Source organism: Persicobacter psychrovividus (assembly GCF_036492425.1).
Classification (GTDB): domain Bacteria; phylum Bacteroidota; class Bacteroidia; order Cytophagales; family Cyclobacteriaceae; genus Persicobacter; species Persicobacter psychrovividus.
The window spans coordinates 173,015-288,357 of record NZ_AP025292.1; the positions used below are offsets into that span (position 1 = coordinate 173,015).

A 115,343-nucleotide genomic window follows, 5' to 3' on the forward strand; every position below is an offset into this window, starting at 1 on the left:
ATTCATCTTCTTCTCCAAATCGTACTTCACCTTTATTAAGTAATAATATGGTGTTTTCAACATCGTAGAAATTGGTGATTGTTAAGGGTTGTAATATTTTAATATTTTTTGCCTTAGCATATCTTACGCCCAATGACTCGATAATCTTGTTATAATCTTCCATGATCTATCAACTTACACTGTTCAATAATCCCTGAATTATCAAATTAAACCAAAGCTGTGTTTATTAACTTACTGAAAATAAGTGTTTAATGTTAGGGCTTATTGGTTTTGTTCAAATTTAGTAATTTAATTTTTTATATTTTATTCTTCGGTTATTTTTTTTCGATCAAAATTAATCTAAGAACAATTCAAAAATTAAAATGTTTATGTTTTTCTGACTTAAAAGAAATTATTTTAGCCCTGTTTATCATAATTTACTGCCGAAAGGGGTAACATGTTTCAATTATTAAATATTTAAGTGAAAAGGCGAAAATTATACTAATTGGGGCTATCTTTTTGTCTTTTAAGATGATGATTTTGCTTTATTTTAAATCAAAAAATAGGCCACAATGTTTGGGCTTATGTATAAAATGATGAAAATATTGATAATTAGCAATGCGTACAGCTGAACAGTTAGGCTGTTTGTATTGGTAAAATGCTGTTTAGGAGCTTATAATCGGTTGTTAGTCAAACATTTTAGGGGCTTAATATTATAGTTCAATAATTGAATAAAAATTGAACTTGACTAATAAATAGTTAGCGGTTTTATTTAGGCGGACTAAAAAGCGGTTCGTTTGTATAATACAATAGTCAATAAAGGTGTCTTTTCCCCTGCTCAGGAAATCATGTTTTGTGTCCTGAACCAGGCCAGTGCTTCTTTGATCGCCTGATCAATGCCCGACTGGGGCATCATGAGTTCTTTCTGAGCTTTGGAGGCGTGGTAATAATTTTTAACGCATAAGATTTTAGCGTTTGCAGGGGTCAGTTCAATGGCTTTTCCACTGATGCTGCGCCAGGCTACACCAAACCTGGCCCCTAATTTAAGTAAAGGCTTGGGTAAGGTGATAATCACTTTTGGAAGCTGGTTGAGTTGTTGGCATTTTTTGAAAAACTGGCGGTAAGAGAGGTTTTCACCTGCGAGAATGAAGGCCTCCCCTGCGCTACCGTTGATCAGCCCATTAACAATTGCCGTGGCGGCATCTTTGGCCGAAACAAAGTTTTTTCCCCCTGGAGGAGCAAAGGCAAACCACTGGTTGGCCATGAGCAGGATGCGCCCCGAGGAAGGCTTGGCATCGTAAGGCCCAATAATGAAACTTGGATTGACGATAATGGCATTCAGCTTTTGCTGCTGAACGGCCTCGAGGACTATTTTCTGTGCGTTCACTTTACTCTTGGCATAGCCGGTACGCATAAATACAGGGCTCGGAGGAAGGGCCTCATGGCCTGGGCTTTTCTTTGTGCCATAGCCAAAAGCATTCGCTGTACTCACAAATATAAACCGATGAATTTTTTGCCGTACAGCCGTCTCTACGAGCGCACGGGTGCTGTTGGTATTGAAAGCGTAGAAATCAGCAGTGAGTCCATTCATATTGGTGTTGGCGGCCGTGTGAATAACCGCCTGGCAGTCCATCATGGCTTCTTCAATATGGTCGGGGTTGGTCAGTTGCCCATAAAATATTTCAACGTTCAAACCTTCAAATCCTTTAATATTCGCTTTGGGGCGAACCATCGCTTTAGGTTCGTAGCCTTTTTGTAGTAGTGCTCTGATGACATTGCTTCCTAAAAGGCCGTTGGCGCCAGTGACGAGTACTTTCATTAATTATTTGGTGTTGGTGAATTGAGAAATTTCAACTTTAACCCTATTTGTTAAAAATGGTACTCGGATGGCACCAGGTAACAGGACGCTCAGTAAGTGAAAGAATTTATTGCCTAAACCAGGCGTAATGACGGCTTTTCTTGCATACATTTTTTTCAATCCTACTTGAGCGGTTTTTTCAGGGCTCAGGCAGGCAATTCTGGCAAACCATCCTTGCTTTTTTGTTCTGCGAGTGACCTCAGGGTTGGTCATCATCGGGCCTGGGGTAATAACACTAACCGATACATTGGAGTTTTTAAGCTCTTCCCTCAAACCCACAGAGAAGGTATAAACAAAGGCCTTGGATGCTGGATAAACGGTTTTAAAGCCCGTTGGGTGAAAACAAGTCATACTTGATACATTCAATATCCAGGCATGGGGCTGAAGTTTTAACTGATCGAGCAGTGAGTAGGTCAGGAATGTAAGTGCTGTAATATTCAGACGTAATATATTTTCAATATATGGCCACTGAACATGCTCCATCGCCTTGGAGCCGCCCGTGCCAGCATTGTTAATTAAAGTATCAATTGGCCGATGCAGTAATTCTTGCTCTACCAGTAACCGAAGCGAAGTGGCATCTGTCAGGTCAGTGGTAAAATATATCACGACCGTATTATAGGTTTGCCTTAGCTTTTCAGCCAACATTTTCAGTCCGCTGTCTTGCAGTGCAATTAAAATCAAAGGCTTACTTTGCTGGGCAAACAGTTCAGCAAAAGCTTTTCCCAAACCAGAGGAAGCTCCAGTAATCAGGGTATAGGGAGGGGTAGCAGACATGGTCAAAATTTAGCGGAATGATATCTACCTTAACTTATTTGCGCGCCGAATTGATTATTGAATCAAATTTAATTGCAATATTTTTTGTTGAATGTGCTGATCTGTTCATTTGAACCAATCACAATAATGGTCGTGTGCTCTTCTATTTTGTCATGAATGGAAGGGTTGAAATTGAATTGTTTATCGGGCATTTTTAGGCCAATCACCGAAACGCCTGTCATGTTTCGCACATCCATCTCTTTGATGGTCAGGTTACGGTACTTCTGCGCAATATTCTCGTAGCGAATTTCTTCCATCTGCATATCAACATTCGTTACACCACTGAGCAGGTCAATAAACTCAATCACCACAGGTTTGGTAATCAGCTGTGCCATATGGTAACCACCAAGGGTATCTGGCTTAACAATGCGCGACGCACCCGCCCGCATCAGCTTTTTCTCGGAAGATTCTTCATTGGCCCTCGCAATAACACGCACATGGGGGTTCAGCTCACGGCAAGTGAGGGTAATAAAAACATTTTCGGCATCTGAGGGCAAGGTGGTAATCAGTGCTTTGGCGGCAAGTATCCCTGCCTTAATGAGCACATGGTCCATTGTGGCATCTCCAAGAATGATCGATGAGCCAATGTTGTAGGGAAAGGTATCGAGCACTTCTGTATTGGCTTCTACCACCACAAAAGGGGTGCCTGCGCGCGCCAGCTCCTCACAAGCTTTTATCCCATTTCGTCCCAGGCCACACACAATCACATGGTCTTTCAGGCGTTTAACTTCTCGGTTCATTTTATATCGGTTTAACATTTTATTGACTTCCCCACCAAAAAGGTAGCTGGTCAGGGTAGAAACTCCAAAGGCGATGATAATCAGGTTACTGACAATATAGCAGGAGGTAAAAAGGCGTGCCGCTGGGCTGAGTGGAAAAATTTCTCCGTAGCCCACCGTCGAGATAGTGATGATGGACATATACGAAGCATCCACCAGTGAAAACCCTTCGTGAAGGTAATAGAAGGAAGTGCCAGTTAAAAAACTGATCAGCAGTAAACTGACAGCGACAAAGAGCCTTTTAAATGAGGGAAGAACATCTCGGTCTATAAAAGCGAATTTCAATATGTGATGGGCTAAAAGGGAATAATCTATGAGAAAAATTCAATTCCCAAAATTATTAAAAAAAAAGTTCATTTGGATGAAATTGAGAAATCTTTCTTCAACATCAAGATTTTTACACCTATGATGAATCCTATTAGTTGGTCTGAAATATGGCTTTATTGTAATAAAAAACACAAAAAATAGGCGGAATTTTGATTGTGTAAAAACTTTATGGATGTTAATAATATTTGTCTATATGTAAAATACGCCAAATAATATTCAACAACGGATATTTACTATTGATCGTATTAGTAATTATAGGGTAGTAGAATAGTTACATCCAAAACTTATTTGTCTGAAAGTAAATATTGGTCTCTTTCTGCCCCATCGATTTGAATATCTTATCATTTACCTGACAGAAGACGATAACCAAGGAGGATATATGAGCCTATTAGATAAAATAAAAAAGAACTACCACAGTAACACGGTTGAATTGACAGTGTCCGAGTATCTGGAGCTGTGTAAAACCGACCAAACGGCCTTTCTCAAGCCTGCAGAAAGAATGCTGAAATCCATAGGGGAACCTAAAGTGATTAATACGGGTGATGACCCGAAGTTAAGCAGACTGTTTTCCAACAAACGGATTAAGGTCTACCCTGCTTTCGAGGATTTCTATGGAATGGAAACAACAATTGAGCAAATTGTTTCCTACTTCCGCCACTCTGCCCAGGGATTGGAAGAGAAAAAGCAGATTCTGTACTTGATGGGACCTGTTGGTGGTGGTAAAAGTTCATTGGCTGAAAAGGTGAAAGCACTCATTCAGGAAAATCCTATTTATGTGCTGAAAGCCGGAGATACGGTTTCACCAGTATTTGAAAGCCCTTTAGGGTTGTTTTCTTCCTATAAGAAAGAGATCGAAGAAGCTTATGGTATTTCTTCTCGTTACATTCCGATGTGTATGAGTCCTTGGGCTTCCAAACGGTTGAAAGAGTTTGGGGGAGATGTTAATCAATTTCGTGTTGTGAAGATGTACCCATCGGTGCAGGATCAGGTAGCGGTAGCGAAAACAGAGCCTGGTGACGAAAATAACCAGGATATTTCAACCTTGGTGGGTAAGGTGGATATTCGTAAGCTTGCCGAGCATCAACAGTCCGACCCTGACGCCTACTCTTTCACTGGAGGTTTGTGTCTTGCCAATCAAGGGGTGATGGAGTTTGTCGAGATGTTTAAAGCGCCTATTAAAGTGCTTAACCCATTACTTACAGCCACACAGGAAAATAATTATAAAGGAACAGAGCCTATCGGGGCAATTCCTTTCGATGGAATTATTCTTGCCCATTCCAATGAATCTGAGTGGGCGAAGTTTACTTCTGATAAGAAAAATGAAGCCTTCCTCGATCGGATTTATAAAGTACAGGTGCCTTATGTGCTGCGGGTTGATAAGGAAATCAAGATTTATGAAAAGTTGATTCGAGAAAGCTCACTCAGTGAAGCCGCTTGTGCACCGCAGACCCTCGAAATATTAGCACAGTTTGCCGTGATGTCACGTTTGACTCCCTCAGAAAACTCTTCTTTATTTTCAAAAATGAGAGTTTACAACGGGGAGTCTCTTAAGGATACTGACCCTAATGCTAAAAGCCTGCAGGAGTATCAGGATGAGGCTGGTATTAATGAGGGAATGACGGGGATTTCTACCCGATTTGCCTTTAAGGTACTGTCAAAAGTATTTAATTATGATACTGATGAAATTGCAGCCAACCCCGTTCATTTGCTCTATGTCTTGGAGCAGGAGATCATTAAAATGCAGATGGATAAAGATCGGGAAGAACGTTATCTGAATATCGTGAAATCAGTGCTGGCATCGAAATATGCAGAGTTTATTGCTGATGAAATTCAGAAAGCATATATCGAATCCTATTCAACTTACGGACAAAATATCTTTGAGAAGTATGTTGTATATGCAGATCATTGGATGCAGAATAACGATTACCGTGATCCAGATTCGGGTGAGATGCTTAGCCGATCGATGCTGAATGATGAACTGGAGAAAATTGAAAAACCTGCAGGAATTGCGAATCCCAAGGATTTTCGTGCTGAGGTAACCAATTTTACCTTACGCTATAAGGCCTCGAATGAGGGACAGTCGCCAAGGTGGGATACCTATGAGAAAATCAAGACGGTCATTGAAAAGAAAATCTTCGCTAATACAGAGGATTTGTTGCCTGTAATTACCTTCAATGCTAAATCCAATAAGGAAGATGAGGCCAAGCATAAGGACTTTATCAACCGAATGCAGGATCGTGGGTATACTTACAAGCAGATCCGTATTCTTGTAGATTGGTTTATGCGTGTCAGAAAGACCATGGCCTAAGCCAGTATAAAGCTTGAAAATAACCCAGGGTCAGCTCCATGATTCTGGGTTTTTCTTTATCGAATTAAACCAACCAAGGTGATGGGAAAAATTATAGACAGACGCCAAAATTCCAAAGGGAAATCGACAAGTAACCGACATCGGTTTTTGCGCCGTGTGGAAGACCAAATAAAAAAAGCATTACCTGATTTGATCAGTCAGGAAAAAATTACCGATGCCTCCAAAGGGGGGACCGTCCGCGTACCCATAAAAAAAATCAGTGAACCCTCTTTTCACCATGACGGACGGACGGGCAACAAAACAACTGTACGGCCAGGAAATGATCGTTTCAATCAGGGGGATAAGATTCCCAAACCACCAAGTGGAGAAGGTAAAGGCAGCGGACAAGGGCAGGGCTCCAATGATCCTGCGGTCACGGAAGATGAGTTTTCGGTGACCATTACCCGTGATGAGTTCCTTCATTATTTTTTCGATGATCTGGAATTGCCAAATCTGCTGAAAAAATATATGGAGCAAACCGAGGCGACCAAGTTACGCCGTGCAGGTTATTCAAAAGAAGGGAGCCCCGCAAAATTGGCGATCAAAACAAGTTATCAGCAATCTATGGCTCGGCAGATTGCCATTAAGGGAGTGCTGAAAAAGAAGCTTGAAGGTTTAAAAGCAGCTTATGAGAGCAGTACTGATGTTGAAGAAAAGGCTTCCCTATTGGCTGAAATTGAATTGGTAGAGAAGCAGATGAAGAATGTTCCGTTCTTTGATCATATCGACCTGCGGTATAAAAACCATGAGCCCCACCCGCAGCCGATTACCTCTGCGGTGATGTTTTGTATTATGGATGTTTCTGCCTCTATGGGGGAGCATGAAAAGGATATTGCCAAACGATTTTTTACGCTGTTGTATATCTTTTTACAGAAGCAGTACAAGAAAATTGAGATTGTTTTTATCCGCCACCATACTGTGGCCAAAGAGGTTGATGAGGAAGAGTTTTTCAATTCCAGGGAATCAGGGGGTACGATCGTGGCGCCTTCTTTAAAGCTGATGCGTGATATCATCCGTGAACGGTACAACCTCTCTGATTGGAATATTTATTGTTGCCAGGCTTCGGATGGTGATGCCTGGTCTGAACGTGATGCGGTCGAATGCCGAAACATTATTAAGGAGCAATTGCTACCGCAGGTGCAGTATATGGCCTATCTGGAAATAAATAACAGCGAGTACTCCAGTTATCTGTGGCAAAATTATAAGGCCATTTCGGAGGATTCAGGATTTTCGATCAGGAAAATATATCAGGTATCTGAAATATGGCCTGTATTCAAAGGCCTTTTCAAAAAGAAATCGGTGATAAAAACAACTTAAACCTCCTTCCTTTTTTCATTACTTATACCCATCAATTGAATAACCCCCTATGAGCATACATTCAAAAAAAGAACTCAGTAAAAAGATGTTTTCCAATCCTCATTGGGATTTTGAATCTATTGAGCTGGCCAATGAGATCACCGACTATTTTGGGAAATCTTTCCTGAAGCTTGACACCTACCCCAACCAAATTGAAGTTGTAACTTCTGAACAGATGCTTGATGCCTACTCGCTGATTGGTTTGCCAACCTCTTACCCGCACTGGAAGTTCGGAAAAGACTTTGTGATTAATCAGAATAATTATCGGCAAGGGCGAATGGGGCTTTCCTATGAAATGGTCATCAACAGCAATCCCTGCATCTCCTATAATATGGAGAATAATTCGACTTGCTTGATGGTTCTCGTGATTGCGCATGCCTGCCAGGGGCATAATGCCTTTTTCAAAGGGAATTATATGTTTAAAGACTGGACGAGCGCCGATGCAATTCTTGATTATATGGTTTTTGCCCGTGATTATGTGCTCAAATGCGAGGATGAGTTTGGTTATGAGGAGGTGGAGGCTACGCTGGATGCCTGCCATGCACTGATGAACCTTGGTGTTGATAAATACAAAAAACCCAGTGAGCGAAGTATCAGGGAGGAAAATGAACGGTTGCGGCAGCTGGTAGATTTCAAGCGGGAGAGTTATAATGAACTGTGGAAAACGATTCCTTCCTCAACCTCACCCATTGTAGAGGAAAGGCAGCGTGGCGCTGAAGTGGAGGAAAATATCCTGTACTACATTGAGAAAAATGCCCCCCGATTACCCCAATGGAAGCGGGAGTTAATCAGAATTGTCCGTAAGGTCAGTCAGTATTTTTATCCGCAGTCACAAACCAAAGTAATGAATGAGGGTTTTGCCACTTTTACACATTACCACCTGATCAATAAAATGCATGATGAAGGATTTCTCGAAGAAGGTTTTATGCTTGAGTTTTTGCACCATCACAGTAGTGTGATCTTTCAGCCGCCCTATTCAAGTAAGTTTTTCAGTGGGTTGAATCCCTATACCCTGGGCTTCAACATCTTTATGGATATGAAGCGGATTTGTGAAAATCCGACAGCCGAAGATAAAGCATGGTTCCCAAATATGGCAGGAAAAGACTGGCTGGAACATTTTCATTTTGCCATGCAGAACTTCCGTGACGATTCCTTTTTGTTGCAATACCTGTCACCGAAAGTGATGCGCGACATGCGACTGTTTGCAATTCGCGATGATGAGAAGGAGAAGCATTATGAAATTACGGCAATTCACAATGAGTCTGGCTATCGAAAATTAAGGGAGTCGATCAGTTCGCAATATGCTCGGGAGAATTATGTGCCCGATATTCAGGCGGAGAAAGGGGATTTACATGAAAGTAACGTATTGAAGCTTATCTACAACCCAATCCATAACTATCAGCTGAATGATAAAGAGGCGGAGGAAACACTGGACTATGTGCGGTACCTGTGGGGGTTTCCAGTACATCTTTACCGTAAAAATAAACTCGGTGTTAACCAGTTGCTGAAAAAGTCTTACTAAATAAAAAAAGCTGTCTTAAAGGACAGCTTTTTACTTTTATTTTTTGATCAGTTCCTGTGACTTCTCCAAGTCGAAAAGATCATTCAAAACATCAACAATCTGGTCAGCTTCATCACGCTTGCAGGCGGCTTTTAGTTGCAACACAGGCAGCTTCATAATTCGCTGAACCATGGACTTGGTAACCTTCTCCATCATTTTAGCTTCTTCGTCAGAAGCATTTTTGAGGTATCTGGTTAATTCCTGTTGGCGGATTTGCTCCAAAGCATTTTTCATTTTCTTGATCGTCGGCGAAACCACCATCTCCTTGCTCCAATTCATGAACTCGGCCTGGCATTCCACGATAATCTCCTTCACCATTGGTATCGCCTTAATGCGTTTATCCAAAGCTTTATTGGTGGTTGCAGTAATATTATCAATATTATGAAGTGTGGCTCCTGAAATGTTTTCAATTTCCAACTCAATACTTCTTGGCACTGAAAGGTCGATGAAATGTTTGTAACCGTGAATAGGGAAGCTTCTGACAAAATCAGCAGTAATAAACGGTTTGTCCATCGCCACCGAGCTGATGATTACATCCGCCTCTTCGGCAAGGAATTTTTTCGCAGATTCAAAAGGAAGCGTCTTGACGTTCAGCTCATCGGCTAACTTGCTTGCTTTACTTTCTGTTCTGTTGGAAATATAAATTTCCTGAAAGCCAGCATCCACCAGGTTTTTAGTAACATCTTCCCCGATTTCTCCCAGTCCAAGAACCAGAATTTTAGGGTTGACAATCTGTGTCGTGAGGTTTTCAGCAATTTCTGAAGCAGCATAAGAAACAGAAGCAGCACCATCGCGGAAAGCTGTTTCTTGAGATACCCGTTTGTTGCAGTAGAATATGGTATGCATCAGACGGTGAAGAAATGGGCCCGCCATATTTTCATCACAAGCCCATTGATAAGCTTTTTTCACCTGGTTGGAAATCTGAATATCTCCGACCACTTTAGATTCCAAGCCCATACTTATCTGAAATAAGTAGTGAACAGCTTCGTGATGATTGGTAATACCAGTGAATTTTTGAGCAACAGAACACGGGTTTGGCAGGTGTTTTACCAATCCAACAATTCGACCGATCTCAAACGTTAAGTCTTTACTGTGATTGTAATAGACCTCCGTTCGGTTACATGTTGAAAGCACCAAAGCCTCGTTAATTCCCAACTTCTCTTTAAGTTCAAAAAGTAAGGTTTTACACCCTTGCTCATTAAGCGCAACGATTTCTCGCAGATCAATTTCTGCGCTTTTGTGCGAAATCCCTGTTACTTTAATCTGATTTACCATAATTTCTTCTTCTACCTCACAAAAATACTTGTTTCCTCACTAAATTCGCTGATAATAATCATTTTTGAAGGTTATTTATATCTATTCTAAATTATTCAGCGAAAATCAAGCCGTTTTACTCATCTCCTACCTATTTATGACTAATAGATCTTTAATATAAAACTGTTAGTGAAGGGTGGTCAGCATAGAAAAATTAATAAATTTTTGTCGATTCTATTATATATTTGTGGCTTAAAGGGGCAAAATGTCCTTGTTATTTTTAAAAATAAAATATGATTTTTAAGCAATTTATTTCGGTTTGGATGGCTGTAAAAAGTATCCTGATCGGTTGCCCTTTTCCTAATGAAGTGTGTGAGTCTTGCCCAGATCGGCTTTATGAAATTAATATGGTTGGCAAGTTACCTGACCAGGTGAAGGAGTCCTCGGGTTTGGCGGCACATAACGATTTGTTTTTTACCCATTCGGATAGCGGTGGCCCCGCTGTTTTATATGCCTTTAAAGATGGTGAAGATTTAAAGGGGGAAATTGCGATTCCAGGTGTTAAAAACGTCGATTGGGAAGATTTGGCGCAAGATAATGACGGCCACGTTTTTATAGGCGATATTGGCAATAATTTGAATGGGCGAAAAGACCTGACCATTTATCGTTACAATATTTTCAGCAGCGATGTGGAGGTGATTAATTATCATTATGAGGACCAGCGGGATTTTCCTCCCAAAAAGAATAAGGACAAACGTTTTGACTGCGAGGGGATGTTTTGGGCCAGAGGTCACCTTTATCTGATTGCTAAAATTCGGGGAGGTAAACAGGTTAAGATTTATCAGTTGCCTGATCGGGCAGGAAGCTATGAGGCAAAAGTGGTGCAGGAATTCAAAATGAAATTGCAGGTAACGGGTGCAGATATCAGTCCAGATGGTCGTCAGGTGGTGCTTTTGAGTTACGGAAAGGTGCTGATGTACAAGACTTTTTTCGAGGAGGATAATACCATTCAGCTGGTACCAGTATACTGCAAACGGTTTTTAAATTCAGGGCAGTCAGAGGGAGTCTTGTTTTTGGATGAAGAACGCCTTTTGATTACCAATGAAAAAGGGAAGGTGTTTTTGATGGAACGCAGGGTGCCAATAGAGCAGCAACCTGAGGAGTTGAAGGAGCGGCCGATTGTTGCCCCGCCGATTGTTCCCAAGGAGCAAATCAATAATACGGACCGATAATGTGCGTGATCCACAGTTTTGTGAGTAATTATTGTGGATATGTTGAAAACTCGGTGGATAACTCTTTACTTATCCACTAATCATTGTGAAACATGAGTGGTTTGTCGGTGAAACAGCGATAAAATTCATGATTATCGAAAATCCGAAACGGTAAATGTAAATAAAAAGGGGTTTTCCACATGTTAATTGTGGAAAACCCCTTTTTTGTGGATAAGTGAATTGATTACAGCTTATTTGTTGAACGGTAATTTTTAGATTTCACTTTTTTTGGTGTACTGCGTTTTCGATTTTTCTGCTTGATTTTCAGGTGTTGGTTGTACAGGTATTTTGTTCCTGATTTATTCCATGGGCGATAAACAACACCAATAGAAGAGTAAAAGTACCCATCTTTGGCTTGCCCTTCTACTTTAATGCCATCGAGAAAATCTGAGGTTGAAAAGCGATAAGCCCCTTCGATATTCACGGTGAACTTGTCAGAGATATGATAATTAAAACCTAAGCCAACAGGGACAATTATGCCTAATTGAGCGTGTGAAATCATGGAAATGTTATCCGTGCTGGGGCTGGTGGCATTGTTGATCACGAAGCCGTCATTTCTAATTGAAGAGGAGCTGTAGTCTTCATGAATAAACATGACGTTACCCAGGCCTACGAATAGGTCAATATCCCAGTATTGTGTGGCTTTTAGATAGTTGAGGCTGGTCAGGATTTTTCTTCTGATGACTGCATAGTACTCTATATTTCTGCTGCTAAAAGCGAGGGAAACAGAATCTTTATACATGGGAAGTGATCCGCCATCGAAAGTTTGGCTGAAAAAGTTTAGGTGTGCAGAAGCTGACCAGTAGTTGTTAATCTGATAATGAATCCCTATGCCTACCAGTGGGTTAAAGTAACTTTTACTGTCAGCCAGTTTAAGGGCGTCAGTATTCAAAGTGGTACTTCCTACCGATGCACCAAAAGACCATTTACTGCGCAGGTTCGTGTGATGACTAAATCCTTTGGAGGCTGCTCGGCCTTGGGCAAAAACGGAGCCTGTTGTAAGGATCAGTAGAAAAAATAATAGGTTGAAACGTTGTGTCTTCATAGGTGGGACATTGGTTAAATCAGGTACTCAAAGTCAAATAGATTCCTTCAGGGCGAAAGATAATTGATTCAACTATATATATAAAATGATTTACTCAATACCACAGGCAGAGGTTGGAGCTTCTGATTTGTTGATGAAGTAACAAACGTATGTTTTGTGGAAGAATTATGGGGTGTTATTTTATAAGAATACTTGTAAGTGATTGATTAGCAGGTGGTGAGTGGCGGTGGCTGTTTAGAGTTGGTACTTACTCTTGTTTGGATCATTGATAAAATCGACCAAGTCCTGAAATTTGTTAAGAATGACAACATTATCAGGTTCTTCAATGCCTTGCCCAACAATTTGGGGGCCACTGATCAAAATAGTGCTTTTGGGGAATTTTTGGGAAATATCATCAACAAACCGCTGAACTTCAATAAATGAGGTTGGCGTGACAGTGAGGATGGTTAACAGAAAATCGGGTTTATGGATATCATAAATGGAGATCAGATGCTCAAAAGGCAAACTTTGGCCGAGGTAATAAGTACGGTTTTTACGCTGTCTTAATAAATAATTGGCAAACAGAAGGCCAATATCGTGCAGTTCGCCGTCGGGCAAAAACAGCATATATTTATCCTTGACTTCCTTTTCAGAAATAAACTGACTGTCAATCGCGACCATCAGCTTTTGTCGTACTAAATTGGAAATAAAATGCTCTTGAGCGGGGTTAATTCCGCCTGTCAGCCATAGTAATCCCACTCGGCTCATGAAAGGATAAACAATATTCACCATCGTTTTCTCAAAACCGTGCTTTAGAATATTGGTCCCCATAATTTTCTCAAAACGTTCTTCATCGAGCTCGACCATAGCCAGGGTTAGGGCATAAATCTGCTCAGGGAAAGAAGTTTGAGAATCCGTGATTTTGATGACTTTCTCCCGCATTTCCCTTTCGTCCATTTTGGCAATATTGGAAATACGGATACCGTTTTCTTTAAGCAGGGAGACATTGAGAATCAGGCGTAAATCTTCGTCAGAATAAAGCCTGATGTTAGTATCTGTACGCTGAGGTTTGAGAAAGTTGTAACGCTGCTCCCAAATTCTGAGGGTGTGCGCCTTCACTCCTGATAGCAACTCAAGGTCTTTAATGGAATAATTTGACATATTTAATTTAGTTAATTAGGCTACGATATAGTCTAAACGCCTTGTACGCTAAAATTATAGCATATTCCAAAGAAAAATAAAAAAGAAACATTGCACCAAAAAGAAAATATGGGCAAGTGGATTTTTATGAACGTTGATGGTTTGAAAGTAAAAATAGCTTAAAGAAAAAGCAATGACAAACCAGCCTAAATAGTTATGAATTGGTACATCCGCGGAGGACCAATGCCAGAAATCCAGGTGGATGGCCACAGGTTCAATAAAGAGATCAAGCACAACAAGCATTGTAGCAACGAGGAGGGCCTTCATGATTTTTGGGAGTCGAACCTTATCCAGTAAAAAGGAGGCGCTATAAATCAGGCCAAACCAGTTCAAGCCGATGGTCAGTGGGGTATTCCATAACTTCCAGCCAAGGGTATGGCCATAGCTGTAATTTCCGAAAATGATGCCTGTGTTGGTGCCGACCATTTCGGCGAGGAGGCCAACAGAGTAGCAAATGAGGGCAAAGCGGAAGAAAGCGGCTTGTTTATTTTCTGCTAAGCCAAATAAAATGCCATTGGCAAACAGTAAATTTAGCGGTGTCAGGGCCTGAAAGTAGGTTTGGGTTTCAGGGATTAATAGGCCGATAGCACCTGCGACGTGCATGCTAACGAACAGTGGCAGCAAGTATTTCGGCCTAAAAAAAGCGGAGGAAGATAGGTTGATATGGTACATGGTTAAAATTCGAAATCGTCTTCGTTCATCTGTATCGCCTCATCAATCAAGGCATAAATAACATTGGGCTCGTAACCTTTTTGGGCGGCATGCTGAACGGTCTTCATCTTGCGTTTATAAAGGTCTTCTTCTTTGAACAACTGATGGTATTTTTTATAAAGAATTCGTGTCAGTACCCGATCGTAATCGTCTGCTTTAATTTCTTCATTCATGGCTTTTTGGATCAAAGATTCATCTACCTGTTTAAGTTTTAGGGCTTGGCGAATCTTAATTTTCCCCCACTTCTGATAATAAAACTTACCTCTTGCATAGGATCGGGTGTAACGCTCCTGGTCAAGGTATTTTTCCTCCTGAAGTTGTTCAATGGCCACGGGGATTTTCTCTTCTTCGAGTCCCCACTTGCTCAGTTTTTCATGAACTTCATGGATACAGCGATCCTGATAAGCGCAATAGTTGGCCGCCTTCAGGTAAAGGGATTTATAGTCTGCCTGGTTTCTTCTCTGCATGTCTAAAAATACAAATCTTTCAGCTTAAGTAAAGTAATTTGCAACTTATGATTGTTGAATATAATGAATATCAGAACATTTCATAAAATCAAACGCATTAGTAACTAACTGATTTTTAGATCGTTAGAAAAGTATATAATAGAATGCATTGGTGTTATGGGTATTTCCAGTGAATCAAATTGTAGGTTTGCGCCCATGTGATTATTGAGTATTGAATGTATGCACACCTTATTGCAATTCTTTAAAAGCTCTGCTTGAAACGCAGGGCTTTTTTTAGGCTTAAAATTTTTTGCTTCAAGGCAAGTCGGCCTTTGGGCGCAAAAAAAAAGCTACTGCAAAAACAGTAGCTTTGGTATAATATTTTTTGAAGGGAGGTTTAAGCGGCTTTCTTTTCAGCAACTTTATTGACCCATTTGTTGTCTCCTTTTTTATCAAATTTACGATCAAGAATGACGCTCTCTAAAAAGCTGAATTCACGTTCCCCTTTGAATACGCGGAACGGAAGGTGAATCAATTGCGCTTTTGAGATCCAAAGTACATACGCATCTTTGGTTTTTGTAACCTCCTGAACTTGATCCCACTTCATTGGCATTCCCTGACGTTCGTTCATCTTGATCAGGATTTGCTGACTCGTGATCTCATAGTAAAGCTTTTCGAACAATAATTGCCCTTGCTCCATTTGCGTTAGTCCAGCGAACTGAATCATCCAAAATAGTACATAAATTACCAAAGCAACGGTTGCCATGGAAAACCACCACCATGAAGGGATAAAGATAGCTCCTGAGCAAATTGCCAAATAAATTAATGCAACCCACCACTGTTTTTTCAGCGTGTGCAGCATGGCCATTTTAATGTACTCGTTCTTGTCTAATTGAACTTTTTTGGTCTTAATGATCATAACTGTTAAAATAATACGAAGACAACGCTTCGACTTAAAATGCTTTTAGGCTAATATCTAAACTTTTTACAGAATGAGTCAGTGCACCTACAGAAATAAAATCAACCCCTGCTTCCGCCATCTCGCGGATATTTTCTTCGGTGATTCCTCCTGAAGCTTCTGTTTCAAACTTTCCATCAATTACGGCGATGGCCTCCTTCATTTGTGCAGGCGACATATTGTCTAACATGACAACATCAATGCCTCCTACTTCGATGCATTCTTTTACTTCTTCCAAATTGCGGGTCTCAACTTCTATTCTAAGGTTGAGGTTATGCTCTTTGAGGTATTTATGTGTGGCCTGAACCGACTGGGTGATTCCTCCTGCGTAATCGTTGTGATTGTCTTTCAACATCACCATATCATACAAGCCGAATCGGTGATTCGTTCCCCCTCCGATATGTACTGCCCATTTTTCCATCACACGAACATTAGGTGTGGTTTTACGGGTGTCCAACAGGCGGGTGTTGGTGCCTTCCAAAAGCGTCATCAGGTGGTTAGTACGGGTGGCAATGCCGCTCATTCTCTGTGCGAAATTCAATACCAAACGCTCTGCAGAAAGAATGCCTCGTACGGGTCCTTCCACAACCAGCGCAATATCCCCTTTCTTTACAACGTCTCCATCTTGCTTTTTCAATGTCACTTTTAGGCGCGGCTCTACAGCGTTAAAAACACGCTTGGCAACTTCCAGTCCTGCAATAATTCCATCATCCTTGATGATCATCTGCGCACGACTTACTGCATCTGCAGGGATTGCCGCTAAGGTAGAATGATCACCCTCTCCGATATCTTCACGAATGGCAGTATTAATACACTGCGATAATGCTTCTTCAGTCAAATATGCTAACATGGTGCAAAAGTATAAATTAAGGTTACAAATGACAAATGTCCTTTAAAAGGATGAAAAAATGGGGGTGAATTTTTGATAAATTTCCCGCAAATTAGAATAGGTTGTCAAAAAATAATGCAGCAACCCTCAGGCAAGTTTATTCTTTACTGAAGTCGATCGTATCTACAAAATAACTGTTGTCATAGCGCTTCACGAACATATAGACTCGGTAAGTGGCCGTTTGGGTTTCATACTTGCCAATGCTGTATTTCAGTCCTTCACGGGAAGTTCCCTGATGAACATACTGAAAATCTGTTGGCGGATTCTTTTTGAAAAAATCTTTCAATACAAATTCGGCTTGCGTACGGCTATAGTTGGCTTTTTCGCCATCAAAAGTCAGTTCAGCGTTCTGGTGCACGTGGCGCGAAAGCTCTTTGGCGTTTCCTGTTTTCAGGGCAACACGAACTTTTTGCAGCACCTCGCTTTGTGCATGGGCCTGAAAGCTAACGCAGTACAAAATACAGAACAGAAAAGTATAGTAGATTTTATTCATATCCTCAGTGGTGGGGATTTTTAAAAGAAAGCATTCAAGGCTCAATATAATCATTTCAGCATTAATAATGTTTTACTTACTGCATTTTTGAACTCTTTGCCCTACATCATGATTAAAATCATCAAAGTAGGTCGGTTAAACTTCTATTTTTGTAAATAAATAGAAGTCGGCACAGGCAAGTGGTAGAATAGCACGTAAATTGCGCACCAAACATGCCAGCACGCTTTGGCGATGAAATGATCATAAATCTCATATTAATATATAAGTCATGAATAAGAAAGTAATGCTTATGATTCTTGATGGATGGGGAATTGCTCCTAACCCTCAAGTTTCAGCAATCGATGCAGCGAAAACACCTTTCGTAGATTCTCTTTACACGAAATATTCACACTCTAAACTACAGGCTTCTGGTTTGTTCGTAGGTTTGCCTGACGGACAAATGGGTAACTCTGAGGTAGGGCACATGAACTTGGGTGCTGGCCGCATTGTATATCAAGACTTAGTAAAAATCAACAAAGCCATTGCTGACAATACATTGAAAGACAATGAAACATTGGCAAATGCTTTGGACTTTGCAAAGGCGAACAACAAAAAAGTACATTTGATGGGCTTGGTATCTGACGGTGGCGTTCACTCTCACCTGGATCACCTGAATGCTTTGTTGTCGATTGCTGCAGATAAAGGATTGGAAGATGTATTCGTACATGCTTTCTCTGATGGTCGTGATTGCGACCCTAAATCAGGCAAAACGCACTTCGAAAACCTTGAAGCACATATGGCTAAATCAACAGGTAAAATTGCTTCTGTTGTAGGTCGTTATTATGCGATGGATCGCGATAACCGTTGGGAGCGTGTGAAATTGGCTTATGATGCATTGGTAAACGCTGAAGGTGAGAAAATCACAGACTTGGGTGCTAAAATGCAAGCTTCTTATGATGCTGACATCACTGATGAGTTCATCAAGCCATTGATCATTACTGACGAAGCTGGTGAGCCTTTGGCGAAGCTGGAAAAAGGTGATGTAGTGATTTGCTTCAACTACCGTACTGACCGTGGCCGTGAGATCACAAAAGTATTGACGCAAGAGGCATTCCCTGAGCACAACATGGAGCCGTTGGAATTGAAATATGTTACCATGACGAACTATGATGCTTCTTTCAAAGGAGTTGAAGTGATGTTCGACAAAGATAACTTGGTAAATACATTGGGTGAAGTTGTTGCTGATGCAGGCAAAACGCAAATCCGTATTGCTGAAACAGAGAAATATCCACACGTAACGTTCTTCTTCTCGGGTGGCCGTGAAACAGAATTCGATGGTGAAAAACGTATCTTGTGCCCTTCTCCAAAGGTGGCAACTTATGATCTTCAGCCTGAGATGTCTGCGGCAGAAATCACCGAAGGTATCCTTCCTGAGTTGAAAGCAAAATCAGCAGATTTTATCTGTTTGAACTTCGCTAACCCTGACATGGTAGGTCATACAGGTATTTTTGAAGCTGCTGTTGTAGCTGCAGAAACCGTTGATAAATGTGCAGAAAAAGTGATCACAGAAGCTTTGGCAAACGACTATACTGTTATGGTATTGGCTGACCACGGTAACTCTGAGTTCATGGCTAATGCTGACGGTTCTCCGAACACCGCACACACCACAAATGAAGTACCTTACATCATCGTTGATAACGACTTCAAAGGTGACGTAAAAGACGGTAAATTGGGTGATGTAGCCCCAACGATCCTGAAAATGATGGGTGTTGAAATCCCTGCTGAAATGACTGGTGAGGTTTTGGTTTAATCCACTGAAGCATCCCTATTATAAATTATATCTATGCTGATATAATTTGTAAAAATATAAGAAAGTAAATTAGCCCGAAGCCATATAGTATTATGATGGCTTCGGGCTTTTGTTTTATAAAATACCTGAATAGTTAAAACAGTCACTCGTTAATTTGCTAATCATTTGATCTCTCCTATGTTCTGATACTTTCGATAGGGAGTATATTATTTCATATAAAATAAATTGTAATCATTTTATTTTTTTATTTTTGCAAACATTAAGACCGTTTGATATAATACTTTATTCAAATTAGTCATATTTTTTATTAGAAATAAACAGAAAGCTTTATATATGGGAATCAACCTATGGAAGGGTGCGTCAATTAAAAAACGATGTATCCTGTTTTTTAGCGGTGTATTGCTTCTGAGCAGTATTCCTGCCGTGAAGATTTTATCGAATAAAGAACATATCAAACAGCGCCGTGAAGTAGAAGAAATGGGTCTTACCCCACTTCGGTTTGCTTTGAACGATATGGAGTCGAATGTCAGTAAACTGCTCGTGGTGGCATCAACTGATATGTCAGTCCATGATTTCAACAATGCTATTATAAAATATCAGGGGCAGTTTAATGAAGCGGTTGACAGGGCTGTGCAGGCGGCAACCCTCACAGAAGTTGCCTATTTCTCAGAGGGTTTAAGCAGGTTGAGACAGCAAGAAAATACATATTTCGATGCCCTGAAATCAAGTGAGAAGACAAGCAGTGTCGATGCGTTATTATTAATTAATGAGATCAATAATTTACAGGGTGATGTAAGTTTAGAATATGATAATCATATAGAAAATACTAATAGTTATATTGGTGAATTAGTCATGTACTTTCTGCTGTTTTTGGCTTTTATTTTTCTTCAGTGTTTTGGTTTTTTGGCTTACGCATTCAAACTGATCGGCAGACCGATAGACAGTATTTCAGGCTTATTGCGCAAGTTGTCCAAGGGGGAACTTCCTGAAAGTTACAAGGTAACAGATTTGAAAGACTTTCAAGAAATGACTGAAGCACTTGAAGCTGTAGGTGGGAATTTAGCTTCAGCTTCTGTATTCGCCAAGCAAATCGGTGAAGGCAACCTGGATGAGCAATTCAATATTAACGGTGAGCACGATTTACTGGGCAATGCCTTGGTGGATATGCGTCAGCAGCTGAAGGTTGTCAATGAAAAAGAGAAACGCCGACTGTGGAAAATTGAAGGGTTGGCTGACCTTACCAAAATTATCAGAAACGATTTCGATGAACTTCACCTTTTAGGTGATGCCATATTACTTCACCTGGTTAAATACCTTGGGGCAGTACAAGGGGCATTTTATGTGGTTGGGGAGCAAAACAATCAGTCGGGGCTGGATCAGGTTTCGACTTATGCTTATGATCGGAAAAAATATATCGACAGATTTATTCCCTTTGGTCACGGGTTGATCGGTCAGGCGTGCCTGGATCAGCAATCGACCTATATGACAGAAATTCCTGCCGACTTCGTGCGCATTACTTCAGGTCTGGGAGATACTCCTCCGCGGGCTTTGGCCATCATTCCACTGGTCAATAATGAAAAGGTTGAAGGGGTACTTGAAATCTCATCTTTTGATCCTATCACTGATTATCAGCTGGAATTCCTTGAGGAGGTGGCGCAGGCCATTGCCATGACCATCTACAACGCCCGAACCAATGAACAAACTTCTCGATTACTAAAAGAAACACAGGGGCAATCGGAGCAAATGCGGGCACAGGAAGAAGAGTTGAGGCAAAATATGGAGGAGATGCAGGCAACCCATGAGCAACTTAACAGGTTGCAGGAAACCCAAAAAGAAGAAGCGGCAGCACTGAAGACGGATATTGAACTGAAAGATATACTGATTAATCACGCTTTGGCCAATGATGAAGCATGGATGCTGATCAATCACAACGGGCAGGTGCATTCAGCAAATCAGCATTTTGCCTCCGCCCTGGGCTACAATAGCGATGCTGAAATGGTGGACCAGCCTTTTTCGCAGGCCATCAGGCATCAGGAATTGCTGGTACAGTTACAGGCCATGATGGAGCAGGCGGAAATGACACAAACGCCCATACAAACGATGTTCGACGAGATGGAACTATCCGTAGGAACATTCACCATTGATGAAAATACGTGGTACTGGGTCAAGCAAATTAAGGCAGGTGTTTTGGTGGCTTAGCGGTTAATTCATACACAAGCATACTTATCCGACGGGCTTCCTGTCGGATTTTTTTTGCCCTTCGGCTCAGAAATGGTTTAATTGGATAAAATTTAATAAAAACGATATGCTAAAGCAGTTATTTGCACTTCTGATTCCCCTCCTTTTTTTGCTACAATCCTGTAATATGGCACCCGATACCGTGGAAAGGGAGATGTACTTTCCTGTAAAATCAACGGTGGATCAGCTGAAAACCACAATGGAAAAACAGCAGCCCGCTATTGAGCAGCAAATTTTAATTGGAGCGGAGCGCGAGTCAAAAAAAATTGCTGGGCAGGAAGTCAATTGGACTGATCAGTTTAAAATTTTGGACGATCTTGACCTGAACAAACCAGTACTGCAAGGGATGTACCGAAAGGACTCCACCGCGCAAACGGTTACTTATACACTGAAAAAAGCAGACCCACAGGCCAAAGTGAATTGGCTGAAAGTGAAATATCTTGCCGATGGCAGCCAGCAAATAAATGCCACCCTGAAAAGCAGCACCCTGGTGCACAAAGCCGAGCGAACTGTTGAGTTGCAATGGAAAAACGAGCGGCTGCTTCATTATACTGTCAGTGGATTAACAAAAGTGATTTTAGAGGATACAGTCCATTATCAAATCTCTATGGTTCCCCAATGGTAAACGATCAGTAACCACAATTGCAATACCCCAACATTTTGACCTACCCAACCATGAAAATAAAAAGCTTAGGAAATACCTCTTTGCAAGTCAGTGAAATTGGACTTGGCACCGCGGCACTTGGCCGACCAGCCTACATTACTTTAGGGCATGGCTCCGACCTTAATTTTGACTATACACCTGAGGCCATGAAAACGCAGGCTCAGCAAATGATGGACCTTGCCTATCGTTCAGGAATCCGCTACTTCGATACAGCGCGCAGCTACGGTAAGGGCGAATTGTTTTTGGCTGAATGGGTGAAACGACAACCTTATACCGATTTGTGTGTGGGATCAAAGTGGGGTTACACTTATGTTGCTGACTGGAAAATTGATGTTGAAGCGCACGAGGTTAAAGATCACAGTCTGGAGAATCTGTTGCGTCAGTGGGAGATTTCCAAAGAGAATTTTGGCGACCAGCTTAATCTTTATCAGGTGCATTCGGCAACGCTTGAAAGTGGGATTCTCGAAAATACGGAAGTGCATCAGGCACTTTTTGAGCTCAAGAAGAATCACGGTATTTTGCTGGGACTTTCGCTGAGTGGTCCACAACAGGGGGAAGTCCTCGCACGGGCTATGGAAGTGAAATCTGTTAGTGGTGCACCGCTTTTTGATGTGGTTCAGGCGACATGGAATATCTATGAACAATCGGCTGGTGTGCAATTGCAGCGGGCACATCAGGCAGGAATGGGTATCATTATTAAAGAAGTATTTGCAAATGGCAGATTGACGGACAAAGATTTGAAACCGCTTAGAGGGAAAGGTTCGCCCCTGGTGGCGATTGCTGAAAAATATCGGGTAGGCATTGACGTCCTGGCTATGGCAGTAGTGCTTGCGCAACCGTGGGCCGATGTTGCCTTGAGTGGTGCGATAACCGAAGATCAGCTGAAATCAAACCTTCAGGCTTCTTCACTTGAACTTACTGCGGAGGAGTTGGAATGCTGCCTGGCTTTGGCGGAAAATCCAGAAGATTACTGGCAGTTTCGGAAATCGTTGCGTTGGAATTAAACCATTGGCCACCCCGATGAGCTGTTAAATTTTGGCTGATTTTTGAAATGGCAGGCCAATTTAATGGGGAGAATCTTTCAGATGATAGAAAATTGGCGCAATGAAGGGTAAAATCAGCATGAAAATGATCCATTTGGGTTTTGCCTGACTTGATGCGTTTTGAACAATGTGAAATGCCGTAACGATCCAGCAGAACGCCAACAACAAGATGCAGCTGCCTATAAACAGCGCACTGATTTTATAGTTGGCATGCAGTATAAACATTGACAGGGTCGTCAATACACAGCTTAAGACAGTGATGAGCTTAAGAGTGAAAGTATGGTAAAAACTTGAAATTAAATCTTTCATATTCAGAGGCTATTGCTTATACAATAATACTTTTTTTAGGGCCTCCATTAATTAATCAAGTATTAATTTTCATCCATAAACTTATGATATTTTTACATTAAAGATATTAACCCAATGGGATTACTATTGGTGATGATCAGCTTATTCTTCCCCAGTTGGTGGTGTCCTTTTTCAATGAGCTGATGTGCTGGACAATACTCTGGTGGTGGGGAGCTTTCAGTTCTGGGTCTTTGTCGAGAATTTTAAGTGCTGCCTCACGGGCCTTGGTCATCAGGTCTCCGTCTTTAGCAATATCAGCAAGTAACAAATCAAGAATACCACTTTGCTGTGTACCCGTAATATCGCCTGGGCCTCGTAATTTGAGATCGACATCGGCAATTTCAAAGCCGTTGTTGGTTCTTACCATGGTCTCCATCCGCACCTTGCTGTCTTTGCTGAGTTTGTCTTTGGTCATCAGGATACAATAAGACTGCTCGGCCCCACGCCCTACACGCCCCCTGAGCTGGTGAAGCTGTGCCAAACCAAAGCGTTCAGCATTTTCAATAATCATGATGGAGGCGTTGGGTACATTTACCCCTACCTCAATAACAGTGGTGGCGACCATAATCTGTGTTTCGTTCCGAAGAAACCGCTGCATCTCAAACTCTTTATCCTGTGGCTTCATGCGCCCGTGCACAATACTGATGTGATAATTCGGGAAGGCACGGCAAATACTTTCATAGCCATCGTGAAGGTCTTTGATGTCCATCGTTTCGGATTCCTCAATCAAAGGATAAACAATATACACCTGCCGCCCTTTTTCGACCTCTTTTTTGATGAAGCCATTTACCCGCAAACGCATGGCATCGTTCAGGTTGAAGGTCTGAATAGGTTTACGGCCTGCAGGCAGTTCGTCAATCACCGAAACATCGAGATCACCGTAAAGGGTCATGGCGAGTGTGCGTGGAATTGGGGTGGCAGTCATGACGAGTACATGCGGATAAATGTCTTTATTTTTTCCCCATAATTTTGCGCGTTGCGCCACGCCAAACCGATGCTGTTCATCCACCACGGCAAGGCCAAGGCGCTTGAACTGTACAACATCTTCGAGCAGTGCGTGGGTGCCCACCAGTATTTTAAGGTCGCCGCTCAGAAGGTCACGGTGAATTTGTGTGCGTTTAGATTTTTTGGTTGAGCCCGTGAGCAGTTCTATTGTAACGCCCATCGTTTGCGCAAATGCTTTCAGGCCTTCGTAGTGCTGGGTGGCCAGAATTTCTGTGGGAGCCATTAAAGCGGCCTGTGTATCACTTGCTACGGCAATGAGCATCGTGATAAAGGCAACAATGGTTTTTCCCGAGCCTACATCTCCCTGCACCAGGCGGTTCATTTGCTGACCACTGCTCATATCAGTATGAATTTCCTTGACAACCCTTTTCTGAGCGCCGGTCAGTTCAAAAGGAAGGTGCGTTTTATAGAAGGTGTTGAGCAGGGAAGTTCGTTTCAGGATCATGCCCTTGAACTTTTCGGTGCGGGCAATTTTTAGCTTGAGCAACCGAAGCTGAAGAAAGAACAGCTCTTCAAGCTTTAGGCGGTATTGCGCCTGCTGAAGGTGTTCGGCCGTTGGGGGAAAGTGAATGTGCCAGAGCGCAATTTTTTTATCAATCAGGCTGAAGTGTGTTCTGAAATATTCAGGAAGGGGTTCGTGAATATGCTCCAGCGACTGGTTTACGGCAACTTTCATCAGTTTACTGACTGCCTTGCTGTCTAAAAAACGCCGCTTCATCACCTCTGTGGTATGATATACAGGCTGTAAGCCTACTGCTTGCGGTTTCTTCTCCTCGGTTAGCGGTTCGATTTCTGGGTGCGGAATATTGATTTTCCCACCGAAAGCTTGCGGCCTTCCAAAGACCAATAACTCCATGCCAATGGAAAGCTGTTTCTCAATCCATTTTGCCCCTTTAAACCACACCAGCTCAATGGTGCCATGCGTATCGGAGAAGGTAACAACGAGGCGTTGTTTGGGCTTCTCGCCGAAGGTGGCAATTTCGCGCACCCAGCCACGCACCTGTATATATGGGGAATCGGCCTGCACCTGATCGAGCTGGTGAAACTGCGACCGGTCCTCGTGCCGGTAGGGGTAATGCTGAATCAGCTCCCCTACGGTATGAATATTCAGTTCCTTCTTCAGGATTTCAGCCCTTTTGGGCCCCACTCCTTTGAGAAATTCAATTTTTGTTTCGAAGAAATTCATGATTGGCCCCCTCCTCCTGCCGGCGTGTTATTTTTTCCACTCCAAAGTATTCATCATATGAGTGATGTCTTCGGTAACATATTTAATTACTGGTGCCAGGGAATCGTTGGCAACAGATGTTCTGAAATATAAGGCTCCTCGCAAAAAGTGCTTGGTGCTGTCGGTGGTGAAAAACTGAAACTGCGTGGGTACTTCGCCCTCGATAGCGGCAAAACTGACCACGTGTCCGTTCGGGGTGGTGTATTTTCCCTCATTAATGGCTGTGGCCTTAATCTGCTGCTTGGCCGTCAGTTTATAGCTTTCGTTTACAAACCGCTGTAATTCTTGCTGAGAATGAACGGCCTTGTAGGTAAGTTGTACATCAGCCACAAAATCAGGGTAAAAAATGTGTACCCAGTGGGCTTCGGCAATCCAAGAGGTATCGGGTTTGATGATCGCATATTTAGAGATTTCAAACTGATAGGGCATGGTGTCGGCGACTGCCACATATTCGTGTTCAGGCAGTGGCATCCGGTATAAAGCCGAAGGTTTGGGGTAATAACTGTCTTCATGGCAAGCTTGCATAAATGCAACAAGACCGATGATCAGAAGAAAATATTTTGTTTTCATGGAGGTGTTTTAATCAACTTTATTGGTTTTGTCGTCGAGTGTTGCCGGCGGGATATTTCGCTTGACACGCACACGCTTAATGCGTTTTCGATCAACAGAGTTGATGGTAAAAGTAAGGTTGCTCAGGCTGATCTCCTGTCCAACATTTGGTAAATTATGATTGATCTCCAGTAAAAGTCCTCCCAGGGACTCACTCTCTCCTTTGAACTCTTCGAACCGATTGACATCAATGTCGAGTGCTTTGGCGAAATCGTTCAAACTTGTTTTTCCCTCAAAGATGAAAGTGTTGGCGTCAATTTCTTTGAAAGAAAGCTCATCGTCATCATACTCATCTTTGATTTCCCCAACGATTTCTTCAATGATATCCTCAAGGGTTACCAGGCCGGAAGTACCGCCATATTCATCCACAATGATGGCCATATGCACACGCATTTCCTGAAACTCCTTCAGCAAACCGTCAATTTTTTTCAGTTCTGGCACAAAATGCGGGGGGCGGAGTAAATCCTGCCACGGGAAGTGTTCGTCGCGATCAATATAGGGCAGTAAATCTTTGACATACAGAATGCCTTCGATTTTGTCGATCGTTTCATTATAAACAGGGATTCTCGAAAAATTATTTTTGTTGATGTTGTTCATCAACTCATGAAAATTCATTTCAAGATCAAAGGCCGTTATGTCAAGCCGGCTTCGCATCACCTGCTTTACCGTCAGGGAGCTGAAATTGACAATCCCCCTTAAAATATCTTTTTCTTCCTTTGAGGTGCTTTTTTCAGTCAGCTCAAGAATGTGGTAAATTTCATCGGCAGAAATTTGGTAGCCCTTGCGGTGAATGCGCTGTTCAATAATGTTGGACCAGCTCATCAGCAGCCAGGCCAGGGGTTTGAAAAGGAACTCTGAAACCACCAAAATCCGTCCGGAGAATTTAGCGAACTTCAGGTTGTTCTGTCGGGCAAAGACTTTAGGAATAATTTCACCAAAAAATACGATGACCAAAGATAGAATGGTGGTAAAAATTGCAATGACTCCCGCTTCAGATTCTCCCTTTCCTACGGCTTTCCAAACCATGATGGTCGTGATGAGCACCATCGTTACGTTGATGAAGTTGTTGAGGATTAGGATGTTGGCGAGTAGTCGCTTTGGCTTACTGATCAGTTGGTAGACCATTTTCTCCCCACTGTCACCATTTTTTACTCTTTTGATGGTTTCGGTGTCAAGGGAGAAGAAAGCAATTTCCGATCCTGAGGCAATGAAAGACATGACCAGGAGGACGAAAATGGACAATCCTGTGGTAATAAAAAACCAAAAGTGGGGGCCGATTAGATGAGTCATGCTCATCATCAGGGGATAGGGGTCGTCGATGACTGTTGTTTCCAAGTTCTTTAAAGATGATTTCTGATAAAATACAAAAAAATCGGGAAAATTGATCTAAAGCAAGCATATCTGTCAGACAATTTTCATTCGGGCATAAAAAATGCGCCATTGGAACGAACCAAGTAGCGCATTAAGAAACATTTTTATTTTAAAATGGGAGATCGTCGTCGGCGGGGCTGTTTGCCGGTGCAGCATTTGCTGGTGCCTTTAATGGATCTTCCACAGTTGCGTTTTGCTGTGCGTGGGTTACCTGTGGCTGAGCTTGCGGTGCTGCTGCCTGCTGAGGGTTTGCACTTTGATCTCGGTCTCGGCGTGAGCCCAGCATTTTCAATTCTCGCCCTACAATTTCAGTGGTGTATTTGGTAACTCCTGCCTGATCCTGGTATTGACGTGTTTCAATTTTTCCTTCAATATAAACCTGATCACCTTTTTTGAGGTACTTTTCAGCCACATCCGCCAGGCCTCTCCAAAGAACGATGCGGTGCCATTCGGTGTTGGAGACGCGTTCACCGGTGTTTCTGTCCTTATAGGTTTCTGTGGTGGCTACATTAATGGTGGCTACACTTACGCCATTTTCAAGGTGGCGTACTTCAGGATCAGCACCAAGATTACCGAGAATTATCGCTTTGTTAATCATAATATGTATAAGCTTTTGTTTTGCTGTTTTGTATAAATATAAGGCTCTTTTTGGAAATGTAACCACCGCCTCCATACTCTTCCGATCATTGGAATGTAGTAAAAAAATATCATTTGTCGAAATTAACGTATGTTCATTGGCGGAAATAAGTGTTATCGTTCTGGCTGAAGGAAGGTGTCAGAAAGGAACTGATCGATTATTTTTGGTTTCGGAAGCTCCTCTATTTCCTCTAAATTGTATTCTTCAGCTTTAAGTGCTTGTTTTAGTGCCTCGTAAGCCGCTTTGTTTTTGCAGTTAAAAGAAAAAAACGTCACAAACAATTTCTGATGTGTCAAAATATGTTTGTATTCACTGCTGATGTTGCCCAACAGCCAATCATTGGGGTTCAGTGCCGGGTAGGCTTCAAGCAGTGGCTCGAAGCTGTCAAGGCTAAGCTTGCTTTCATGCAGGGGGAAATCATAAAGCCCTGCCCAAATACCTTTCTCTGGTCGGCGGTTCATAATAATCCGCTGCTCAAACTGAAAAACACTGTAATTTAAATATCGGTTTTTTATTTTCAGCTTTTTGATCTTCACGGGCAGTCGGCCTTGTGCCTGATGCTCGAAAGCATAACACCCTTGCTGCACTGGGCATTGTTCGCATCGGGGTTTTTTAGGCGTGCAGATCATTGCTCCCATCTCCATGGTTGCCTGGTTGAAGTCGGCAGGCTGATCTGCGGGAATCAGCGACTGTGCTTTTTCAAAGAATACCTTCTGCCCTTTCCCGCTTGCAATATCATCTTCAATTCCGAAGTACCTACTCAGTAATCTGTAAACATTGCCGTCCACACAGGCAATTTGTTCATTGAATGCGAAGGAAGCGATCGCCGCTGCGGTATATGGACCTATTCCGGGTAATTTTATTAATTCTTTGTAATTATTGGGGAAATGACCCGCGTGGAGGTTTACCACCGCTTTGGCGCATTTGTGCAGGTTTCGGGCACGTGAATAATACCCAAGGCCCTGCCATAGCCTCAAAACTTTTTCTTCCGATTCTTCTGCAAGTGATTGTATATTAGGGTGTTCTGTTGTAAATTGCTCGTAATAGGGCTGGCCCTGCTCTACACGTGTTTGCTGAAGGATGACCTCTGAAAGCCAGATGCGATAGGGGTCATTTGTGGCTCGCCAAGGTAGTGGTCGTAAATTCTTTTTGTACCACCTAACGATTTTATTTACAAAGTCTTGCATGAAAAATTTATTTTTTTAATTGAGCACTATCGGCAGAGAAATCAGCGATATTTTTTGTCCGAATTGTTTTTTAATTAAATACCGACCGTTATTTTTGTGAGCCCAAAAATAATTGGGTAATAGATTATTACGAATTAAATTTTTAAAACTTAAATATAAGCAAAGTGACTAAGGCAGACGTAATTTCTCAGATCGCTGAGCAAACCGGAATTGATAAGGCAGACGTTCAAGAAACTGTTGAGGCATTCTTCCAGGTTGTGAAGAACTCAATGGCTAATGGCGAAAACATTTACGTTCGTGGTTTTGGGAGTTTCGTGAACAAAAAAAGAGCGCGTAAAGTAGCTCGTAATATTTCACAAAACACCGCTATCGTTATCGATGAGCATTATGTACCGGCTTTCAAACCATCAAAAGTGTTTGTTGAGAAGGTAAAAGCAAGCGTTAAAGATAGCGAATAATTATCAATTAGCTGATTTAAACAACCAACCTCCCCTTTATGTCCCGAACCCGCATAACCTTAATAGTGGCAGTAATCATTCTTACCGGCCTGGTGTATAGCCTGCCAAGAGTGAAGGAAAAAGCCACTGACGAAACCGCTGAACTTACTGCTGAAAATCAGGCTTCAGGGGTTGCTGACCATAGCGGTGAGCATGATGGCCACGACCATGATGATCACGATGGTCACGACCATTCTGGACACGAACACGGCGTAAAAGAGGATGTTTCGTTAAGAAAACAGCTCGTTCAGGTAAAAGAAAGCTATGAAAATTCGGAAATATCAGCCAAAAGGCTTATGTTTGCGGATTCTTTAGCGGGAATGTACAAAAGTTTGGGTCAGTTTGATAGTGCTGCATTTATTGCAGAACAATCCATGCCCGCAGAACCTTCAGCCGATAGGCTGAGGTCGGTTGGTGAATATTTTTACGACGCTTTTCAATATGCATCGGATCGCAGCAAAGCATCTGAGTATGGAGAAAAGACCCGTAAATATTTGGCAATGTATTTGAAGGATCATCCAGAGGATTTGAGTTCAAAAACACATTTAGCGATGACTTATGCTTCTACTGATCAGCCAATGAAGGCCGTGATGTCGTTGCGTGAGGTATTGGCCAAAGATCCTGACCAACCGGATGCGCTGTTCGCCATGGGAATGCTCTCGATGCAATCGGGGCAGTATGAAAAGGCGGCACAGCGTTTTAAGCATCTTGTTGAGGTGAGTCCTCAGCATTTGCAAGCTCGTTTCTATTTGGGATTGAGCTACTTTGAGTTAGGAAAAAAGTCCAAGGCCAAGTCAGCGTTTGAATGGGTAGTTGCCAACAGCGACGATCCCGTGGTTCAGGCGACGGCAGGTGATTATTTGGAACAGCTTCAATAAAATTATTTTATAACTAAAAAACTCTTAATTATGCCTTGCGGTAAAAAAAGAAAGAGACATAAGATTTCTACTCACAAGAGAAAAAAGCGTCTTAGAAAAAACAGACACAAGAAGAAGTAGTCTTATAACGATGTTTTCGTAGGCTGGACAGTGAAATACTGTTCAGCCTTCGTTTGTTTTGCTGCTACGGACATCTTTTCACTTAAATATTTAAGATTTTGAGTAACGAACTAATAATTAATGGAACTCAAAATGGATGTCGGTTAGCCCTTTTAAAAGATAAACGACTATTGGAATTCCACACCGAGGATAGTGGAAACCAGTTTAATGTCGGTGATATTTATCTTGGGACGGTCAAAAAGATCGCTCCAGGTATGAATGCCGCCTTTGTTGACATCGGTTATGAAAAGGACGCCTTCCTTCATTACCTTGACCTGGGTCCTCAGGTCCGTTCTTTGAACAAATACACCAAGCAGTCCCAAAATAAAAAGAATACCAATTATCGTCTGAATGGCTTTAAGTCTGAAGAGGATATCAATAAATTGGGTAAGATCAGTCAGGTCCTTTCTAAGGGCGACCAGATCTTAGTGCAGGTGGTAAAAGAACCGATATCGACAAAAGGACCTCGTTTGTCCTGTGAGTTGTCTATCGCCGGACGATACATTGTCTTGGTGCCTTTCTCGAATGCAGTACATGTATCGAAAAAAGTCACCAGCAAAGAAGAGCGCAAAAGACTGATCCGTCTGCTGAACTCTATTCGTCCTGAGAACTTCGGAATTATCGTTCGTACGGTAGCCGAAGGCAAGGAAGTGGCCGAATTGGACCGCGACCTGCGCAACTTGGTGGAGAAATGGGAAAATGGCGTTAAAGCGTTAAAAACTGCCAAGCCTAAAGATAAGGTGATTGGTGAAATGGGTAGAGCCTCATCCATATTGAGAGATATGCTCAACGAATCATTTGACCAGATCGTCTCTGACGACGAAGAGGTCTTTGAGGAGGTACAAAATTACATCAGGTCCATCGCCCCTGAGAAAGAAAAAATTGTCAAGCATTATACTGGCAAAGCCAAGATATTTGAGAATTTCGGCGTGGAAAAGCAGCTTAAATCCCTGTTCGGTCAGTCCGTGAGTTTACGCAACGGCGGTTACCTGATCATTGAACATACGGAGGCTATGCACGTCATTGACGTCAACAGCGGGAATAAATCCAACGCTGAGTCCGACCAGGAAACCACTGCATTGAAAGTGAACCTGGAAGCTGCAAACGAGGTCGCTCGGCAATTACGACTTCGTGATATGGGTGGTATCGTTATCATTGACTTTATCGACATGCGCTTACCTGAAAACAAAAGGGTATTGTATGAGCGAATGAAGGAGGAGATGAAGGACGACCGTTCTAAATTTACCATATTGCCTTTGACGAAGTTCGGCCTGATGCAAATCACTCGTCAGCGAGTGCGCCCAGAGCTGAATATTCAGACAAAAGAGGTTTGCCCGACTTGCAACGGCAGCGGTACTATTACCGCATCAATCGTAGTAGCAGACCAAATTGAGGAAAACATCGATTACATCCTTACAAAACAAAACGAAAAAAAATTAACCGTTGCGCTACATCCATACCTCCACGCCTATTTCACCACGGGATTCCCTTCTCGACGGATGAATTGGTTTTTAAAATACTGGAGATGGGTGAACCTTGAAAAAGATTCATCATTGGGACTGACAGAGTTTTCTATGCGGACCAAAGATGGCGAAGAAATTGAAGTAAAATAAGAAGAGCTCCTTTTGGAGCTCTTTTTTTGTGGACAAGTGGGTGATTTAGGACGTGTTATAGACCATGATTACCTTGATTTAAAGGATTACCCTAATTTTTTACTTCACTTAGAATATTGAGAGTGAGTAATATTTGAATAGCCCCCATCAAAAAATCTGTGGAAATCTGCGTAATCTGTGGACAAATAATAACCCCTTTGGATTTTTTATTCGGTGCTTAATCTGTGGATAAACATCAAGGCTCATAAATCAAGCGCAGGAAGGAACTGAAACGCTCGCTCTCGCGACTGATCGGGATACCAGTTACAATACCAATCATGATGTTCTCGGTAACCTCTACACGCATCTGAGGGCGAATGGTCATGTCGAAATCATTATGGTGCATTTCTTTATTGAACTCTATCCCGAGGAAGTTTCTTGTCCCGGGGATCATATAATGAATATTGGAATTGAACTGCCAATGCGTATCGACGGTTGGGGAATCAAAATGCTTGGCGATAACCGGTCCGGTATAAATGAGGGTATGGAAATTCTGCCCCCAGCGTTTGGCCGCAATGAAGAAGGGATTGTAAACATTGCCAGTAAAGAATTTACCTTTACCATATTGGCTGAAATTATTGATTTCAAACTCATGGATATACCCAACAGCCAGGGAGGTCTTGTATTTTTCAGACACTAAAATAGTATATTGCCACGCAAGTTTAAGGCTTTCCAACCCACTTGATGGAGCACTGACGGTATCAGATTGATCGCTATTTTGTAAGGAGTTTGGAGATTGCAGTGGGTAGTAAAAAGAAAATGGTAACTCTACTTCCAGTCCAAGGCGATCCATTGGTGCCCATTCGTATTCAACCAGCGCTTCGTAACGATCATAAGTGTTATGGTCGAGTAATCCCATCCCTACATTCCACTCCTTCTCTCCTTTCCTTGCGCCCAGGTCACGGATCAGGTCAATGTATAAGGGTTCGGCATGAAGTACCTTTGCCGGTTTGTCGGGATGCGCTTCTGTTTCGTTGATGTAAAGACTGTCGAGGGTGTTTTTGGAATGTTGCGCCGTGGCAGTTAAAGTACTGAGGACGCAACATAAGATGATATAGGTGATTTTGTTGAGATTCATGTTTTTTTTGTGAATGAATATTTGTTGTGGTGATTTTCAAACTATAATGTCGATGTTTTTTGACCATGATTTACCTGTTTAGAAGGATTACCATGATTTTTATAGTTGGGGTAGCCTAAATCAAATGAGTGCATATCACCCCGAGGGTAATCTATCGCGTGACTCTGTCTCGTGATAGGAAAATCCGGATAAGAGCTATCACGAGAGGGACTCTCGCGATAGCAATAAGGTCTTTGCCCTCCTACGGTTATGCACTCAAATCAAATCCTAAAATCAAGAGTATGGTAAACAGCAATTGACGGATCAATGGGTTTATGCACTTGATAAGATCAGCTTGTGGAAAGTGGTTGGTGGTTAGCGATTGATGTTTTTTGTGTTCCAGTCACCGATCATAAATCACCAGCCACCCAACTTTATAGCTTCGTTTAATGATCCACTTGGCGGAGACAAAGCTTGCCAGGGCACAACCGATCAATAGGTTGAAAGAGGCTCCCAAAGCGTAGATTGCAGGCATTCCCCACCAGTTCATCATTTGACCGTAAACGGCAACAGCAGCCAAAATTGCTCCAAGGACATTGATTTGTACCCTTTGGGTTGTCCTTAGTGTTGCAGTCAAAATCAGCATCCAACTTAATAAGATCGCTACCAAAAATTGGGTGAGGATCTCAATGGTAAAATATTGCATGGGATTATAGTATTCCAGGGGTTTGGTAATGATCCAAGAGAAGGAATCGTCGGTGGTCAGGGTGCTGATTTTGTTTTGGAAAAGATCATCAAAAGCGGGGGTAACTAAACTGCCCGCTTCCAACTTGGTGAGCTGTTCTACCTGAAAATGCTCTGTTTGCGCAGAGATACTTTGGGTATTGACATTCTGTGTAGAAGGTACGCCCCAAGGCAGCATTTGCGTCAGGCCACTCCAAAAGAAGAGAATAAGGGTGATGGTTAAAGTTGATGTAATGAATTGCCTCATGTTCGGAATACGACTGATTTGGTTTGTGGAAAAAAGTAATAGGGGTCCGAAGCAGGTTAAGTTTTGCAAAAATACACTCCAAAACGATTTGATGGCAGTTTTGTGTATAAAAAATGTGATATAAAAAAAGCCCTTCAAGCAATTGCTCGAAGGGCTGAAGAATTTTATAGGATCGTAGGGATGTTGCATGCAACGTCCGTACATGACATGTTATTGCCCATTATAAGCGTCCACACCTTTTTGAAGGAATTCCACGAAGTTGTTCACATTCAAATCGTAGGCTTTTGGCTGAACCATCAACTCGCCATCGCTATCCAATAACAGATAGAAAGGCTGTGCGTTGTTGTTGTATTTTCTGATCTGAAGGTCTGCATTTTGCTTACCGATTGTCTTTTTGACTTTGTTGTCATAGGTAGAAGTGTACCAGTCAGCTTCCGGCAGTTCAGTTTTATCATCTACATAAAGTGCTAAAATCACATAATCTCTGCGAAGGATTTCCAGTACTTTCGGGTCCGACCAAACACGTTCTTCCATTTCACGGCAGTTCACACAGCCATGTCCAGTGAAATCCACAAAGATCGGTTTGTTCAATTTTTTGGAAGCCTCCAAAGCCTCATCCATATCGAAATAGCCTTTCAGGTTGTGTGGCAAGTGAAGGAATTCTGAATACTTAGCAGGACGATCCAGGACATTACCCATAGCAGCGTTTCCACCGCCAACGATCATTGGTTCATCCAAATTGAAATCCTGTGTTGTTCTTGGAGGCAAGTAACCCGCCAGTGGCTTCAATGGTGCACCCCACATGCCAGGAATCATATAAACCACAAAAGTGAAAGTAAGAATCGCCAGTACCATTTTAGGGACTGATACTTTTCCGTCTGTTGGTGAATCATGAGGCAAGCTGATTTTGCCCAGGAAGTACAAGCCAATCATAAAGAAGATGACAATCCAGAAGGCCAGGTAAACCTCACGGTCTAAAATGCCAAGATGATAAGTCTGATCTACGATCGAGAGGAATTTCAGACCTAAAGCCAACTCAAGGAAACCTAAAACCACTTTTACATTATTCAGCCAGCCACCTGATTTTGGTAAGCCGTTCAGCCAGCTTGGGAAGATCGCAAACAGGGTGAATGGGATTGCAAAAGCCAAAGAGAAAGCGAACATCCCAACGATAGGCTTTAGGATTGCGCCTCCGGCAGAAGCCACCAAAATTGACCCAACGATAGGGCCAGTACAAGAGAATGATACCAATACCAGCGTAAAGGCCATAAAGAAGATACCGGCAAGGCCACCTTTGTCTTCGTTTTCGGTCGATTTATTTACCAGCCATGATGGCATCACAATTTCAAAGAGCCCAAGGAATGATAGGGCAAAGATGACAAATACAACAAAGAAAAACAGGTTTGGTGCCCAGTGTGTCGCCAGGAAGTTAGCGAATTCAGGTCCCATAAATACGGCTACGACTGTCCCCGCAAGGGTATAAATCGCAATAATAGAGAAGCCATACAATAGCGCTTTTTTGATGCCATTCGAGCGGTCGCTGCCACCCTTAGTAAAGAAAGTGACCGTCATTGGGATCATCGGGAACACACATGGAGTCAGTAAAGCGGCTAATCCGGCTAAAAATGCCAATACGGCAAAACCCCAAAGAGTTGTATTTTCATCTCCTTCACCTGCTACTTTGGTAGAAACTTTCTCTCTTTTTGCAGGGGTCGTTTTAGCAACCTGAGCCTTCGACCCTAACACTTCATTGAAGTCAAAATCTTTGTCGAAAGGAATACACTGTCCCGATTCATCAGAGCAGGTTTGGTATTCGATCGTAACAGCGATCTGTGGGTTTGTTTTCAGGATTTTAACCTTTTGCTGAAATTCACCCTGCTGTTTGAAAAAGGTGTATTCCCCTTCCCAGAGGTCATCATAATGTTTCTTTGGGTTGATAGGTTTGATGCCACCAACCAATTCGTAGGTGTCGTTGGGTTTGAAGGTGAAAGTGGTTACCATCGGCCCAAGTTCTGGGTCGAAATCCGAAGAATATAAATACCAGCCATTCTGAATCGTGGCATTGAAACTCAGGGTAACTTCGTCGCCAACCGTGTAATTTTTATTATTGACTGATAGCGACCATTGCGCTGGATCCTGAATATCGGCAAAAGCCGTACTGACCATCCCTAAAAGGGCGATCATGAAGAGTATGCTTAATTTTTTCATTTTATTAGAAATATCGAAAACGTTTACTCCCACAGATTACACAGATTTCCACAGATTAAATATCCGTATGGAAATAGTATATACTGAAGCAGTAAGCACTGTGTAATAATGTCAGAGGGGTGTTAATAAACCATGATTACCTTGATTAACAGGATTACCATGAGTTTTTATTTTAATTATTGATTTGTGAACAACGACTAAAAAGACCTCAAGAAAAAATCTGTGGAATCTGCGTAATCTGTGAATAAATCAGTACCCTTTTACATTTTTTATTTGGTGCTTGATTGATTTTTTGTTGAAGAATTTTGCCTCCCGAGCACAACTAAAGCATCTCATTAATTCCATTAATCTGTGGACAAAACAAATCCACGCACTGAGAATCTGTGAAAATCTGTGTAATCTGTGGGTAAAATAAATTCAGCAACAATTGTTTTGGGCATAAAAACCCGCATCACGGTTTGTGATGTTCAAGGGGCGATATTTCTAAAACCTTGGAGGCGGTGAGAGGCTGTTTTCTCCCAGGAAGTGATATAATTCCTTCAGTACTGCTGTGTGTTTGATCACGGCGTAAGTCTGCTGAGGAATGAATTTGAAGAGTTTCAGGATGTGTTGATCCAGTGCTTTTACAATGACAATCTCTTTGGTGCAAGTCTTTGCTTTGGTCGAAGGCGCTGGAATGAAGTGGGTAAAGTCGCAAGTCTGATCTCCAAAAACAGAAGGGTAGCATTTTACTTGCTGATCCATACTTGCAGGGGCATTACCCCACTGTACACAAAAACGAATATAGGGGGAGTTCACGGGTACGGCGCCATAAGTATAGGCGAGTATCGCGATCAGGATGCCCAATATTTGAATTTGCTTTAACATATGGTAAAGATAACGAGTCCGCGAGCTTAAAGGAAATAGAAAATGCGCTATTTGGTACCAATTGTCTAAAAATTGACAATTAGACTGGTTAAAAAAGATCGAGCTAAAACATCTTTCCGTCAATTGCATAAAAAAAGCGAAAACCAGGGAGGGCTTTCGCTTTTTCAGTGTGGTGTATTTGACCAGCTTATTTATTCATTTCAGCAAACTCCTTGTGGAATTCGATAATCGTTTCGATTCCCATTAGGTAGTTGTCGATGCCGTAGCTTTCGTTTGGAGAGTGAATGGTATCTTCGTCTAATCCGAAGCCCATCAAAATGCTGTTCAGCCCTAACTCTTCTTTGAATAAAGCAACGATTGGAATCGAGCCACCTTCACGCATAGGAATCGCCGGCTTGCCCCATACTTTTTCAAAAGCATTGCTTGCTGCGCGGAATCCCGCAGAATCGATGTTGGTTACCGATGCTTCGCCTCCGTGGTGCGGTGTAACTTTTACTTTTACGCAGTCTGGAGCGATAGACTCAAAATGCTTTTTGAAAAGCTGCGTAATCTCTTCGCTTTTTTGGCCAGGAACCAGACGCATCGAAATTTTGGCAAATGCCTGCGATGGCAATACTGTTTTGGCACCCTCGCCAATATATCCGCCCCAGATACCGTTTACATCCAATGACGGACGAATTCCAGTGCGCTCAATAGTTGTGTAACCGTCTTCTCCACTCACGGCATCAATGCCCAAATCTTTTTGGTATTCCTCGAGGCTGAATGGCGCCTTGTTGAGTTGCTCACGCTCTTCTTTGGAAACTTCAATCACGTTGTCATAGAAGCCAGGAACGGTAATTGAACCTTTTTCATCCTTCAGCGAGGCGATCATTTCTGCAAGTACATTAATCGGGTTGGCTACTGCTCCGCCATATTGTCCGGAGTGCAAATCCCTGTTCGGGCCAGTAACTTCTACTTCCAGGTAGCTCAATCCACGAAGTCCCGAGCAAATAGAAGGGCAATCCATCGAGAACAGGCCAGTGTCAGAAATCAGGATTACGTCAGCCTTCAGGCGCTCTTTGTTCGCTTTTACAAACTCACCCAAATGCTTGGAACCGATTTCCTCCTCCCCTTCAATCATAAATTTAAGGTTTACAGGCTGCCCCAAAGTTTGCATCGCCTCGAAAGCCTTCAGGTGCATATAAGCCTGCCCCTTATCGTCAGATGCGCCACGGGCATAAATTCTGTTGTTGCGTACCGCAGGCTCAAATGGCTCCGTTTCCCACAGCTCATAAGGGTCTGCCGGTTGCACATCATAATGGCCGTAAACCAATACTGTAGGCAGCGATTCGTCGATGATCTTATCGGCATAAACTACCGGGTGGCCATTCGTCGGTACAATCTCAATATTTTCAGCACCCGCCTCTGCAAAGCGATCCTTAATAAATTCAGCCGTTTTTTGCACGTCGCCGGCAAATTTAGGGTCTGCACTTACTGAAGGGATGCGTAGCAAGTCAAAAAGTTCGTTCAAAAAGCGGTCTTTATTCGCTTCGATAAATGATTTAGCCTCCATAGGGATGATATATTTATGAGAGTTTATGATTCTTGATTTCTTCGGCAAAATACCAAAAATATGCGGTAATCGCCTCATGAATACGCTATATTAGGAAAGGAGCGTGCCGTTTTGGAGTACTTCCAATGAAAGTGAAATGTTTTACAACCATTGGGTGGCAAGAATGATCGATTATTTGCAACTTTGTCGAAAATCAGTGCTAAATTAGTCGGTTGTTACTGTTCCGATATGGCAGTTTAGCAATAAAAATTAAAACCAAAAGTATCCTTATCATAGGATTAAAGTGATTGATAGATGAAAAATTGGCTGAAATATAGTCTGGTGTGTATCCTTGCAGTAGGTGCACTGAGTGCTTGTAAGAAGGATGACGAACCAGCTCCTTATATTCCGAACCCTTACGATGCTTCAAAGATTATTGATACCACGGGTGTTGATGCACCTTATTATCAGGGATCAATTCAGAACCCTACCCTGGATAACATTCAGGAGTTGGAAGACCGCAAGGTCGTGAGTATTCGTGGTAGTCTGATTTTCCGCGACAACGATTACAGCATTAGCCCTTACGAGGCTTTTGATTTCCTGGACTCTATCAATGGTAGCCTGACGATTGCATCGGACAGTACAATAGATAAAATTTCGGGTTTCAGTAATTTGCTGTTTGTTGGAAACGACCTGACGATCGATCGAAATTCGAAAGCGACCACCATTACGGCATTCCCAAAACTAACCACTGTGGAGGGGAACCTTACGGTGAAGAACAACGAAAAGATAACCTCACTGAAGGGCTTTGATCAGTTGACGAACTTCAAAGGGAACCTGCGTATTGGTTTAATGCCTGTGCTGGCCTCTTTGGATGGGCTGAATAAGATTGATTCGGTATTGCAGTTGTCATTGGAGCAATTGCCATTGATTACCGATCTTTCAGGGCTGGATAATTTGAAATTCATTGAGGCAGATATGATCATCTCTCAGAATGATAAACTGACTTCACTCAAAGGCTTGGGAGATGTTACGGAGCTGATGCGTCTGGACATCAATCAAAATAAAGTATTGAAAGACCTGAATGGTCTGGAGGACATTGAAACCATTGATGGGGAATTCAGATTGCTGGCCAATGATGCGCTGACAGATTTGACCGCCATGAGTAAGCTGACCAAAGCAGGAGGAATTAATATTTCCTCGAATGCCAACCTGAGCTCCCTTGCTGGCCTTGAAAATACCGCCATTGGAGGCACAACAGATACCAATTCGCTGAAAGGAATTTTGCAGATTGATACCAATGCCAAGTTAACCGTTGCAGGAATGTGCGGTGTTGCACATTTGGCGCAGGAAAAAATTGATAACGATTCTTTTGACTGGCAGGTATCGCTGGCCAACGGCGAGGCCGTTAATCCTCAGCAAGTTGTTGATGCCTGTGGCGCAACAAGACGTAAATAATGAGATTATAATCCACTTAAAAGCCAAAGTTTTTTGTTAAAGACTTTGGCTTTTTTGTTGGCAATTTACGATGTTTGCGAAGCTTTAGCCCAAAGAGAAAGTTTGGAAAATCCCTTTTCAGGTAGTCAGAAAGGCGTTTTTTTAAAAATTATCAACTTTTTTCTTTTCAGTTATTGCATTTAAAAAAAACGTGGCTACCTTTGCAATCCCTTAACGAAACAAGGGGCGCAAAAATAAGCGAAAGTAGCTCAGCTGGTAGAGCACAACCTTGCCAAGGTTGGGGTCGCGAGTTCGAATCTCGTCTTTCGCTCAAAATTCTGAAACGTCAGAATTGAGCAATACAAATTCCTGCGAAAGTAGCTCAGCTGGTAGAGCACAACCTTGCCAAGGTTGGGGTCGCGAGTTCGAATCTCGTCTTTCGCTCAAAAATTCTGAAAACGTCAGAATGGAGCAATATTAATTCCTGCGAAAGTAGCTCAGCTGGTAGAGCACAACCTTGCCAAGGTTGGGGTCGCGAGTTCGAATCTCGTCTTTCGCTCAAATGAATTTTTCGGAATTCGTTTTATCCGCACCTGATTTATCGGGTGGTCGGGCCGGAGTGGTGGAATCGGTAGACACGCAAGACTTAAAATCTTGTGACCGTTAGGTCGTGCGGGTTCAAGTCCCGCCTCTGGTACTTATTAGCATATATCCCGCGAAAGTAGCTCAGCTGGTAGAGCACAACCTTGCCAAGGTTGGGGTCGCGAGTTCGAATCTCGTCTTTCGCTCAAAGAAATTGACATAAGCCTTGCAATAAAGCAAAACGTTGCTTAACCTTGCAATCGCAAAAACATCCTGCGAAAGTAGCTCAGCTGGTAGAGCACAACCTTGCCAAGGTTGGGGTCGCGAGTTCGAATCTCGTCTTTCGCTCAAATGAATTTTTCGGAATTCGTTTTATCCGCACCTGATTTATCGGGTGGTCGGGCCGGAGTGGTGGAATCGGTAGACACGCAAGACTTAAAATCTTGTGACCGTTAGGTCGTGCGGGTTCAAGTCCCGCCTCTGGTACAAAATTTTGCTGGCAACGGCCAGTGTAATATTTCCTGCGAAAGTAGCTCAGCTGGTAGAGCACAACCTTGCCAAGGTTGGGGTCGCGAGTTCGAATCTCGTCTTTCGCTCTACAAACCTTCTTCTAATGATTAGAGGAAGGTTTTTTTATGCTTTTTATTTTCTCCTCCCTTTCTGTTCTTTTGTTTTCAAAGGATTGTTCTTATTTTGGCAAGCCAACTTTTTTTAAGGGCTGAAAGTGCCCCCAATGAGGAAAAAAGTAAGCAATACTGAAACGCATACATAAAGACATATTTTTACGGCATGGATACTGTAAATAACGACCTGCGCGCGGCGCGGCAACAGAAAATTCAACAAGTATTTCAAGAAGTAGGAAAAGTTGTTGTTGGGCAGGAATACATGGTCAATCGCCTGTTGATTGGTTTGTTCACCCAAGGGCATATTTTGCTGGAGGGGGTTCCTGGTCTTGCAAAAACTTTAACCGTAAATACACTTGCGGAAGTACTGAAATTAGACTTTCAACGTATTCAGTTTACCCCTGACTTGCTCCCTGCGGATTTGGTCGGAACGATGATCTACAATCAGCGCTCTGGGGAATTCGAGGTGAAGAAAGGCCCTGTGTTTGCCAATATTATTTTGGCCGATGAGGTGAACCGCTCCCCCGCCAAAGTACAGGCAGCACTTTTGGAGTCAATGCAAGAGAAGCAGGTAACGATCGGTGAGCATACTTATAAGCTCGATCGCCCATTCTTGGTGCTGGCAACACAGAACCCCGTAGATCAGGAAGGAACTTACCCATTGCCAGAGGCACAGGTGGACCGTTTCATGATGAAGGTGTTCGTTAACTACCTTTCTAAAGAAGATGAGCTTGAGGTCATGCGCCGAATGGCCAACATGCAGTTCGATACCAAGATCGAAACCATTTTGAGCAAAGAGGATGTATTCGCAATCCGTGATGACATCAATGCGGTTTCTATTTCGGAATCTTTAGAGAAGTATTTGATCGAATTGGTATTTGCTACCCGAAATCCAAAAGATTATGGTTTGGGCGAGTACGCACAATACATTCAGTTCGGGGTGTCTCCTCGTGCATCAATTGCCCTTAATTTGGCAGCGAAAGCGATTGCTTATTTTGATGAGCGCATGTACGTTTTGCCAGAGGATATTAAGGAAGTTGCTGTGGATGTACTGAGTCACCGTATCCTGTTGAACTACGAAGCCGAAGCGGATGGCGTATCGACAAGAGATGTAGTAGAGGCGATCTTGAAAAAGGTGCCAATTCAGAAATAATTGATAATACAAAGGGGTATTTATTTGTCCACAGATTTTTTTGAACGAGCTATTCGCTTGGTGCTGATTAATCAACTTTTAGGCAAAATAAATAATCATGGAAATCCTTTAAATCAAGGTAATCATGGTTTTTAATACCTCAAATATTGGTCTTAGCGGGATGCTAAGCCCCAAAATATCGCAAGCGTCGCTTGTTTAATCAGTAAAAGATCCCTTCGGGGATCTTTTTTTTGCTTAAGTTTTCAATTCTGAAAAATATATTCTAATATTGCTATATGGGAATAACAAAAACAGAAGGATTTTCGTCAGAAATCAATTTGATGGCCGAGCGGCTGAAGGCACTTGGTCACCCTGCACGTTTGTACATCATGCAGTACCTGGCCAATTGCGACCGCTGTATTGGCAACGATTTGGTAGAAGAGTTGCCACTGGCACAACCAACAATCAGCAAGCACCTTTCAGAGCTTAAAAGAGTTGGGCTGGTGCAGGGCACGATCGATGGCAAGCAGATGAATTACTGCATTAATAAAGAAGGCTGGGAGGCTATACAACAGTTTGTGGTAGGTATATCCATCAAGTTGGATACTCCCAAATGTTGCTAAGGCAAACCATCACATATCCATCATTCGATGGGTGTTGAATTGCTCCGAAGATTTCTTCACTCCATAAAAAAATAACGACTCAAACCATGACATTATCTGAACTCAAAGAAGCTTTAAAAGGCACTGACGCATTACATATTCAAACCCCTGAAGGCACTGCCGTTCCTGCGCATTTCCACCTGACGGAAGCAGGCGTGAAAACCAAAAAATTCCTTGACTGTGGAGGTACATTGCAGGAAAATACCACCATTTGTTTTCAGCTTTGGGTAGCTGATGACCTTCAGCACCGCTTGAGTGGTGAAAAAGTACTGAAGATTATTGAGGATACAGAAAAAGTGCTGGAGCTGCCAGATGCGGAGGTTGAAGTGGAATACCAACAGCAGACCATTGGATTGTTTCAGTTAAAAACCATTGGTCGGGGAAAGTTCATGCTTTCTGTCATGACCACCGATTGCCTTGCACCAGATCGTTGCGGGATCACGCCACGAGAAGAAAAACCAAGAATTAGAATGAATACCCTTGGGCAAATCAGTGGGCAGACTTGCGATCCCAATACAGGTTGTTGTTAATCCTTCTCCTATTGCAAGGGGCTTCAGTACAGGGTCCTGACTGTGCAAATTTTTGAAATTAAAAAATCTAAACATACACCATGAAATCAATCACCCTTTTTCCTACGCTGCAAAAGACCGTTGCCGATTGGACGGGTCAACCTATTGACGAGAACCGCAAAGCGGACCTTCAGGTACTGATTGACTATATTCAGTCGAAAGTCGATCAGCAAAAGACGGCTCAGCTGAACTTTATCTGTACGCACAATTCGCGTCGGAGCCACCTGACGCAACTTTGGGCGAAGGTTGCCGCAGACTACCATCAGGTACCTGCTGATACCTATTCAGGAGGTGTAGAAGTTACGGCATTTAACGAAAGAGCAGTGGCATCATTGCAGCGAGCAGGCTTTAAAGTTGAAGCAGAAGGCGATGAAAACCCTCGGTACAGCATGTCTTATGCCGAGGAGGCGGCACCACAGGTCGCTTTTTCAAAGCTCTTCGACGATGCGGTAAACCCTTCAGCAGAATATGCAAGCATCATGACCTGTTCGCATGCCGACGAAAATTGCCCGGTACTTTTTGGGGCAGAGGCACGAATCCCTTTGCGCTACGAAGACCCCAAGGCTTTTGACGGTACTGCGGAAGAAGGTCAGAAATACGATGAACGTTCGGCGCAAATAGCCAACGAGCTGTTTTATGCCTTTTCAAAAATTAAAAAATAAACCATGAGCAATACAAAAAAACTGGGATTTCTGGATCGTAACCTCACCTGGTGGATCTTCCTCGCTATGGCGATTGGTGTTGGGCTGGGTTATCTGTTGCCGAGCTTTCCTGAGTATATCAATCAAATGCAGACGGGCAGTACCAATGTCCCTATTGCCATCGGTTTGATCCTGATGATGTATCCCCCACTGGCGAAAGTGAATTATAGGTTACTGCCCAAAGTATTCAAAAATGTGAAGGTACTGAGCGTTTCTCTTGTGCTTAACTGGATTATTGGACCTACACTGATGTTCGCTCTTGCGTTGATCTTCTTGCATGATTACCCTGAGTATATGGTTGGGCTGATCCTGATAGGCCTCGCCCGATGCATTGCAATGGTTTTGGTATGGAATGATCTGGCCGATGGCAGCAGCGAGTACGGCGCTGGTCTGGTGGCACTGAATTCCATCTTTCAGGTGTTTGGCTACAGTTTTTACGCCTGGCTTTTCATCACGAAACTGCCCCCTCTATTGGGCTTCGAAGGCGCTATTGTAGATATTTCCATCGGCACAATTGCCGAGTCGGTAGCCATCTACCTCGGTATTCCTTTTTTACTGGGTATTCTGAGCCGGGTGGTATTGGTAAAGGCCAAAGGAAAGCAGTGGTATGAGCAAACCTTCATTCCTGCAATCTCGCCGATGACATTGGTCGCTTTGTTGCTGACCATCGTGGTGATGTTCTCCCTGAAAGGGGAACTGATCGTCAAAATTCCTTTTGATGTCTTCCTCATTGCAGTGCCTTTGCTGATTTATTTCATCATCATGTTCTTTGTTGGTTTCTTTATGAGCAAAATGATGGGTGCTCCTTATGATGAAAATATGGCGATCTCATTCACTGCCGCAGGAAACAACTTTGAATTGGCCATCGCTGTGGCTATTGCCGTTTTCGGGCTGAACTCAGGTCAGGCGTTTACAGGTGTTATTGGCCCGTTGGTTGAAGTCCCTGCCCTGATTCTACTGGTGCGTGTCGCCTTCGGTTTACGTGATCGATTTTATAAACCTAAGCCCAAACCTTCAGCGGTTCAGTCGTAAAGTGGAGGGCAGATTAAAAAGGATGTAAGGGAATAAACCTTACATCCTTTTTTTATACCTAATAATTATATGGCTGAAAATAGCCCGAACTAGTGAATATTACTACAATGTTAATTTGAGGTTTCCATGATGAAATAGGCTATTTAAATGGCTTAAGGCGGCATTTTGGGCTGGTTGCAGTAAAATTATGGAGCAGTAGTTATACATGGGTAACCTATTGAGTGCGCCAAAGCGGATTTGGTAAAGCACAGGTAATATTAAGGCGGCAAGAGGTAAAGTTTAATTAAAAATTAAACGAGGATTAAGTAACAGTGCAGGTCTACTTTTGTGGCAGATAAAATTAGCTACAAAGAAAACCCATGAAAAGAACATTACTAACCTCTTGGTTGCTGGCATTGATCAATATCGCCGTTTTTGCACAAAGTGGAACGATTAAGGGAACCGTAAAAGATAAAAATACGGGAGAAGAAGTGATTGGAGCAAACGTGCTGATCAAAGGAACAACGACAGGTACAGCAACGGATGTTTTCGGTAATTTTCAGTTTAATGCTTCCGCAGGAGCACAAACCATCACAGTATCTTACATCGGTTATAAAGACTGGACAGGTGCGGTGCAGGTTGCTGCAAATGGAGCAACGACCCTCAATGTTGATCTGGATCCTGATTTGGTAGAGCTCGAAGGTGTCGTGATCCGCAGTAAAGCGGAACGTTCAGGCAGTGAGGTGCTGCTGTTGGAACGGAAAAAAGCGGCAACGATGGTTGAAAACCTCGGTGTTCAGGAAATGGCCGTAAAAGGTGTTTCCAATGTAGAAGATGGCCTGACAAAGATGTCGGGTATCGCAAAAGTTGGTGCTAAAGGCGTATTTGTACGTGGACTGGGTGACCGCTATAACAGTGCAACGCTTAACGGCCTGCCTGTACCTGCCACAAACCCTGACCTGAAGATGATCCCCTTGTCAATCTTCCCTACCGATGTTGTAGAAGCCATCTCGGTAAGCAAAACTTTCAACGCCAACGAATATGGTGACTTTGGTGGCGCAGCCATTGATATTGGAACAAAGACGTATCCTGAAGAGGCATTTTTGTCTTTGGGTGGCGGCATCAGTGCCAACTCAATTACTACTGGCAAAAGATTTTCTTCCTTCAAAAATGGGCAGTTCGAGCGACTGGGCTTCAGTGGCAATGGCCGTACCAACCCACTGACGACACGTAATGTGCCATCAGTAAGCGAAAGTGGGCAGCCTTTTGAAAATGGCTTCACCCCTACCGTAGGCAATGCTCCTGTAGGCTTCGACTTCAGCGCACGTGGCGGTAAAAAATATGAGCTTGGTGTCGATTCCCACCTCGGGTTTATCGCATCGGTAGCGCACGAAAACAATTATTCTTATAAAGGAGGTACCAAAAGAAACTTGAACGCTCAGGCTGCTGAAATGAATAATTTCGAGCGAGATGAGTACGTTTATAGCACTTTGACTACCGCCCTGCTTGGTGTAAACTACGCACTGAACGATCAGCATAATTTCACTTATAATGTCTTGTTTGCCAATACATCAGACAACACAAATTCAGAGCTGTTTGGTTACATTCAGGATGTGAACGCAGACGATATCCTGATTCGTCGTAACACTTACACCCAAACACAACTACTGACCAACCAATTACTCGGTAGTCATGAATTGAATACTGATGGAACACTCGCTTTTGAGTGGGGCGGTTCCTACTCTACCACAAACAGAGTGGAGCCTGACCGTCGTCAGAATAGTTTCAGAACAGAGTCGAATAGATTGCTGCAATTGAATGCGTCGCAAAACCACCGTTTCTGGAGTGATATGGATGAAAATGAGGTGGCCGCTAAAGCAAATTTCTCTTACAAGCATGGTATGCTGAATGAAGATGAAACCAAAGGAGAAGTGAAATTCGGTTACCAGGGAAGATTCAAAGGGCGCCAGATGAAGTCTTTTCAGTACAACCTGAGAGCTACGGGTGAGGAAGGATTAAAACAACCTGTATATGCTGATAACCCTGATGCTTTTTTTACAGATGAAAACTATGAAAAAGGTTATTATACATATACCAATGGTATAGATGTAGCACAGCATGAATTCGAAGCTTTTATGAATGTGAATGCGGCATTTGTAACTTATGATTATAATTTTTCTGAACGATTGAAAGCAATTGCTGGTGTACGATATGAAAAGGGTTTGCAAGAGGTTCATTTCCGTTCATTAAGAAATGCCTATGATGATCCTTTCAGAATCAGTGAGTATAAAACCAATGATTTCCTTCCTTCGATCTCTTTGAAATATGCACTGAATGACAAAACCAACTTCAGACTTGCGGCAAGTAAAACATTGACCCGCCCAGGCATGAGAGAGATCATTCCTTTCCAGTATCAAGATATTGACGGGAACCTGTTTGAGGGTAATAAGGATTTGGAGAATTCTACGAATTATAACGTTGACCTGAAGTATGAATATTTCCCAAATTCAGGCGATGTATTCAGTGTCGCTCTTTTCGGAAAACGAATCAACGATGCCATAGAGATGACACAGGTTGCACAGGGTGGAGGTAACTTATTTACCTATACTAACACCGAAGCAGCAAATGTTTACGGAACAGAAATTGAACTGAATAAAAATTTAGGCGCTGTGCTCGGAGAGGATTTCGATGGATTTAGTGTCGGTTTCAATACCACATTAATGGTGTCGGAAATTAAACTTAAAGAAGGTGATGATAAATCAGCCATCTTAACCAACCAATCTCGTGCATTGCAAGGTGCTTCCCCTTATTTGCTGAATGCAAACCTCGCTTACAATCACGAATTTGGCCAATGGAATACTACCTTCAGTGGTGTGTTTAACATGTTCGGCGATCGTGTGTACGCGGCAGGTCAGCAGGGTGCTGGTGATATATATGAAAAAGGTGTCCCTCGCCTGGATTTCATCTGGAAGAATCAAATTACAGAAAATTGGAGTGTAGATTTGAAAGTCAGAAATATACTTAATCCTGAGATTGAAAGATATCAGCAAGACTTTAGTGATACCCAAATCGATCGACAGTTGGTCGATGCTTACCATGCGGGTATGGACTTTAGTATATCATTAAGTTATTTGATTAAATAATCACAAAAGTTAACGAATAATAAATATGTTATTGCATTTAAGGTAATGTTAGAGATATACATTTGTATCATAACAAAGACGCAAAAACAAACCTTATATTATTACTATTTATCATGAAAAAACTATTCAGATTACCAGTTGCCGCAGCTATGATTATAGCATTAGGCTTTTCATCTTGTTCAAGCGATGACTCAAATCCTGTAGATCCAACAAACGAGATCATCAACGACAATAATGAAATTGTAAAGGACGTTGATCAAGACGTTACTTTAATGGCTGGTGAAACCTACTTTATCAACAGAGGAATTCACGTAACAGAAGACGCTTCTTTAACTATCGAGGAAGGTGTTACGATTAAGAATGGAGAGAGCTCATATTTGTTGGTAGAGCAGGGATCAAAAATTTTCATCAAAGGATCAGCTGGTAAAGAGGTAGTATTTACAGTAAATACGCAAGAGGCTAAGCCTGGTGCATGGGGTGGTTTGATCGTTAATGGTCAGGCGCCAATTAATGTTGATGGCGGTACAGCTACTGCAGAGGTAGGAGATGCGATCTATGGTGGTCAAATCAATGATGATAACTCAGGATCTATTGAGTATGCCGTATTCAAATATGGTGGAAACCAGATTAACTCTGAGAAAGAGCACAACGGCGTAACTTTGAACGGTGTTGGTAGTGGAACGAAACTCGATCACATTGCCGTTTATAACGCTTCTGATGATGCTTTTGAGTGGTTCGGTGGTACAGTGAATGCGACGAACTTATTTGCTTACGGTTCTCAGGATGATATCTTTGACTGGACTTACGGATGGACAGGTAGTGTTGAGAATATCTATGGTGAGCACAACTCGGCGATTAACAACGGTGAAAATGACCGCGGTATCGAGGCTGATAACAATGGTTCAAACTTCCAGGCGCTTCCTCTTTCTAAGCCAATGATCACTAACTTGACTTTGGTGGATAAAGATAACGTAGGCTCAAACGGCTTGAAATTGCGTGCGGGTACTGCTTTTGACTTGACTAATGTTGTGATTGAAGGATTTGGTAAAGTAGCAGACGGTGCGGCAACAAAGAGCATCATCGATGTTGAAACTTTGGAGTCTATTGGTCATATTGAAGATGCCACTTCTTCTATTGAAAAGTTGAAATACATGGCAGCAAACGGTACTGAATTGACTTACAGCGTGAAAGCGGGTTCTGGGCAAGAAGATGCCACTGATGCACAAATTGAGGCAGTTAAAGGCTTCTTCGGTGCAGGTCTTGATGCATCGGCAACTGGCGCGCCTCAGGCATTGGTTACTTGGGGTAAATCGGTAGCCGTTGGCGACAGCGACGCAAAATAAGATTTAATCATTAACAGAAGTCGCTTACATCTTGTGAGCGACTTTTTTTTTGTAAAAAAATGAGGTATATCGGAATACTATTTTTGCTTCTTTGTATGGCTTGTGAGCCTAAAGAGGCTAAAATCAATTTCAGCCGACTGGATCAAGATTTGTCGGCAATAAAAAACAGCGGACTGGATACGGCAAGCCTGAACAGTCTTCGGGCAGTGAACAACCCCAAAATACAACAAAAGCTGGCGCAGCTGACGTATGCAGATTTTTGTGCAGAGCGCAAAGCATACCTACGCTTGAAAGCAGAAAGAAATACACTGAATACTTGCATCGATTCACTCACCCTTCAGTTCAATATCAATAAGAAAAAGCGATTTGAACAATTGACAGCACTTGATATTCAGCCCCCTTATTTGACAGGGAAAACGATCGTGATTCCTTATCAAATCACTTTTCATCAAGACAGTCTGATGCAATATTTCCCGATGCTTGAACTGCGCTATTATTCAGAAGATCGCCAGTTTGTACATTCCCTCTTTCGCTTCGATTCGGTGAACTTTGACCACCAATATAAAGGCTGTTGGAAAGTATATGCCTCAAATGCTGCGGAGGCATCACAGTCGCTCAAGACCTACAGCAAGCAGATTGCAGAACAAGATTACCGCCTTGATTTTCGCCCGTCTGGGCCCCGAAAGAAAGTGCGGGCTTATAATCAGTTTTTAGAGCAGGAACACCAGGCACTTTTTTACCGCCGTTCAGTTATTGATGCACAACTTTTTGATAATCGTTACGCCCAAGCTCTATAAACAAAAAAAGACGAGCAAACTGCTCGTCTTAAAACCTTAATATTATAGATAGTATATCAATAATTCATCTCCTGAGTGAGGTTGCCGTTGGCATCAAATACCTTCCAGTGGCCCACTTTTTTGCCATTCGCATATTGAAGCTCATAGCGGATATTACCTTGGTCGTCGCGTAAAACCCAACGGCCGTCTTTTTCTCCATTCTTGAAATAAGCTTCACTGACCTTCACGCCATTTTTGTTCCACTTAATCCACTTGCCTTGCTTCAGGCCATTCATATAAGCACCAAGCTCTTTCTGCTGCCCTGACTCATAATAAGTATTTGCCAGTCCGTGCTTACTGCCATTAACCATCGTAAAGATGGCCTTCGTGGCACCATTTGTATATAAGTTCTCAAACTGCCCACTGAAGAGCTCCCCTGAGGTATTGTAATATTTTCCGCTGCGTTCTACTAAGTTGTCTTTTGCTGCAAAAGCGTTTGTTGAAAGTAAAAAAGTAACGAGGATTAAAAATAGATTTTTCATAAATCCCGAATTTATTGATGTTAATAATATGTTCCTTTGCTATGGTATAAATGTAGTACATTTTCCCAATGTTACCAAATTGTTAACTATATTATCGTATTGTAAACGGAAAGGTTTCACACAAAAAAAGCCCTTATCGTGGATAAGGGCGCCGTTTGATTTTTCAGGAAGATATCTTATTCTAATTCAGCAAGTTTAAAGACCCGAGAATTATTGCTATTTTTTGACAAATTTATTTGCTCAGTGTCTTTTTCATAAGCGATATAGTCAATTTCAAGGGTGTATTGGCCATATTTAATGTTTTTGAAGCTGAAGTTACCATCGAAATCGGTCATTGTCATGATGCTGGTTCCGTGAATGGCGACCTCAACACCAGCAAGGGCCTCGCCTGTTCTGTGATCAACGACCTTCCCCGCAAAGTTGGTAGAAGTAGCATTGGCTTCTGTGGTACCTTCGCCATGGGCAAAAGTGGAAAGCTGAAGCGTTAAAACAGCCAAAAATGTTAGAATGTATCTCATGTCTCGAATATTAACAGTACAAATATAACGGCTTTCGAGGGGAAAAATCATTATCTGGGCTTCATCATTATATTGCGTTAATGTTAAGCTTTCCTTGCGCAGCTGCTGATGTGCTAAATTAAGGGAGATTATGCTTGCCGTCCATGGGTATTTATGAAGGTGAAAGTAGCAGGATTGTTTTAATAGATTGATTTTTAGTAGATTAAATCCGGGTAGTGCGGAAAGGGATGTTCGGCCTGATTTTAATGCCTGAAATGAAGGCTGATTGGAGCAGTAATAAAAAAGAAACTATCCAACTGTTACCTTTGCCCTTACGTTCAAAAAAGACAATAATTCTGATAATACTTTGAGCAAAACGATATTAATTACCGGAGGGTCAGGCTTGGTGGGAAAGCAATTGACCGACATTTTACTTCATCAGGGTGCCACTGTTAAGCATTTGGGAAGAACCCCAAAAACGCAAGCTAATGGCGTACAAACCTACAAATGGGATATCAGCGCACAAACCATTGACCCTGCTGCTTTTACCGATGTTGATTGTATTGTTCACCTTGCGGGGGCAGGTGTGGCTGATGAACCCTGGACGAAAGCCCGCAAGCAAGAAATTCGCGACAGTCGGGTGAAAGGGACCCAGTTGCTTGAAAAATATTTGATTAAAGTGCCCCATCAGGTGAAGGACTTTGTGTCGGCATCGGCGATCGGTCTATATGGTGACGGCTCGGATAAAGTGCTGCATGAAGATGCGCCTGCGGGTGATGATTTCCTGGCCACCGTTGTTCAGGAATGGGAAGCGGCAGTAGATCACCTCGGGGAACATTGCGACCTCAGGACGGTGAAGCTGCGCCTCGGGGTGGTGCTTTCTGAGCAGGGCGGCGCTTTGGAGCAAATGCGTAAGCCGACCAAGTTTGGGCTCGGTGCCCCTTTGGGTTCAGGGGACCAATACATGAGCTGGATTCATATTGCTGACGTCGCACAGATGTTCAGCATGGCCATTCATCAGCAACAAATGGGGGGCGTTTATAATGCCGTCGCTCCAAACCCGGTCACCAACAGTGTTTTTACACAAGTATTGTCAGATGTCATGAACAAACCACAATGGGTTCCCCGTGTGCCAAAAATAGCCCTCAAGTTTGCGCTCGGAGAAATGGCAGTGGTTGTGTTAAGTAGTGCAAGAGTTTCCGCAGTGAAAATTCAGGAGGAGGGCTTTGAATTCCAATACCCAAAACTGCGTCCTGCGCTTGAGGCAATTTTAAATCAATAAACCGCATTTACCATGAGTGATATTCAAAATGATGCAGGCGCAAATGCCCCTGCCGACGATAATAGTGAAGAAAGAATAAGAGCCGCTTTCAAAAACAAAAACTGGTCAGAAATTAAAAGTTCAGACTCCTGGACCATCTTCCGTGTGATGGCTGAGTTTGTGGAAGGCTTCGATAAATTGGCCAAGATTGGCCCCTGCGTTTCTATTTTCGGATCAGCAAGAACCAAAGAAGACAATCCCTATTACCTGACCGCTTCCAAGATTGGCGAGGAGCTCGTAAAGCATGGTTATGGGGTGATTACTGGCGGAGGGCCTGGGATTATGGAAGCAGGAAACCGAGGCGCGCGGGCGGCAAATGGTAAATCTGTGGGATTAAATATTGATTTACCCTTTGAACAATTTTCAAATGTTTATATTGATCCCGATAAGTTGATTACCTTTGATTACTTTTTTGTGAGGAAGGTGATGTTCGTGCGTTACTCTCAGGGATTTGTTGTGATGCCTGGCGGTATGGGTACTTTAGATGAACTTTTTGAAGCCATTACTTTGATTCAGACAGAAAAAATCGGCCGATTTCCGATTGTTTTAGTGGGGAAAGAGTATTGGACAGGTCTTGTAGACTGGCTTCGTACAATGGTGTTTGAGAAGGAAAAGAACATCAGTGAAAGGGATTTTGATTTGTTCCACATCGTGGACACCCCCGAGGAGGTGCTGGAAGTGATTAATGATTTTTACTCTAAATATTTGTTGAGTCCTAATTTTTAGGACTCCTTCAATGCCTTAACCTCACATGACAGTGTCAGAAGTTGAAAGAATAAAAGGAAGGAGATTTTGGTGAAAAAGTTTTTTTTAGGTTTGGGAGTCGTGGCGGTAGTAGCAGGGCTTGCGTTTGTTAAAAATTCCGAGCTGCAAGGGCGAGGTAGTTTCAGTGGTGAAACCATTAAAAATGCGGGTATAGCAGATACTCCTGTGGCACCCTTTATCAATGCGAAAGTGGTCAAAATGCCCAAGGATCTTAACTTGGCAGGGGAACCAGTGCCTTTAAACGATCCCGATGTTTATGAGCGAATGGACAAGGAATTGTATGTGAACACTTACTTCCATTCCAGTACAATCTTTCTCATTAAGCGCAGCCATCGCTGGATACCGCAAATGGCCAGTATTCTGAAACAGGCGGGTATTCCCAAAGATATGATTTATGTAGCGGCAATCGAAAGTGGTTTTTCCAATGTGATTTCCCCCGCAGGAGCGGCAGGGTATTGGCAGCTGATGAAAGGTACCGCGCGGGATTTAGGTCTTGAAGTGAACGATGAAGTTGATGAACGTTTTGATCCAATGAAGTCCACTTATGCGGCTTGTAAATATATGCTGGAGTCCTATGAGAAATATGGCAACTGGACCAATGTAGCAGCTTCCTATAATATGGGGCGCAATGGTTTCAATAAAGCGGTAGCCAAGCAGCGGGTAAGCTCTTATTACGATTTATTGCTAAACACCGAAACAAGCAGGTACGTGTTCCGCATGCTGGCAGTAAAGCAGATTTTAAAAGATCCTGAGGCTTTTGGATTCTATATTCCTGCCTCTGCACTTTATCAGCCTGAAGCACTGAAAGAGGTGGAGATCACGGAAACTATTCCTGACCTGACCACCTGGGCACTTGACCACCAGATCAATTACAAAACACTCAAACGGTATAATTCATGGCTGCGGAAGAATACACTGACGATAAAAAAACCAGGAAAAAAATATACCATTAAACTACCTGCATAAAAAAAACGAGGCTGTCTCATAAAGAGGCAGCCTCGTTTTTTTATGTGCTGACGATAAATCCTTGCAGTTGAGGTATTCGGTTATTCACCTGTAAACTCACGGCTTTCGCCTTTTAATCGTTCAGGATTATTTTGTTTTCAAAACAGAAATGGATTCATAGTATTTGGTAATCGCCTCGGTCAGTTGCACAGACTCAATCAAAAAGCCATCATGTCCGTAAAGGCTGTCGATTTCTGAATAGTGTGCCTGTGGCGTGTGTTTAGCCAAAAATTGTTGTTCCTCAATCGGAAATAAAATATCGGAACTCAGGCCAATGTATAGGCAAGGGATATTGATTGCCGACAGCACAGCCTCCAGGGTGCCGCGCTTGCGTCCAATATTTTGGGAGTCCATCGCTTTGGAAAGGTACCAATAGCTGAACGCATTGAAACGCTTCACCAGCTTTTCACCCTGATATTCCTGATAGGAACAAGCGCGGAAGTTTTCAAGCTTGTCATCGTCAGGGTCCTGTTGTGTGGCCAGATAAGTCTGATAATTTCGGTAAGAGAGCATGGCTACCGCACGTGCCGTTTTTAGGCCACTGAGACCTGCTTCAGGCTGACGCTCCTGCCAGCTTGGGTCTTGCTCAATCGCCATACGCTGAGTTTGGTTGAAGGCAATTCCCCAGGGAGAGTGTTTGGCACTTGCACCAATACAGATCAAATTTTGAATGACCTCAGGGCGAGAGATCGTCCATTCCAATGCCTGTTGCCCTCCGAGTGAGCAACCAATAAGCTGCTGAATTTTTTTCAGTCCCAAATCTGCCCGAAGAAGATCAAAAGCCCCGATGATGTCCCTGTTGGTAAGTACTGGGAAATCGTGAAAATAAGGCTGACCTGTTTCTGTATTGGTGCTCAACGGTCCCGTAGAACCATAGCAGCTGCCGAGCATATTGGCACAAACAATAAAATCCCGAGCGGGATCGTAAAGCTTGCCTTCGCCAAAAAGGCCCGGCCACCAGTCAAGGACATTATCATTTCCAGAAAAGGCATGACAAACCCAAACGACATTGTCCTGGGTCGCATTAAGGGTTCCGAGGGTGGTATAGGCCAGCTCAAAACTGTTGAGTGTGGCACCGCTCTCGGTTAAAAATGGTTTAGTGTATTTAAAAATATGCTGTTGTGCAGTCATGCTTGTGTTTTTGTCAAAGTCACTGAAGTGGTGAAGAAAGTGCTCTTCGCCACTTCAGCGGAAAGTATATATTAGGCCGTTACCTCAGCAAATGCTTTTTCGAAAGCTTGCGAAATATCGCCTTTAATGTCATCAATATGTTCAAAGCCTACGGAAAGTCGAAGTGCGTTTGGCAAAACGCCTGCCGCCGCTCTTTCTTCTTCAGAAAGCTGTTGGTGTGTGGTGGATGCAGGGTGAATAATCAATGTTTTTGCATCCCCTACATTGGCAAGATGGCTCACCAGTGCAAGATTGTCCACAAACTTTTTCGTGGTGTCAAGATCGCCCTTCACAGCAAAAGAAAGTACGCCACCGAAGCCTCTTTTCAGGTATTTTTTTGCCGTTTCATGGCTCGGGTGCGACGCCAAACCTGGATAGCTCACCGATTCCACCAATTCATGCGCCTCCAGCCATTCAGCGACTTTCTGTGCATTTTCTACCGTGCGTTCAACCCGCAGGGAAAGGGTCTCCAAACCCTGAATCAGCTGAAAAGCATTAAAAGGACTCAATGCAGGACCAAAATCCCTCAGCCCTTCTACCCTTGCCCGAATAATATAGGCAATATTGCCAAAAGGGCTGTCGGCACCGAATGTATCCCAGAATTTCAAGCCCTGATAACCTTCAGAAGGTTCCGTGAACTGCGGGTATTTCCCATTTCCCCAATTGAAATTCCCACCATCGATAATCACACCACCGATACTTGTGCCATGTCCACCGATCCATTTGGTGGCCGATGCCGTAACGATATTCGCACCATGCTCCAAAGGTCTAAATAAATACCCTCCTGCGCCAAAAGTGTTATCAACTACCAAAGGAATATCGTGTTTTTTTGCTACTGCGGCAATTTTCTCAAAATCGGCGACATTGAAGGACGGGTTGCCGATAGATTCCAGGTAAATCGCTCTGGTATTTTCGTCAATGAGCTGCTCAAAGTGCTCAGCTTCGTTATCCTGCGCAAATTTTACCGTGATCCCGAGGCGCTTGAACGCCACTTTAAACTGGTTGTAGGTTCCTCCATACAAAAATGGACTACTGACAATATTTTCTCCAGCACTGACAATATTGTTCAGCGCAATGAACTGTGCCGCCTGTCCGGAGCCTACTGCTAAAGCCGCTACCCCACCTTCCAAAGCTGCTATTCGCTGCTCAAACACATCTGTGGTCGGGTTCATGATTCGGGTATAAATATTTCCGAATTCCTTCAGGGCAAAAAGGTTTGCACCATGATCTGAATCTTTGAAAACGTAGGAACTTGTTTGGTATAATGGCACTGCCCTTGAGCGGGTGTCGCTATCTAAACTGTGGCCTGCGTGTAATTGTAATGTTTCGAAATGATGTGAATTAGACATGGTGATATGGTTTGAAGTGTTTTTGATCTTAAAAAAAAGCGGAGAATTCACGCCCCTTTTCTGCCAATCGTTAGCAGATGAGCGAACGGCACCGATAATCAGTACCGTGATCGGAAGTGTAATGAGTGAAGGATGCCGCTATGGGCGCATTCGTTCAAAAACAGCGACATAAAGGGGTTTGACCTTCGCAGCATTGCGAAAGTATTCAGGAGTGTTGGCTTCAATGGCCAAAAAATAGTGCTGAGATAATTTCATTGTCGTTAATTTATATTCACCAATTATTCTTGGTTCAGGAATTAGCACCTTAACGAGGGTCAGGTTGCTAGAGCTTCTTCGAGCCTGTCTCTTCACTCTTCTTTATAAATCAATGCGTGGATACCGCCTTGACTTGATGCCTCAAATATCTGCGGCAAAAAACAATTATCCAAATGTTGGGCTGATTTTTTTATGGAAACCCAAATTTTGTGTGGTGTGCAGGGTGTTTTGCCTACTTAGATTTCAAAGTCGAAATCCACTTGTCGGCTTTGAATGAAGGGAAAGTGAAAATCCAGCCAAAATTCATAATCGGCATATGGGGCGCACTCATAAGGTTGCTCGCTGCCAATTTGTAAAGTTTTTAGGGCGCCTTTAGGAAGCCAGCAGAGAAAATCAATACGTTGGCTGAAGGGTAGATTGGCGATCAGAATGTACTCCAATCCCTGAAAATAGGTAGAGGGTGTCTTCATCATAAAAGGTGTTAGGTCTTGCATGAAGATAGTGATGAATGTGCTGTTTTTCAATTTTTTTATGTGAACATATTGTTTTCTATTCATTAAAAATTCGATGATTGATCAACAGGCTATTTTTTCGAGGTATTTGGCAGTCTGTACTTGCCCCGTATCGGGAAGTGATCTGAAAATGAGACCTTTCTCAGCGTTTCAAAATATTCAACCCCAAGGGAGGGGCTGTAAAACTGTTGATCAATCCTGAGGAAGAACAGCGGCCCATGCAAGGTAAAACCAAAGCCATTTCCTGCCGACTGAAAAGCATTGTTCAGGTGGCGGCAATATTGCTGATAATTATAGGAAATGGGCGGGTCGTTGAAATCTCCGCAGACAATTACAGGGTGCGGACTGCTGAGAATGTGCTCCAGAATTTCCCGAGCCTGCTTACTGCGCACTTTCTGACCATTCTTGAATTTTTTAAAGATCGTTGCATAGATTTTTGAAGGCTCCCGAATGGTTTGTTCCTGATTGATGCCCATAGAATGCAAATGCAGATTGTAGATTCGGAGGGTGTCCTGCGTACCGATAAGCAGGTCGGCGAAGATCGCCTGATTCAGTCGGTCTTCATTAATATCTATTTGCCCCTGATGAACAATTGGGAACTTTGAAAATATAGCCATTCCCCTGCTGTATTCATCATCTTCGGCATATTCATCGTAGTTGAGCACAAAAGTATGATACCCCTTCACCTTGAGTTTTTTACTTACATTGAGCTTTTTCCAACGGCCATCACTATAAAATTCCTGAAAGCATTTGATTGGTGAGGGCTCCTGCGCAATCCATTCGATCAGTTGGTCGGAATATTGCCATTTTTTTGTGGTGTTTGCCTCGGTTTTCGGGCTGCGCATCAGTCGAGTATTATAACTGAGCACCTGTATTCCCCTGGTACGGGGCGACAGGCGGTGGTATTGGCAGAGCTGCGGAATGAAATATAGACCCGCGATAGCGGATAGCAATGCTGCCCACTGTATTTTTCTTGATTTCAGCCAGCAGATCGCAACCAGTAAAAAATTAGTGATCAGTGTGAAAGGAATACATAAGGCCAAAATTCCTGAGAGCTCGAATTGTTCAGGAGAAATAAATACCGACCCGTATATCAGGCCGCTAAACAGAAAGACTAACCAATTGATTGTTCTGATCATAGCACCTTAAAAAACGAGAGAATTCAGCTGATGTTTTTTTTTGAATTTTTATTTGAACAAAAATAATTTTATCGGCGATATAGCCCTTATTATTATCATTATATGATCAGATTAAAGAGGTGAAAAAACAATTTATTGATGCTTTTGCGTACCTTTGAAGACGTAATAAAAATAACGAGTTAAAATTATGGCAACATATCTTATTGTAATCGGATTCTTTGCTGCGTTCTTTGTACTGATGTCAGTTAGATTGATCTTTAAAAAAGATGGTCAGTTTAGAGGGACATGTGCCTCTCAGAGCCCATTTTTGAACAAAACAGGAGAACCATGTGGCTTTTGTGGAAAAACACCAGACCAGTGTAAAAACCGCAAAGACAAAGGGGCTTCGCCGTCAGTGGATGAACTGTTGGCAGGGAAATAGACATAAGTTGTATATTTTTGCATATTAACCCGTTTATTTATTGCCTTTTCAAGAGGGAATAACTCCTTTTTTATTATTTTTGCGCGAATCATTAGAATTATAGATGACACTGATAAAATCAATTTCAGGTATTAGAGGGACTATCGGCGGTAAGGCTGGTGAGTCTTTAACACCTGTGGATGTGGTAAAATTCGCTGCTGCATTTGGTACTTGGGTAAAAAATACCACTGACAATCCACGCATCGTGATTGGCCGTGATGCCCGTATCTCAGGAGAGATGGTATCGAATTTGGTAGTAGCTACTTTGCAGGGATTAGGGATTGATGTGGTCGATTTAGGCCTGTCTACTACCCCTACGGTAGAGATTGCAGTGACTTTGGAAAAAGCTGGTGGAGGAATTATCCTTACTGCAAGCCATAACCCACTACAGTGGAATGCTCTTAAATTGTTGAACGACAAGGGAGAGTTTATCACTGCGGAAAATGGTGCCGAAGTTTTGGAAATTGCCGAAAAGGAAGCTTTTGAATTTGCTGAAGTTCACCATTTAGGGGCTTACAGCAAGGCGGAAGGTTACATCGAGAAGCATATTGAGATGGTATTGGATTTGCCATTGGTTGATGTGGAGGCCATTAAGGCCGCAAACTTCAGAATTGCGATCGACTGTGTAAACTCAACAGGTGGTATTGCATTGCCAAAGTTGTTGGCTGCATTGGGTGTGGATCAGGTAAAGGAATTTTACTGTGAGCCTACGGGGCATTTCCCGCACAACCCAGAGCCATTGCCAGAAAACTTACGCCAGTTCTCTCAGGAATTACAGAGCGGTGCTTTTGATTTAGGTATTGTCGTTGATCCAGATGTTGACCGTTTGGTTTTCATGAAAGAAGACGGCGAATCTTTTGGTGAAGAATATACTTTGGTGGCCATTGCCGATTACGTATTGAAAGCTACAGGTGGAGGAAATACTGTTTCCAACCTGTCTTCAACTCGTGCATTGCGTGATGTTACCGAAAAGCTGGGAGGTCAGTACACTTCAGCAGCCGTAGGCGAGGTGAACGTGGTTACGGAAATGAAAGCTCAAAATGCTATTATTGGTGGTGAAGGTAATGGGGGTGTAATTTACCCTGAATTACATTACGGACGCGATGCATTGGTAGGAATTGCTTTATTCTTGAGCCATTTGGCAAAATTTGGTAAGTCGATCTCCTTCTTGCGTTCTACTTATCCAAGCTATTTCATCTCTAAGAATAAGATTGAACTGACACCCGATGTGGATGTTGACTTGATTTTGGAGAAAATCGCTGATAAATATAAGAAGCATCCAGTAAATACTATTGACGGGGTGAAGATTGATTTTGACCAAGAGTGGGTTCACCTGCGCAAGTCAAATACTGAGCCGATCATCCGTATTTATTCCGAGTCGCCATCATTGGCTACTGCAGACCATTTGGCCAACAAAATTATCTCCGATATCCGCGAGATTATTACAGACGAAAATTAAAAGCCCGTACAGCAGGCTTTCCAATAAAATATCAACCGCACGGCAATCAGGCTGTGCGGTTTTTTTTATATTTGAGAAAACCTTCCATTTTTCCGTTGAATACACGATCCTAAAACGATATGAAAGTATATTTTGATAATGCAGCAACAACCCCTGTTGCTCCCGCTGTTTTTGAGGCCATGATCCCCTTCCTCAGGGACCATTTCGGTAACCCTAACTCCATGCATGCCCACGGCCGAGAAAGTCGTTCGGCAGTTGAGCGTGCCCGAAAGGTGGTGGCGAAGCTGCTTGGTGCGGCACCTTCTGAAATTATTTTTACTTCGGGCGGGACAGAATCTGATAATACGGCCATTAAGGGCGCCGTGAAGGCTTACGGATTAAAGCACATCATCACTACTGCTATTGAGCACCATGCGGTGTTGCACACCGTCGAAGAACTGGAGCAAGAAGGGCTGATTAGCTGCCATTTTGTGAAGCTGAAAGAACATGGCGCTGTAGATATGGATCATCTGCAGGAGTTATTGAAAAGCTATGGAACTTCAGCACTGGTAACATTGATGCACGGCAATAACGAAGTTGGGAATTTGCTCGACATTGAAAAAGTAGGCCACTTGTGTAAGGAACATGGTGCGAAATTTCATACGGATGCTGTTCAGACGGTCGGGCACTACCCCTTCAACCTGCAGGAAAGTAATATTGATTTTCTTGCCGCATCAGCACATAAATTTAATGGCCCCAAGGGTGTTGGCGTACTTTATATCAAAAAAGATCAAAAGATTGGGCCATTTATTCAGGGTGGTGGCCAGGAGCGCGGAATGCGTGGCGGTACGGAAAATGTCGCCAGCATCGTAGGACTGGCGGAAGCGTTGAGTCTTGCGCATCACGACATGGCACAAGACCGAGCACATGCGGAACAGCTAAAAAGCCACATGATTAATGCACTGCAGCAAAAAATGGATGGCGTTACTTTCAATGGGCAATCTGGAGCTCTTGACCAAAGTCTTTATGGCGTGTTGAATGTTTGCTTGCCTTCCACCAAGGATGCTGGGATGCTATTGTTCAGCCTTGACCTGAAAGGTATTTCTGCTTCAGGAGGTAGTGCCTGTTCTGCTGGAGCACTGACGGGCTCTCATGTATTGACTGCTATCGGTGTGCCTTCTGATCAGCCAAGCATTCGTTTTTCATTTGGTAAATACAATACCATTGAAGAGGCCAATTATGTGATTGAGCAGCTAATGGGCATACTGTAGCCATCGGCACATTTTGCAAGCGTACTATTGGTCGCAGTAAAATGCTGCGACCAAATAAAAGGGGCGACCGATCGGTTATTGGAAAGGGGTCTTTTTCGCGCCTTAAAGCTTGCTGATATTACAGGCTGATCCAATGTCAGCCCAAACCATGATCAAATTTAGAGGTTCGGCTACACAGGGGCGCATCCGCAGGGCCTCTGTAAAACGATCAGTCCAAATGCTTATGCACCATCTCTTCGAGGCATTTTACCCAGGTGGGGTGCGCATTCAGGCTTGGTACCAAATCCCATTGTTCTCCTCCAGCTTCCAAAAATTCTTCTTTGAATTCATCGCCAACCTCAACAGTGGTTTCCAGGCAGTCAGCGATAAAGCTTGGCGAAAATGCCAACACTTTTTTATAGCCTTTCGCGGGCATTTCTTTCAGCATTTGGTCTGCGTAAGGCTGAATCCATGGGTCTTTTCCAAGCCGTGACTGGAAGGCTACACTGAATTTCTCCTCAGGAATTTGAAGCGCCTGTGCTACAAGGCGTGCGGTATGGAAGCACTGTGCACGGTAGCAATATCGGTTTTTGGCGTGGTAGGTATCGCAACATTTGCCAAGCTGACAGTAGCCGTCACATGAGGCCTTCTTGATTTGCCGTTCTGGAATACCATGAAAGCTGAAAAGGAAATGATCGTAATCGGTTTTTTCCATTAGCGGCTGAGCCTGCTCTGCAATGGTTTGTATGAATAGTGGCTCTTCGAGAAACTGCTCGACAAACTTAATGGTTGGAATTACCTGCCAATCCTTAACAATCTCCATCACTTTGTCAGCCACTGAACCCGTAGTCGCTGATGCGTATTGTGGAAACAGTGGAATCACTAAAATTTCCGATACATTTTTGGCCATCAGCTGATCCAGTGCCGAGGCTATACTTGGCTGCTGATATCGCATCCCCAAGGCCACTTCGTAGGTGGTGCCGAGCGCCTCGCTAAGTGCTTGCTGAACATCCAGGCCGTAAAACATCAGTGGAGAGCCTCGGTCTTCCCATAGCTGCTGATAGACCTTTGCTGATTTTGGTGCACGGAAAGGTGCAATAATCAGATTGACGAGCATCCACCGGCCTATAGGGTTAATATCGATCACCCTTTTATCTGAAAGGAATTCCCTTAAATATTTTCTGACATCAGGTGTTGAGGGGCTGTCAGGAGTACCAAGATTGACAATCAGTACACCTTTCTTTGATGGTTTATTCATGTTGTTGATGATTAGCGGTCCTGCTTCTGGGTTGAAATAAAAAAGCTCTTTCTGCATCAAAATAGCAAAAAGAGCTTTCATTCATCTATGTAATGATGTTTAATTAATCTTCTGAAGGAAGCTCAGCAATGATCGTCTTGCCTCCTTTTGTTTTTTGGTTCAGATTGACCTTCACTTTGGTGCCTATCGGTAAAAATACATCTACCCGAGAACCAAATTTAATAAAGCCATATTCCTGCCCTGCACTGTAAGGTTTACCCACCTTCGCATAGCATTTGATTCGGCGAGCCATTGCCCCGGCAATCTGGCGAACCAACACTTCTGTTCCTGATTCATTCTTCAGGACCATCGTTGTACGCTCATTCTCTGAACTTGCTTTTGGGTGCCATGCTACCAGGTATTTACCTGCATGATACTTGTAAAATGATACAATCCCTTTGATTGGCGCACGGTTGTTATGAACATTCAGTGGCGACATAAAGATGGAAATCTGCTGACGCTTTTCCTTGAAGTACTCATTTTCTATTACCTCTTCAATCACCACTACTTTCCCATCTGCTGGAGCAATAACTTGCCCGTCTTCCACGTTCAAACGACGCTTCGGCATTCGGAAAAACTGTAAGTTTAATAAGAAGAAAATAACACTTACGATCTGACTGATGCGCTGTGCTAAAATATGCTGCTCTAAATAGAAAATGATGCCAGCATTGATCGCGACTAATATAAGGAGCAGAATAGTTAAATAAGTTCTGCCTTCTTTATGTATCGTCATATTAAATTCTAAGAATGTCCGTTTAATGGCGGTTTTCCGCTGTAAAAGAACAAAGGTAAAAAAAAGCAAGCAATAAATTACTATTGCTTGCCTCTGCTTGATTTAAAAAAGCAAATATTCTATTAAAATCCTCCGCGATATCGGTAGGCTTTATCAATTTTACTCACCGCAACAATATAGGCTGCAATTCGCATCGGTACATCGTGGCGGAGAGACTTGTTGTAAACATTTTCGAAGGCGGCACGGATCGTGCGGTCGGCACGTCGGTTCACTCGCTCACGGGTCCATTTATACCCCAAACGGTTTTGTACCCACTCAAAATAGGAAACGGTTACCCCACCTGCATTGGCCAAAATATCAGGGACAACCATGATGCCTTTTTTATTGATGATATCATCGGCAGCAGCCATTGTAGGGCCATTAGCGCCTTCTACAATTAATTTTGCTTTGATTTTATCGGCATTGGAAGGAGTGATGACATCCTCTTTGGCAGCAGGAATCAACACATCAACGTCGAGGAACATGAGCTCTTCAGGGTTGTCCATTTTTTGGGCTCCTTTATAGCCTTCAAGCGTGCGTTCGTTATTGTCACGATAGTCAATAGCCTCTTGAATGTTAATGCCTTCTTCGTTATAATAAGCACCAGAAATGTCTGAAATAGCCACGACTTTTGAGCCTCTTTCCTGTAGGAGCAGGGCGGCAAATGAACCCACATTACCAAAGCCCTGAACGGCTACTGATGCTTTATAGGGGTTAATCTCCAACTTCTCCATCGCACACAGACAAGAGATCATTACGCCACGTCCGGTGGCTTCGGCACGGCCAAGGCTTCCGCCCAGGGTGATGGGCTTACCTGTAACCACTGCATTGACCGTCATTCCTTTGTTGCGGGAATACTGGTCCATCATCCACGCCATTTCTCGTGGTCCTGTACCCATATCAGGAGCAGGGATATCGCGGTCGGGGCCAAAAACTTCTGCCATCGCATTGGTGTACGCGCGGGTAAGTCGTTCGATTTCTCCTGCCGACATCTTGCGCGGGTCGCATTTAATTCCACCTTTGGCACCTCCGTATGGGATATCCACTACGGCACACTTCCAGGTCATCCAGGCTGCCAAGGCTTTTACCTCGTCAAGATTTACGCCCATATCATAGCGTACGCCCCCTTTTGAGGGCCCCAGGATGTTGGAGTGAATAACGCGATAACCTTCAAAGACCTCAATGGAACCATCGTCCATGGTGATCGGCAGGGAAACTAATACTTGTTTATCTGGTGACTTCAGAACGTTATAAACCTCATCTTCCAATCCCAGTTTTTCTGCCGCAACATTAAAACGGGACATCATAGACTCGAATGGATTCTCGTGATCCTTAATTGGTGCTGGTTCGATGTAAGCCATATTCCTTATATTGAAAAATTGTCGTTTGTATAAGTGACTGCTAATTTAGAAAAATTATTAAATCCTCAATATAAGAAGTTAAAAAACTTGCTATTTTACGAATATCCTAACAAGTTCAAAAAATGCCACTAAAAATGGGATCGACAGCAACAGGCCGTCAAAACGATCCAGAAAACCGCCGTGTCCTGGCAAAGTTGATGCTGAATCTTTAATGGCAATACTTCTTTTGAAGAGCGATTCGACAAGGTCCCCGTAACTGCCCGCCACAATGATGATAACTGATAGTCCTAACCACTCGTAAAGCGGAAGGGTTGTCCAGAAATGGGATAATACCACTGATACGAGGATTGAAAGGGCGGCGCCTCCGAAGAATCCTTCCCATGTTTTTTTAGGTGAAATCCGTTCAAAAAGCTTATGTTTTCCGAATTTTACCCCAGTAAAATAGGCTCCTGAATCACTTGCCCATAATAAAAGCAACATCCCCATAATGATTTGTGGGTTGTATGCTCCGCCAGAAAACGTACAAACATGCAAAAGCGAAAATGGCAGCGCAACATAAACAATGCCCATAAAGGTTTGCGCAATACTGTTAAACGGCCTGTTTTCGGGTGTCTGGTATAGTTTGGTGAAATAGATCAAGCCTACAAGTGGCATCAGTAACAGGTAGCTTCCTAACGGCCACTGCTGCTCAAAATGCATATAGGTGATCAGGTTTATTCCCCCACCAAGCAGCAGCCCGATCCATTGTATTGGCCGTAGTTTATCTGCTTTTATAAGTTTGTAAAATTCCAATTGCGCTAAAATGGCAATGATGAAAAAAAGCGCAAAATAGCTGTATGTGCCGTAAAATATTGCACCAATAAACACCGCAATGCCGATCAGGCCTGTGATGACTCTTTGTGTTAAATTACTAAGTTTAGTCAAACCGAATATCGTTTGTGATAATTTGTTGTGCACGGAGCAGGTCATCGCGCTCCACCAAAATTTGGTAACTGCCAAATATACCGTAGGCCAAATCTTTTTTGTCCATCAGGAAAGCAGGAATGCCGCGTTCTTCCAAAATATCACGCACAATAGTGGCTCTTTGAAGATTTTTGGTTTCGTATGCTTTTTCAGAATGCTCCATGACTGTCTTTTTTATTGTAAAAAAATACAGTCAAAGGTAAATATTTCTGTGGTTTAAACCGTTGGATTAATTCTAAAATCACATCTTATTTTATTGATTGGTCGAAGATCAGTATTCCTTCGCCAGATTGAGGTAGACCCCGTAGTTGTTTTTTCCAGGTAGAAAGGCGCTTGTGCCGACTGATCTCCTTACTGATCCGTGTATTGAGGAAAGGCATCGTATCATAATCGTTCTGTTGCCAGCAAGTCTGAACGGTATCATTCAGCGCCTGCAAATGCTTCTGACTCATAATAACGAGCAGGTCCATCAGGTGGTGGAAATTCTTAATGTCTTCAGGCTGCGGATTTACATTGGGCGTATGGGAATGGTGGCCACACTCCTGCAAGTATTCTACCAGGTCGTTATGGTTTGCCCAATGGTCATTGGCCAGCTGCTGGCAGAATAATTTGGTATTCGGGTAGCCATTTTTTTCACACCAGTTTTGATAAGCCATACAGATGGATCGTGCATTGGCTTCGTCAGAAATACGTTGGTGCAGTGCGTTTACAGTCGTTTCGGTAAGCATTATTATTTGGTTAGGTTTTAATACTAAAGGGTTGTAACAAACAATCTAACGGATTGGATCATTAAAAACCAAAAAAAATCGGTGGGAATCCTAACAAAAACAGAACGGAACAGGCATTTTAACTGATATTTACACTCAGAGGGCTTTTTTTGTGGCCATCTATGCTTTAACTTTGTAAGTCAAAACCCTTTAAACGCGTAAAATGTTGATAGTCTATGCTTTGGGCGCGTTTTTTGATGATTGACAATCAGGGAGTTGGATTGAAAAACAACTTGAGCAAAGATTTTATAAAGATAAAACATATGCGACGATGCAAATGAGCACGTGGCCTAAATGAATAACGCTATGGTAAAAATTGGTGAGGTAGAATTAGGCGAATATCCATTATTGCTGGCGCCTATGGAAGATGTCAGTGATCCTCCATTCCGCGCAGTATGTAAAGAAAATGGCGCTGATATGATGTACACGGAGTTCATCTCTGCAGAAGGACTGATTCGTGATGCCGCTAAGAGTCGCCAAAAACTGGATATTTATGATGAGGAACGCCCGATTGGTATTCAGATTTTTGGAGATAAGATTGAATCAATGCGTGAGGCTGCAGCGATTGCTGAAGAGGCCAACCCTGAGCTGATCGACATCAATTACGGTTGCCCAGTGAAGAAGGTGGCAGGCAAAGGCGCGGGTGCGGGTATTTTGAAGGATATCCCGAAAATGCAGCGCATGACGGAGGAAATCGTGAAGCAGGTGCAAAAGCCCGTGACTGTAAAAACCCGCCTCGGCTGGGATTCTACCACTATTCAGATTATTGAAGTAGCGAAACGTTTGCAGGATGTGGGGATCTCTGCCCTGACCATCCACGGCCGTACCCGCCAGCAGATGTACAAAGGAGTGGCCGACTGGAACCCTATTGCAGAGGTGAAAAACCACCCCGATATTCATATTCCAATTTTCGGGAATGGTGATATCGATTCTCCAGAAAAAGCACTGGAATACAAAAATACCTATGGCCTTGATGGCGCCATGATTGGCCGCGCAGCGATTGGCTACCCTTGGATTTTCAATGAGATTAAGCATTTCATGAAAACAGGAGAAAAACTTGCTCCCCCAACAATGGAAGAGCGTGTGAGAACTGCCAAACGCCATTTAGAGCTTTCCCTGGAATGGAAGGGCGAACGTCAGGGGATTTTGGAAATGCGCCGCCATTACACGAACTATTTCCGTGGTGTGGCCAATTTCAAGCCTTACCGAATGAAGTTGGTGGAAAGCCTTGATCCTAACGAATTATTTGAAGTACTCGAAGAGGTGCAGGCTTCTTTAAGTTTGCCTGAACCCGTATAATCCCTTATCTTGTTAAAAAAAAGGAAGCTATTGATGCATCAAGGCTTCCTTTTTTTTGCCCATATCAACCCTTATTTTTATACTATGGAAAGAGTCTTTGCTTACCTGAAGCAAGGTGTTACCTCAAACTGGGTCATGTTGATCATCCTGTCGTTTGTATGGGGAAGTTCTTTTATCCTGATGAAGCGAGGCCTGGAGGTTTTTACTGCACCACAGGTGGGAGCAATCAGGATTTTGTCTGCAGGAATGTTTCTTTTGCCAGTGGGTTATCAGGCCTTCAGGCGAATCAACCGCAGGAATGTACTTCCGCTGTTTTTCTCGGGTTTCCTCGGGAGTTTGCTGCCTGCCTGCTTGTTTGCCTTGGCAGAAACACAACTCAGCAGTGCTGTAACGGGGATCATGAATGCCCTGACGCCTATTTTTGTACTGATGATCGGCACACTGTTTTTCGACCTGAAAGATTTTACCAAACGGATTGTTTTTGGACTCTGTGTCGCCTTTGGTGGAACGGTCATTCTACTGCTTGCAGATGCTGGCGGGAGTTTCTTCAACCTGAACTTTTATGCCATATTTGTTCTGATTGCCACCGTCTGCTATGGGGTGAATGCCAATTTGGTGAAACACTTTTTAGGGGGGCTGAAGCCGCTTGAAATTACCAGTGTTTCCCTCGGGATGATGGTCCCTTTCGTTGGGGTTTATTTATTTCAGGTATCTGATTTTTCTCAGCGACTGTTATTGGAAGATCAGGCCTATGCTGCTTTAGGTTATTTATTGATTTTAGGGTTTATCGGTACGTCACTGGCTTTGATCGCATTTAACCGGCTCGTGCAGCAGGCAGGCCCTGTGTTTGCAAGTCTGGTGACCTACTTAATTCCTGTTTTTGCGCTATTTTGGGGCGTAATGGATGGTGAGGAAATTCTGACAGGCCATTATATGGGTATGATGACGATTGTGCTTGGGGTGGCAATAACGAATGAAAAGATATAAATGATGATTTTTGCCGCAAATATTACGTTGGTGTAACCTATTGTCATTCAGTGATTTTGATATATTTTGTTACCTTACAAAACGCTGTCTTACAGCCTCTTTCTGTAACCCAAAATCACTATTTTTATGAGCCCCCAATCCCCCATTACCGAAAATTCAAGTCAACAGCTTTTTGAGGCCCTTCAGCCCATTCAGGATAATATCAATTTACTGAACAGCCTCCTGCGGAAAAACCAGCGGTGTTCTTTGCCCAAAAAGTCGGAAGGCACCGTTTCTTTTGTCCGTGAGTCTTTACAGAAAGCCATCGAGCATGAGGAGATTATCCCGCAGCAGGTGGATGTTTCTGAAATAGCAGCTAAAGTGGAACTGATTGACCAGATCGAGAAGGCGCTTCAGCCACTGGAACAAATGAGAAGCCAGTTACTTCAGGCGGCTACATTTATGGCCAGCGAAGTTTACATTCCGTGTTTGGGGATTCATAACGCCATTAAATTGCATGAAATTCAGCAGGCACGACATGAACAGGAAGCCATTGATCTGGCGGTTGTCTGAGGGGTAAAATGCAGTTGGTTCACAAAACAAAAAGGCTATCACCGTTAAGTGATAGCCTTTCTTTATAATTACTTTTCAACCCTTATGACAATACCTGATAGACGATCAGGGAAAAAACATAAGCCATTCCCGTGAGGTAGCAAAGTTGAATCATAGGCCATTTCCAGGAGTTGGTTTCCCGCTTGACAATGGCAAGCGTACTCATACACTGCATGGCAATGGCATAATAAATCAGCAAAGATAAACCACTTGCAAGGGTGAAGACGGGTAAGCCCGTTTTAGGGTTAATTTCCGAAGCCAGCCGGTCTTTAATCGACTGCGGATTGTCGCCTGAATCGTTGGAGCCCACGCTGTAAATTGTCGAGATAGAGCCTACAAACACTTCCCTTGCAGCAAAGGAGGTGATCAGTGCAATTCCGATTTTCCAGTCATAACCCAATGGAGCGATGACCGGCTCAATTACTTTACCCAAATGCCCAGCATAGGAGTGCTCCAAACGGTAAGAAGCCACCATGTTTTCATGTTGATCCTGGTTCAGACCAGGGTGGTTTTGTGATACCAGGGCCTCCGCCTGATCCATCTCGTTGCTGGGGCCATAGCTGGCCAGTGCCCACAATACAATAGAAATTACGAAGATAATTTTACCTGCGGAGAAGATGAAAGTCTTCGATTTCTCGAAGATCGTCAGACTGACATTCTTCCATCTCGGCATACGGAAGGAAGGCAATTCCATGATCAGGAACGGTCGCTGAGGTGATTTTATCAGCTGGTTCATGATCAAAGCAACGATCAGTGCCAAAATAAACCCTCCCATATAAAGCGCCATCAATACTAAGCCCTGAAGGTTCATGAAGCCCAGTATTTCCCGGTCGGGGATAACGAGGGCTATCAGAATAGCATAAACCGGCAAGCGTGCCGAGCAACTCATCAGTGGGGAGATCAATATGGTAATTAACCTTTCTTTCCAGTTTTCAATATTTCTGGCAGCCATAATGGCTGGAATCGCACAGGCGACACCAGAAATCAGCGGTACAATACTTTTTCCATTCAGCCCAAATACCCGCATAATACGGTCGGTAAGGAACACTACCCTGGCCATATAGCCCGTTTCCTCAAGCATGGCAATGAAGGCAAACAGGATGGCGATCTGAGGGACGAAAATCACGATCCCACCAATACCCGGAATGATACCGTCGCTGATCAGGGAGTTTAGTGGCCCTGCCGGTATGGTGTGGTGTGCCCATTCGCCCAAAGCGCCAAACATGGCATCGATATAGTCCATCGGGATACTCGCCCAGGAGTAGATGGCCTGAAACATGAAGAACAGGATGGCGACGAAGAAGGCATAGCCAAAGATGGGGTGTACCAGGAATTTATCCAAAGTGGAGGAAAAGCTTTTGTCTTCCGTAAATTTCCGGCCGCCTTTTTCCACTTTTTTCAGAATGGCATCGAGCAACTTGTAGCGAGCAATGGTTTCCTTGGCTTGTAGCTTTGGTCCATTGAAATGGGAGTTTTGCTTAATTTCTTCCACAATTTCCCGGTCTTCGGGGCCAATACCAGTGTAGGTATCGGTTTGTTGCATCATCTGATAAATGCGATAGGGGCGTTGATCAGGAAATGCAGCCTCCAGGCGGTGGAAGAGTTCGTCGTGAATATACTCTTCCATTGGCAGGAAGGGTTCCGGCTCGGCATATTCGTAAGTCGAGATAAAATCCGTCAGGGCATTTACCCCTTCGCCATTTCGCCCATTGATCGGGAATATGGGAGCGCCCAAAGACTTTGAAAGTTCATCGAGGTCAATATTTTCCTGCTTGTCTTTCAGTACATCGAGCATGGTCATGCCAATGACGATCGGCAGGCCAATATCTTTAATTTGGGTGAAGAGTAATAAATTACGTTTGAGGTGTGCGGCATCAATAACCACGATGGCAACGTCAGGATAGCTTTCGCTTTCGGTATTACTGACTTCAGTAAAAAACACCTGTTCATCCAAGGATCTTGGATAAATACTGTACGTGCCAGGAAAGTCGATAATTTGAACTTTGCGGGACTTGATTTTTGTGCAGAGTCCTGTTTTTTTGTCAACAGTAACTCCTGGGAAATTCCCTACCTTTTGATTCAGCCCTGTAAGATGATTGAAAAGGGAGGTTTTTCCAGCGTTTGGGTTACCGATAAGGGCAACCTTTAGAGTGTTGTCTGGCACTTAATTATTTATTTTTTCAATCATCACAGTGGAGGCTTCACGGATTCGCAAGGAAACTCTTGAGCCAGCGACATCAATTGCGATCGGGTCACCCAAAGGTGCCTTACAACATAGCGTTACTTCTTCTCCTGGAAGGCATCCCATATCTAATAATCGTAATGAGAGTTCTTCGTCTGAAAATCCTGTAACGACGGCTTTCTGACCCAGCTTTAAATCGGCAATATTCATGATTGGATTTATGGACTAATTTAGACTTGTTCTAAACGCAATTTAACACATTCCGCTTATATTCGATAATTACGTATATAAAAAATCATGCTACTTTTAGCCTAAAGCGCATTGAATGAGGGAAAAATGACAACAATCCCGTTTTGTTTGATCAATATATGATCAATGTGGTGTTGATAAATGACAAAGCCACCTTGGGAGAGGTGGCTTTGTGGCGTTGTATTTTTAAAGTTCCTTTTGGGCGAATTGAAAAATGGGCATCTTACTGGAGATTCAGATGATTGAAATTGATTTTAAATTTCGATTCAATAACAGCGGTGCTATTTCCTCAAAACAATCCATCATCACTTCAGCCATACGCTAAGCTTTCATTGTGAGTTTAAAATTTTAAACTCACGCTTAGAAAAGGAAATTATTCAGTTTGACCAGGGTGTCTGTTTTATGGTTGGAATTAACGAGCAAAGAGATGTTGTAGTCGCTTCCTCCATAGGAGATCATCCGAATTGGTGTATCGACCAATGCGTCGAGCACTTTAGTGGCAATCCCTACTTTTTCCTCACCGAAATCCCCCACAACACAAATGATGGATTGGTCGGTATCGACCTGTACTTGCCCGAACAGGGAAAGCTCTTTGGTGATTTCCTCGAGTTTATCGGTGTTTTCGATGGTCAGCGACACGGCCACTTCAGAGGTGGTAATCATGTCGATTGGTGTTTTGTGTTTTTCAAAAACCTCGAAAATCCGACGAAGGAAACCATAAGCGAGCACCATTCTGTTGGAGCGTATTTTGATGGCCGTGATGCCATCTTTTGCTGCTACGGCCTTTACAGCGCCTGTAGCGGTAAATTTTGCATTGATCAGTGTTCCTGCCGCTTGTGGCTCCATGGTGTTTTTCAGTCGGACAGGAATATTGAATCGCTGTGACGGAATAATGGAGGTCGGGTGCAGGATTTTTGCGCCGAAATAAGCGAGCTCAGAGGCTTCATCAAAGCTTAATTCGGGAATCGGAAAGGTGTTCTCTACTACTCGGGGGTCGTTGTTATGCAGGCCGTCGATATCGGTCCAAATCTGAACCTCTTCTGCTTTAACTGCCGCACCGATAAGGGTAGCGGTATAGTCTGAGCCACCACGGCTGAGGTTGCTGACTTCCCCTTCATGATCCCGGCAAATATAGCCTTGGGTAATGAAGAGCTTGGTGTCTTCATAAGTAGAAAGTAGTTCGGTGAGTTTTGCCGAAGAGAAAGCAATGTCTGGCTCCTGCTCATCATTGATCAGCATAAAATCAAGTGCAGGAAGCAACTGGGCTTTCACGCCTTGCTCATGAAGATAGGTGGTGAACAGCTTTGTGGACATCAGCTCGCCTTGCGCCAATAATTCTTTATTCAAGCGGTTGTTGAAAAAGTGACCAGGCAGGGATCTGATGAAAGAAAAGTGGGTCTCGATGATTTTCAGTGCCTTGGCCTGTGCTTCGGTACTTTCTACCAGCTCGGTATAAAAGTCAAGGTAGTGCTCGAAAAGCTCCTCTATCAGGGTGCGTGCAAGGGCGTTGTCTTTGGCAAACAAAGCATTGCCAATTGCAACGAGGGAGTTGGTGGTGCCTGAAAGTGCCGAGAGTACGACAATTTTACGTTCCTGACCCGACTGTACAAGTTCTGCCACTTGGTGCATGCGTTCCGGTCTTCCGACGGAAGTTCCTCCAAATTTAAAAATCTGCATGAATTCTGTTGTTCTAATTTTTTAAACCATCCGACCGGCAGAAATCTGGAAAGAAGGCAGTGCTTACGCACTACCTTTTGCTGTATTTAGAATCCCAACATTTTAATTGCTGTGATTGCTGCCTCGTCGCCTTTATTGCCGTGCTTTCCTCCTGCTCTGTCCAATGCCTGCTCTTGTGTGTCGGGCGTCAGAACACCGAAAATAACGGGTTTATTGTATTTTAAGCTTACTTCTGTAACACCGATTGCCACTGCCTGATTAATGAAATCGAAATGGCGGGTTTCTCCCTGAATAACACAGCCAAGGCAAATGACTGCATCCACATCTGGGCGTTGGGCCATCCATTGTGCTCCAAGGGAAAGCTCGTAGCTTCCAGGAACATTTTTACGGATGATTTTCGCTTCGGAAACACCGTTGATTAACAGGGTTTCTTTGGCGCCATTGTACAAAGCTTCGGTTACTTCTTCGTTCCATTCGGAAACGACAATAGCGAAAGTTTTTCCACTTACATCAGATAAATTTTTATCTGAATACTCACTCAAATTTTTTAAAGCAGTTGCCATGGGTATTACACTCTAAAGGTATATGAATATTTAATATCAATTTTCATCGATTTGCAATTATTATGTAAATCGATCATAACAAAATGTTGCAAAAACAGCGCAAAGCAATGCTTGTGTTTGTTTTTGCTTCCCAATGTTATATTTGCGCGCCCCGAAGGGGTGCTTAATCAAAAATACAATTTATTTTTTGATCTGTTTCCGCTCCCCTGTTAATGCGCATAAAAAAAGGGCAAACCTGATGAGTTTGCCCTTCTTCGGAGTATCTGAAAAGATGCTTATTACTTGATCATACCGTTCACACGAGCTAATTGCTTGCGTGCTTCCTGGTACTCGTTAGCATCACTGTAATCGTTAACGATTTTCTCAAGGTTAGCTTTCGCCGACTCCAATTTGTTGGCTTGCTCAGCAGCAACGGCCGCTTTCAACAAGTACATTGGTGAGAAATGTTTGTTTTCGTTGTAGTTGGCTGCTTTCTCGTAGTTCGATAATGCCTCCCCAAAATTTTTCTTTTGCATGTAGCAATCACCTACCAATGCATAAGCACGAGCTTGGATCAGCAAATCAGATGGGTTGAAATCATTCAGCTCATTGATTGCTTCATCATATTTTCCCTGACGCAAGTAAATTACACCAGTATAATATGTCGCCAATTTTCCGGCTTTTGTGCTTCCATACTCATCGGCAATTTTAAGAAAGCCATAGCTATTGCCGTCACCATTAAGTGCGAGGTTGAGGCTGTCCTGTTCAAAATAATATTGAGCCTGGAACATCTCTGCCTGTGCAGTTAAATCCTTTTGAGAGTTATGGTGTTGAAAGAAGAAGAATAAACCAACAATAACGATTAATGCAATTGCACCACCGATGAATGGAACTTTATTTTCTTCCAGAAATCGCTCTGATTTACTCAGGCGGTCAGCCAAAGCTTCTGGATTCTCTAACAACTCTTGACCAGCGTACTTTTCAGTTTCCTGTTTTTTCTTATTATTTGCCATTTGAAAAAATTTTTAGGGTGCAATAATAACCAAAATTTATGGATATTAAAATAGCAGCCCCCACCGATTATTCTCTAACAAAAGGATAATCCTCTTGCGAATACACATCTGTGTAAATTTCTTTTGGGTCAGGGTAAGGTGACTCCTCCGCAAATTTAACACATTCTTTTACTTCTTCTTTGATTTCTTTGTCCAAAGCTTTCAATTCTTCCTCGGTAGCATAGCCCTTCTCAAGAAGTGTCGCCTTGATCTGCTGTACAGGGTCTTTTTGCTTGTAGCTTTCAACCTCCTCTTTCGTACGATATTTTGCAGGATCAGACATCGAGTGGCCTTTGTAACGGTAGGTTCTCATTTCCAACAAAACAGGACCTTTGCCCGCACGGATGTGCTCAGCAGCCTCTTCTACGGCAATGTGAACTTCCTCAACACTCATTCCGTCCACAGGACGAGATGGCATGTCGTATGACTCACCCAATTTGTATAGCTCAACGACGTTGGAAGTACGCTGAACCGAAGTACCCATCGCATAACCGTTGTTCTCAATCACAAAAATGATCGGCAACTTGGCGGTCATGGCCATGTTGAATGCTTCGTGAACGGCACCCTGACGGGCCGCACCATCCCCCATATACGCGATACAAAGGTTGTCTGTGCCTTTATATTTTTCTGCGAAGGCCAAACCAGTACCCAATGGAATTTGTCCACCAACGATACCATGTCCTCCGTAAAATCCTTTCTCTACATCGAAAATGTGCATTGAACCACCTTTACCTTTAGAAAGGCCAGTAGCTTTACCGTACATCTCCGCCATGATACGCTTAGGGTCAGAACCCAAAGCAATCGGGTGAGCGTGGTCACGGTATGCAGTGATGTATTTGTCTCCTTCTTTTAGTGCCGAAACAGCACCTGCCGCACAAGCTTCCTGCCCGATGTATAGGTGGCAAAATCCTGCGATTTTTTGCTGTCCATATACTCGGCCACTCATTTCCTCAAAACGTCTCATGTAGAGCATTTTCTCATACCACCACATGTAAGTCTCTTTGGAGAAACGACCTTCTGTGGCTTTATCTCCCGCTTTTACAGATTGGTTTGACATATTTGTTTTATGGTTTATTGTTGTCTTAAGCTTGATTTGCAGAAAACATTTGTAGTTAATAGGTTTGTAGTGGGCGAAAATAATAAAAATACGCCGTATTCAACACATTAAGTTATGTTTCTTTCAAATATCCAATTGCTCAATTTCAAAAATTACGAGGAGGCACATATGGTCTGTTCGCCGCAAATTAATTGCCTCGTGGGTGAAAATGGAAGCGGAAAGACCAATATGTTGGATGCTATTCATTATTTATCGTTGGTAAAAAGCGCCTTTGCGGGACATGACCAGCAAAGCATTAAGCACCAAAGTGGTTTTTTCAGCGTTATGGGGAGTTTTGATCTTGAGGTGCGGAAGCATAAGGTTTTGTGCGGTTTGCAGGCGGGGGCAAAAAAGGTGCTTAAATGCGATCAGGTTGCTTATGATCGACTTTCAGACCACATTGGGCGCTTTCCAGTGGTGCTGATGGCGCCGCATGATACCGATTTGATCCGTGAAGGGAGCGAGGAACGGCGACGTTTTTTTGACACCATCATTTGCCAGCTGGATCAGCATTACCTTCAGGCGCTGATGAATTACAGTAACTTGCTCAAGCAGCGAAATGCACTTTTGAGACAGTGTCAGCCTGTTGGGCGCATAGATGAAGACCTTTTGGCAACCTACGATCATGCGTTGTTGCAGAAAGGGCAGGCAATTGCGGAGCGTCGGCAGGTTTTTGTGGCGTATTTCGAGCCTTTGTTTCAGGCGCATTACCGTGAACTTTCAGGAGGAAGGGAAGCGGTGGCGTTAAATTACCGCTCCGAGGTGCTTACTGAGGGATTTGGCGACCGCTTTCGGTCTGCGGTTCAAAAGGATCTGATACTTGGCAGGACGACCCTTGGGGTGCATCGTGATGATTTGAAGTTTTCCATTGACGGGCATGCGGTCAAGCGTTTCGGTAGTCAGGGGCAGCAGAAGTCGTTTGTTATCGCATTGAAGCTTGCGCAGTTTGATGTGTTGCAGGAGCAAAAGGGATTTAAGCCGATTTTGTTGCTGGATGATATTTTTGACAAGCTTGACGATCAACGGATGCACCACTTGCTGTCGTTGGTGGCTGATGGGCGTTTCGGACAGATTTTCATTACCGATGCCCGACCCGAGCGTACCAAATCGCTGGTTGCGGGTATGGCGCAGGTGAAGGTTTTTAGGGTCGATCAGGGGAAGATCTCCGAAGAGGAGTAATTGCTGCGGCAATTTTTGGGCATAAAAAAAGCCTTTCAAGAAGAAAGGCTTTTATGCTTAAACATTCGTGATCCAGCAGGGACTCGAACCCCGAACCGCCTGCTTAGAAGGCAGGTGCTCTATCCAGTTGAGCTACTAGACCGAAAGGTGTGATCGCGCAGGGACTCGAACCCCGAACCGTCTGCTTAGAAGGCAGATGCTCTATCCAGTTGAGCTACGCAACCATTTCCTTGTATGTTTAAGCGGATGCAAAGGTAGGAATGAAATCGATATAATCAAATCCTGTCCCTCCTTTTTTGAATCTTTCTTTTGAAGGCGTTGATAGTCAAGGAGAAAATTTTTCGCTTATTTTAGTAAAAGCGTCATTTTCTCCAAATTGTTTGGGTCGTCGAGGTTTTGCCAGTTTTTTCTGTAAATGGTTTCAATGTCCCTTTCGTAGTGCTGATGAATCTTTGGGCGAACCATTTTAAAATTGTGATTCAGCTCTCCATTTTGCAGGCTGAAGGCTTCGTCGAGGATTCTGAAGCGCACGGGTGTCCATTTTGCCGCAATCGGACTTTCCTTTCTGAACTGTTTCAGTTCGTCTTCAATAAGCCGCAGGGCTGTTGTGGTATGCTGATTTTTTGGGATGGCTTTCAGCGCCGCTTGAATTTGCCGCATATTGGGGACAATCAGGGCAAGGGTAAACCTCGACTGGTTGTTATAAATGCAAACACTGTCAATGTATGGGCATTTTTCTTCCAGTTCTGTTTCAATAATTTCTGGAGGGTATTTCTCGCCGTCTGCAGAGATCAACAGGCTTTTAAATCTTCCCATAACATGCAGGTAGCCCTCTTGGTCGATCTTGCCCAGGTCGCCCGTATGCAGCCATTTACCCTGAATGGTGTCGGCGGTTGCTTTGGGGTTATTGAAATACCCTTCGGTCACATTTTCCCCATTTACGAGAATCTCCCCCATTTGATCGGCAGGTAATTCCTCCCCCGCTTCGTTGGTAATCATGAGGCGTATATTTGGCAGCGGGCGCCCTACCGAGCCTATTTTATGGTGGTTACGGTTGTTGGTCGCAACTACGGGAGCCGCCTCGGTAAGTCCGTACCCTTGATAAACAGGCAGGCCAAAAGCACTGAAATAGGAAATGACGTTGGGGTTGAGGTGCGCTCCACCAGAAACCATGAATTTCATATTTGGAAAGAGCTTTTCTTTGATTTTCCGTAAAACAGCATGCTTGAGCATCATGGCGCGTACCTTGTGCCGAAAGCCAAATTTGTTGCCCATGCGGTTTTTTCGGTAAGCCAGCGTTAGTGCCTTGCGGTACTCCTGTTCAAATTCCTCGCCCATTGCCCGAACGCCACGCTCAATATAGGCTTTCAGGCTTTTGATCAGGGCAGGAACCATCAGTAAGAAATCTGGCTCAAAAGACTGCAAAATCTCCGGGATCATGCGCAGCATTTCCATCATCGATTTCCCAGTAGGCGGAAAGCCAATGCTCCCTCCTTGTGCGATCACGCAATACAGGCCTACGGTATGCGCAAAGGCATGATCCATCGGTAGGAGCATGAAAGTCCGCGCTCTTGTAGGGATGGGAATGGTTTGCTGAATCTGAATAATATTTGTGCGGATGTTATGGTGGGTCAGGATTACCGCGCGGGGGTCTGACATGGTGCCGGAGGTGAAAATCAGATTGGCGATTTTCTGGGTGGGCATCATCGGTACCTGACGACCAAAATGGACGAGCTCATTGAGCGAATGAATATTTTCTTGTTCATTTTTTTCGGTCTCCTCATTTATCCAGATGGTGAGCCCCTCGGGGAGTGCGGATTTGTGCGCAAGAATAAGGGGGAGCTGATGCCGCTCGATGATCAGGTGGCTGCATTCCGCATGGTGGATTTGCCAAAGGAGGGTGTCGGTGCTAATCTTCAGATTGATAGGTACCACTACCCCACCTGCATACCAAATAGACAGTTCCGTGATGGCCCAAATTGGCGCTGATTCAAGCCACAGGGCTACTTTTTGCCCCGCTTCCAAACCAAAATGCTGCCAGCCGTTGGCTTGCTGATGCACCTGTTCGCTCACCTGCTGGTAAGAAATGGGGCTGTAAACCCCCTGCTGCCACTGCCAAAATAGCGGCTGCTCGGCATGGGCGTGTACCGCTTTTTCGAATAGGTCCAAAATGGTGAGCATTTCCATGAATTGGGGCTTTGGCTAAATAAATGGTTTGTCTGGGAAATTTACGCTAAGTTAAATTTGAATTTCGTCCTTCGGGAGAAAAAAATGAAATATTGCAGGTTTTTTTTACTTTAGTGTTTTATTAAACATTATGGCTATGATAAAATCAATGACGGGCTACGGTTCTTGTACCCATGAAAGCGAGACGTTAAGCGTTCAGGTGGAAATTAGAACGCTGAACTCAAAGTTTTTGGATGTTAACTTGAAGTTGCCGAAGACTTTAAGCGATCGTGAGATTGAGGTAAGGAATATCATCGGGAATTGCCTGGAACGTGGGAAGTTGGCCGTTACGATTGATTTTTCCCGTAAGGGCGATGCCAAACCGAAAGTTCAGATCAATGAGGGGTTGTTTTCGACTTATTTCACGCAATTGAAAGGCCTGGCTGAAAATGCGGGTGCCGATACTGCTGAGCTGTTGAAGCTGGTATTACAAATGCCTGAAGTGATGGTGAACGACCGTGAAGACACGGGTTCTGAGGAGGACGTGAAGTTGGTGATAGAGACCCTTAACCGCGCGCTTGCCGACTGTGATGCTTTCCGCCTGAAGGAAGGCGAGGTACTTGCGGAAAAGCTGACAAGCTATATTGAGACGATTGATCAGTTGCTTGCGCAGGTAGATCAATATGAAGATGAGCGTATAGATACGGTAAAAAATCGCTTGCGTCAGAATTTGGAAGAATTGACACAAAAAGACGATTACGATAAAAACCGCTTTGAGCAGGAGATTATTTTCTACCTCGAAAAGTATGATATCAATGAAGAAAAAGTGCGTTTGGCCAACCACCTGAAATATTTTATGGAGGTGCTGAACAGTTCAAAATCTTCTTCCAACGGTAAAAAACTGGGTTTTATTTCTCAGGAGATTGGTCGTGAGATAAATACATTGGGTTCAAAAGCTAACCATGCAGCTTTGCAGCGTTTGGTGGTGCAGATGAAGGAAGAGCTGGAGAAAATTAAGGAGCAATCTTTGAATATTCTGTAAAAATTGCGGATGCTATTGAAAAAGGGGCTGTCGATCTTTATCGTCAGCCCTTTTTTTAGATCGGTTTATTGAAGTTTAAAAGTAATGGGGAGGATCATTCGGACTTTTACAGGGCGCCCCCTATTTTTTCCGGCATGCCACTTTGGGGAGTTTTTAATGACCCTGATGGCCTCCAGGTCACAGCCTGCCCCAACTCCTTTTACCACTTGCACCTCTTTTACGCTCCCATCTTTGTCAATCACAAATTGTACAAACACCCGACCTGAGATTTGCTGCCGTTTGGCCTGTTGAGGGTATTTCATGGATTTCCCAACCCAACGATAGAAGGCAGCGATGCCTCCAGGGAATTCAGGCATTTTTTCAGCAATAACCACAGGTGCCACATCGATGATTTCATCGGGGATGGGGTCTTCAATAGCAGGCGCTACGGGATCATCCTCCTCAATAAAGGTGATATCGGGCAGGTCTGGATCGATATCCACATCGTCAGGAATGGCGATAAGCACTGGATTATGAACTTTTGGGGGCTCTGGTGGCTTGATAGCGGTTGGAGGGATGTCCACTACCTGCATCAGCTCTGGAGGGTTTTCGACAGGGTAGTCGTTCACGACCTCCATGGTTTTCCACTCGAAGGCTACAATACATAAAAATAGGCTGACGCAAAGGCCGATCATGAAAAATAACTGCCGCTTTGGGCGTAGATCTTTTTTAGGAGACTTTTTGGGCTTCATAAGCTTTAATTGTTTCTGTTAAACCATAGAATCGGCCAATTCCTTTAGGATATATTGAAACAAATAATATGCCCAAAATTAAATTTTGAGTAAATAAGTTAATAAAAAATTAAATTTTGCGATTTGGGACCTGTTCGATCACTTCTCTGTTGGTCTGAGGAGTGGTCGTATTCTAATGGAAGGAGGGCACAGAAGTTTTTGGGCAAAAAAAAAGATCGCCAAAAGCGATCTTTTTCTAAAAGTCTTATTTTGATTATCCCAATTTAAATGTAATTGGAAGAATCATACGTACCTTAACGGCACGACCACGTTGCTTACCGGCTTTCCAGTTTGGAGAGCTTTCGATCACGCGTTTAGCTTCTTCATCACAACCAGCACCGATACCTTTAATTACCTGTACTTCGCTGATTTTTCCATCTTTACCTACTACGAACTGTACGAATACCTTTCCTTCGATACCCATACGACGGGCTTGAGATGGATACTTCATGTTTTTACCAATGTATTTGTAAAAAGCTGGCATACCACCTGGGTATTCCGGCTGATCCTCTACAATCGTAAATACTTCTTCTACTTCTTCCTCCTCAGGAGCATCTTCAAATACCGCTTCTTCAATTTGGGTATCTTCAGTAACCTCAACGTCCAAATCGACGTCGACGTCATCCTCAATCACCTCTTCATCCGGTACCTCTACAATAACAGGTGCCTGGATTTTCGGTGGTGGTGGAGGGGGCTGTTGGGTCTGTGGTACTTCTGCTACTTCTTCGAAATCCACCTCTGCAACGGCTGCCTTAGTGAGCACTTGCTCATCATAAGATTTCCATTCAAAAGCGGCAATACAAAGACCCAGCGAAATACAAAGACCAATGTTAAAGAACAGCCCGGACTTTTTTGTAAGATCCTTACTAGGGTTCTTTTTAATCTCCATATCAGCTTCCTTTTTAATTAGTCAAAGGGATGTATAAGAAAAGTTGTTGTCGTCCCTCAAACTTATTAAAAATTTTGCAAAACAAAAAGAAGTCATCGATTATAGACGAAAAAAAATACGACTAACCCAATAAAAACACCGATAGTATCGGCTAAAATGTCCAAGAGCTCAAATTGGCGGTTGCTTACGGTAGTTTGTAAGATTTCAATAATGACCCCAAGGGAGATGCAGCAACTGATGGTCCATGCTCGGGGGTATTTGCGCATGGTCTGGAAGGTGTGCTGTTTGTGTGATCCGTGGGTCATGAGCCAGGAGAGGACGGCAAAGATGGTGATGTGTGCAAATTTATCAAAGGAAATATACCAATCGACTCCCTGTGGTAATGACTGGGATGGCAGTAAGGTCATGAATAGGATTATTATCATCCAGACGATGGTGAAGAATTGGTATCGGAGAATCATATGGTCGCTTTTTAAGTCCGGTGCCAGGAAATAACAGGCAGGCTGCGGTATTTTGGTCGCATCAAAGGGTAAGTCGTGTTTTGTGAAGATGATGGCGTAAAATATCTCTTCAGTAAGGGGGATGCTATTAAATTATACAACAAAAAGGCCAAAGAGTTGCTTACCCTTTGGCCTAAATAGTGCTATAATTATAAGAATTAGCCTACTAATTCTTCGTATGCTTCGGCAGTTAGTAATTCTTCAACCTGCGCAGCATCGCTCATTTCAATCTTGATCATCCATCCTGCACCATAAGCATCTGCATTTACCTGCTCAGGCTCACTTTCCAGGCTGTCGTTAAATTCAGTGATTGTTCCGCTGATAGGCATGAACAAATCTGAAACAGTTTTCACTGCCTCAACGGTACCGAAAACCTCACCTGCTTCGATTTCTTCGTCTACAGTTTCAACTTCTACATAAACGATGTCCCCCAATTCTTTCTGAGCAAACTCAGTAATACCTACTGTAGCGATGTTGCCTTCGATGCGGATCCACTCGTGGTCTTTGGTGTATTTTAGTTCTGCTGGAATGTTCATTGGTATATTGATTCTATTGTTAAAAAGTATGGGGCAAATATTGAATTATTTTTTTGAAAATCCATACGTTTTAGTGGCTGTTCCTTACTTTTTGTAATGCTGTGGAAAGGCGTGCCTATTGGGGGCGGGGGGCAATAAAAAAGCCACTGAACAAATTTGAGGTCAGTGGCTTTTGAAATTTATTATTGAGAGAAGTTAAATCTCACCTGAACGCCAAAGTTGGTGGCGGTTCTGAGGAAAGAAGTGGAGATCTTCGGTGCGTTGATCGTCTTCTCGTAATAGGCCTGAATGTTGAGGCGGTTATTGACCACATAGGCGATTGTAGGCCTGATCTGGTAGTTGATGTTTCCATTGGTAATGGTAGAAACATCGTCGATTTTCCGCTGTAATGTTTCGGTATTCCTGACCACAAAGTTGAGTCGCATGGTCAGGTCGTTATCCAGCACTACGGTCCGCCCTTTCCATCGGAAAGGCAATTTCAGGCCACTTTTGGTATACCCGAGGTCGAAGGAATAATCTTTATTCCTCATCTCCGTCATTTGGGTGTTTGAAATATTCAGGGCTAAATTTCGCTCCCATCGGTACTCAAATTTACCGCTGATTTTCGATTTCGTCCTGACATTCACCCCGATCAGTGGGCTGAACTTTTCCGTCATCACAATCTGATCCATCACATATACAGGAATGTAGAAACCATCCTCCCCGATCTCCGAAGCAAAAGGGTAATCCTCTACATTGTTCGACAGGTCGAGCCCATCAGAATAATTCAGTGAGTTGGTAAAGCTGTTCACGCTATAAGTTGAAGTATAGGCGTGGGTCAGGTTTACAGAGCTGAAGATCTTTTTCAGTGCTGGAATATTACGTAAGCCAGCATAATCCACCCGCCAGTTCGGAATAGGAATTTGCGGGAATGGGCTCAGTTTTACCTCTTCGGCCGTTTTTCCTGAATAAGCAGCAATAAAGGCTGGAATCAGTACATCCTGAGAGTTCAGGTTGTATTCCCCATTTTGTGATGGGTTCAGGGCATCGAGCCTTGCCTTGACGGTCTGTCGGTAATTCTCGAAGTTCTTAAAGGCATTGTCCATATTGTTCTCATCAAAAGAGGAGAAGGTGGTGGGCAACATGAAATAGGAAATCGAGTAGCTACCATTCCTTGACGGGGTCAGGGACTGGAAGTCATTCGACTGCGCATCGTATCGATAGAGTTCCTGGAAGTAGGAGCTCTTGGTTTTGGTCATGTTCAGGCGAATTTTCAGGTCCTTAACAGGTTCCAGGTTAGCATTCAGGTTCATATTGACCATCTCATTTTGCGAGAATTGTTGTGTCAGGTTTGGGTTTTCAACAAGTAAGCCCTGTTCTGCAAGCATAAAACGGATATCGGCATCCTGGCTACCCAGAATAAATGGCCAGCCTGGCGATGCGGTGCCGAAGTCTTGCCCGAATAAGCCTGGTGTTTTGGTGAAGCCTGGCAGCGTGGTACCATCGGTATAGCTGATGGTACCGTTTACATCCCTGACCATCATCAAAAGTCTGAGTACCCCTTTTAGGGCTTTCAGTTCCGAAGGCGGCTTGATGGTGTCGGCTTCAATTTTACGGGTTGTACTTCTCGAACGTCTTCGTCGTTTGGGTTTATTGATCTCGCGAAGCATTTTATTTTTATTGTAGAGCTTTACAAGGTCGATTTTCCCCGTTCCCCCATATTGGCGATAGTTGGCCAGTGTGTTGGCAAAGTCAAACTCCTTTTCAATATTTTCTGGTCCAGCAGTCCAGGTGTAGTTCACCGAGTAGTTCAGGTCTGCATTCAGGAAGTCGGTGATCGGCAACTTGTCGAGCGGCAGTCGGTAATCTGCTCGAATGTTCTGATCAAACGATTTCAGACGCCCAAGGCGCAGCAGGTTCATCTTGATGGAGTCGCGTTTAGCCTGCGTATTGATGTCCCCTTCGGGTTCGTCAATGGTAGAGAATGCCCGTGCATTGTACGTCAGCGACAAGCCTTTGGTCAGGGCCCACCTTACATTATAATACCTGTTGAAGTTGAAGTACTTCTCATAGGTTGGGGCGATGCCTGCAGTTGTCAGGTTGTCGTTATACAATTGGTTTCTGATAAAGCTCCGATCCAAATCCCCACGTACACTGATGCTTGTAGGCCACAGCGAAATATTGAAATCCTTGATGAGCTTCAGCCAGTCGGAACTCAGTGATTTGGTGTTTTTGAATGGCTCCAGGATAAAGGGATTGGCATTATAGTTATAAGCCACCCCTACTTTATGGTTGAAGTTGATGTAGTTCGCCAAATTGACATTCGAACGGGTGATCTCGCTGTAAGCGTAAGAGAACGCCCAGTTTTCGATGTCATATAAGTGCGGAACGGCATCTTCCTTGACTTTTACTTTGCGGACGTTATTAAAGCTAATAGAACGACGGAAGGTATTGTCTTCGACTTTCTTGCGATAGGCGTCACGTTCAGCCTCTGTATCGAAAGATTGCAAAGAGGCTTCAAGCGGAATGTCAGGGTCGAGCGGATCCCATTTTGGAGTCATTTTGCTGTGTTCGTAGCTGACATACATCGGGATTCTGATTCCGAAACGTTCCAGTCCAAATTTGTCAAGATTCAGGTTGGCGGCGATGTCATAGTTCAGTGATGATTCCCGCGTTCTTGCTGAGATATTATCCTGAATTCCTCCAAAACCTGTAGACATATAGCTTGTAGAGCCAGAAACGGTTCCCAGGTCTGCCAATTTGGTGTTGAAGCGCACATTACCTGCCCAGCCCGACTCCCGATCGAAATCGGTGGCCCGCAGTTCGTTAAACCACACAATAACATCTTTGGACATCCTGTCGGCAGAATCAGGGTTCCTTACCCCAAGCATGAGTGTTTGTCCCGAGCTCAGTTCTGGGCGACCGACAATGGTGATCTGGTATTTGTCCACCGTGGTGGTGTATGGCAAACTTTGCTCGAAGCCTGCACGGTTACGGGCAGATTTCACGGCATACAGTTGATCGAGGGCAATATCCAGGTTGTTCTCTTCAGGCCAAACCTCTTCGGCGGTGCTTGAGCCTGCTGGCGTAATTTTCAGCGGCCAGGAGACCTCGTAATAGTTCTGCCTTAAATCAGTACCAATCCGCATAAACACGCGCAATTGATCCGATTGTGTTTGTCCTTGCTGGATCGATTGCCCATGGACAAACATTTTCAGCCTTCCATAATTAATCAGGTCAAGGGCTGAGTTTTTGAACACTCCCCTTGCGTCCTTATTCTGCAGGTCTTTAATGGTCAGTTGCATGGATTGCTCATTCAGCTGACGGGAAACGACAGAGGTATTGTCGTAATCCTGATTGATCCCCGGAGGAATACGGTAAGGGATTTTTTCGCCAGAAGCCACAGAGTTTTCTTCGAGGTTTACCACAGATACCTGAAAGTCGGTATCAAATGGTTCAGGGATTTCACCCAGTCCGTTATCGTAAAGACTTTTTTCATATCGACGCCATTGCGAGCCTACCAATTGGAATTTCGCCATACGCAATACCACGGGCTGTTTCCAGCCTGACATATAAGTACGGATAAATCGGATGGTTTTGAAGCCTGAAATGTTACCGAAGGTTTTGTCTGGCTGGCGTACAGGAATACGGAACAAATACCAGTTTACCCCTTTGGATGGGTCGGAGACTTTATCGACAATATGGTTTTTACCAATATCAAGGTCTCCCTTTCTCAGGCGTAGATGATATTCATAATATTCTTCAAGATCACTGATGGTGTTATCGTTGTTCAGGTCCTCATTGTCAGGGTATGCTGATCCTGCTGAAGAGAAATTATTGTTGTTGTTCTGAATCGGGGAGTTGCCATCCATGCCATTGAAATTCTTGTATCGTTCAAGAATTTTGGCATCGCGATCGGTATAGGAGTTGTCAAGGTAATGAATGAAATCATCCCCGGAAACATCCTGCGTAATGGCTTGTCGTACGGCATCACTGACCAATATTCTGTCCAGAAAGTTGGTTTTGAACTTTTCGGCTTCCTCCTCATTTCTCAGTCCGTCAAGTCCCACATCCTGAAATTGTCGGGAGTTGGGGTCGTTGTCGAAGGCATTGTTAAGGTATTGCTGTGTGGTAACTTTACCCCACTCGTTTTCATCAAATCCACCAGCAGACCCATCAGGCGGAAGGCCGTTCTCGAAGGCATGCTTGCCGTCTTTCATCAGGTCTTCGGAAATACTTCCGAGGTCGAAGAACAAGTCTCCGCCGGTTTCATTGTTTTCGTTGAGTCGGCCATCGAGTACCCGCCCGTTGGTGCCATCAAGGAAAGGGTCCATCATCCAGAATTCGATGTACTCAATGTTGGTTTTATCAAAATCGACATCTGAAGTAATGGCACGGGTAATTCCCCCCCAGTTGTCTTCGGGGTTTTTCAACAGCCCTTCGTTGGTCAGGTCTGGATTATAGTTGTAAGGGCCCCTTTCTTCAGGGTAATAGGCAAGGTCAAAAGTTGAAATGTTGGCATTGATCAGGGTCTGGTCCCGCTCTCTGAAAATTTCCTGCGGCGGAATATTCCTGACATAGTTATTGGCCACATCTTCGGAAGAGATATTGGCAGGCTTGTTTCTGCTGCTACTCTGGTAGAAGGTGTTGTCGATGGTGTACCAGGCCAGTTTCGCCCGCTTGAAATTGACCCCGAGTTTATCGATGCCATTATCTTCAATGAAGCGGTTATCAGCCGTGCGTGGCGTGGCCCCGAGATACCAGTTGTTGGAAATCGAATAAGGGGTAACGGTGGTTTCAAAATCATCGATATAGGCCGTTCCTGAGCCATCCACTTTATTGGATGTGCCTGGAATCAGCTGTGCAAATTCGGCATTGATACTTACTGATGAAGGCTCTTTGGTTTGCACCAGCGGCAGTGCATCCACCATGCGCGTTAGTGCCCGCGATTCATTTTGGTAACTCAGGTCAAAACCATACTTCACGTTCCGTACGGGTTCATCGCCAATACCTACACGGCTCACGACCGCGCGTTCGTTGAGGTAAAGTAAAGTACCACCAATATTGAAGTTATCGCTTACTCGGTAGTCCATTCTTGTCCCCAATAAAGATCGGGTCTGGAAGTTGAGTAAATCGGCCTGTTCGTAGGTGATGGTAATGGATTTTCCGGAATTAAGAATGGCCTGATTGGTGATGTTCACCCTGCCCATATTGTAATCTACGGTGTAATCCACCCCTTCAGTCATCGGTATTCCCCCTGCGGAGAGTTTTACCGAGTTCGGGGAGATGTCGATGCCCGGCAGCACAATCTCGGATCCGCTACCTGCCTGGAATGAACCCTTAATGAAGAACTTGTTCTTTTCATTTTCCAGTTCTGCATCGGCTTTGGTTTTGCTGTAGAGTTCGTCGTAAACATATTTTTCTTTCAGGAAGTCCTCCGAAGGAAGGAACTTGCTATCGAGTTTTTCACCGAAAGGTTCAAGGACGGGAAACATGATATTCCCTGTTTCGGGGTAAACGGTGATGTCTGCGACGTAATCAAAAATACCATCAGGCTGTGGGTCATTGTTCCTGTTGAGGCGATCGGCCTCGAGGAGTTGTACCAGCGGAATATCTTTGGTTTGTGACCCTTCGTGCAAACTTGGGTTATCAATTCCTGTGCGGTCATCTCGGTAAATGACCTTCAGGTCAAAGCCTTCAGGCCCAATCTGAGAAGAACCCAGGTTGTAGATGTTTTTCATCATCAGGTTCCAGGTCGGGGCCTCAACATTGATTTTGTTGGGGCGCAACATTTTCAGGAAGATCAGGTCGGAGTCGGGGCGGTTCTGGTAATCTTCAGAAAGTTCACCGACTTTATAGGCTTGCCCATTGTAAGTGTATTCGTAGGCAACGGCCAGCATTTCGTCGTTTTGCAAACGGCGGAATAAAGAGATGTAACCGAGTGATTTATGAATGGTGTATTCCTGCTGATCGAGTTTTCTGGCACCGTTTATTTTCACGAAATCTTCCGAATTTTCAAACCCTTTGGCGATCATGGCATCGGTAAAGGTGTCGGCATTACGCAATGAGGGGTCGGCGGTCAGGTTTTTGAACATCGCATTGGCGCTGTTGTCATTCGGTGAACTTGGGACAATCGGCGCAATGAAACTGTTGTCAGGTTTTCCCATCGTGGTGCGGTCAGGCTCTGCCATGTCCATCATTCCCGCGACGTTCCGTAGGGTCTGGGTGTCATTATTTCTGTTCAGTACATACACTTCCACCCTGGTGATGTTCACCCCAGAAATCACCTGAGGCAAGCCGCGGGTCCACTTTTCGAAGTTGGAACGGAAGAATTGCCCAAGGAAAAAGTTTCGGTTTTCATCGTAATTCGAAGCGACCATTTCGAAATTTTTCCCCTGTCCACCAGCATTTCCCTCAATAACAATGGAGTTGGTTTTCCCCCGCTGGGTAGAGAATAAAGTGGTGGCATATAATTTACCAAACTGAAATTGAGCTTTCACCCCGAAGAGGTTCTGGGCGCCTGTAATCAAGCTGTTTGAAGATGGTAAACTCACATTACCAATCTCAATTTTTTTAATGATCTCCTCTTTGTGCCCCGTGTATTCCACACGGAAATCGTTTTGGAAATTGAAGGCTTTGTTGTTATCGAAGTTGGCGGTAACTTTCAGTTTGTCACCAATTTCGCCAATAACGTTCATGCTGATCTGGTTCTGGAACTCAAAACCGCCGTTTCGTTGCTGTGCAACAGGTACCGCAGGGTTGGCGACTTTCTGGTAGCGCAGGCCAAAATCCAGGGTGGCATAACCACTGGGGTTAATATCGATATAGCTACTGCCAAAGATTCTGTCGAAAATTGGACTGACATAAATCGGTGGAATCAGCTGGCGACCACTTACGGCACTTTCGCCATCGAGGCCTTTGGAGCGTTCACGCCAGTATTCTGTCTGAATTTTATCGTCATTATACCGATTAAACTCCTCGAAAGTCATATTGGTGGTCGGCCGGAAATTGACGTTACCCATTTTTTCATAAATGGTGTAATTGTTTCCCGTGTCAAGCTCCACATCGAGCTTAATGTTCGAAGGGTCTTTGAGGTACAGGGGCGAGCCCGACTGATAAGAGGAAAAAGGGTCCCCAGGACGGTCCACCTCAGTGGTGGTGTCAGGGGTTCTTCTTGGAATGTATTTTTGGTCTATACTATCTTTGGCGGTGCTGTCAGCCTGCACAGTATCTGCCTGTTGCACCAGCTGAAACAGCGGTGTGGCAGTGGCTGAGGCCAATGGGATTGCAAGTAGGGCAATAAAGGCAACCACCAAAAAATGATAGAATTGATCTTGGAAAGGCTTCAATACAGGATCGATTAAAAAAAGTGAGTTGAAAAAAGTTAGTTCTTAAGCGCCAATTTGATGATGTCTTCGACAGTAACATCACTTCCATGCTTTTTGATGATCGTCGCGATGCTTTTTTCGGCAGTAGCTTTCGGAATGCCGAGGGTGGTCAGGGCCATCAGGGCCTCTTCTTGAACTTGTGAGCCTTTGGCTGTAGTGCCTCCAGCAGGCGCTTCCAGGCCTTCTTTAATAAATTTGTCCTTAAGCTCAAGGATGATTCTCTGGGCAGTTTTTGCGCCAATCCCCTTAATTTTTTGCACGGTTTTTACATCCTCCGCTACAATGGCCTCCTTTAGGGCTTTAACTTCCATGGAAGAAAGCATGACCATAGCGGTATTTGCTCCGACGCCATTAACACTGATCAGCTGGGTGAAAAGCTTTTTTTCAGAGATGTCGAAAAAGCCAAACAGGGTATGTGAATCTTCTTTTACCTGCAGGTAAGTGGCCAGTCGAACTTCCTCTTTTTGGTCCTTTAGGCGATCATAAGTATTCAGTGAAATACGGATATTATAACCTATCCCTGCAGTTTCAATTACTACATAGGTAGGCTCTTTTTCGGCCAAACGACCTCGGATATATGCAATCATTGGTTCTTAAATTCTAAGGTGTAGTATCTCATTGGCAGTTCAGCCAATAAAACATCCTTAAATTAATAAACCTTCTACAATTATTAGTACCTCATTAAAGATTTAATCTTTTAATGTTTTCGATTTTTATCGGATTGGAGTTCTTTGGTATCAGAAATTACTCATATTGTTAGAGAATAGTCGTTTACTGACCATGCACCGTGATCATAACTCGCCTTTGCCCTCCATAATTCCGATGCTCGCCAAGATAGACCCCTTGCCATGTACCGAGGCATAGTGAGCCGTCTTTTATTGGAATAGTTATATTTGATCCGATTAATGAAGCTTTAATGTGTGCAGGCATGTCATCGGGACCTTCGTAGGTGTGCTCGAAGTATGGCGTATGTTCAGGAACGAGTTTGTTGATGAACGCTTCGAGGTCGGTACGGACAGTCGGGTCGGCATTTTCATTGAGCGATATACTGGCAGATGTATGTTGAATAAACAGGTGAAGGAGCCCTGTTTTTATTTGTCTGATCTCCGGCATGGCCTGAATAATCTGATCGGTAATCAGGTGAAATCCGCGAGGGTATTCTTTGAGCTGAAGTGTCGTTTGAAAGTACTGCATTTTTTAAAAAATAGATGTTGAGCCAAGATAACAGTTTTTGTCAGAAGGGTCAATCAAAGCTGAAATACGGACGGGCCATTTGTGTTTTTTGATCGTCCCATTCAAGGACGCTTTGTAAGTGGGCAATATTGGTGAATGGGAAATCTTCGCGTTGGTTACATATGGTTTTTACCATTTCGTATTCCAGGTATGGATGCCGAAGCAAAGCTTTAAATTCTGCTCGATTGATTGAAATAGGGGCGATTTTTACGGTGGCGATGCGCCCATGCTTGTGAATGAAAGCGATACTCTTCTCATCCATGCCATAGACTTCCTCAAGCTGACTGATATGGTGGTAGCCGCCAAGGGCCTTTCGATAATTAATGATAATTTTAGCTCTTTTGGCACCTATGTAGGGGATTTTTTGCAGGGCTTCGGCATCAGCGGTATTGAGGTCGAGTGTCCATTTTTTAGCTTTCGGTTTCTGTTTGGGAAAGGGCTTATATTTTAGCTTGGCTGATTTTGTTTTATACTCAGGGAGCTGCACAAAGGCCTGTAGTTTGTGGAGCATGGCGGTGTCAATTTTCGTGATCTTCAGCAGGTCTTTTTTATATCGAAATTGTCCCCCTTTGTTGCGGTAATTGGTGAGGTGTTTTCTGCTTTCGGGGGCAAAGCCTAATTGCCGCATTTGGAGGTCGGTAACGTCATTGGGGTTGAAGAGAAACAGGCTGTCCTGCTTTAATGATTCTTTAATTTTCAGTAGTGCGGTGGGGGGCTGTGGTGTTGGTATAATACCGGCGTACTGGGCGAGCTCTTTACTTGATTTACTGAGGATTGGTGCACAAAACAGACAAGCAACCAACAGAATGTGGAGTGCCAAAACAGCAGAAGCTTGCGTGGAGGTCAGCTCAAAATGATCCTTGAATTTATTAAAAAAGCGCATAGATTTTTAATTAAATAAAGATCTATGCGCTACTTGGGTTTAATCATCAGCCCTATGGAAAGGGTGCTTTTTTACCTGATTCTTATTGCTTTGATTTTAATTTTTCCATTAGAAAATCCTGATAACCACCTTCGAAAAGTCGCTGGACATATTTTCCCAAAATATCAAACTCAAGGTTTACAGTATCTCCCGCTTTCAATGTTCTGAAGTTGGTGTGCTCGTGCGTGTAAGGGATGATGGTGACACGGAATTTCCCTTTTTCTTCAGTATTAAAAACGGTCAGGCTGACCCCATTAATGGTGATTGAGCCTTTTTCTACACAGAAATTTCCCGTAGAAGGATCATACTCAAAATCATATAACCACGAACCGTCAACCTCCTGAACTTGCGTACAAGTACCAATCTGGTCCACATGCCCCTGAACAATATGTCCATCATATCGTCCGCCAGAAGCCATTGCACGCTCAAGGTTAACGAAATCTCCTGTCTTCAACTGGCCGAGTGCTGTTTTCTTCAATGTTTCGTCCACCGCAACTACCGTAGAGGTATTTCCATCCAATTCAGTGACCGTAAGGCAAACCCCATTATGGGCAAGACTCTGGTCAATCTTCAGCTCAGGAGCCAAAGCCGATTCAATCTTGATCACGGCATTGGATTGCTCCCTGATGATCTCTTTGATGGTCCCAAGTTGTTCAATAATTCCTGTAAACATATATGTATGGTTTTTTTAGCCTTTGCTTTTCAATGTGGCAAAATACAAAATTTTCTTCAAGGGAAGTAATGCTGTTGGCCGTGTGCGGCAATAGATGATTAAGCCCTCGGACGGATCTTTTGTTTGAACAGCATACTGAGGCTTTCGTAAAGTACCTCGCCCATATTTTCACACTTCAGGAAGGCTTTGGATTTATAAAGTTCAGACAGTTCACTTCGCAGGGTAATCACATTTTCGGGCTTGGAGATATGGTCGGTCTTCATCACGTCGATAATCTGATCCACTTTGTAATGCGCCGCACGAATTCGGTTTCGCATTCTTGATCGTTCTTCTTTTTGATATTGAAGTTCCAGCTCTGGCTCAATGTGCTTCATGCCGAGTTTAATAATCGGGTTGTTTTGCATAAAGTACTGCGGAAGGTAAATGACCCTGCGACCTTCATAGCATTGCTGATCAAAGTCAATAGGGCGAATACGATAGTGCACCTCATCAAAATCAGGGATAATCTCCACCACAAAGTTGTTGGCGTGCATGTCTCCGAGTAGGCGAACAAAGCAGCGCTCATTGAATTTTACAAATTCTTTGGCCAGACGAATCTCATTTACCTGACCTTCAGTCATATAATCAGCCATAAACTGGTCGCCAGGCATTCCTTGAATGTGTTCCTCGATCAGGGTGTTGTTATTCACAAAAAAGGTCATGTTGTTCGGCGAGAGCAGGTGCTCGAGCTCAAGGCCGTAAACCCTGGAGGCATCGGCTCTTTTGACATAAAAATAATCGAAAAGATCATTGATACGGTTAACGACACGAATACGGAAAGGGCGGGTATTTCCGTAGGTACATACATCAATGCGATCGATATACAAGTGCCTGATGACAGACTCATCACCATCAGATTTCAGTAGCGCATAAATATATTTCAGGTTCGAATGGACGTGTTCCATCTCATTGGGAGGGAAGAAAACGGTCTCCCAGAGGGTGTCGTTGTCATGTGCGTCAAAGAGTGGAATGGAGCTGTCGTAGCGCAACAGGTCCTCGTAAGCAATGGGTAAATCAGCCTGCCGACCATGCTGATCACAATAACCAAGCAGTTTGTCTGATATAGGATATATTATTTTTTTCTTGCTAATAATAGCCATAGTGTTCTGTTTGATTGTCTGAACACAAATATACCAATTGGAATTACTTTTGACTTCGAATATTCTTCAAAAATAACAATTAAAGGATATTTATCTGTAGGCAAGGAACAACAGCCTGCGAGAAATTAAATGCGAAGGTGTTCCCGCTTGTGCCACAGCCCGCCAAGGCCTTTTAGTATTTGTTCTTCAGCAAGGCTGAACCATTGGCGTTGAGGGTTTTCTGAGGAGGCAGCTACCTGCAGGTGATCGATCAGCAACTGAATGTCAAAATGGTCAGCGGTAATTCCTGCCCCTGCATTTTGGGCATCTATGGCATTGGTGGCTTGCTCGTATTGGCGTGCAACGGGCACCATGAACACCTTTTTGCCCAGGTGCATGGCTTCTGTTACTGACTCAAATCCTGCGGTGGTAATCAGCCCTTTGCATCGGCTCATTTTTTCGAGAAATGACGAAGCATTCAAGGGGTGGCAAGTGAGGTTCGGCTGAGGTGAGTGAGGGGCTTTCCATGTTTTCCGATCAGAAAATAAGTGAATACAAACCTCAGGATGTTGGCTTTGCCAGGTCATGATATCATCAGCGTAACCATCATTGACGACGTAGGCCAGAAAATAGTCTTCGGCATGCTGGCTTGCTGTGGGTAAGTCGTCCCGTAAAAGTGGCGGACAAATGATGGTCTTGCTTTCGGTGGGCAAAGGTGCGTAAGGAGCAAAAGAAAGGGCAATTTTGAGGTCGGCACCCCAACCCATAAAATAGTTGCTCAGCTGATACATCCAACGCTCAAACTGTCGGTGTGGTAAGTGTGGGAAGTCGGGGTGAGTGGCCAGGAACTGGTGCCCGACGGTGATTAGTTTCGATTTGGGCTGAAAGAGCTTCTGGTAGCACCCACCGAGGAAATCACAAAAACTGATGATGGCATCGGCTTTTTTCTCGGTGCTGACCTGATGAATGCGTTGGCAACTGCGAAAATATTGCCCCAAATACAGGCATGATTTCAGGGCAGACCGAACCACACGGATTCGTTTTCGGTGGCGGTCAGTGATAAAGTTGGGGCTGTGGATCCGCTCTACTGGGCACGTAAAATGCGGTTCAAAATAAGGGGGGGCAGCTCTTCGCTTTCCTTTTCCCAAAAACACATGTACCACCTCGTGCCCTGCCCTTTCAAGCAGGTTTTTCATTTGCATGGCTTGGGTCATGTGCCCTCGCCCTTCAATCTGTACCAGGAAAATGAAGCGCATGTGTTGGCTTTTTGATGTTGAAAGTGGGAAAGATTAAAGCTCGTAATTTTTCAGACGGATCGTGAATGTAGTCCCCTCCCCTTCTTTAGAAACTGCGGAAAGGTTGCCTTCATGCTGACGGATAATCTGCCTTGAAAGTGCCAGTCCAATGCCCGAACCGTTCTTTTTGGTGGTGAAAAATGGGATGAAAATTTTGGTCAGGGCTTCCTCTTCTATACCACAACCATTGTCGGTGATTTTCAGGTAGGTATACTTATCGTCTTTTGTGGCAGAAAGCATGATTTTTCCATATTCCGAAATGGCATGGCAAGCATTCAGCAACAGGTTGATCAGCACCTGTTGTAATTGCTGAGCATCGGCATTAATTTTCAGGTCATCAGGAATGATCTGAATGTCCATCTGAATATTTTTGGCGCAGGTTTCATGCTCCATCAGCTTGGCACTTTCGTCATACAATGCCCGCACACTGATGGTTTGCTTGTCAGGCAATGGTACCTTGGTCAGGCTTCGGAAATCTGTAACAAACTGAATCAAGCCTTTTCCACGTTTCTGAATTGTGCGGACGGCCATCTGTAAATCTTCGAGGTCTTCGATGGGATAGGCGCAGTGGCTGGCATCGTCCTCACAATTATCGAGGGTCTGTACAATATCACCTTCAATTGTGGAGGCCAGGGAAGAAATCGGCGTGATCGAATTCATGATCTCATGGGTCAGTACCCGTACCAGCTTCTGCCAGGCTTCCATCTCATTCTGATCCAGTTCAGACTGAATGTTCTGAAAGGAAATCAGCTTGAAATTCTCCCCGTTCAGGGTCAGTTCAATGGCCAATAAAGAGAGGTTGAGGGTTTCACTGTTTTTGATGATTTTCACCAGGCTCCGCCCGCCAGTCTTGAGGTTCTTGATTTGCTGTCGTAGTGCAGGGTGTTCGGCGCCCAGGGCAGAAATATGGTTGATCTTATCAATCCCCAGTAAATTTTTAGCTTCGGCATTACAGATCTCCACCTGCCCTTTGGAGTCGAAGGAGATCAGTCCAATACCAGCATGCTGAACAATATTTTTCAGGTAATGATATTTGCCCTGTTGTTCTTGCGGCTCCATTCTAAACTCGTCTAAAAAGTTATTGAAGGAATGGTAGAGCGAGGTCAGGTAGCTGTTATCCTTGAGCTTCGGAAATCTAAATTTGGAATTAGGCTGATTTTTCAGGCTGTTGAATTTTTCAATCACATTATTGATGTCTTCCACCATGCGAATAAATAATACGACCTGGAGGCCGATTAATCCCAGCAATAACATGGAAGACAGTATGGCATCCTTTTTAAAAACCATAAAGGCAAGGCCGAAAATGGAAATGCTCAGGGCAATAATGCGCAGAAAGACTTCCTGCTTGAAGGATTTATATTCCATATTTTTGTAGTCGTCTGTAAAGGGAGGCGCGGGTGAGGCCAAGTTCTTTCGCTGCCTGTGAGATATTCCCGCTATGTTTGTCAATGGCTTGCTGAATGACTGTTTTCTCTACATCGTCCAGGTTGAAATTGGCAGGAGTGGCAGCAGGTTCTTCCTTAATGCTATGGATGCTTTGCTGTAAAAAGAAGAAGTCTTGATCTGTCAGAAACGCATTATCACACATGATAATCGCCCGTTCGATGGCATGCTGAAGCTCGCGGATATTTCCTGGCCAGGCATATGCCTTGAGTTTCTGATGCCCCGCATCGTCGATGCTGATGCCTGCCTTTTGATATTTTTTGCTGTAGGTTTCCGTAAAGAAATTCGCCAAAGTGGGAATGTCTTCTTGTCGGTGGCGCAGTGGCGGCAGGTGAATTTCCACCGTATTGATTCGGTAAAGCAAATCCTGTCGGAAGCCACTCTGGTGCACCATATCATGAATAGGCATGTTGGTGGCCGCAATCAGCCGAATATCAATCGGGATAGATTTGTTGCTGCCGATTCGTGTAACTTCCCGTCGCTGAAGGGCTGTTAATAGTTTGGACTGAAGTGGCATGCTCAGGTTCCCGATTTCATCCAAAAACAGAGAGCCTTTGTTGGCCATTTCAAATCGCCCAACACGGTCGTCTTTGGCATCGGTAAAGGCGCCTTTTTTATGCCCGAATAGCTCGGACTCAAAAAGGGTTTCGGTGATGGCGCCCATGTCCACATTAACAAAGATATTTTTTTTGCGCAGCGAGCGGTTGTGGATTTCCCTGGCCACAAGTTCCTTTCCAGTACCATTTTCACCGAGGATCAAAACATTGGCATCGGTTCCTGCTACTTTATCGATGATATTGAAGACATTTTTCATTGCAGGGCTGTCGCCGATCATCTGCCCGAAGTTATCCTGCTGGGCAGCTTGCAGCTGACGGTTGGTCTGGCGGAGGGTGTCAACCTGTTCGTAGGATTTCCGCAGTTTCATGGCGGAAGTCAGCGTGGCCAACAGCTTCTCATTTTGCCATGGTTTGAGGACAAAGTCAGTGGCGCCTTCTTTCAGTGATTTTACCGCCATTTCTACATCTCCGAACGCGGTGATCAGGACTACAACCGCATTGGCATCTCGCTCCAGAATATGTTCGAGCCAATAAAAACCCTCCTTACCCGAGGTGGTGTCTCGGCTGAAATTCATGTCGAGCATAATGACATCATAGGTGTCATTATTCAGCAGGAAAGGGATTTTTTTAGGATTTTTCTCGATAATGACTTCTTTAGCGTGCTTACGCAATAACATCTTTGCTGCAAACAATACATCTTCATCGTCATCAATGACTAAAATTTTGCCTAATGCTTTGTCGTCCATCATGGTTTTGTTATTTGTAATATTTATTCCCAAGACAATGCCAAAAAGAAAAAGGCGGCTGTGGCATCGTGCAGCGGGTTAGGTGTGCCTTTAGCGGACACTTTTGTGAGCGATAGTGAACACTACTGTCCGATTTTGAACAATATACTCAATAGTAACAAATAATGAAAAGGCATAAAAAAAATCAGGCCACCTACTGAAATGCAGCAAGGTGGCCTGATCAAATTTTCGTCGTGAAATGGCTTATTTAATCACGCCCAATTTCTTACCTACTTTAGTGAAAGCAGCAATTGCCTTATCTAAATGCTCACGCTCATGAACCGCCGAGATTTGCGTACGGATACGTGCCTGGCCTTGCGGTACGACAGGGTAAAAGAAGCCAATCACATAAATGCCTTCTTCCAAAAGGTCAGCAGCGAATTGTTGTGCCAATGGTGCATCGTATAACATCACAGGAACAATTGGGTGGTTACCTGGTTTGATATCGAAACCTGCAGCCGTCATTTTTTCACGGAAATAAGCGGCGTTTTCCCAAACTTTATCACGCAATTCGGTGCTTTCTTCCAACATGTCGATCACTTCGATCGATGCCCCAACAATACTTGGTGCCAACGTGTTGGAGAACAAATATGGACGCGAACGCTGACGCAACATGTCGATGATTTCTTTACGACCTGAAGTGAAACCGCCAGAAGCGCCTCCCAAAGCTTTACCGAAAGTACCTGTGATGATGTCAATTCTGCCCATTACATCGCAGTGCTCATGCGTTCCTTTTCCTGTTTTACCCATGAAGCCTGAAGAGTGGCACTCATCCACCATCACCAAAGCTTTGTATTTGTCGGCCAAATCACAGATTTTATCCAACTGGGCAATGGTACCGTCCATAGAGAATACAGAATCTGTAACGATGATGCGGTGTTTGGCGTCCTGGGATGCTTTCAGTTGCTCTTCCAAATCCGCCATATCATTGTGCTTGTAGCGGTAACGTGCTGCTTTACACAAACGCACGCCATCAATGATCGAAGCGTGGTTCAGGGCATCAGAAATAATGGCACTGTCAGGGCCAAGAAGCGGTTCGAATACCCCACCATTGGCATCAAATGCCGCTGCATATAAGATCGTATCTTCGGTTCCCAACCATTTGGCCACCTTTTGCTCTAACTCACGATGGATGTCCTGAGTACCGCAAATAAAACGTACAGAGGATAAACCGAAACCGTGGGTGTCGATTGTTCTCTTGGCAGCTTCAATAACACGTGGGTGTGAAGAAAGGCCAAGGTAGTTGTTTGCACAAAAATTGATGACTTCTTTGCCTTCAGTAGTTTTTATTTCCGCTCCTTGTGGAGTAGTAATAATACGTTCAGATTTGTAAAGACCAGCGTCTTTTATTGCCTGAAGTTCTTGCTCCAATACGGGCTTTAACGTTTCGTACATAATTTTAAAAATGGAGGTTTATGGAATGTATCCGAAGATAACATTGAGTAACTAATAAATGACAGTCTAATATTTTGTTAAAGGGAACTTTCTTCGAATATTATTAATTTCAAATAATTTCTGCATGGTAAAACTTTTTGGGTGCATTTGGCTAAACTCTTGATTCCAAAGCTGATACTTGTCGGTATCATTTTTCTCAAAAAGGTTTGGATTAATATTCTTCGATCTCAAATATTCGATAAATTCCATAATCTTAGGCTGTTTACTGATTCAAAAATCATAAATTAGACCCGAAATCCCAAGGTATCATGAGTGCTTCAGGGGTGATTTTAAATTTATTCATATTTCGATAAGAATAATTAAAATTAATTTAAAAAAATTCATCTTTTTTTTGTTTCAGGAATGGAGAGAGTATTAGTCATAGGCGCTTTTGGGCAGTTGGGATCAGAGTTAACCGATGAGCTGAGAAAGCTTTACGGGGAGGATAATGTCATTGCATCAGATATTACAGCAGCACGAGCACAGGCAGCACGTGGCCCGTTTGAGCAGTTGGATATTTTGGACCGTGCCCGCTTGGGGGAAATTGTTGAAAAACACAAGATTACACAAATCTATAATCTGGCAGCTATTTTGTCTTCTATTGGGGAGTCGAAGCCAGGTGTAGCTTGGAATGTCAACATGAATGGTTTGGTCAATGTATTGGAGCTTGCACGTGAGAAAGGGTTGAATAAAATCTACTGGCCTTCTTCTATTGCTGTTTTTGGCCCTGATACTCCCAAGGTGATGACTCCTCAGGAGACGGTGATGAACCCTTCGACGATGTATGGTGTCAATAAACTGGCTGGAGAGAAGTTGTGCCAATACTATTTTCAGAAGTTTGGTGTCGATGTTCGCTCGGTAAGGTACCCTGGCTTGGTAGGCTATAAAGCGATGCCTGGTGGAGGAACAACAGATTATGCTGTTGATATTTACTTCAAGGCAAAGCAGGGCGAAGAGTTTACCTGTTTCCTGGATAAAGGAACAGTTTTACCAATGATGTATATGGATGATGCGATCCGAGGGACAATTCAGCTGATGGAGAGCCCTGCGGAAAAAGTGAAGATCCGTACTTCTTACAACCTTGCAGGGATGAGCTTTGCTCCTGAAGAAATTGGTTCTTCCATTCAGAAAATCATTCCAGATTTTAAAATGATTTATGCGCCAGATCACCGTCAGGAAATTGCGGAATCATGGCCAGATTCCATCGACGATCAATTCGCACAAGCGCATTGGGGGTGGAAACCAAAATTTGATTTGGATGCGATGTCAAAAGACATCCTGGAAAATATTTAACAATCGATTTACCGATTACGAGCTGTGAGTAGTGATGACTCATTTTGACATAAAAAAAGCCCGAAGCATTTGCCTCGGGCTTTTTAGTTAATCTCTCAAATTATGGTGCACTGTAAATATTGTTTGTATTTCGGTAACCTGTCTCATCCATGTACCAGTCTGTAGCACTTGTACCACCTGACTGTACCCATTCGATAAACTTCAGGTGTGCCGTATTGATGGCTCTACCTTCTTTAGGGTAAGCGAATGAGGTTGGAATATTGATTGCCCACGGCAAGTTGTTTCCTGATTTATAATATTTGTCAATATTCGGTCTGGTATCATCATCATGTTGTCTGAATAATGCGATATCAGCAAGTGCTGTGTTAGGCTTTCCCGGTAAGTGAACCTCAGTTCCTCTACCTTGATCCGCAATCAGGAATGGGTCAAATGGAGCCTGTCCAATTTCAGTGAATATCAATGGCGTATTCAGCTCAATAGACATTCTTATTGTATCAGGTGTAGTATATTGATTTTCCTGAATTACATTGACATATGATTTACCTTCAGGGGACGGCATGATATCATAGGCATTGGCGAAAATTGGAATAACTGCAGAGGTGGTAATGCCAGACTCCACACCATTTACAGTTTCGAACAAGTTCTTTTTGAATGGCTCGTCATCAGGATCAGAAGTCAATAATTTCACAGATTTAATATCTGAAGGTAACAGCGCAGGGAAGTTGATCGCAAAACCGTTCAGGTAACTTGCACCAATAGCTTTAATAACAAATTCTGCTTCGATAAAGGTAACACCATAATCGCCATTTTTAACAATTTGGTATTGGTAGTCAACGACCAAATCATTGAAGTCATAATCTCCTTTACTTGGCCATAAATCCTCATAAGCTAATGAAGCATAACCTCCAGAGTTTGGATAATACTCATAGTAAGTACGGTTAGGATCGTTAGGGTCTCTGTCGAATTTATTATCTAAACCATCATCATCATCATCTTTTGGAACAGAAGTATTTGGTATATCATTGATGTCAATCTTCTTGCTGTATTTTAAGGTAAACATCAAGTCATTAAAGTCCTGATCACAAGCTGGAGAATTTCTGAAAATATCCTCAAAACCAATCACCACCTGATCTTCTGGCGCATAATAAAGCAATACCATGTGTTTTTGCAGTTCAGGATCCGACTCAGGGTTGAATTCAGCTCTTGAATAGAATGTACCCTTTGAAGTATTCGAAGGTTGATAAGTTGTTCTGTTGAAACCATCAGCAATTAAGAAAAAGCCAAGAGTTGTACCTTCGTCAAAAGAACCTAATTCAAATTTATCACCTGAATATAAAGCGCCACCACTGCCGTAATAAGAAGCATTTGGGAGTATAATAGTGCGGGAGATGTTTTCAAGGGTAGGCGTTGTGCCTGTTGGGTAAGTGTAGAAGCCCAATACATTGCGATATCCAGCGCCTTCATGCATAAAGGTAAGCGTGATTTCTGTGTCATCTTCCTTAATTTCGACTTCCTGAATATCGGATGCGAGGTATTGAGGGTTATAGTCTGGTACAGGGTAACCCTCAGGAAGTGAAACGTTAATGGCATCTATAAGGTCAGTGGATGCCGCTACAAAAGGTAAAACAGTGTAAGAAGGGAAACCATATTCGTTCCAGGTACCCAGATAATTAAATCCTAATGCAGGGTCTCCGGTGATTGTTGCCTGTACTGCTTCAGTACGATTGTTTGCTGCACGGTCACCATTGAACTCAAAGGTAAAGGCGTCAGAACGTTTGATCGCAAATGAATCTTGAGGGATACCAATATCAGAAAATTTAATATACATGTTTTCTGTTGCTGTTGGTATATTCATTTCATAGAAGAAACTGCCATCATCACCTGTAACTCCCTCAACAACTGGTTTGAAGTCTTCGGACATCAGGGTGAAACGTTTGTTTTTTAAGGAGGTGTTAATTGTTACTCCTTGAACTGCCTCCATCTCATAATTAAAGCCATCAGGAACAAGGGCTCCTTCAAGACCATCGGGTGGTGTTGGGTTGGGGTTAACATTCTCCCGATCGGATTTACAGGCAAATAATGCCATCGCGGCGAATATGATTACTAAATAATGTTTTTTCATTTTGAGAATAGGTTAATAGTTTTTGAAGAGTTACGAGCCCTCCGTGGTGTAGTTATTTTTTCAGGAAATTAGATCTCTTGGTATTATATAATGGATGTAAGGTTGGTTGTGGAAAGAGATTGCTTTGTGTTAAATTAAGGCTCCCTTCAACTAAAGAGGGCAGAAGGGAGCGAGGGCTTACAGGCGTAAGCCAGATGGCTTAATAAATATTACTGTCATTCCTGTATTCAGGTAAATCAAGATACCAATCCTGGTAACTGCTTCCGCCAGATTGCACCCACTCAACGAATTTTAGATGGCCTTTTTCAATAGATTTTCCCTCTTGGGTATAATCAAATGAAACAGGAAGGTTGATGGCCCACGGAAGGTTATGGTTTGATTTGTATAATTTGGATCCTGAGAGGTTTGAATCGTCATCGCCTTCACCAAACAAATCGACATCTGCCAATGAGGTGTTTTCATGGCCAGGAAGGTGGATTTCATAGCCACGTTTCATGTTGGCGATCATGAAAGGATCGAAAGGGGCATTACCGATTTCAGAAATAAGTTTAGGAGTGGTCAGTTCAATAGAGAAACGGAGGGTGTCGGGGGTTAAGTAAGGATTGGCTTTCACCACATTAACATATGCCCCTCCAAAAGATGGCATGATATCATACGCATTTTCAAAAATTGGAATAACGGCATGTCGCTGCCCTCTTTCTGTTCCGTCAGAGGCACGCTGGAAGAGTCCAGTACTGAAGACGGCATCATTCGGGTCTTTCGTTACGATTTTTGTTGATTCAATATCACCTTGTCCGAGTTCTGGGAAACTAATTGCAAAACCATTGCTATACCCAGCCCCGATGGCTTTGATAATGATTATTCCTTCAATAAAGGATACTTTGTAATCCGCATTTTTAACGATCTGATATTGGTAATCCAAAACAAGGTCATTAAAGTCGTAATCCCCTTTACTTGGCCATAAATCCTCAAAAGTTAAAGAGGCATAAGTCCCTGCACCTGGGTAGTAGTCATAATAAGTTCTGCGGGCATCATTCGGGTCGCGATCAAAGGCATTATCCACACCGTCGTTGTCACTGTCTGAAAAGGTCTGTGTCGTTGGTACATTGCTGGTCGAGAATTGAGGTGTACTGGTAATGGTCAGTACAAGGTCGTTAAAGTCATGGTCACAGCCACTGTTTTCTCGGTTAAGGTCTTCAAAGCCAAGGACAAATCGGTCTTCGTCCTGATCCCATAGCATTACCATATGCTGCTGGTTTGGATCCTGTTCAGGATTCAGGTCAAGTAAAGAATAGAAGGTGCCTAAAGGAGATCGGGAAGGCTGTTGGCCATCGTAACCACTTGGGATGATGAAAAAGCCAATGGATGTTCCAGCATCAAACGTTCCTAATTTTACTTTATCGCCCATCATTAGTCCACCACCACTGCCGTTCAAGGACGCATTAGGGAAAATGATTGTTTTATGGCTGAGTTCTTCAGGGGTCTGTGGAGGCGTATTTGTTGGATAGGTGTAGAATCCGATTGTGTTTTTGAAACCCGCACTTTCATGCACAAAGGTAATCCAGACCTCAGAATTGTTCTGAGTTACTGCAAATTCCTTCACACTGCTTTGGAGGTAATGTGGGTTGTATTCAGGGACAGGGTAGCCTTGTGGCAAAGTGGTCTGAATAGTTTGGATAAAGTCCCCACTGATATTGTCTGAGATGGGTTCAAGGTAATCTGGCACACCATTGGTATCCCAGCCACCAAGATAGGTGAAGCCGAGTCCAGGGTCGCCGTTGATTTTTGTCGCCTGGGATCTTTCGTTTCCTCTGCTGGTTTTCAGCTGGAAATCAAAGCCAGCACTTCTTGAGATGGCAAAGGAATCTTGTGGAACGCCAATTTTATTGAATTGAAGGTAGATTTTGTCAGAGGCAGTAGGGATATTCAAGGCGTGTGAAAATTGACCATTGGCATCTGTTTTCTCTTCAAGGATAACGGCTAAATGTTCATTCATTAACCGAAAAGGGGTGTTTTTAAGGTCAGTATCAATAGTGATACTGTTAATGTTTTCAGTTTCAAAATTGAAATCCTCGGGAATCGACAGGTCTTCTAATGCAGTAGAATTTGGTTGGACTCCTTCGTCAGGTTTATTGTTACAGGCCGCGACCAATAGCAATACCATAAGGCAAAGGAAAGAAAGATGCTTTGTCATCGTCATAATTGAATGGTTGTTTGGTGGGTATAACGATGACGATCAGTATGGTATTAAAGAATTTAAATTTAGGAGCTTATTTAGATGTAATATTTGGAGTGCAAAATATGAAGATGATTTTTTGTGTCGAAAATCGGGGTTATTTCTACTGGAATGAAACACAGATTTTTTGAATATAAAAAAAGCGATGACCTATGCTGAGTTATAGGTCATCGCTAAATATTTAATTATAACATGGCGTTTGTCAGTTCATAGCTGACCTTATTCGCCCTGTCCTAAAGAGTAACCTCTTTCTCCGTCAAAATCATACAAGTGTTCCGTTTTGATAAAATCGATATTCTTTTTCGCCATCAAAGTTAAAAGATCAGCCACCTGCTGATGGGTGTTGGTACCCGCTGTAGCGGTGAATCGACAACGCCAATGGTCTGAACAGGAAATTTCAGGGTTCCCATTAGGGTATACCTTGACACCTCTATTGGTGATCATTTTTAATTTCAGGCCGTCAGGTTGTAGTGCGGCTAACCTTTCCCCTATTTCATTAGGGTTCATGGTTTCACTTTTCCAGTCCACGAATACATCAATTCCAACAAGTGTTTTGGTTTGTGGAGGGTAAACGCTCATCGGTAATGGCTCGCTCTTTTGCTCGGAATAGGTTACGGCTTTTAGTTCCGAAGGTACCTGACCCAAACGCTCGATTACGGCATCGGCAAAAGCAGTAGTGCCTACCAAGGCCTTGCTGTTGTTCTTATCGTAGATATCAGCAGTGTGAAAGCCATCTTCAATGGTTTTTAACCATGCATTCTGAATTTTAGCCGCCGTTTCTGGGGCACCAATATGAACAAGCATCAGCACAGCGGCATTAATCAAGCCCGAAGGATTGGCTATATCCTTACCCGCAATATCAGGTGCAGACCCGTGAATGGCTTCAAACATGGCATAGTTCTCCCCTACGTTTGATGATCCGCCAAGTCCCACGGAGCCCGTGATTTGCGCAGCGATATCAGAAATGATATCACCATAAAGGTTCAGGGTGACGATCACATCAAAAATGTGAGGGCGATCGGCGATCATGGCAGAGCCAATATCAATGATCATATGTTCCTGCTTAATTTCAGGGTATTCTTTTCCTACTTCATCAAAGACTCTGTGGAACAAACCATCGGCTTGTTTCATGATATTGTCTTTGGTCATACAGGTTACTTTTTTACGGCCGTACTTACGTGCATACTCATAAGCGTAGCGGACAATCTTTTCACAGCCTTTTCTTGAGATCAGTTTCAAACACTGTACAACATCTTCTGTTTGCTGATGCTCGATTCCTGCGTAAAGGTCTTCCTCGTTCTCACGAATAATCACCATGTCCGTTAGCGGATGGTGCGTCTGAACATAAGGGTAGTAAGATCGGCAGGGGCGCACATTGGCGTAAAGCCCCAGGGTTTTTCGGGTGGTTACATTAAGGCTTTTGAATCCTCCGCCTTGTGGAGTGGTGATCGGTGCTTTAAGGAATATTTTATTTCTTCGCAGTGATTCCCACGATTCAGGTGCAATGCCTGCGGAAATCCCTTTCAGGTAAACCTCTTTACCGATCTCAATTTCTTCAATATCAATAGGTGCATTCGCCGCTTTAAGAATGGCTAAAGTGGCTGCCATGATTTCTGGTCCGATGCCGTCGCCATGGGCAACAGTGATGGTTTTGTTGGGCATAATTTGGTATTTAGGGATGATTTAGGCTTTGTTGAATATCAATTCTTCGATCAATTTAAGAAAAATATCAATGAATTCTTTGTTATGATTTACACTAAGTGGTGGGTTTTATGATTTTTTTTAACAAAATAAATTATCGACTTGACTTGTTTTGCTTTAAAAATAGATTTTTATTAGACTGATGCTTAAATTAAGCACGAATGTTTTTTGTGGTCAGGAAATTGCTTTAATTTCGCCACAATAAAATTTCAAATAAAGCTAATGGGCTTAAAATGAGGAGTCATTGGAGGGAAGGGAGTTCAGGCGGGTACTTGTGCTGGCTTTGTAGTTTCTTTAAATTCATTCAACATCCTTTGTGATTTTAAGGTCATCCTTTATATTTGGTAAAAAAATTCCATTTAAGTAATGTTTAAATCCATCGAGTTTGCGGTAGAAGATCACGTTCTGCTACTGACGATCAATAAACCTGAAAAGTACAATGTGCTGGACTTACAGACATTGGAAGAACTTCGGGAAGCTATTCAGCAGGGATATGATGACGAGGAAGTGTTGGGGATGATCATCACCGGCGCAGGCGAGAAATCGTTTTCTGCAGGGGTGGATATCAACGAAATCAAGACCCTTAATGAGCTGAATGGAAGAAAATATTCCGAAACAGGGCAGGAAGTGTTCGCACTTATTGAGGATTGCCATAAGCCCGTTATTGCGGCAGTGAATGGCTTTGCTCTTGGGGGCGGTTGTGAATTGGCGATGGCTTGCCATATTCGTGTGGCGACAGAAAATGCGCGCTTTGGCTTACCAGAAGTTAATTTGGGGTTGATCCCTGGTTTTGGTGGTACGCAGCGTATGGCACACATTGTTGGTCGTGGAAAAGCAATAGAACTTATGCTTACAGGAGACCATGTTCCTGCGGCTGAGGGCAAAGCTTTAGGCTTGGTGAACCATGTGGTTTATTCACATGAAGAGTTGATGACTAAGGCGCGTGAGATTATGTCGAAAATCATTAATAAAGCTCCTTTGGCGATTGGTTCTGTGATCAGCTGTGTGAATGCGGCATCTAAAGGTACCGATGCTGGTTATCAGTCTGAGGCGAATAATTTTTCCAATTTGTGTAAGTCTTCTGATTTTAAAGAAGGCGTAAATGCTTTTTTGGAAAAGCGAAATCCTGAGTTTTTGGGAGAGTAAAATAAGAAACAGATAGTTTTAAAATAATCAGGAAGGATTGGGCTACCCAATCCTTCCTTAGTTTATAAGCATTTTTGAATGAGTAGGTTGAAAAAACTTGCTGGCGATACGGTTCTCTATGGGATGAGCAGTATCGTTGGGCGGACTCTAAATTATTTTTTAGTCCCGTTATATACCAAATTTCTGAGCCCTTCAGAATATGGTGTCGTGACAGAGCTTTATGCCTATGTTGCCTTTTTCCTGATCCTGTTTACCTTCGGGATGGAAACCACATTTTTCCGCTTCGTTTCTCAGAATAAAGCAGACACGCAGAAGATTTTCAATCGGGTATTGTCGATAGTAATGATTGTCGATACCATTTTGGCCTTAGGCTTGGTGGCCTGTGCTACTCCGATCATGAATTACCTGGAATACCCAGGCAAGGAGGCTTATGTGTATGCGCTGGCTTTTATCCTGATGCTCGATGGTATCAATGCCTTCCCTTTTGCAAAGCTGAGGATTGAGGGGCGTGCCAAGCGTTTTGCCATCACCAAGATGATCAATATTCTGGTGAACATGGGGCTGAATATTATACTTTTGGTGGGGATGAATGAAATCATGACCAATGGTGCCTTTCCTGCCCTCTACCCTTTTGTCAGTGAAATTTACACTCCAGCACTTGGGCCCGCAATTGTGATATTTTCCAATATGGTGGCCTCCATGGCAAATTCGGTCATGCATTTTGGTATTTACAAAAGGTTCAGGTTTAAGCTCGACTGGAAGACCGTTCGGCCGATGGTGATTTATGGTGTCCCATTGCTATTTATGGGTGTTGCAGGAACAACAAGCGAGATGTTTTCAAGGCTGATGCTAAAGAAAATACTGCCTGTTGGCTTTTACCCTGGCTACACCAATCAGCAAATTTTGGGAATATTCGGCGCATGTTACAAGTTGGCAATATTCATGAACCTGGCGATTCAGGCTTATAAGTATGCCGCAGAACCCTTTTTCTTCAATAATGCTCAGGATAAAAACTCCCCCGCTCTTTTGGGGAAAGTAACCCATGTATTTACCGCTTTCGGGAGTATTGCCTTCTTGGCAGTGGTAGCCAACCTTGATATTATCTCCCATTTATTTCTCCGTCAGAAGGCCTATCGCATGGCCATGGATGCTGTTCCAATTTTGCTGATGGCCAACTTGTTTTTGGGTATTTATTATAACTTGTCCATGTGGTACAAGCTTACCGATAAAACTTATTTCGGCACTTACCTCTCTGTTGGTGGGGCAATCATGACCATCGTTCTAAATTATTTTCTGATTCCTGTAATCGGATATATGGGGTCTGCCTGGGCTACTTTTGCCGTTTATGGCGGAATGACGGTGGTGAGCTACATCTTGGGGAAAAAGCATTACCCTGTTCCTTATCAGGTTGGTCGGGGCTTGCTTTATCTGAGTACCTCAGGCGTGTTGGCCTATTGCTGTTATCATATGCATTTTGATAATTATCTGATATTAAAAGGGATTCAACTGCTGATCTTTTTGATCTTTGTCGCAATGGTGTTTATTTTGGAGCGAAAAATGATTCAACGCCGATCTGTATAGAAGTAGGCTGAAAAATATATATCGTAATGAAAGTTAAAGTAATTAATAAATCAAAGCATGGCCTTCCGCAATACCAAACGGAAGCAGCGGCAGGTCTTGATCTCAATGCCAACCTCTCTGAACCTATTACCCTTGGTCCACTGGAGCGTGTATTGATCCCAACGGGTTTGTTCATGGAACTTCCTGTTGGTTTTGAAGCGCAAATTCGTCCACGTAGTGGTCTGGCCTTCAAGCATGGCTTGTCAGTATTGAACAGCCCAGGAACCATTGATGCCGATTATCGTGGCGAAGTGAAAGTGCTTTTGGTAAATTTATCCAATGAGCCTTTCGTCGTGCAGGATGGAGAGCGCGTTGCGCAAATGGTGATTGCCAAGCATGAGCAAATCGCCTGGGAAGAAGTAGAAGTGCTGGAAGATTCTGCGCGTGCAGCGGGCGGTTTCGGAAGCACAGGAAAATAGTTTTTTAATCTCAATTCATCATATAGTTCATGAATATTATTATTCCTATGGCAGGAATGGGGAAAAGAATGCGTCCGCATACCCTGACCGTGCCTAAACCATTAGTTCCAATTGCAGGTAAGCCTATTGTTGAGCGTCTGGTAGAAGATATCGTAAAAGTTTGCCCTTCTGAAGTAGAAAACATCGGTTTTGTAATTGGTAAAAATTTTGGTGAGGATGTAGAGAAAGATTTGATCCAAATTGCCTCTCGCACAGGTGCTAAAGGCCATATTTTTTATCAGGAAGAAGCTTTAGGAACTGCACATGCCATTTATTGTGCGAAGGAAATTCTGGAAGGAAAAACCGTAGTGGCATTTGCTGATACCCTTTTCAAGGCAGATTTTACGCTGGATATAGAGCAAGACGGTATTATTTGGGTGAAAGAAGTGGAAGACCCTTCGGCTTTTGGTGTTGTTCAGCTTGATGATCAAAAGCGAATTATGGCCTTTGTGGAAAAACCGAAATCTTTCGTTTCCAATTTGGCGATCATCGGTATTTACTACTTCAAAAAAGGAGAAGACCTTCGTCAGGAAATTAGTACGTTGATTGACAATAAAATCATGGACAGCGGGGAGTATCAACTGACCCGTGTGTTGGAGAATTTGACCAACAGCGGCACGAAGTTTTACCCTGGAACAGTGCAGGAATGGCTGGACTGTGGTAATAAAACGGCTACTGTAAATACCAATCACCGTTATTTGGAATATATCAAGGATGAAAAAGATTTGGTAGACCCTACCGCACAAATCATCAATTCCGTGATTATCCCTCCTGTGTATATCGGCCGTCAGGCTCGAATCATCAACTCTGTGGTAGGGCCTCACGTTTCAGTAGGGCACCGTACAGAAATAACAGACGCAAGGGTGGAGAACTCCATTATTCAAAAAGACAGTGAGATCAACCGTGCGATCCTAAAAGATTCTATGATTGGTAACCACGCCTCTTTTGATGGTAAATCAAAAACCATGAGCGTAGGGGATTTCAATACGATTGCAGAGTAAACGGCAGTCAATCATCATGAAAAGGCAAAGAAATGACGTGCTCATTTTTTTGCCTTTTTTGTGTATAAATAAAATTATTTTTGACCGATTGGCTATTGAATCCTTTGTTTTTACAATTTTAACAGGGGATATTGGCTGTTTATCCGTAATTTTCGTTTTACTAAGACGGTCAAATTGGATCGCACGACAAATTTTAAAATAATACGCGCACGAATGAATATTTCCAAAATCTTACGTGGTGTTGGGGTAAGCTTATTGATCGCTTCCTCAGTACTTGTTTCTGCCGATCAGGCGATGGCTCAGAAAAAAAAGAAGCGTAAAAAAAAGCATAAAAAAGAAGCGGTAGCAAAAGTTCCTACGCAGAAGGAAATTAGAAATGCGGAGATGTATTTTACCCAAGCGGAGAAATATTTCATGCTTGAAGATATGGCGAAGTCTTTTGTTTACTTCGAGAAATCACTTGAATTCGACCCCAATAATGCGGCGGCTTATTTTAAACTGGCGGAAATTTCTATCCATCGAAAGGAGTTGGAGAATGCCAAGAAATATGCTGAAAAAGCCCTTGAACTTGACAACACGAACCGCTACTATTACCTGATTAATGCGGAGGTTTATAAAAAAACTGGAGAGCTTGAAAAGGCAATTTCAACTTACAAATCCCTGATGGCAAATGTGGAGAAAACCGACGAGTTCAGCTATGAGCTTGCAGGCCTGTATCTTTACATGAAGAAATATGACGAGGCTTTGGCGGAGCTCGATAAAGTAGAAGCTCGCTTTGGTTTGAATGATCAGGTGATTTTTCAGAAACAAAAAATTTATATTCAGCAAGGAAAGCTGGATAAAGCCGTAGCAGAAGGTGAAAAGTTAATCAAGGCTTTTCCTGATGAGCCACGTTATGTATTGGCACTGTCAGAAATTTTATTGTCAAACGGTAAAACTGCTGAAGCACAGAAAATGCTGACAGATTACCTTGAAACCGAAAACAGCTCTCAGGTGCGAATGCTATTGGGACAAATTCAGCAAGAGCAAGGTGATTACGTCGAGGCCAAAAAGAATATCCATTCGGCAATGGCAGATCCGAAAATGAGCATTGAAGCCAAGCTGCCTTATGTGGTTGGGTTGTTTCAGAAAATGACAAAAGAAGACGTCAAGGAAGAAGCTCAGAAACTTTGTGAGTTGTTGGTAAAAGTACACCCTGAAGATGCCAACGCCCGCGCACTTTACGGTGATTATTACTTTACACTGAATGAAAAGCAAAAGGCCAAAGCAGCCTATCTGAAATCTATTGAATTTGATGATAACAATTTAGCCGTTTGGCAGAATATCATCAATATCGATTTTGATGAGCAGGACATGAAAGCCGCTATCACACATTCAGAAAAGGCATTGGAACTGTTCCCGAACCAAGCGATGCTGTATTACTTCAGTGGTACTGCTCACCTGATGGAAAAAAATTATGACAAGGCGGTCAACGCTTTGGAGCAAGGAAGAAAGCTGTCAGGAAATAATGAGCAGTTGGCGACTGTTTTTTACGGACAGTTGGGCGATGCCTACAATGGTGTTGGGGAAAACAGCAAGTCGGATCAGGCTTATGAGGATGCCCTGAAAATTGACCCTAACAGTGAGCATGTCCTGAATAATTATGCGTATTTTCTCTCGCTGAGAAAAGAAAAATTGGATGAAGCCAAGCAGATGTCCGAGAAGTTGGTTAAACTGCATCCTGAAAACGGAACTTACCTGGATACTTACGGCTGGGTGCTTTACCAAATGGGTGACTATGAAGGCGCCCGTACAAACATCAAAAAAGCAATTGATGTAGGAGAAGCCTCAGGGGCTGTTTTGGAACACTACGGCGATGCACTTTTTCAGCTTGGCGATAAAGAAGAGGCATTGAAGTTTTGGGAAAAGGCAAAGAAAAAAGGGGATGCTTCCGAATTTATCGACAAAAAGATCAAGCATCAAAAATTATATGAATAGGAATTATTCCCTCCTTTTAGTAGTTGTATTTTCAGTAATCATGATGTCCTGTAACAAACGTATGGCAGGATTTAAACTGGTAGAGAAAAGTGATTTCAGAGTTGATAACCTTGACTTTGATTACCTTTCTGGAAAGATGAA

General features: G+C 43.3%; 97 protein-coding genes, 10 tRNA genes and 1 riboswitch (2 of these 108 running past the window's edge). Of the genes, 46 read left to right on the forward strand and 61 right to left on the reverse strand.

The annotated features are described in order from the left end of the window. The 4 genes from AABK40_RS00715 to AABK40_RS00730 all read right to left on the reverse strand — a co-directional run. A protein-coding gene (locus AABK40_RS00715) for a helix-turn-helix domain-containing protein (RefSeq protein WP_332922177.1) crosses the window boundary here: on the reverse strand, positions 1-163 show its beginning. Its footprint begins 761 nt before the window's first position; the window shows 163 of its 924 coding nt (coding positions 1-163); the start codon lies at positions 161-163; its stop codon lies beyond the left edge, outside the window. Between the two features lie 654 nt (positions 164-817). Next, a complete protein-coding gene (locus AABK40_RS00720) occupies positions 818-1,798 on the reverse strand; it encodes an NAD-dependent epimerase/dehydratase family protein (RefSeq protein WP_332922176.1) in 981 nt (326 codons plus the stop codon). A gap of 3 nt (positions 1,799-1,801) precedes the next feature. Continuing rightward, on the reverse strand, positions 1,802-2,611 hold the full coding sequence (locus AABK40_RS00725) for an SDR family NAD(P)-dependent oxidoreductase (protein ID WP_338397397.1): 810 nt from the start codon (positions 2,609-2,611) through the stop codon (positions 1,802-1,804). A gap of 68 nt (positions 2,612-2,679) precedes the next feature. Beyond that, positions 2,680-3,714 (reverse strand): potassium channel family protein, encoded by a 1,035-nt coding sequence (locus tag AABK40_RS00730; protein ID WP_332922174.1) that lies wholly within the window; start codon positions 3,712-3,714, stop codon positions 2,680-2,682. A gap of 421 nt (positions 3,715-4,135) precedes the next feature. Between AABK40_RS00730 and AABK40_RS00735 the strand changes: the two genes are divergently transcribed. From AABK40_RS00735 to AABK40_RS00745, 3 genes are all read left to right on the forward strand, one after another. After that, a complete protein-coding gene (locus tag AABK40_RS00735; RefSeq protein WP_332922173.1) occupies positions 4,136-6,064 on the forward strand; it encodes a PrkA family serine protein kinase in 1,929 nt (642 codons plus the stop codon). A gap of 81 nt (positions 6,065-6,145) precedes the next feature. Continuing rightward, entirely contained in the window at positions 6,146-7,420 is a 1,275-nt protein-coding gene (locus AABK40_RS00740; RefSeq protein ID WP_332922172.1) for a YeaH/YhbH family protein, read from the forward strand. A 49-nt stretch (positions 7,421-7,469) separates the two neighbouring features. Continuing rightward, the gene (locus AABK40_RS00745) at positions 7,470-8,981 is read left to right on the forward strand and encodes a SpoVR family protein (protein ID WP_332922171.1); all 1,512 of its coding nucleotides are present in this window, start codon (positions 7,470-7,472) and stop codon (positions 8,979-8,981) included. Positions 8,982-9,017: 36 nt separating this feature from the next. On the opposite strand, the gene hemA is transcribed toward AABK40_RS00745, so the two are convergent. After that, positions 9,018-10,295: a glutamyl-tRNA reductase gene (hemA, locus tag AABK40_RS00750; protein ID WP_338397398.1), complete on the reverse strand. Its 1,278-nt coding sequence runs from the start codon at positions 10,293-10,295 to the stop codon at positions 9,018-9,020. 272 nt (positions 10,296-10,567) lie between these two features. Between hemA and AABK40_RS00755 the strand changes: the two genes are divergently transcribed. Then, a complete protein-coding gene (locus AABK40_RS00755; RefSeq protein WP_332922169.1) occupies positions 10,568-11,506 on the forward strand; it encodes a hypothetical protein in 939 nt (312 codons plus the stop codon). A 223-nt stretch (positions 11,507-11,729) separates the two neighbouring features. Here the strand turns inward: AABK40_RS00755 and AABK40_RS00760 are convergent, their stop codons facing one another. The 7 genes from AABK40_RS00760 to AABK40_RS00790 form a co-directional block, all read right to left on the reverse strand. Beyond that, positions 11,730-12,590: a hypothetical protein gene (locus AABK40_RS00760; protein WP_332922168.1), complete on the reverse strand. Its 861-nt coding sequence runs from the start codon at positions 12,588-12,590 to the stop codon at positions 11,730-11,732. A 234-nt stretch (positions 12,591-12,824) separates the two neighbouring features. Further along, on the reverse strand, positions 12,825-13,730 hold the full coding sequence (locus AABK40_RS00765; protein WP_332922167.1) for a MerR family transcriptional regulator: 906 nt from the start codon (positions 13,728-13,730) through the stop codon (positions 12,825-12,827). Between the two features lie 54 nt (positions 13,731-13,784). Continuing rightward, positions 13,785-14,441: a carotenoid biosynthesis protein gene (locus tag AABK40_RS00770; protein WP_338397399.1), complete on the reverse strand. Its 657-nt coding sequence runs from the start codon at positions 14,439-14,441 to the stop codon at positions 13,785-13,787. 2 nt (positions 14,442-14,443) lie between these two features. Further along, on the reverse strand, positions 14,444-14,947 hold the full coding sequence (locus tag AABK40_RS00775; protein ID WP_332922165.1) for a regulatory protein RecX: 504 nt from the start codon (positions 14,945-14,947) through the stop codon (positions 14,444-14,446). Between the two features lie 376 nt (positions 14,948-15,323). Continuing rightward, the gene (locus AABK40_RS00780) at positions 15,324-15,845 is read right to left on the reverse strand and encodes a YcxB family protein (protein ID WP_332922164.1); all 522 of its coding nucleotides are present in this window, start codon (positions 15,843-15,845) and stop codon (positions 15,324-15,326) included. Between the two features lie 34 nt (positions 15,846-15,879). Further along, complete coding sequence (gene nadC / locus AABK40_RS00785; RefSeq protein ID WP_332922163.1) at positions 15,880-16,734, reverse strand: carboxylating nicotinate-nucleotide diphosphorylase; 855 nt, start codon at positions 16,732-16,734, stop codon at positions 15,880-15,882. 136 nt (positions 16,735-16,870) lie between these two features. Then, on the reverse strand, positions 16,871-17,266 hold the full coding sequence (locus AABK40_RS00790) for a DUF4783 domain-containing protein (protein ID WP_332922162.1): 396 nt from the start codon (positions 17,264-17,266) through the stop codon (positions 16,871-16,873). 268 nt (positions 17,267-17,534) lie between these two features. On the opposite strand from AABK40_RS00790, the gene gpmI reads away from it, so the two are divergent. The 4 genes from gpmI to AABK40_RS00810 all read left to right on the forward strand — a co-directional run bounded on the left by gpmI (position 17,535) and on the right by AABK40_RS00810 (position 22,961). Then, positions 17,535-19,055 carry a 2,3-bisphosphoglycerate-independent phosphoglycerate mutase gene (gene gpmI / locus AABK40_RS00795; RefSeq protein ID WP_332922161.1) on the forward strand — a complete coding sequence of 507 codons (1,521 nt, stop codon included), beginning with the start codon at positions 17,535-17,537 and terminating at the stop codon, positions 19,053-19,055. 333 nt (positions 19,056-19,388) lie between these two features. Continuing rightward, positions 19,389-21,254, forward strand: a complete 1,866-nt coding sequence (locus AABK40_RS00800; protein WP_338397400.1) for a GAF domain-containing protein — start codon at positions 19,389-19,391, stop codon at positions 21,252-21,254. A 166-nt stretch (positions 21,255-21,420) separates the two neighbouring features. Beyond that, a complete protein-coding gene (locus tag AABK40_RS00805; protein ID WP_332922159.1) occupies positions 21,421-21,918 on the forward strand; it encodes a hypothetical protein in 498 nt (165 codons plus the stop codon). A 50-nt stretch (positions 21,919-21,968) separates the two neighbouring features. Continuing rightward, on the forward strand, positions 21,969-22,961 hold the full coding sequence (locus AABK40_RS00810) for an aldo/keto reductase (RefSeq protein WP_338397401.1): 993 nt from the start codon (positions 21,969-21,971) through the stop codon (positions 22,959-22,961). 60 nt (positions 22,962-23,021) lie between these two features. On the opposite strand, the gene AABK40_RS23815 is transcribed toward AABK40_RS00810, so the two are convergent. From AABK40_RS23815 to mutY, 6 genes are all read right to left on the reverse strand, one after another. Further along, positions 23,022-23,309 carry a PLDc N-terminal domain-containing protein gene (locus AABK40_RS23815; RefSeq protein ID WP_421953293.1) on the reverse strand — a complete coding sequence of 96 codons (288 nt, stop codon included), beginning with the start codon at positions 23,307-23,309 and terminating at the stop codon, positions 23,022-23,024. A gap of 136 nt (positions 23,310-23,445) precedes the next feature. After that, positions 23,446-25,542: an ATP-dependent DNA helicase RecG gene (recG, locus tag AABK40_RS00815; protein ID WP_338398069.1), complete on the reverse strand. Its 2,097-nt coding sequence runs from the start codon at positions 25,540-25,542 to the stop codon at positions 23,446-23,448. A gap of 24 nt (positions 25,543-25,566) precedes the next feature. After that, complete coding sequence (gene gldD / locus AABK40_RS00820; protein WP_332922157.1) at positions 25,567-26,148, reverse strand: gliding motility lipoprotein GldD; 582 nt, start codon at positions 26,146-26,148, stop codon at positions 25,567-25,569. A 9-nt stretch (positions 26,149-26,157) separates the two neighbouring features. After that, positions 26,158-27,522 carry a gliding motility-associated protein GldE gene (gene gldE / locus AABK40_RS00825; protein WP_332922156.1) on the reverse strand — a complete coding sequence of 455 codons (1,365 nt, stop codon included), beginning with the start codon at positions 27,520-27,522 and terminating at the stop codon, positions 26,158-26,160. A gap of 145 nt (positions 27,523-27,667) precedes the next feature. Further along, positions 27,668-28,156 (reverse strand): single-stranded DNA-binding protein, encoded by a 489-nt coding sequence (ssb, locus tag AABK40_RS00830; RefSeq protein WP_338397402.1) that lies wholly within the window; start codon positions 28,154-28,156, stop codon positions 27,668-27,670. 152 nt (positions 28,157-28,308) lie between these two features. Continuing rightward, complete coding sequence (gene mutY / locus AABK40_RS00835) at positions 28,309-29,382, reverse strand: A/G-specific adenine glycosylase (protein WP_338397403.1); 1,074 nt, start codon at positions 29,380-29,382, stop codon at positions 28,309-28,311. Between the two features lie 164 nt (positions 29,383-29,546). Here mutY and AABK40_RS00840 point away from each other — a divergent pair, with 164 nt between their 5' ends. The 3 genes from AABK40_RS00840 (at position 29,547) to AABK40_RS00850 (ending at position 32,529) form a co-directional block, all read left to right on the forward strand. Then, positions 29,547-29,840 carry an HU family DNA-binding protein gene (locus AABK40_RS00840; RefSeq protein WP_053406260.1) on the forward strand — a complete coding sequence of 98 codons (294 nt, stop codon included), beginning with the start codon at positions 29,547-29,549 and terminating at the stop codon, positions 29,838-29,840. A gap of 65 nt (positions 29,841-29,905) precedes the next feature. Further along, positions 29,906-30,757 carry a tetratricopeptide repeat protein gene (locus tag AABK40_RS00845; protein WP_338397404.1) on the forward strand — a complete coding sequence of 284 codons (852 nt, stop codon included), beginning with the start codon at positions 29,906-29,908 and terminating at the stop codon, positions 30,755-30,757. A gap of 218 nt (positions 30,758-30,975) precedes the next feature. Then, a complete protein-coding gene (locus AABK40_RS00850; protein WP_332922152.1) occupies positions 30,976-32,529 on the forward strand; it encodes an Rne/Rng family ribonuclease in 1,554 nt (517 codons plus the stop codon). Between the two features lie 235 nt (positions 32,530-32,764). On the opposite strand, the gene AABK40_RS00855 is transcribed toward AABK40_RS00850, so the two are convergent. From AABK40_RS00855 to AABK40_RS00875, 5 genes are all read right to left on the reverse strand, one after another. Next, entirely contained in the window at positions 32,765-33,646 is an 882-nt protein-coding gene (locus AABK40_RS00855) for an HAEPLYID family protein (protein ID WP_338397405.1), read from the reverse strand. 382 nt (positions 33,647-34,028) lie between these two features. Beyond that, positions 34,029-34,616 (reverse strand): hypothetical protein, encoded by a 588-nt coding sequence (locus AABK40_RS00860; RefSeq protein WP_338397406.1) that lies wholly within the window; start codon positions 34,614-34,616, stop codon positions 34,029-34,031. A gap of 210 nt (positions 34,617-34,826) precedes the next feature. Further along, positions 34,827-36,824 (reverse strand): protein-disulfide reductase DsbD family protein, encoded by a 1,998-nt coding sequence (locus AABK40_RS00865; RefSeq protein ID WP_338397407.1) that lies wholly within the window; start codon positions 36,822-36,824, stop codon positions 34,827-34,829. 483 nt (positions 36,825-37,307) lie between these two features. Continuing rightward, entirely contained in the window at positions 37,308-37,691 is a 384-nt protein-coding gene (locus AABK40_RS00870) for a hypothetical protein (protein WP_332922149.1), read from the reverse strand. A gap of 187 nt (positions 37,692-37,878) precedes the next feature. Next, a complete protein-coding gene (locus AABK40_RS00875; RefSeq protein ID WP_332922148.1) occupies positions 37,879-39,243 on the reverse strand; it encodes a dipeptidase in 1,365 nt (454 codons plus the stop codon). A 294-nt stretch (positions 39,244-39,537) separates the two neighbouring features. On the opposite strand from AABK40_RS00875, the gene AABK40_RS00880 reads away from it, so the two are divergent. The 17 genes from AABK40_RS00880 to AABK40_RS00960 all read left to right on the forward strand — a co-directional run bounded on the left by AABK40_RS00880 (position 39,538) and on the right by AABK40_RS00960 (position 51,222). Beyond that, the gene (locus AABK40_RS00880; RefSeq protein ID WP_338397408.1) at positions 39,538-40,680 is read left to right on the forward strand and encodes a hypothetical protein; all 1,143 of its coding nucleotides are present in this window, start codon (positions 39,538-39,540) and stop codon (positions 40,678-40,680) included. 237 nt (positions 40,681-40,917) lie between these two features. Next, positions 40,918-40,990, forward strand: a tRNA-Gly gene (locus AABK40_RS00885). A 40-nt stretch (positions 40,991-41,030) separates the two neighbouring features. Next, positions 41,031-41,103: transfer RNA gene (locus AABK40_RS00890), tRNA-Gly, on the forward strand. 42 nt (positions 41,104-41,145) lie between these two features. Next, positions 41,146-41,218 (forward strand) — tRNA-Gly (locus tag AABK40_RS00895). Between the two features lie 54 nt (positions 41,219-41,272). Beyond that, positions 41,273-41,356, forward strand: a tRNA-Leu gene (locus AABK40_RS00900). Between the two features lie 18 nt (positions 41,357-41,374). Next, positions 41,375-41,447: transfer RNA gene (locus AABK40_RS00905), tRNA-Gly, on the forward strand. Between the two features lie 69 nt (positions 41,448-41,516). Continuing rightward, positions 41,517-41,589: transfer RNA gene (locus AABK40_RS00910), tRNA-Gly, on the forward strand. Positions 41,590-41,643: 54 nt separating this feature from the next. Beyond that, positions 41,644-41,727: transfer RNA gene (locus AABK40_RS00915), tRNA-Leu, on the forward strand. Between the two features lie 37 nt (positions 41,728-41,764). Continuing rightward, a tRNA-Gly gene (locus AABK40_RS00920) sits at positions 41,765-41,837 on the forward strand. A gap of 193 nt (positions 41,838-42,030) precedes the next feature. Continuing rightward, positions 42,031-43,017 carry an AAA family ATPase gene (locus AABK40_RS00925; protein WP_332919884.1) on the forward strand — a complete coding sequence of 329 codons (987 nt, stop codon included), beginning with the start codon at positions 42,031-42,033 and terminating at the stop codon, positions 43,015-43,017. A 275-nt stretch (positions 43,018-43,292) separates the two neighbouring features. Then, positions 43,293-43,619 carry an ArsR/SmtB family transcription factor gene (locus AABK40_RS00930; RefSeq protein ID WP_338397409.1) on the forward strand — a complete coding sequence of 109 codons (327 nt, stop codon included), beginning with the start codon at positions 43,293-43,295 and terminating at the stop codon, positions 43,617-43,619. An 86-nt stretch (positions 43,620-43,705) separates the two neighbouring features. Continuing rightward, positions 43,706-44,188: a DUF6428 family protein gene (locus AABK40_RS00935; protein WP_332919882.1), complete on the forward strand. Its 483-nt coding sequence runs from the start codon at positions 43,706-43,708 to the stop codon at positions 44,186-44,188. Positions 44,189-44,268: 80 nt separating this feature from the next. Further along, a complete protein-coding gene (locus AABK40_RS00940; RefSeq protein WP_332919881.1) occupies positions 44,269-44,889 on the forward strand; it encodes a low molecular weight phosphatase family protein in 621 nt (206 codons plus the stop codon). A gap of 3 nt (positions 44,890-44,892) precedes the next feature. Beyond that, positions 44,893-45,960, forward strand: coding sequence for an ACR3 family arsenite efflux transporter (arsB, locus tag AABK40_RS00945; protein WP_332919880.1), 1,068 nt, complete (start codon positions 44,893-44,895; stop codon positions 45,958-45,960). A 359-nt stretch (positions 45,961-46,319) separates the two neighbouring features. Continuing rightward, on the forward strand, positions 46,320-49,082 hold the full coding sequence (locus AABK40_RS00950; RefSeq protein WP_338397411.1) for a TonB-dependent receptor: 2,763 nt from the start codon (positions 46,320-46,322) through the stop codon (positions 49,080-49,082). 113 nt (positions 49,083-49,195) lie between these two features. Beyond that, positions 49,196-50,425: a hypothetical protein gene (locus AABK40_RS00955; protein WP_338397412.1), complete on the forward strand. Its 1,230-nt coding sequence runs from the start codon at positions 49,196-49,198 to the stop codon at positions 50,423-50,425. 59 nt (positions 50,426-50,484) lie between these two features. Further along, positions 50,485-51,222, forward strand: coding sequence for a hypothetical protein (locus AABK40_RS00960; protein ID WP_338397413.1), 738 nt, complete (start codon positions 50,485-50,487; stop codon positions 51,220-51,222). Positions 51,223-51,278: 56 nt separating this feature from the next. On the opposite strand, the gene AABK40_RS00965 is transcribed toward AABK40_RS00960, so the two are convergent. Beyond that, on the reverse strand, positions 51,279-51,743 hold the full coding sequence (locus AABK40_RS00965; protein WP_332919876.1) for a toxin-antitoxin system YwqK family antitoxin: 465 nt from the start codon (positions 51,741-51,743) through the stop codon (positions 51,279-51,281). Positions 51,744-51,919: 176 nt separating this feature from the next. Then, positions 51,920-52,261 (reverse strand): carboxypeptidase-like regulatory domain-containing protein, encoded by a 342-nt coding sequence (locus tag AABK40_RS00970; RefSeq protein ID WP_332919875.1) that lies wholly within the window; start codon positions 52,259-52,261, stop codon positions 51,920-51,922. A 346-nt stretch (positions 52,262-52,607) separates the two neighbouring features. On the opposite strand from AABK40_RS00970, the gene AABK40_RS00975 reads away from it, so the two are divergent. The 3 genes from AABK40_RS00975 (at position 52,608) to AABK40_RS00985 (ending at position 55,292) form a co-directional block, all read left to right on the forward strand. Next, positions 52,608-53,522 carry a TIGR01777 family oxidoreductase gene (locus AABK40_RS00975; protein WP_338397414.1) on the forward strand — a complete coding sequence of 305 codons (915 nt, stop codon included), beginning with the start codon at positions 52,608-52,610 and terminating at the stop codon, positions 53,520-53,522. A gap of 12 nt (positions 53,523-53,534) precedes the next feature. Continuing rightward, the gene (locus AABK40_RS00980; RefSeq protein WP_332919873.1) at positions 53,535-54,287 is read left to right on the forward strand and encodes an LOG family protein; all 753 of its coding nucleotides are present in this window, start codon (positions 53,535-53,537) and stop codon (positions 54,285-54,287) included. Between the two features lie 69 nt (positions 54,288-54,356). After that, positions 54,357-55,292 carry a lytic transglycosylase domain-containing protein gene (locus AABK40_RS00985; protein ID WP_338397415.1) on the forward strand — a complete coding sequence of 312 codons (936 nt, stop codon included), beginning with the start codon at positions 54,357-54,359 and terminating at the stop codon, positions 55,290-55,292. A 126-nt stretch (positions 55,293-55,418) separates the two neighbouring features. On the opposite strand, the gene AABK40_RS00990 is transcribed toward AABK40_RS00985, so the two are convergent. From AABK40_RS00990 to AABK40_RS01005, 4 genes are all read right to left on the reverse strand, one after another. Next, positions 55,419-56,462 carry a homoserine O-acetyltransferase family protein gene (locus tag AABK40_RS00990; RefSeq protein ID WP_338397416.1) on the reverse strand — a complete coding sequence of 348 codons (1,044 nt, stop codon included), beginning with the start codon at positions 56,460-56,462 and terminating at the stop codon, positions 55,419-55,421. 71 nt (positions 56,463-56,533) lie between these two features. After that, the gene (locus AABK40_RS00995) at positions 56,534-57,850 is read right to left on the reverse strand and encodes an O-acetylhomoserine aminocarboxypropyltransferase/cysteine synthase family protein (protein ID WP_332919870.1); all 1,317 of its coding nucleotides are present in this window, start codon (positions 57,848-57,850) and stop codon (positions 56,534-56,536) included. A gap of 262 nt (positions 57,851-58,112) precedes the next feature. Further along, a riboswitch (SAM riboswitch) is annotated at positions 58,113-58,216 on the reverse strand. A gap of 125 nt (positions 58,217-58,341) precedes the next feature. Beyond that, on the reverse strand, positions 58,342-58,578 hold the full coding sequence (locus AABK40_RS01000) for a hypothetical protein (RefSeq protein WP_338397417.1): 237 nt from the start codon (positions 58,576-58,578) through the stop codon (positions 58,342-58,344). Positions 58,579-58,688: 110 nt separating this feature from the next. Beyond that, positions 58,689-59,756 (reverse strand): endonuclease/exonuclease/phosphatase family protein, encoded by a 1,068-nt coding sequence (locus AABK40_RS01005; RefSeq protein WP_338397418.1) that lies wholly within the window; start codon positions 59,754-59,756, stop codon positions 58,689-58,691. 187 nt (positions 59,757-59,943) lie between these two features. Here AABK40_RS01005 and AABK40_RS01010 point away from each other — a divergent pair, with 187 nt between their 5' ends. The 3 genes from AABK40_RS01010 to AABK40_RS01020 all read left to right on the forward strand — a co-directional run bounded on the left by AABK40_RS01010 (position 59,944) and on the right by AABK40_RS01020 (position 62,925). Then, positions 59,944-60,177 carry a hypothetical protein gene (locus tag AABK40_RS01010; RefSeq protein ID WP_332919867.1) on the forward strand — a complete coding sequence of 78 codons (234 nt, stop codon included), beginning with the start codon at positions 59,944-59,946 and terminating at the stop codon, positions 60,175-60,177. A gap of 103 nt (positions 60,178-60,280) precedes the next feature. After that, the gene (glmM, locus tag AABK40_RS01015) at positions 60,281-61,675 is read left to right on the forward strand and encodes a phosphoglucosamine mutase (protein ID WP_332919866.1); all 1,395 of its coding nucleotides are present in this window, start codon (positions 60,281-60,283) and stop codon (positions 61,673-61,675) included. A 119-nt stretch (positions 61,676-61,794) separates the two neighbouring features. Continuing rightward, positions 61,795-62,925, forward strand: coding sequence for a cysteine desulfurase family protein (locus AABK40_RS01020; protein WP_332919865.1), 1,131 nt, complete (start codon positions 61,795-61,797; stop codon positions 62,923-62,925). Positions 62,926-63,133: 208 nt separating this feature from the next. On the opposite strand, the gene hemH is transcribed toward AABK40_RS01020, so the two are convergent. The 6 genes from hemH to AABK40_RS01050 form a co-directional block, all read right to left on the reverse strand. After that, a complete protein-coding gene (gene hemH / locus AABK40_RS01025; RefSeq protein WP_332919864.1) occupies positions 63,134-64,162 on the reverse strand; it encodes a ferrochelatase in 1,029 nt (342 codons plus the stop codon). Positions 64,163-64,265: 103 nt separating this feature from the next. After that, on the reverse strand, positions 64,266-64,934 hold the full coding sequence (locus tag AABK40_RS01030; protein ID WP_332919863.1) for a phosphatidylserine decarboxylase family protein: 669 nt from the start codon (positions 64,932-64,934) through the stop codon (positions 64,266-64,268). A 122-nt stretch (positions 64,935-65,056) separates the two neighbouring features. Beyond that, positions 65,057-66,334: a Glu/Leu/Phe/Val family dehydrogenase gene (locus AABK40_RS01035; protein ID WP_332919862.1), complete on the reverse strand. Its 1,278-nt coding sequence runs from the start codon at positions 66,332-66,334 to the stop codon at positions 65,057-65,059. A gap of 90 nt (positions 66,335-66,424) precedes the next feature. Then, positions 66,425-67,258, reverse strand: a complete 834-nt coding sequence (locus tag AABK40_RS01040) for a phosphatidate cytidylyltransferase (RefSeq protein WP_332919861.1) — start codon at positions 67,256-67,258, stop codon at positions 66,425-66,427. After that, on the reverse strand, positions 67,251-67,460 hold the full coding sequence (locus tag AABK40_RS01045; RefSeq protein ID WP_332919860.1) for a putative signal transducing protein: 210 nt from the start codon (positions 67,458-67,460) through the stop codon (positions 67,251-67,253). The genes AABK40_RS01040 and AABK40_RS01045 overlap by 8 nt, the downstream gene beginning before the upstream one ends. Before the next feature lie 85 nt (positions 67,461-67,545). Continuing rightward, positions 67,546-68,025 (reverse strand): ferritin-like domain-containing protein, encoded by a 480-nt coding sequence (locus tag AABK40_RS01050; protein ID WP_332919859.1) that lies wholly within the window; start codon positions 68,023-68,025, stop codon positions 67,546-67,548. 345 nt (positions 68,026-68,370) lie between these two features. On the opposite strand from AABK40_RS01050, the gene dusB reads away from it, so the two are divergent. The 3 genes from dusB (at position 68,371) to AABK40_RS01065 (ending at position 70,902) form a co-directional block, all read left to right on the forward strand. Beyond that, positions 68,371-69,363: a tRNA dihydrouridine synthase DusB gene (gene dusB / locus AABK40_RS01055; RefSeq protein WP_338397419.1), complete on the forward strand. Its 993-nt coding sequence runs from the start codon at positions 68,371-68,373 to the stop codon at positions 69,361-69,363. Between the two features lie 84 nt (positions 69,364-69,447). Further along, the gene (locus tag AABK40_RS01060) at positions 69,448-70,350 is read left to right on the forward strand and encodes a DMT family transporter (RefSeq protein ID WP_338397420.1); all 903 of its coding nucleotides are present in this window, start codon (positions 69,448-69,450) and stop codon (positions 70,348-70,350) included. Positions 70,351-70,476: 126 nt separating this feature from the next. Further along, positions 70,477-70,902 carry a restriction endonuclease subunit S domain-containing protein gene (locus AABK40_RS01065; protein ID WP_332919856.1) on the forward strand — a complete coding sequence of 142 codons (426 nt, stop codon included), beginning with the start codon at positions 70,477-70,479 and terminating at the stop codon, positions 70,900-70,902. Positions 70,903-70,984: 82 nt separating this feature from the next. Here AABK40_RS01065 and feoB read toward each other — a convergent pair whose 3' ends face one another. From feoB to pdhA, 6 genes are all read right to left on the reverse strand, one after another. Next, positions 70,985-73,105: a ferrous iron transport protein B gene (gene feoB, locus AABK40_RS01070; protein WP_332919855.1), complete on the reverse strand. Its 2,121-nt coding sequence runs from the start codon at positions 73,103-73,105 to the stop codon at positions 70,985-70,987. Further along, positions 73,106-73,333, reverse strand: coding sequence for a FeoA family protein (locus AABK40_RS01075; protein ID WP_332919854.1), 228 nt, complete (start codon positions 73,331-73,333; stop codon positions 73,106-73,108). Between the two features lie 399 nt (positions 73,334-73,732). Then, entirely contained in the window at positions 73,733-75,049 is a 1,317-nt protein-coding gene (locus AABK40_RS01080) for an aspartate kinase (RefSeq protein ID WP_332919853.1), read from the reverse strand. Positions 75,050-75,135: 86 nt separating this feature from the next. Next, the gene (ribH, locus tag AABK40_RS01085) at positions 75,136-75,612 is read right to left on the reverse strand and encodes a 6,7-dimethyl-8-ribityllumazine synthase (protein ID WP_332919852.1); all 477 of its coding nucleotides are present in this window, start codon (positions 75,610-75,612) and stop codon (positions 75,136-75,138) included. Between the two features lie 278 nt (positions 75,613-75,890). Then, on the reverse strand, positions 75,891-76,604 hold the full coding sequence (locus AABK40_RS01090; RefSeq protein ID WP_332919851.1) for a tetratricopeptide repeat protein: 714 nt from the start codon (positions 76,602-76,604) through the stop codon (positions 75,891-75,893). A 67-nt stretch (positions 76,605-76,671) separates the two neighbouring features. Next, positions 76,672-77,700, reverse strand: coding sequence for a pyruvate dehydrogenase (acetyl-transferring) E1 component subunit alpha (pdhA, locus tag AABK40_RS01095; protein ID WP_332919850.1), 1,029 nt, complete (start codon positions 77,698-77,700; stop codon positions 76,672-76,674). A 114-nt stretch (positions 77,701-77,814) separates the two neighbouring features. Between pdhA and recF the strand changes: the two genes are divergently transcribed. Then, entirely contained in the window at positions 77,815-78,918 is a 1,104-nt protein-coding gene (gene recF, locus AABK40_RS01100; RefSeq protein WP_338397422.1) for a DNA replication/repair protein RecF, read from the forward strand. Positions 78,919-78,986: 68 nt separating this feature from the next. Here recF and AABK40_RS01105 read toward each other — a convergent pair. The 3 genes from AABK40_RS01105 to AABK40_RS01115 form a co-directional block, all read right to left on the reverse strand. Next, positions 78,987-79,060 (reverse strand) — tRNA-Arg (locus tag AABK40_RS01105). An 8-nt stretch (positions 79,061-79,068) separates the two neighbouring features. After that, positions 79,069-79,142 (reverse strand) — tRNA-Arg (locus tag AABK40_RS01110). Between the two features lie 121 nt (positions 79,143-79,263). Then, the gene (locus AABK40_RS01115; protein ID WP_338397423.1) at positions 79,264-81,105 is read right to left on the reverse strand and encodes an AMP-dependent synthetase/ligase; all 1,842 of its coding nucleotides are present in this window, start codon (positions 81,103-81,105) and stop codon (positions 79,264-79,266) included. A gap of 136 nt (positions 81,106-81,241) precedes the next feature. On the opposite strand from AABK40_RS01115, the gene AABK40_RS01120 reads away from it, so the two are divergent. Further along, a complete protein-coding gene (locus tag AABK40_RS01120) occupies positions 81,242-82,126 on the forward strand; it encodes a YicC/YloC family endoribonuclease (protein ID WP_332919847.1) in 885 nt (294 codons plus the stop codon). 65 nt (positions 82,127-82,191) lie between these two features. On the opposite strand, the gene AABK40_RS01125 is transcribed toward AABK40_RS01120, so the two are convergent. The 14 genes from AABK40_RS01125 to kbl all read right to left on the reverse strand — a co-directional run bounded on the left by AABK40_RS01125 (position 82,192) and on the right by kbl (position 101,609). Next, complete coding sequence (locus tag AABK40_RS01125) at positions 82,192-82,857, reverse strand: energy transducer TonB (protein WP_338397424.1); 666 nt, start codon at positions 82,855-82,857, stop codon at positions 82,192-82,194. A 253-nt stretch (positions 82,858-83,110) separates the two neighbouring features. Next, the gene (locus AABK40_RS01130) at positions 83,111-83,785 is read right to left on the reverse strand and encodes an energy transducer TonB (protein ID WP_332919845.1); all 675 of its coding nucleotides are present in this window, start codon (positions 83,783-83,785) and stop codon (positions 83,111-83,113) included. A gap of 92 nt (positions 83,786-83,877) precedes the next feature. Then, a complete protein-coding gene (locus tag AABK40_RS01135) occupies positions 83,878-84,210 on the reverse strand; it encodes a VanZ family protein (protein ID WP_332919844.1) in 333 nt (110 codons plus the stop codon). Between the two features lie 233 nt (positions 84,211-84,443). Next, a complete protein-coding gene (gene gcvH / locus AABK40_RS01140) occupies positions 84,444-84,821 on the reverse strand; it encodes a glycine cleavage system protein GcvH (RefSeq protein WP_332919843.1) in 378 nt (125 codons plus the stop codon). A gap of 182 nt (positions 84,822-85,003) precedes the next feature. Then, the gene (gene sov / locus AABK40_RS01145; RefSeq protein WP_338397425.1) at positions 85,004-92,149 is read right to left on the reverse strand and encodes a T9SS outer membrane translocon Sov/SprA; all 7,146 of its coding nucleotides are present in this window, start codon (positions 92,147-92,149) and stop codon (positions 85,004-85,006) included. A gap of 35 nt (positions 92,150-92,184) precedes the next feature. After that, a complete protein-coding gene (gene ruvA, locus AABK40_RS01150) occupies positions 92,185-92,775 on the reverse strand; it encodes a Holliday junction branch migration protein RuvA (RefSeq protein ID WP_332919841.1) in 591 nt (196 codons plus the stop codon). A gap of 184 nt (positions 92,776-92,959) precedes the next feature. Continuing rightward, on the reverse strand, positions 92,960-93,382 hold the full coding sequence (locus AABK40_RS01155; protein ID WP_338397426.1) for a secondary thiamine-phosphate synthase enzyme YjbQ: 423 nt from the start codon (positions 93,380-93,382) through the stop codon (positions 92,960-92,962). A gap of 49 nt (positions 93,383-93,431) precedes the next feature. Beyond that, entirely contained in the window at positions 93,432-94,304 is an 873-nt protein-coding gene (locus tag AABK40_RS01160; RefSeq protein ID WP_338397427.1) for a ComEA family DNA-binding protein, read from the reverse strand. An 82-nt stretch (positions 94,305-94,386) separates the two neighbouring features. Continuing rightward, a complete protein-coding gene (locus AABK40_RS01165) occupies positions 94,387-95,016 on the reverse strand; it encodes a riboflavin synthase (RefSeq protein ID WP_332919838.1) in 630 nt (209 codons plus the stop codon). Positions 95,017-95,114: 98 nt separating this feature from the next. Continuing rightward, complete coding sequence (locus AABK40_RS01170; protein ID WP_338397428.1) at positions 95,115-96,155, reverse strand: hypothetical protein; 1,041 nt, start codon at positions 96,153-96,155, stop codon at positions 95,115-95,117. Between the two features lie 125 nt (positions 96,156-96,280). Further along, entirely contained in the window at positions 96,281-97,390 is a 1,110-nt protein-coding gene (locus AABK40_RS01175; protein WP_338397429.1) for a glycosyltransferase family protein, read from the reverse strand. 33 nt (positions 97,391-97,423) lie between these two features. Further along, positions 97,424-98,794, reverse strand: a complete 1,371-nt coding sequence (locus tag AABK40_RS01180) for a sensor histidine kinase (protein ID WP_338397430.1) — start codon at positions 98,792-98,794, stop codon at positions 97,424-97,426. Next, entirely contained in the window at positions 98,784-100,175 is a 1,392-nt protein-coding gene (locus tag AABK40_RS01185) for a sigma-54-dependent transcriptional regulator (protein WP_332919889.1), read from the reverse strand. Before AABK40_RS01185 ends, AABK40_RS01180 begins: the two co-directional genes overlap by 11 nt. A 243-nt stretch (positions 100,176-100,418) precedes the next feature. Beyond that, on the reverse strand, positions 100,419-101,609 hold the full coding sequence (gene kbl / locus AABK40_RS01190; protein WP_332919834.1) for a glycine C-acetyltransferase: 1,191 nt from the start codon (positions 101,607-101,609) through the stop codon (positions 100,419-100,421). Positions 101,610-102,011: 402 nt separating this feature from the next. Here kbl and AABK40_RS01195 point away from each other — a divergent pair, with 402 nt between their 5' ends. Further along, on the forward strand, positions 102,012-102,941 hold the full coding sequence (locus tag AABK40_RS01195) for an NAD-dependent epimerase/dehydratase family protein (RefSeq protein ID WP_332919833.1): 930 nt from the start codon (positions 102,012-102,014) through the stop codon (positions 102,939-102,941). 100 nt (positions 102,942-103,041) lie between these two features. On the opposite strand, the gene AABK40_RS01200 is transcribed toward AABK40_RS01195, so the two are convergent. The 3 genes from AABK40_RS01200 to AABK40_RS01210 form a co-directional block, all read right to left on the reverse strand. Next, positions 103,042-105,063: an LruC domain-containing protein gene (locus AABK40_RS01200; RefSeq protein WP_338397432.1), complete on the reverse strand. Its 2,022-nt coding sequence runs from the start codon at positions 105,061-105,063 to the stop codon at positions 103,042-103,044. Between the two features lie 199 nt (positions 105,064-105,262). Further along, positions 105,263-107,263, reverse strand: coding sequence for an LruC domain-containing protein (locus AABK40_RS01205; protein WP_332919831.1), 2,001 nt, complete (start codon positions 107,261-107,263; stop codon positions 105,263-105,265). 255 nt (positions 107,264-107,518) lie between these two features. Beyond that, entirely contained in the window at positions 107,519-108,964 is a 1,446-nt protein-coding gene (locus tag AABK40_RS01210; protein ID WP_338398054.1) for an NADP-dependent isocitrate dehydrogenase, read from the reverse strand. 402 nt (positions 108,965-109,366) lie between these two features. Here AABK40_RS01210 and AABK40_RS01215 point away from each other — a divergent pair, with 402 nt between their 5' ends. The 6 genes from AABK40_RS01215 to lolB1 all read left to right on the forward strand — a co-directional run. Continuing rightward, positions 109,367-110,146, forward strand: a complete 780-nt coding sequence (locus AABK40_RS01215; protein WP_332919830.1) for an enoyl-CoA hydratase/isomerase family protein — start codon at positions 109,367-109,369, stop codon at positions 110,144-110,146. A gap of 78 nt (positions 110,147-110,224) precedes the next feature. After that, a complete protein-coding gene (locus AABK40_RS01220) occupies positions 110,225-111,727 on the forward strand; it encodes an oligosaccharide flippase family protein (RefSeq protein ID WP_332919829.1) in 1,503 nt (500 codons plus the stop codon). A gap of 26 nt (positions 111,728-111,753) precedes the next feature. After that, a complete protein-coding gene (gene dut / locus AABK40_RS01225; protein ID WP_332919828.1) occupies positions 111,754-112,185 on the forward strand; it encodes a dUTP diphosphatase in 432 nt (143 codons plus the stop codon). Positions 112,186-112,214: 29 nt separating this feature from the next. Beyond that, positions 112,215-113,225 (forward strand): sugar phosphate nucleotidyltransferase, encoded by a 1,011-nt coding sequence (locus AABK40_RS01230; protein WP_332919827.1) that lies wholly within the window; start codon positions 112,215-112,217, stop codon positions 113,223-113,225. A 213-nt stretch (positions 113,226-113,438) separates the two neighbouring features. Continuing rightward, positions 113,439-115,202 (forward strand): tetratricopeptide repeat protein, encoded by a 1,764-nt coding sequence (locus tag AABK40_RS01235; protein WP_332919826.1) that lies wholly within the window; start codon positions 113,439-113,441, stop codon positions 115,200-115,202. Continuing rightward, positions 115,195-115,343, forward strand: the beginning of a protein-coding gene (gene lolB1, locus AABK40_RS01240; protein ID WP_479681202.1) for a lipoprotein insertase outer membrane protein LolB1. 703 nt of this gene lie beyond the right edge of the window; only the first 149 of its 852 coding nucleotides appear in the window; its start codon is at positions 115,195-115,197; its stop codon lies off the right edge, out of view. Before AABK40_RS01235 ends, lolB1 begins: the two co-directional genes overlap by 8 nt.

Excerpts from the sequence above, each read along its gene's own strand:
- AABK40_RS00970 (WP_332919875.1), bottom strand. The coding sequence starts at position 52,261 with ATGAGATACATTCTAACATTTTTGGCTGTTTTAACGCTTCAGCTTTCC.
- AABK40_RS01075 (WP_332919854.1), bottom strand. The coding sequence starts at position 73,333 with ATGAATATTGCCGATTTAAAGCTGGGTCAGAAAGCCGTCGTTACAGGA.
- AABK40_RS00990 (WP_338397416.1), bottom strand. The coding sequence starts at position 56,462 with ATGACTGCACAACAGCATATTTTTAAATACACTAAACCATTTTTAACC.
- hemH (WP_332919864.1), bottom strand. The coding sequence starts at position 64,162 with ATGAATAAACCATCAAAGAAAGGTGTACTGATTGTCAATCTTGGTACT.
- AABK40_RS00765 (WP_332922167.1), bottom strand. The coding sequence starts at position 13,730 with ATGTCAAATTATTCCATTAAAGACCTTGAGTTGCTATCAGGAGTGAAG.
- AABK40_RS01215 (WP_332919830.1), top strand. The coding sequence starts at position 109,367 with ATGTTTAAATCCATCGAGTTTGCGGTAGAAGATCACGTTCTGCTACTG.
- AABK40_RS00930 (WP_338397409.1), top strand. The coding sequence starts at position 43,293 with ATGGGAATAACAAAAACAGAAGGATTTTCGTCAGAAATCAATTTGATG.
- AABK40_RS01045 (WP_332919860.1), bottom strand. The coding sequence starts at position 67,460 with ATGGAGCATTCTGAAAAAGCATACGAAACCAAAAATCTTCAAAGAGCC.
- AABK40_RS01065 (WP_332919856.1), top strand. The coding sequence starts at position 70,477 with ATGAGCCCCCAATCCCCCATTACCGAAAATTCAAGTCAACAGCTTTTT.
- glmM (WP_332919866.1), top strand. The coding sequence starts at position 60,281 with ATGACACTGATAAAATCAATTTCAGGTATTAGAGGGACTATCGGCGGT.
- AABK40_RS00925 (WP_332919884.1), top strand. The coding sequence starts at position 42,031 with ATGGATACTGTAAATAACGACCTGCGCGCGGCGCGGCAACAGAAAATT.
- AABK40_RS01155 (WP_338397426.1), bottom strand. The coding sequence starts at position 93,382 with ATGCAGTACTTTCAAACGACACTTCAGCTCAAAGAATACCCTCGCGGA.
- AABK40_RS01000 (WP_338397417.1), bottom strand. The coding sequence starts at position 58,578 with ATGATGAAGACACCCTCTACCTATTTTCAGGGATTGGAGTACATTCTG.
- AABK40_RS01230 (WP_332919827.1), top strand. The coding sequence starts at position 112,215 with ATGAATATTATTATTCCTATGGCAGGAATGGGGAAAAGAATGCGTCCG.
- dusB (WP_338397419.1), top strand. The coding sequence starts at position 68,371 with ATGGTAAAAATTGGTGAGGTAGAATTAGGCGAATATCCATTATTGCTG.
- AABK40_RS00790 (WP_332922162.1), bottom strand. The coding sequence starts at position 17,266 with ATGAATAAAATCTACTATACTTTTCTGTTCTGTATTTTGTACTGCGTT.
- kbl (WP_332919834.1), bottom strand. The coding sequence starts at position 101,609 with ATGTACGAAACGTTAAAGCCCGTATTGGAGCAAGAACTTCAGGCAATA.
- AABK40_RS00935 (WP_332919882.1), top strand. The coding sequence starts at position 43,706 with ATGACATTATCTGAACTCAAAGAAGCTTTAAAAGGCACTGACGCATTA.
- gcvH (WP_332919843.1), bottom strand. The coding sequence starts at position 84,821 with ATGAACATTCCAGCAGAACTAAAATACACCAAAGACCACGAGTGGATC.
- AABK40_RS00810 (WP_338397401.1), top strand. The coding sequence starts at position 21,969 with ATGAAAATAAAAAGCTTAGGAAATACCTCTTTGCAAGTCAGTGAAATT.
- AABK40_RS00855 (WP_338397405.1), bottom strand. The coding sequence starts at position 33,646 with ATGAATCTCAACAAAATCACCTATATCATCTTATGTTGCGTCCTCAGT.
- hemA (WP_338397398.1), bottom strand. The coding sequence starts at position 10,295 with ATGGTAAATCAGATTAAAGTAACAGGGATTTCGCACAAAAGCGCAGAA.
- AABK40_RS00800 (WP_338397400.1), top strand. The coding sequence starts at position 19,389 with ATGGGAATCAACCTATGGAAGGGTGCGTCAATTAAAAAACGATGTATC.
- AABK40_RS00735 (WP_332922173.1), top strand. The coding sequence starts at position 4,136 with ATGAGCCTATTAGATAAAATAAAAAAGAACTACCACAGTAACACGGTT.
- AABK40_RS00955 (WP_338397412.1), top strand. The coding sequence starts at position 49,196 with ATGAAAAAACTATTCAGATTACCAGTTGCCGCAGCTATGATTATAGCA.
- AABK40_RS00880 (WP_338397408.1), top strand. The coding sequence starts at position 39,538 with ATGAAAAATTGGCTGAAATATAGTCTGGTGTGTATCCTTGCAGTAGGT.
- AABK40_RS00720 (WP_332922176.1), bottom strand. The coding sequence starts at position 1,798 with ATGAAAGTACTCGTCACTGGCGCCAACGGCCTTTTAGGAAGCAATGTC.
- ruvA (WP_332919841.1), bottom strand. The coding sequence starts at position 92,775 with ATGATTGCATATATCCGAGGTCGTTTGGCCGAAAAAGAGCCTACCTAT.
- AABK40_RS00760 (WP_332922168.1), bottom strand. The coding sequence starts at position 12,590 with ATGAAGACACAACGTTTCAACCTATTATTTTTTCTACTGATCCTTACA.
- AABK40_RS00870 (WP_332922149.1), bottom strand. The coding sequence starts at position 37,691 with ATGTTAAAGCAAATTCAAATATTGGGCATCCTGATCGCGATACTCGCC.
- AABK40_RS00755 (WP_332922169.1), top strand. The coding sequence starts at position 10,568 with ATGATTTTTAAGCAATTTATTTCGGTTTGGATGGCTGTAAAAAGTATC.
- dut (WP_332919828.1), top strand. The coding sequence starts at position 111,754 with ATGAAAGTTAAAGTAATTAATAAATCAAAGCATGGCCTTCCGCAATAC.
- AABK40_RS00805 (WP_332922159.1), top strand. The coding sequence starts at position 21,421 with ATGGCACCCGATACCGTGGAAAGGGAGATGTACTTTCCTGTAAAATCA.
- mutY (WP_338397403.1), bottom strand. The coding sequence starts at position 29,382 with ATGCAAGACTTTGTAAATAAAATCGTTAGGTGGTACAAAAAGAATTTA.
- AABK40_RS01170 (WP_338397428.1), bottom strand. The coding sequence starts at position 96,155 with ATGGCTATTATTAGCAAGAAAAAAATAATATATCCTATATCAGACAAA.
- AABK40_RS01035 (WP_332919862.1), bottom strand. The coding sequence starts at position 66,334 with ATGGCTTACATCGAACCAGCACCAATTAAGGATCACGAGAATCCATTC.
- AABK40_RS01090 (WP_332919851.1), bottom strand. The coding sequence starts at position 76,604 with ATGGCAAATAATAAGAAAAAACAGGAAACTGAAAAGTACGCTGGTCAA.
- AABK40_RS01185 (WP_332919889.1), bottom strand. The coding sequence starts at position 100,175 with ATGGACGACAAAGCATTAGGCAAAATTTTAGTCATTGATGACGATGAA.
- AABK40_RS01050 (WP_332919859.1), bottom strand. The coding sequence starts at position 68,025 with ATGCTTACCGAAACGACTGTAAACGCACTGCACCAACGTATTTCTGAC.
- AABK40_RS23815 (WP_421953293.1), bottom strand. The coding sequence starts at position 23,309 with ATGAAAGATTTAATTTCAAGTTTTTACCATACTTTCACTCTTAAGCTC.
- AABK40_RS01220 (WP_332919829.1), top strand. The coding sequence starts at position 110,225 with ATGAGTAGGTTGAAAAAACTTGCTGGCGATACGGTTCTCTATGGGATG.
- recF (WP_338397422.1), top strand. The coding sequence starts at position 77,815 with ATGTTTCTTTCAAATATCCAATTGCTCAATTTCAAAAATTACGAGGAG.
- AABK40_RS00775 (WP_332922165.1), bottom strand. The coding sequence starts at position 14,947 with ATGCAGAGAAGAAACCAGGCAGACTATAAATCCCTTTACCTGAAGGCG.
- ssb (WP_338397402.1), bottom strand. The coding sequence starts at position 28,156 with ATGATTAACAAAGCGATAATTCTCGGTAATCTTGGTGCTGATCCTGAA.
- AABK40_RS00770 (WP_338397399.1), bottom strand. The coding sequence starts at position 14,441 with ATGTACCATATCAACCTATCTTCCTCCGCTTTTTTTAGGCCGAAATAC.
- AABK40_RS01180 (WP_338397430.1), bottom strand. The coding sequence starts at position 98,794 with ATGGAATATAAATCCTTCAAGCAGGAAGTCTTTCTGCGCATTATTGCC.
- AABK40_RS00950 (WP_338397411.1), top strand. The coding sequence starts at position 46,320 with ATGAAAAGAACATTACTAACCTCTTGGTTGCTGGCATTGATCAATATC.
- AABK40_RS00860 (WP_338397406.1), bottom strand. The coding sequence starts at position 34,616 with ATGAGGCAATTCATTACATCAACTTTAACCATCACCCTTATTCTCTTC.
- pdhA (WP_332919850.1), bottom strand. The coding sequence starts at position 77,700 with ATGTCAAACCAATCTGTAAAAGCGGGAGATAAAGCCACAGAAGGTCGT.
- AABK40_RS01165 (WP_332919838.1), bottom strand. The coding sequence starts at position 95,016 with ATGTTTACAGGAATTATTGAACAACTTGGGACCATCAAAGAGATCATC.
- AABK40_RS01115 (WP_338397423.1), bottom strand. The coding sequence starts at position 81,105 with ATGGAAATGCTCACCATTTTGGACCTATTCGAAAAAGCGGTACACGCC.
- AABK40_RS00780 (WP_332922164.1), bottom strand. The coding sequence starts at position 15,845 with ATGATCATTAAGACCAAAAAAGTTCAATTAGACAAGAACGAGTACATT.
- AABK40_RS01020 (WP_332919865.1), top strand. The coding sequence starts at position 61,795 with ATGAAAGTATATTTTGATAATGCAGCAACAACCCCTGTTGCTCCCGCT.
- AABK40_RS00980 (WP_332919873.1), top strand. The coding sequence starts at position 53,535 with ATGAGTGATATTCAAAATGATGCAGGCGCAAATGCCCCTGCCGACGAT.
- nadC (WP_332922163.1), bottom strand. The coding sequence starts at position 16,734 with ATGTTAGCATATTTGACTGAAGAAGCATTATCGCAGTGTATTAATACT.
- AABK40_RS00740 (WP_332922172.1), top strand. The coding sequence starts at position 6,146 with ATGGGAAAAATTATAGACAGACGCCAAAATTCCAAAGGGAAATCGACA.
- AABK40_RS00865 (WP_338397407.1), bottom strand. The coding sequence starts at position 36,824 with ATGAAAAAATTAAGCATACTCTTCATGATCGCCCTTTTAGGGATGGTC.
- arsB (WP_332919880.1), top strand. The coding sequence starts at position 44,893 with ATGAGCAATACAAAAAAACTGGGATTTCTGGATCGTAACCTCACCTGG.
- AABK40_RS01135 (WP_332919844.1), bottom strand. The coding sequence starts at position 84,210 with ATGATAATAATCCTATTCATGACCTTACTGCCATCCCAGTCATTACCA.
- ribH (WP_332919852.1), bottom strand. The coding sequence starts at position 75,612 with ATGGCAACTGCTTTAAAAAATTTGAGTGAGTATTCAGATAAAAATTTA.
- AABK40_RS00940 (WP_332919881.1), top strand. The coding sequence starts at position 44,269 with ATGAAATCAATCACCCTTTTTCCTACGCTGCAAAAGACCGTTGCCGAT.
- AABK40_RS01010 (WP_332919867.1), top strand. The coding sequence starts at position 59,944 with ATGGCAACATATCTTATTGTAATCGGATTCTTTGCTGCGTTCTTTGTA.
- AABK40_RS01205 (WP_332919831.1), bottom strand. The coding sequence starts at position 107,263 with ATGACGATGACAAAGCATCTTTCTTTCCTTTGCCTTATGGTATTGCTA.
- gpmI (WP_332922161.1), top strand. The coding sequence starts at position 17,535 with ATGAATAAGAAAGTAATGCTTATGATTCTTGATGGATGGGGAATTGCT.
- AABK40_RS00960 (WP_338397413.1), top strand. The coding sequence starts at position 50,485 with ATGAGGTATATCGGAATACTATTTTTGCTTCTTTGTATGGCTTGTGAG.
- AABK40_RS01130 (WP_332919845.1), bottom strand. The coding sequence starts at position 83,785 with ATGGAGATTAAAAAGAACCCTAGTAAGGATCTTACAAAAAAGTCCGGG.
- AABK40_RS00965 (WP_332919876.1), bottom strand. The coding sequence starts at position 51,743 with ATGAAAAATCTATTTTTAATCCTCGTTACTTTTTTACTTTCAACAAAC.
- gldD (WP_332922157.1), bottom strand. The coding sequence starts at position 26,148 with ATGAAAACAAAATATTTTCTTCTGATCATCGGTCTTGTTGCATTTATG.
- AABK40_RS00875 (WP_332922148.1), bottom strand. The coding sequence starts at position 39,243 with ATGGAGGCTAAATCATTTATCGAAGCGAATAAAGACCGCTTTTTGAAC.
- AABK40_RS00995 (WP_332919870.1), bottom strand. The coding sequence starts at position 57,850 with ATGTCTAATTCACATCATTTCGAAACATTACAATTACACGCAGGCCAC.
- AABK40_RS01120 (WP_332919847.1), top strand. The coding sequence starts at position 81,242 with ATGATAAAATCAATGACGGGCTACGGTTCTTGTACCCATGAAAGCGAG.
- AABK40_RS01030 (WP_332919863.1), bottom strand. The coding sequence starts at position 64,934 with ATGACGATACATAAAGAAGGCAGAACTTATTTAACTATTCTGCTCCTT.
- AABK40_RS01005 (WP_338397418.1), bottom strand. The coding sequence starts at position 59,756 with ATGATCAGAACAATCAATTGGTTAGTCTTTCTGTTTAGCGGCCTGATA.
- AABK40_RS01080 (WP_332919853.1), bottom strand. The coding sequence starts at position 75,049 with ATGCAGATTTTTAAATTTGGAGGAACTTCCGTCGGAAGACCGGAACGC.
- AABK40_RS01200 (WP_338397432.1), bottom strand. The coding sequence starts at position 105,063 with ATGAAAAAACATTATTTAGTAATCATATTCGCCGCGATGGCATTATTT.
- AABK40_RS01160 (WP_338397427.1), bottom strand. The coding sequence starts at position 94,304 with ATGCGCTTTTTTAATAAATTCAAGGATCATTTTGAGCTGACCTCCACG.
- AABK40_RS00745 (WP_332922171.1), top strand. The coding sequence starts at position 7,470 with ATGAGCATACATTCAAAAAAAGAACTCAGTAAAAAGATGTTTTCCAAT.
- AABK40_RS00725 (WP_338397397.1), bottom strand. The coding sequence starts at position 2,611 with ATGTCTGCTACCCCTCCCTATACCCTGATTACTGGAGCTTCCTCTGGT.
- AABK40_RS01125 (WP_338397424.1), bottom strand. The coding sequence starts at position 82,857 with ATGAAGCCCAAAAAGTCTCCTAAAAAAGATCTACGCCCAAAGCGGCAG.
- AABK40_RS01195 (WP_332919833.1), top strand. The coding sequence starts at position 102,012 with ATGGAGAGAGTATTAGTCATAGGCGCTTTTGGGCAGTTGGGATCAGAG.
- AABK40_RS01235 (WP_332919826.1), top strand. The coding sequence starts at position 113,439 with ATGAATATTTCCAAAATCTTACGTGGTGTTGGGGTAAGCTTATTGATC.
- AABK40_RS01060 (WP_338397420.1), top strand. The coding sequence starts at position 69,448 with ATGGAAAGAGTCTTTGCTTACCTGAAGCAAGGTGTTACCTCAAACTGG.
- AABK40_RS01175 (WP_338397429.1), bottom strand. The coding sequence starts at position 97,390 with ATGCGCTTCATTTTCCTGGTACAGATTGAAGGGCGAGGGCACATGACC.